Source organism: Nocardia rhizosphaerihabitans (assembly GCF_014646295.1).
In the GTDB taxonomy this organism is placed as follows: Bacteria; Actinomycetota; Actinomycetes; order Mycobacteriales; family Mycobacteriaceae; genus Nocardia; species Nocardia rhizosphaerihabitans.
This window is the reverse complement of sequence record NZ_BMNE01000001.1, coordinates 115,344-230,686: the sequence shown is the minus strand read 5'-3', so window position 1 is coordinate 230,686 and position 115,343 is coordinate 115,344. Positions and strand designations below refer to the sequence as shown.

The following is a 115,343-nucleotide window of genomic DNA, read 5'->3' as shown; positions in this document are numbered from 1 at the left end:
GGGTAGGTCCGGCCACCGTGTTCCGGTGGCCGGACCTACCTGCGCGAAATCGAGACGGCTAGAGACAGTCACCCGCCGTGAGTTCGGCTTCTGCAACCGCGGTGAGTTCGATGGTCTCGCCGAAACCCTCGTGCAATTCCGCGAGTGTTTCCCCACTCGCATCGGCAGCCAGAGCACAGCCGATAAGATCCTCGGTCACTTCGACGGAGGCGGAGGCTGTGGCCGGGGCGGCCGGAGCGGGGGCAGCCGGTGCAGCCGGAGCGGCCGGAGCGGGGGCAGCCGGTGCAGCCGGAGCAGCCGGAGCGGGGGCGGCCGGGGCGGCTTGTGCCATTCCCACGCCGAAAACCGATACAGCGGCAAAAGCAACAGCGAATGCACTGGTCTTGATGAATCGCATTTGTGCTCCTCAAATTTGTAGTCGTGTACTACATCTCGGAGACCTGCGTACTTGCAGCAAGTACTTTAAACACGATGCCGAATGTGGTCAACTCCCCTACATAAATTAATTTCCGGAGGTAGGGCGATATATTCACCAATCCACCGGGATTTCGGCAGGCATGATCGCCATTCGGTGCGGATGCCAGGGCACCTGCGCCATCGGCACCGTCAGCCGAATACGGGGCAGCCGGTCGAGCAGGACCCGGAACGCGGTGTCGGACTGACGGCGGACCACATGCGCACCGGGGCAATGGTGTCGACCGTAGCCGAAGCGCAGATGCGGGTTGGGTGTGCGGGTCGGGTCGAAGATCTCGGGATCGGCGAACGCGGCCGGGTCGACGTTGACCGCGTCCAGCGACAGCAGCACCAGGTCGCCTTCGGCGACAGTCACCGAACCCAGCTCCGCGTCCCTGGTGACGTAGCGGGGGATCGCATTGCCCAGGACGACGCTGCACCGCAGCAACTCCTCCACGCACTGCGGCATCGTCTCCGGCCGGGCACGCACCGCGTCGAACACCTCGGGCCGCTGGAGCAGGTTGAGCGCCGCGACCCCGAGGAAGCTCGCGAAATCCTCGTAGCCGCTGACGAACAGCACCGCGACGATGTTCGCCAACTGCTGGTCGGTCAGCCCGTGCTGCCCGGCGTTGAGATCGGCGAGGCGGTCGGCCAGGCCGCGCGGTTCGCCGGGGCGGCGGGCGGCCATGTGCTCCTGCATATAGGTGCGGATCTCCGCCCAGTTGCGGGCGAGCTCCTCCGGGGAATACGTCACCATCGTCAGGTCGATATCGGCTCGTTCGGCGAGCCACCGGTGGTCCGCGAAGGACAGGCCGAGCAGGCGGCACAGGCACTGTGCGGCGACCCATTCCGCGAAGTGGCGCTGCAGATCGCCCACAGGCCCCTCCCGGACCATGGCGTCGAGGCCCTCCTTGGTGATCGCGGCGACCCAGTCGGCGGGGAGATCGGGCTGGTTGCGGCCGAGGGCTCGGAGCACCTCGTCGCGCAGCCCGGCTTGGTGGAGGTGGTTCATCGCGTCCAGCAGTTCAGGTGCCAGGATCGGGGTGTCCTGCGCCGGACTGTCGGCGTCGGCGAGCACGGAGCGGGCGAACGCGCGGTCCCGCAGCACGTGTTTGGTCAGCTCGTAGCTGGTGACCAGCCACGCCTCCTCCCCGGAGTTGGTGCCGACCCTGGCAACGGGACATCGGCGCTGCAAGTCGGTGAGCTCGGGGGCGAGACGGTCGCCCTTGGTGCTGAACGGATAGCGGTAGTCGACGGTCACGGCGTGCAGACCTCTCTCTCGACGTCGTCGGCGGTTCGTTCGAATCGTTCACCAGCGCACCGGCAGCTGTGCTGGAGCGCGCAGTGGGGTCGACTCGTCCCAGCGAATCGAATCGACCGGCACCGCGAGCTCGATGCCGGGCAGCCGTTCCAGCAGCACCTCGATCGCGGTGGCGAGCTGCAACCGCGTCAGGTGCCCGCCGGTGCACGCGTGCGGGCCGTGCCCGAACGCGACGTGTGCGTTGGGTGATCGGGATAGGTCGAGTCGGTCGGGATCGGCGAACGCCGCGGGGTCGCGGTTGGCCGACGCGGGCACCGGCACGACCGCGTCACCGGCGCGAATGTGCTTGCCGTGCAGCGTGAAGTCCTCCGTTGCGACGAGGATGTTGATCGCGTTCATCAGCGGCACGTACCGCAGCAACTCCTCTACCGCCGTGCCGATCCCGGACGGCTCTGCGCGCAGCCGCCGCAGCGCGCCGGGGTGGGTGAGCAGGGCGAGCAGGGCGTTGCCCGTGTGCTGCATGGTGGTCTTGTAACCGGCCATGAGCATCGTGACGACGAAGCTGACGACGTCGTCGCGGGTCAGATCGCTACCGGGAGAACGGCTCTGGGCGAGCAGTAGCCGGATGTGGTCCTCGCCCCCATCCTCCTGCTCCTTGCGATCGATGAGCGCGGCCGCGTAGTCCTGCAGCGCGTACAGGGCCGCCAGCACCTCTGCCATCGGCACCCCCGACGCGCCGAGGAGGGTGAGGGTGTGCGGAAGATAGATGTCGCGGTCCTCGTGCGGCAATCCGGTGGTCTCGCACAGCACCCGCAGGGGCAGCGGCTCGACGTAGGAGGCGACGAGATCGGCTGTGCCGTCGACGGACTCCGCCACCATCGTGTCGATCAGTTCCTCCGCCATCGCCCGGATCCGCGGCCGCACGGGTTCCAGCCGTCGTCGGCCGAACAGCGGCAGGACCGCGCGCCGCACCCGCTCGTGGTGCGCGCCGGTCATTTCCAGAAACGTCGGCAGGCACGGCGGCGGTGCGGTGTCGCCGTCGCGCGGCGGCCAGGCGGACAGCAGCGGCCGCTCGAGCCGGGGGTCGGCGAACGCGGCACGCACATCGGCGTACCGGCTGAGCAGCCAGGCTGTCTCGCCGTTGGGCAGTTGCGTTCGGATGACGGGGTTTTCGCTGCGCAGCCGGGCGTAGGCGCACGGCGGCCCTGCGGTGCCCGGCTCGACGGCGGGGACTCCGGCGAGGGTGTCGACGCCGCTCATCGGCTCGCCATCGAAGACTCGGCGGCGGGGCGGGCAAGGTAGCCGCAGGTGACCAGGTACTCCAGATAGCGGTCCAGCAGGTCGGAATCGACCGGCGGACACTGTAATCCGCTGCCGGACAGCGCCGTCTCGGTGTTGGCCCGCCCCAGCACCGGGAACGTGTCCGCGAGGTACATCTCCTTGACGGACATGTCGGCGGTGCGGCTGCGGTCGATGCACAGAGACACGAAAGGCGCTGTCGCGCTTGTCGGATGCTCGGCGACATGGCGCACGAGCTCGTCGACCCACCGCGCGTAGGGCAGCGTCCGCAGCACGAAGCCGGCCGCACGCATCCGGGCCAGCACGTCCGACAGCATGGCCCGGCGCGGGTTGGTGAGATGGTGGACCCGGCCCTCGGCAGGCCGGTGGGTGGCGATGTAGACGACGGACTCGGCGAGATAGTCCACCGGCACGAAATCCATGGGCAGCTCGATGTCGGGGGCAAGGCCGGTCTCGGCGATCGTCTTGAACAGCGAGCAGATGGCGGTGTCGGTGTTGCACACACCGTGCGCGCGGTCGCCCATCACCTCGTACGGCCGGTACACCGCCACCGGCAGACCCTGCTGCGCCGCCTGTCGCAGGACGCCCTCGGCGACCCATTTGCTTTCCGCGTAACCCATGGTGAGCCCGTCCGCGTGGGCCGGCGGGAGATCCTCGGCGACTTCGCGGACCCCGGCCGCGCCGAATCCGGCGACGACGGCGACCGTCGAGAGGAAGTGCACCGGCACCCGCCTCGGTGCCGCGATCCGGACTATCTCCCTGGTACCGCCCACGTTCGCCGCGCGCAGATGCTCATACGGATAGAGGAAGTTGACGTGAGCGCCGTTGTGCACCACCAGATCCAGGGCGCCTGCCAGCTCGTCCGCATGCGCCTGCGACAGGCCGAGCCGGGGTTCGGTCAGCTCGCCGGGGAAGCACTCCACCCGGCGCCACGCGGCCTCGTCCGGATGCAGTCCATAGCGGGCGAGCGCCGTGCGCACCCGCTGTTCGGCGCGCGCCCGATCGGCCGCCCGCACCGGACAGTGCACGCGCGCCGCCGTCGAGCGCAGCAGCCGATCGAGCAGGAAGGCGCCGACGAACCCCGAAGCGCCCGTGAGCAATACCTCCCGCGGGGCGTGCGGGCGCGGAGCCGGGCTCTGGGCTGGTGGGAGGTCGAAGCCGAGCTCGGTCTCCTTCTCGAAGTCGACCTGCTCCGTCGCGGCCATGGCGCCCGAGCACGCTGTGTCCACGGCAGCCGCGAATCCTGCCAGGGTGGGTGTGGCCAGCAGCGCCCTGATCAGGCCGGAGCCACAGGCGGCATCGAGGTTCAGGACGGCGAGGGTGCGGGTGACCGTCTCGGAGGCGAGCAGGGAGTCGCCGCCGAGGAGGAAGAAGTCGTCGTGCGGTGCGGGGCGCACACGCAGCACCTGCTGCCATACCTCGGTGAGGACGCCGAGCAGGCCGTCGACCACGGGCTGCTCCGCCGTCCCCGCACCGGCGGCAGCCGGCAGATTCGCCCGATCCACCTTGCCACCGCTGGTCACCGGCAAATGCTCGAGGGGCACCAGCACCGGGACCGCCTGCGGCGGCAGCCACTGCGCGCAGTACGCGCGCAGCTCCGGCAGCGACAGTGGGCGACCCGGCCTTGCGGCGGTGACGTAGGCGGTCAGCGTCCCGTCCGTGGCCTCGACTATGGCCTCGCCGACCGCCGGGTGCGCTCGCAGCCGGGTCTCCACTTCGTCGAGTTCGATGCGCGCGCCGCGCAGTTTCGCCTGGCGATCCAGCCGCCCACGAAACTCCAGGAGGCCGCGGTTCCACACCGCCCGGTCGCCGGTCCGGTACAGCAGTCCGCCCGGTTCCACCGCGGGCAGTCGCACGAACCGCTCGGCGGTCAGGTGCGGGTCGCCGAGGTAGCCAAGGGCCAGCCCGTCCCCACCGACATAGAGCTCGCCCTCTTCGCCGGGATCCGCGACCGAGCCGTCGGCCCGCACGACGTGGCAGGTGGACGCGCCGAAGGGAAGGCCGAGGGGGACGTGCGTTTCCTCCGCAGGCAACGGGCCGAGCACGTGGGCGGTGGAGACCACCGAATTCTCGGTCGGACCATAGAAATTGACCACGGTGGTGCCAGGACAGGCCGCCAGCACGGCATTGGCCAGGAGCGGGTCCATCGCCTCCCCACCGGCCGAGACGAAACGCAGCCCGGCCAGCGTCTCGGGGCTGGTGCGGGCGACGAGATGGAAGACACTCGTCGTCAAGTACGCGATCGTCACGTCCCGCGCGCGGAACAACTCCGCCAGGGCGGTGGGCGAGAGCAGTTCTTCCCGGTCCGCGATGACCAGGCACGCGCCGGTGAGCAGCGCGCCCCAGATCTCGATCGTCGAGGCGTCGGAGGACAGGCCGTAGGCGTGCAGGACCCGGTCGCCCGGTCCTGGCGAGGGCAGCCGGTGATCGGACAGTACGAGCCGGACCACACCCCGGTGGGGGATGGCCACCGGTTTGGGGCGACCTGTCGTGCCGGAGGTGAAGACGACGTAGGCGCAGTCGGTGGCGCAGTCGTGCCGCGGCTGCGGGTCGGGGATCTCCCAGCCCGTCGTGTCGCGGGTGAGTTCGATGCGCACGCGCAGGCCACGCACCTGGCGAGTGCTGCCGGGGAGGATGACGGCGGCCCGCAGCCCGGTGTCCTCGGCCATGGCCCGCCATCGCGCGGGCGGCAGGTCCTCGTCGAGCGGTACGTACGCGCAGCCCGCCTCGAGGATGCCGAGCAGCGCTACCAGCGCGTCCAGCGAGCGGCTCCCGCATACGCCGACCAGCTCGCCCGGTTCGACGCCCCTGGCGCGCAACTGTGCCGCCAGGGCCTTGGCCTGGGCGGCGAGCTGCCCGTAGTTCAGGATGCGTTCGCCGTGCCGGGCCGCGGGCGCGTCCGGCCGGGCGGCGGCCTGCGCCTGGAACAACTCTGGAATGCTCGCGTCGCGCGGGTAGATCGGTGGCGCCGGGGATGCGGTGCGCGGGCGTGCCGAACCGTCGAGGTAGGTCACCAAGTCCTTCTCCGTTCCTACGGCTTCGGTTGCTCGGTGCGATGCTGTTTCAGACGGCGCCGGCGTCGCGATGCGCGCCGACTTCCGCGAATCCGGCCGCGAAGGCGGCGAAGTCGGCCGTGCGCCAGCGCTGGGGGCGCATGCGGAAGGTGATGTCGTGCTCGAGCTGGTCCGCGGTCGCCGCCAGATAGGCGCCCGCCTCGTCGGGGTCCAGATAGCGCACGGCCAGTGTCGCGCGCACCGCGGGATCGATCGGGTCGTCGACGGCGGTGACGGGCCCCTCGACACTGACGTACCGGTACGGCCGCCGCTCGTCCTGCACGCACAGGCTGAATCGACCGGCAGCACGCAGCAACTGGGCCTTGATCGTCTCCCGCCCCGTCTCGACGACGATCTCACCCCCGGGTTCGTAGCCGTACCAGACCGGCACGACCAGCGGGCCGCGGTCGCCATTTCTGGGATCGGTGACACTCAGAATGCCGACGCGGGGGTCGGCGAGGAATTGTTCGCGATCGTCACGGGACATTGCGAGCAGCATTCGGCCACGCTCCTGTGATGAGGTGTTCCGGGGGCAACATCTGCAATTCCGACACCGAAAACGCCGAATTCCTGAACCCGTCAGGATGGTCACATTGGTGAAACTACTGAATTCGCTTCATGTGGCGACGATTACAGTACCAGCGTGGTTGGTCCGCATCCAAGACATTCCGACGAACCGGGCAAGACACAATTCCCGAATCAGGAGATATGGCTCAGGTAGCGGCCGAGGTGCGCGGCCGCGTCGAGCATGGCGAGACCTCGGGTGGTGAGGCGTTCGCGCCAGTCGTCCAGGGCTCGGGTCACCGCATCGGTGCCACCCGCGTCACGGATCTGTTCGACGACGAGGGCGATGCGATGCAGGGGGTAGCCGCCGCGGCGGAGCAGGTGGGCGAGTTCGGCGTCGCGGATGTCGTCGGGGCCGTAGCGGCGGTATCCGGTGGCGGGATCGCGTGGCGGCGTGAGGATTCGAGCGTCCTCCCATTTGCGCAGGGTCGCGGGGGTGACCTCGAGCAGGTGCGCGAGTTCGCCGATGGTTCGGGACTCGGTCGCCCGGGGAGTGGGGGTGGTCAGGTGGGTGATCGCCTTGCGGACCGTGTCGAGGGTGGCGCGGTCGCGGAGTAACTGGTGGTGACCGGCGTCGATGACGGCCAGCGCGTCGTCGAGTTCGCCGTGATGGACGGCCCGCATGATGCGGCCGCTCGCGGCATGGCCGTAGGCGGGGATCAGGGCGAGGTAGGCGCGCAGTGCCGCCGCGTGGGCCTCGGTGTAGATCCGGTAGCCGCTCGGTGTGCGCTCGGCGGCGGGGAGGTACCCCGCCTGCTCGTAGTTGCGGACCGCTTGCGTCGAGAGTCCGTGTTCGCGCGCCAGGTCCGAAGGTCGCATGTCTCCCACGGCTTGGAGACTTTACGCCACTGATTGATTGCTGACCGGGACAAAGCCTCAACCGAATGTTCAACGATACGATTGAGACACATGAGCCAGAACATTCGCGACTTCGTTCCGTCCACGTGTGAGCTCCTCGCGTTCGGTGAGCCGACGCATCAGGAACCCGCCTTCCCCCTTCTCCGCAACGCGCTGTTCGCCCAACTCGTCGAGCTCGGCTTCCGTTCCATCGCCCTCGAGTCCGATCGGGTCGCCGCCCTCACCGTCGACGACTACGTCCGCAACGGCATCGGCAGTCTCGACGAGGTGATGCGCACCGGCTTCTCACACTTCGGAGACCTGGCCGCGAACCGCGAACTGGTCGCCTGGATTCGTGACTACAACGCGAACAGGCCACCGGCCGAGCACGTGGCCTTCTACGGCTTCGACGCGCCGCTCGACAACACCAGCGCCCCCAGTCCCCGCCGCTATCTCGAGTTCGCCCGCGACTATCTGCACCTCGAGACGGAGATCGCCGACCTCGCCGGCGACGACGAACGCTGGCATCGCGACGCAGCGATCCTCGACCCGGCGATGTCGCCCGGCGACACCGAGGAAGCGCGGCGACTGCAGGCGCTCGCCGACGACCTGCTCAACACTCTCTACGCCCGCGCACCCGAGCTGATTCCCGCGACCTCCGAGGCCGAATGGCGCAGGGCGGCAGTCCATCTCACCGCCGCGCGCGGGCTGCTGCGCTACCACCGCCAGTCCGCGCGCCGCGTCGACGAGACCACCCGGATCTCGGGCCTGCTCGCCACCCGCGACGTCCTCATGACCGAGAACATCCGCGATATCCGTGACATCGAAGCCCAGCGCGGCCCCACGCTGCTCTACGGCCACAACGTGCACCTGCAGCGCAATCTCAGCACCATGTCGATGGCAGGCATGACCCTGCGGTGGTACGGCCCCGGCGCCGTCCTCAGCTCGCTGTTCGGTGACCGCTTCACCTTCCTCGCGGGCAGCCTCGGACCCAGCCCGTCCGGTCTTGCCGACAACGAGCCGGCCGAGGCAGGACTCCGCGACCGCTCCGTCCCGTGGGGCCTGTTCCCTGCCGCCGGTCTGACCGCCACGCCTACCGGCCCGACCTCGGACCCCAGCTACTTCCCGCTCGACCAGGAGACCATCGACGGCGCCGACGCGATCCTGCATATCGCGGAGAGTGGTGCGCTGGTCGCCGGAGACGCGTGAGCGCTCGGTTGAACCAGGACCCGGGCGGGCACGTCAGCGGCGTGCCCGCTTTCCTGCGATCGACACCGTCGTCGACGACGACACTCTAGTGGTTTGCCGGGTGGCGGTTCGGGCATTCAGTGGGACCCAGGGAAGTCTCGAGAGTTGTTGACCGACAGCGAGATCGGCGGTCGGTCGACGAGGGACGATCAGGTCGCCTGGCTCACCGAGGACATGTGGAAATCGGGGATGCGCAACGGTGGCATGGCGGTGCGGGTGAACCAGTCCTTCCATTCGCGGGGGAGGGTGATCTCGGTGGCGCCTGCCTCGGCGACGCGGCGCAGGAGGTCGAGGGGGCTTTCGTTGAAGCGGAAGTTGTTGACCGCGGCCGTGACCCGGCCGTCCTCGACCAGGTAGACGCCGTCGCGGGTCAGCCCGGTCAGCAGGAGGGTGGCGGGGTCGACCTCGCGGATGTACCAGAGGCAGGTCAGCAGCAGGCCGCGTTCGGTGCGGGCGATCATGTCGTCCAGCGAGGCGTCGGAGCCGCCGGTCAGGAGCAGGTTCTCGCCGGGAAGGGTGGCGGGAGCGGCGAATTCGGCGGCGGTGGCGCGGGGATAGACCAGCGACTCGATCACGCCGGAACCGATCCAGTCGACGCGTTGCGCGGACAGGCCGTTGTCGAAGACCGACAGCGATTCCGACGACGACGGGGTCGCCACGAAGGGCCGGTATTCCAGGCCGCTCGCGTTCGGGTCGGAGTAGAGAGTCAGCGGAATGTCGCTGAGTCGCTCACCGATCCGGGTGCCGCCCGCGCGGGAGAACGCGGTGTGGCCTTCGTGCGCGCCGCGGCCCTCCATGGTCCAGGCCAGGTAGATCATCAGGTCGGCCACGGCCGACGGCGGCAGCAGCGTCTCGTAGCGGCCCGCGGGCAGGTCGACGCGGGTGGCCGACCAGTCCAGTCGCCGGGAAAGTTCGGCGAGCAGACCGGGGGTGTCGACATCGGTGAAATCGGCGGTGCCGACACCCACCCACGCGCTCGCGAGATCGCTGCCGTCGCCGCGCTTTCCGTTGATCTCCACCGATCCGGTGGGCTGGCTGTACCGGCGGCGGATGCCGGTGGAGGTGCCGAGCCAGGTGGTGTGCAGCTGGTGGTGGGCGAAGCCGTAGAGGCGGTCGGTGCCGTCGAAACCGGTCGACAGGTCACGGGCCAGGCCTGCGAACACGTCGATCTCGGTGGCGCCTGGCGCGTGATCCCAGGTGGCGGTGTCGTCGTGAGTCGGCTCGAGCAGTGGCATGGCGTCGCGGGCCGGGGTCGCCGTGCGGGCGGCCTCCTCGCTCGCGCGCACCACCGCCTCGATGTCGGCGGGGTCGACGCTGGTGGAGCTGATGCTCCCGACGCGCGCGGCGTTCGGACCGTCGCGGAACACCGAGATCACCGCCCAGTCCCGCGACACCGAGGAACCGTTGGTGGTCATCGAGTTGCCGGCCCACCGCAGCGACGCCTCGTGCGCGTCGGTGACGATGACGATCGCCTCGTCGGCCTTCGACGCCGCCAGCGCGCGCTCGACCACCGCGCCCGCGGGGAACACACCCGACTCGCTCACTGCCCGCCCTCCGTCCGGGTATTGAGAATATTGACCCCGCGCACCAGCACCGACGGGCAGCCGTGGCTCACCGCCGCCACCTGACCGGGCTGGGCTTTACCGCAATTGAACGCGCCACCGAGCTGCCAGGTGCTCGGCCCGCCGAGCGCTTCCATCGCACCCCAGAACTCGGTGGTCGTCGCCTGATAGGCGACATCGCGCAGCTGACCGTCCAGCTCCCCGTTGCGGATACGGAAGAACCGCTGACCGGTGAACTGGAAGTTGTAGCGCTGCATATCGATCGACCACGACTTGTCGCCGACGATGTAGATGCCGTTCTCGACCCGCGAGATCAGTTCGGCGGTGGTGGTGTCGCGCTCCGGATCCGGTTGCAGCGACACGTTCGCCATCCGCTGGATCGGCACGTGATGCGGGGAATCGGCGTACGAGCAGCCGTTGGAACGGTCGAGACCGAGCCGTGGGGCGAACACGCGGTCGAGCTGGTAGCCGACAAGGATGCCGTCGCGCACCAGGTCCCACTGCTGGCCCGCCACGCCCTCGTCGTCGTAGCCGACGGTGGCCAGGCCGTTGACCTGGGTGCGGTCACCGGTGACATGCATGATCGGGGTGCCGTAGCGCAGCGTGCCGAGCTTGTCGGGAGTGGCGAACGAGGTACCCGCGTAGGCCGATTCGTAGCCGATCGCCCGGTCGTATTCGGTGGCGTGACCGATGGATTCGTGAATGGTCAGCCACAGGTTGGTCGGGTCGATCACCAGATCGGTCGGACCGGCGACAACGCTGGGCGCCTTCACCTTCTCGGCCAGCCAGCTGGGAATCTGCGCGAGTTCGCCTGCCCAGTCCCAGGTTCCGTCGGCGCCGGTGACGTATTCCCAGCCGCGGCCCGCCGGTGCGGCCAGGGTGCGCATGGTCTCGAACACGCCGGATGCGGAGTCGACGGTGATCGCCTCCAGCTGCGGATGCAACCGCACCCGCTGCTGGGTGATCGACGATCCCGCGGTGTCGGCGTAGAAGACCTGCTCCTTGACCTGCAGGACCGACGCGGTGACATGGTCGACACCGTCGGCCGCCGAGAGCCGTTCCGAATAGTCCTGCAGCAGCGCCACTTTGTCGGTGGTCGGCACCGCGAACGGGTCGAGGTCGTAGGCCGACACCCACGACACGTCCGCGTAGCGCGGCTCGTCGGCGAGCTCCACCCGCTCCCGGTTGAGCGCGCGCAAGGTCGTCGCGACGGTGACCGCGCGCCGCGCCACCTCGGCGGCGATGTCGGGCGTGAGCGCGGCATGGGAGGCGAAACCCCAGGTGCCGTCGACGATCACGCGCACGGCCAGACCCAGCTCGGTCGAATCGGTGACGGCCTCCACGCGCCCGTCGCGCAAGCGGATCGACTGCGTCACCAACCGCTGCACCCGCAGATCGGCGTGCTCGGCGCCCGCCGCACGGGCCGCCGAGAGCGCGGCCTCGGCCAGCGCGCGCAACCCGAGCGTCAGGAACTCCTCGTCCACTTCTCTGGAAGTCGCGGTAGTCACCCCGCCTACGCTAGCCGGTGCCGCCGACACGCGGGACCCCGCCGAGGATTACCCGCGCGAAATCCCGGTTCGGGCAGCGACAACCGTGACGCGCTGATCCCGGTCCTCCCGCGGCGCACCGCCCGGATGCCGTAGGGTGCCCGCCGTGCCGCCATCCGCCCTCCGCGATCGAAAAAGGGAACGAACCCGTCGTGCGATTCTCGTGGCCGCCGTCGAATTGTTCGAGGCCAGAGGCTATGAGGAAACGACAGTGGCCGATATCGCGGCCGAGGCCGAGGTCGGCACCCGGACCTTCTTCAACTACTTCGCCAGCAAGGAAGAACTGCTTTTCCCCGAGCCCGACGAACGGGTCCGCGCGGCCGTCGCCGCCATCGCGACCAGGCGGCCGGGGGAGCGTCCGGTGGAGGTGCTGCTGCGTGCGCTGCGCGCCGCGGGCGACAACCCCGGCGAACATCGGGTGGACGACCTGAACTCCCGCGTCGCCGCGTTGCGCGCGCGGGTCTCGCGGACCGTGCCCGCCGTGAGCGGTCGCGCCGCGCACGCCCAGCTCGTCGCCCAGCGCGAGATCGCCAGGCAACTGCACCTCGCGTTCCCGCACGAACTCGACGAGGTCGGCGCCGCGGCACTGGTCGGCGCGGTCGTCGGCGCGGTGTCGGGAGCGCTGACAGTGCTGTTCCAGCAGCCCCAGCACGGAATCGACGACGGCGAACGCCTGCACCGCAAGATCCACGAGACCACCTCGCGGGTGCTGCAGCCCTGGCTCGCCGCCTCGGCATCGGCCGAACCGGCGCGCTAACCGAACTGCTGCCAGCCCAACCGGATCACCATCACCACCACCACGACGAGCAACACGATCCGCACGAACCCCGCGCCCTTGGCCAGCGCCATCCGCGAGCCGACCAGCGCGCCCGCCACATTCGCCACCGCCATGCCCGCGCCGAGGCCCCACAGGAGGTGGCCGGTCGCGCCGAGGAACAGCAGCGCGCCCACATTCGACCCGCAGTTGATCACCTTCGCCATGGCCGCCGCGCGCACGAACTCCGTGCCGAGCAGCGTCGCGAACGTGATGATCAGGAAGGTGCCGGTGCCGGGCCCGAGCAAGCCGTCGTAGAGGCCGATCAGGCCCGCGGCCAGCGCCACCACCAGGATGACCTTGCGCCGGGTCGGTGGATGGGTCGCCATGGTCATGCCGACCGACGGGCGCACCGTCACGAACACCGCCACCGCGACCAGCACCACCATCACCAGCGGGATGAACAGGTCGCGGTCGATCAGCGACACCGCCGCGGCACCGCACGCCGAGGTGACCGCGGCGATCATCGCGCCCGGGATCAGCACCTTCCACTGCATCGGCACCCGGCGCGCGAAGGTCAGCACCGCGGTCGCCGTGCCCGACAGCGCGGCCAGCTTGTTCGTGCCGAGCGCGGTCTGCGGGGCGATGCCGGGCGCGACCAGGAACAGCGTCGGCAGGATGATCAATCCGCCGCCGCCGACCACCGCGTCGACCCAGCCCGCCGCGGCCGCGGCCACCAGTAGGACCGCCCAGTCTCCTAATTGCACGCGTCCAGGCAATCAAGATCACGCGCGGAAAGCCAACCGGGCCGCGCACGTCCGTGGACGGTTTCATCACCTGCGGCGATTAGGCTGGCCCGGTGCGCCGGTTCAGCTTGTGGCTCCGCGGCCGACCCATCGTCGCCGATTCCCTCCTCGCGGCCTTCCTGATGGTGCTGGACGCGCTCGGCGTGGGCAACGAACACCACAAGGCCTCCTACCTGGTGTTTTCGCTACTGCTGCCGGTGCCGCTGATCCTGCGCCGGATCTATCCGCGAGCGATGGCCGCGGCGATGTTCCTGCTCTCGGTGCTGTGCACGCTGGTGGGGTATCTGGTCGGTGACGACACCTCGGGGCACGTCGCGCTGATCGGGCTCGGGGTGATGCTCTACACCCTGGTCGCCTACGTCGGCAGGCGGGACGGGCTGATCTACCTCGTCTGCCTCGCCGTCGATCTGGGGCTCTCGCTGCTGATCCTGAGTGAACCGGTCGGCGGCGACATCGCGCTCGTCTTCGCGATCTACGCGCTGTGCTGGACGCTGGCCGAGTTCAACGGCGCACGCCACGCCTACGACGCCGAGGTCGCCGCGCGCCTGGCCGTCGCCGACTACGACAAGGAACGCCGCGCCCACGAGGCCGTCGCCGCCGAACGCACCCGTATCGCCCGCGAACTGCACGACGTGGTCGCGCACGCGGTGAGCGTCATCATCGTGCAGGCCGACGGCGCGAAATACGCCCTGCGCCACGACCCGGACACCGCCGAACGCGCGCTGGCGACCATCGCCGGCACCGGCCGCGACGCGCTGCGCGAACTGCGCCGCACCGTCGCGCTGCTGCGCACCGAGCACGCGCCGGAACTGCTCCCGCAGCACGGCAGCGCCGGGATCGCGCGGCTCGCCGAGATGATGCGCGACGCGGGCCTGGCCGTCGAACTCGAACTGACCGGGGAACTCGACGACATCACGCCCGAGGTGAGCCTCGGCGTGCACCGGATCGTGCAGGAATCGCTGACCAACACGTTGCGCCACGCCGGGTCGAGCCCGAAGGCGACGGTGCGGGTGCACCGGCGCGCGGACGACATTCTGATCGAGGTCACCGACAGCGGTGGTGTCCCGGTCGAGGAACCCGACATCCCCGGCACCGGCATGGGCCTGGTCGGCATGCGCGAACGGGTCGCCGTGCTCGGCGGAACACTGTCCGCGGGCCGCACCGGAGACGGTCGCTGGCGGGTCAGTGCCACCCTCCCGCTGCGCGCCGAAACCGATTGATACGCCCGCTAAGGTTGGGAAATGCCGATCAGCGTGCTCGTGGTGGACGATCAGGAACTCATGCGAATGGGCCTGAAGATGGTGCTCGGGGCGCACCCCGACATCGAGGTCGTCGGCGAGGCGGGCAACGGCGACGAAGCGGTGCGGCGCGCGACCGAGCTGCGCCCCGACGTGGTGCTGATGGACGTACGGATGCCGGTCGTCGACGGCGTCACCGCCACCGGCCGGATCGTCGCCGCGGGTGACGGCATCCGCGTGCTCGTGATGACCACCTTCGACCTCGACGAACACGCCCTCGGCGCACTGCGCGCGGGCGCGAGCGGATTCCTGCTCAAGGACACCCCGCCCGAGGACCTCGTCTCCGCCATCCGCAGCGTCGCCGCGGGTGACGCCGTGGTGTCCCCGAAGGTCACCAAGCGCCTGCTCGACCGGCTCGTCGCCGAGGACCCGGCCGGTCTGCGCGACCCCGGCGTGCTCGACGTCCTCACCGCCCGCGAACGCGAGGTCCTCGAGCAGATCGCCGCGGGCCGGTCCAACGCCGAGATCGCCGCGGCCCTGTTCCTGTCCGAGGCGACGGTGAAAACGCATGTCGGCCGGGTGCTCACCAAACTCGGGCTGCGCGACCGGGTGCAGGCGGTGGTGCTGGCCTACGAGACCGGACTGGTTCGCCCGGGGGGCTGAGGCGGTCGGGAGAAAAATCGGGCGCTCGCGCGTTGGACAGGTAGATCGTCCGAAAGGATCGCCCATGACCGCTCTGCTGTTCGTGCTGTACCTCGTCGTCGAGATCGCCGCGTTCGTCGGCCTCGCCCAGTTGATCGGTGCGGGCTGGGCGCTGCTCGCGTTGATCACCGTGTCCGGCGTCGGCTTGCTGCTGCTCGGTGCGCAGGGCAGGCGGGTGTTCGATCGGTTCCGCCGGGCCGCGCGCGGTGAGGTCACCGCCGAGAGCGCGGTCGCGGACGGGCTGCTCGTCGCCACCGGCTCGGTGCTGCTGTTCGTACCGGGGCTGGTCACCGGCGTGATCGGGCTGCTGGCGCTGTTCCCACCGACCAGGGCGCTGCTGCGGCCGGTCCTGGAGAAGCTCGGCACCCGGCGCTTCGGCCCGCTGCCGTCGTTCGCGCCCTCGCCGTATCGCGGGATGGTGGTCGACGCCGACAGCGGTGACGTGGTCGACGGCGTCGTCGTCGGACAGTGGTACGACGACGGACACGCCACCGGCCCGCGCGCTCTCGGGACCGCTCGCGCCGATGACGCCACCCCGTGGCGGTGAACGGTCTACAGTGTGCCGATGGCCACCGAGCAGATCACCGTCACGGTGAGCGCGGAACTGGCCGACGCGGTACGTAGGGCGAGTACCGCTGCCGGACAGTCCATGTCGGATTTCACGGTCGCCGCGTGGCGACTCGAGCTGATCGCCGTCGACACCGGCGGGCATACTCCCGCCGGGCTACGCGACGCCGACGTCCGCGCCGTGCTGTCCCTGCCGACCTGACGATCGGCCGATACGGCAGACTGGGGCACCGTGAGTACCCAGTTGCTGATCGGCGGTCGTTTCTACAGTTCGAGCTCCCCGGACGCGACCGCGATGGCGGTCACCGACGGCACCGTGGTGTGGCTCGGGGCCGAAGCGCCCGGCCGGGCGATGCACCCCGATGCGGAGATCGTCGACCTCGACGGCGCCTTCGTCGCGCCCGCGTTCGTCGACCCGCACGTGCACGTCACCGCGCTCGGCCTGCAACTGACCGGACTCGACGTCAGCGGCACCGCGTCGCTGGCCGACCTGCTCGCCGCGCTGCGTGCGCACGCCACCGCACAGCCCGACGGGGTGATCATCGGCGAGGGCTGGGACGACACGGCGTGGCCCGAACAGCGGCCGCCGAGCGTCGCCGAACTCGACGAGGCGGCCGGCCCGGGCAGGCTCGTCTACCTCGCGCGCGTCGACGCGCACTCGGCCGTCGCCTCCTCGGCGCTGCTCGACGCGGCCGGAGAACTCGGCGACGGCTACCGGCGCGGCGAACCGCTGCGCGCCGACGCCCACCACCGGGTGCGGTCCGTCGCGCTCGCGGAACTCGGTCGCGCAGACCGTGATCGGGCCCGCGCCGCCGCTCTCGACGCGGCCGCCGCGCACGGCGTCGTCGCCGTCCACGAATGCGCGGGCCCCGACATCTCCGGCCGCGACGACGTCCGCGAACTCCTCGCCTTCGAGCACGGCGTCGAGGTGCGCGCCTACTGGGGCGAAGCCGTGCGCACCGCCGGCGAAGCCCGCGCGCTGCTCGACGAACTCGGCGTGGCCGCCCTCGGCGGTGACCTGTTCGTCGACGGCTCGCTCGGCTCACACACCGCACTGCTGCGCGCGGCGTATGCCGACGCGAGCGGCTGCGGCAAGAACTTCCTCGACGCCGAGACCGTCACCGCGCACATCCGCGCCTGCACCGAAGTCGGCGTGCAGGCAGGCTTCCACGCGATCGGGGACGCCGCCATGGACATCGTGGTCGCCGGATTCGCCGCGGTCGCCGCCGAACTCGGCGGACCGGCGATCGCCGCGCGCGGGCACCGGGTCGAACACGCCGAGATGACCGACGCCGCCGCGATCGAGCAGCTCGCCGCCCTCGGCGTGATCCTGTCCGTGCAGCCCGGATTCGACGCCGCCTGGGGCGGACCCGACGGGATGTACGCGACCCGCCTCGGCGCCGAGCGCGCCGCCGGTTTGAATCCGTTCTCGGCCATGGCCGCCGCGGGCATCTCCCTGGCCATCGGCTCGGACGCGCCGGTCACCACGCTGAACCCGTGGGAACAGGTGCGGGCCGCGGTCCACCACCGGACCCCCGGCCACGGCCTGTCGCCGCGCGCCGCCTTCGCGGCGGCCACCCGCGGCGCCTGGCGCGCGGGCGGCGTGCGCGACGGTGTCGCGGGCACGCTGGTGCCGGGCGCGCCCGCCTCGTATGCCGTGTGGGACGCGGGTGACCTCGTCGTCGCGGCTGCCGCCGACACGGTGCAGCGCTGGTCCACCGACCCGCGCTCACGGGTGCCCGGCCTGCCGCGCCTGGATCCCGGCGCCGAGCTGCCGACCTGCCTGCGCACAGTGCGCAACGGCACGACGATCTACACCGCCTGACCACGACGCACCGGCACCGAATCACGGAACAGGACACGATGATCCACCCCGCTACCGAACCAGGGCCCGACGCCGTGACCGCCGATGCGGCGGCCACGCCCGAGACCTCGCCGGGCGGTCGCGGGTACGGCGTGCTGCTGCGGATGCTCGCGGCCACCGCGGGCGGCGTGCTGCTGTTCGGCAGCTTCCCGCCCAGGCCGTGGTGGTTCCTGGCCCCGATCGCCATCGCCTTGCTCACCATCGCCGTGCGCGGACCCGGTTCGCTGCGCGCCGGATTCGGGTACGGCTTCCTCGGCGGCCTTGGGTTCTTCGTGCCGCTGCTGCCGTGGACCGGCATCTACGTCGGACCGCTGCCCTGGCTGGCGCTCTCGACGACCTGCGCGGTGTTCATCGGCCTGTGGGGCGTGCTCGCCCGGTGGCTGAGCGCGCTGCCCGGCTGGCCGTTCTGGCTCGCCATCGCCTGGACGGCGACCGAGTGGGTGCGGTCGAGCTTCCCCTTCGGTGGATTCCCGTGGGGCCGAATCGCTTTCGGTCAGGCCGACGGCTGGTATCTGCCGCTGGCCGCCTATGGCGGCGCCCCGCTGATCGGCTTCGCCGTCGCCCTGACCGGCACCGGCCTGGCCGCGCTCGCCCTGCGTGTTCTCGCGTGGACACGCCGGCCCGCGCCGCGCGTGACGGGCCGGGCCACGCGGATCGGATTTGCCACGGCGGCAGTCACTGTGGCTATCATGCCCCTCACCGGAGTGATCCTCCGGCCGACGCTGCCCGCCCCGGATGAAGGCCACCGGTCGATCACGGTCGCCGCGATCCAGGGCAGCGTGCCGCGGCTCGGCCTCGAGTTCAACGCCCAGCGCCGCGCCGTGCTGGACAACCACGTCCGGCGCACCGAGGAGCTCGCCGCCGCCGTCGACCGCGGGGAGGCGGTCCGGCCCGACGTCGTCATCTGGCCGGAGAACTCCTCCGATATCGACCCACTGCGCAACGCCGACGCCGCCGGCGAGATCACCGAGGCCTCGCAGCGGATCGGCGCGCCGATCCTGGTCGGCGCAGTCCTGGTGAACGGTGACCGCACGACCACGAACTCGGTGATGGTGTGGAACGGCGCGGCGGGACCGCAAGACCGGCACGACAAGAAAATCATCCAGCCTTTCGGTGAATACCTGCCGATGCGCAGTTTCTTCCGCTTGTTCTCGTCCTACGCCGACCAAGCCGGACATTTCGTGCCGGGCAATGGTGACGGTTCGGTCACGGCGGCCGGCGTGCGGATCGGCGTGGCGACCTGTTACGAGGTGGCCTTCGATCGCGCATTCCGGCAATCGATGGCCTCGGGCGCCGAACTGCTGACTGTGCCGACCAACAACGCCACCTTCGGCGAGAGCGAGATGACCTACCAGCAACTCGCCATGTCCAGGGTGCGGGCGGTGGAACATGGCCGGGCGCTGGTGGTGGCGGCAACCACCGGGGTCAGCGCGATCATCACCGCGGACGGTGCGATCGCGCAGCAGAGCGCCCAACTCGCACCCGCCGCGGTCGTCGCCCAGCTACCATTGCGCGACACGACGACGATCGCGACGCGAATCGGCGCGGCGCCAGAACTGGTGTCCGTTATTCTGACCGCAATCGGCGTGGCGCTGATGTTTTTCCGGCGTCGGCGAGCGAATCAGGCGCGGGCTATGCGGAACTCGCAGAATTCTGAATAAGCGGTTTGTTTTAACCCGGGGGAGGCGGCCGAATGTGGTCGCTCAGGGGTCCGATCCGTTCAGCTTGAAAACAAATCAAGATCGGTAGCCATCCGGCCGCCGCAGTACTCCGAATCAATGGGCGTGGATAGCCACGCCCTGGGCCGTCGTGCGCCCGGGCGAATGCTCGGGGAGTTGTGACACAAAGGCAGAACGGAGTGCTTGATGAGTTCATTGGCCACCGACCGCGTCAGCTCAAGCGTCACAGACGACGATCCGGGCCAGCCGTTCGCTCTCTCGCCCGGTCAGACGGCCCTGTGGTATGCGCAACGGATCCGGCCCGATATTCCGCTCACCATCGCCCATTACGTCGAACTGCACGGTGATCTCGACGCGGGCAGGCTACTGCACGCGATCGAGCGCTTCGGCGCGGAATCCCAGGTGGGACACGTGCGCCTACTCGAGATCGACGGGGTGCCGCACCAGCGGGTGGACATGGCGTGGCGGCCGGGCTGGGCCCGGATGGATCTGCGCGGTGAGCCCGACCCGCGGGCGGCCGCGCTGCGCTGGATGAACGAGCACGCCAGCACGCCGATCGACATGGAGCGCGAACCGCTCACCACCAATGTCATATTGCGAATCGGTGACGAGGACTGGTTCTGGTACGAACGCGGACATCACATCGTTATCGACGGTTACGGTGCGATGAACGCGCTCTCGCGCGCGGCCGAGATCTACACCGCCATCGGCGAAGAGCGCGAACCGTCGGTCTCCCGTGCCGCCGCGCTGGTCGACCTCTACGCCGACGAATCCCGCTACCGCGAGTCCAGCCGGTTCCGCGCCGACCGCGAGTACTGGATGGAACAGCTCGCCGGTGTCGGCGAGCCGATGACGCTGTCCTCGGTCACCGCCGCAGGCGACACCCATGACCCGGGCCGGCACCGCGCCGCGGCTGTCCTCGACCACGACGTCGAGGACCTGCTCACCGAGGCGATCGCCGCGCACGGTTCGGCCAACTCCGCGCTCATCGTCGCGGCGCTGGCGGCCTACGTCCGCACGGTCACCGGCCACTCGGATGTCGTGCTGAGCCTGCCTGTTTCGGCCCGCACCACGGTGGCGCTGCGCCGCTCGGCGGGTGTGGTGTCGAACGTGGTGCCGCTGCGCGTGCGGTTCGACGAGCACACCACCGTCGCCGACGTCGTGCGCCAGACCGAACTGCAGATCACCGGCGCGCTACGCCACCAGCGCTACCGCTCCGACGACATCCGGCGCGACTGCGGCTACTCCCGCGACGCCCGCGGCTTCTTCGGACCGATGGTCAACATCATGCTGTTCCACGACGAGCTGAAGTTCGGTGACATCACCGGCCAGTTGAACGTGCTCGCGACGGGCCCCGTCGAGGACCTCTCGATCAACATCTACAACGGTGACGGCGGCCGCACCCATCTCGACTTCGAAGCCAATCCCAAGCTCTACGGCGAAGCCGAAGTCGCCGCGCACCACGGCCGCTACCTCGACTTCCTCGCCCGCTTCCTGGCCGCCGAGCCGGCCACGCCCACCCGCGAACTGACGGCCATCACCGACGCCGAGCAGGACAGGGTGCTGCGGGAATGGAACGCCACCGAGATGCCGGTGCCCACCGGCACGCTGGTGTCGCTGTTCACCGACCAGGTGCGCCGCAGCCCGCACGCCGTCGCACTCGAATTCGGCGACCGCGCCGTCGGATACGCCGAGCTCGACGATCAGGTGAACCGGCTGGCGCGCGAGCTCATCGCCCGCGGTGCCGGTCCGGAGACCACGGTCGGGGTGTGCCTGCACCGCAGCATCGAGATGGTCGTGGGAATGTACGCGGTGCTCGCGACCGGCGCCGCGTACCTGCCGCTCGACCCCGAACACCCGGCCGACCGGATCGAAGCCGTGGTGGCGCAAGCCCGTCCGGTCTGCGTGCTCACCGCCGCGCGTGACAGGGTGCGGCTGCCCGACAGCGTCGAGCGGGTCGATCTGGACACCCTCGATGTCAGCGGGCGCGACAGCGCGCCGATCACCGACGCCGACCGAATCGCGCCGCTGCGGCCCGAGCAGCTCGCCTACGTCATCTTCACCTCCGGCTCGACCGGTAAGCCGAAGGGAGTCGGCGTCACCCACGCCGCGATCGTCAACCGGTTGCGGTGGATGCAGGCCGAATATCCGCTCGACCACACCGACGCGGTCCTGCAGAAGACCCCCGCGACCTTCGATGTGTCGGTGTGGGAATTCTTCTGGCCGCTGCAGGAGGGTGCCCGCCTGGTGATCGCCGCGCCCGACGGACACCGCGATCCGGCGTACCTGGCGCGGATCATCACCGAGAAGTCCATCACCACAGCACATTTCGTGCCGTCGATGCTGTCGCTGTTCGTCACCGATCCGCGCGCCGCCGGTGGTGCCGGGCTGCGGCGCGTGTTCTGCAGCGGTGAGGCGCTGCCCGGCGCCACCGTCGCCGCTTTCCACGCCGCGCTGCACGGACCGTCCGGCGGCCCCGAGCTGCACAACCTCTACGGCCCCACCGAGGCCGCGGTCGACGTCACCTACTGGCCGTGCCCGGCCGACGCCACCACGGTGCCGATCGGCTCCCCGGTGTGGAACACCCAGACCTACGTCCTGGACGCACAGCTGCAGCCGGTCCCGCCCGGGGTCGTCGGTGAGCTGTACCTGGCCGGTGCGCAGCTGGCCCGCGGCTACCTCGGCCGTCCCGACCTGACCGCCGACCGGTTCGTCGCCAATCCGTTCACCCCTGGTGAGCGCATGTACCGCACCGGCGACCTGGCGCGCTGGCAGCTCGACGGCGCCGTCCTGGAATACCTGGGGCGCACCGACTTCCAGGTGAAGGTCCGCGGCCTGCGGATCGAACTCGGCGAGGTCGAGTCCGCGCTGCTGGCCCAGGACAACGTCGCCCGCGCGGTCTGCGTGGCGCGAGCCGCTCGCACCGGGGACGACGAACTCGTCGCGTACGTGGTCGCCGAGCCGGGTAGGTCGCCGCTCGAGCCCGCCGTGCTGCTGTCGGGGCTGCGCCGCGGCCTGCCGTCCTACATGGTGCCCTCGGCACTGGTCGTGCTCGACGAGCTGCCGTTGAGCGCCAACGGCAAGGTCGACCGCAAGGCGCTGCCCGCGCCCACGCTCGGGGTGCGGCTCACCACCGGCGCCGCTGCGCCGCAGACCCAGCTGGAATGCGCGCTCGCCGAGATCTTCACCGAGGTGCTCGCGCTCGACGGCACCGCGATCGGCGTCGAGGACAGCTTCTTCGACCTGGGCGGCAACTCGCTGGTCGCCGCCCGCGCGGTCGCCAGGATCAACACCACCCTGGACGCGAACCTGACCATCCGGGAACTGTTCGAGACCTCGACCATCGCGGCGCTGGCCGGTTACCTCAGCACGCATCGGTCCGAGTCCTCGACGCCGAAGCTGGTTCCGGCGGTGCGGCCCGAACGGGTGCCGCTGTCGCTGGCCCAGCAGCGGCTGTGGATCCTCAACCGGTTCGCCGAGCACGCCGCGGCCTACAACATGCCGATGGCCCTGCGGCTCACCGGACGGCTCGACCTGAACGCGCTGCGCGCTGGCCTGCGCGACGTGCTCGATCGCCACGAGAGCCTGCGCACCAGCTTCCCGGCCGGTCCGGATGGTGCCTACCAGCTGATCCACCCGGCTGCCGCGGTGGAACCGGCACTGGAGCCGGTCGACGTGATCGCCGCCGATCTCGCCGGCCTGGTCGCCGAGGTGACCGGGCGCGGCTTCGACCTGCGCACCGAAACCCCGCTGCGGGTCGCGCTGTACCGGGTCGGCGCCGACGACCACGTGCTGCTGGTGGTGCTGCACCACATCTGTGGTGACGGCTGGTCGGTCGCCCCGCTGGCCAGGGACCTGATGGCGGCGGTCGCCGCGCGCGCCCAGGGCGTCGCACCGCGGTGGAAGCCGCTGCCGGTGCAGTACGCCGATTTCGCGCTGTGGCAGCGGGAACTGCTCGGCGACGAGGACGACCCGGAGTCGCCGCTGGGCAAGCAGCTCCGCCACTGGGGCGACGCGCTGGCCGGCCTGCCCGATCAGCTCGACCTCCCGCTGGACCGGCCGCGGCCACTACAGCGCGGCACCCGCGGCGAGACGGTGGCCTTCACCGTGGACCCCGAGACCCGTCGTGCCGCAGGCGAACTCGCACAGCGTCGCGGGGTCAGCATGTTCATGGTGCTGCACGCCGCGCTCGCGACCCTGCTGGCCCGCCTGTGCGGCAGCGCCGACATCACCATCGGCACGCCCATCGCGGGTCGCTCCGACCCGGGCCTCGACGATCTCGTCGGCATGTTCGTCAACACGCTGGTGTTGCGCACCGAGGTCGACCTCGGTGCCGGTTTCGACCGGATGCTCGACCTGGTCCGCGAGACCGACCTCAACGCCTTCGCCAATCCCGACGTGCCGTTCGAGCGGCTCGTCGAACTGGTGAACCCGGATCGGTCGACCTCGCGGCATCCGCTGTTCCAGGTCATGCTGTCCTACGACCGCACCCCGGAACTGCGCGTCGAATTGCCCGGTGTCGCGGCCGAACTGGTGCCGGTCGAGACCGGTGTCGCCAAGTTCGACCTGCAGCTCGAGGTCCGTGACAATCACGCCGACGGGCCGCTGCACGCCGAATTCGGTTTCGCCACCGATGTTTTCGACCGGGCCACGGTCGAGGCGATCGCCCGCCGGTTCACCACGCTGCTGGCCGCCATGGTGGCCGACCCGGCCAAGCCCACCGGTGACCTCGCGCTGCTCGACCGCCGCGAGACCGCACGGCTGGTCCCCGTCGCGGGCGCACCGGCCGAACCCGCGGGGACGCTGGCCCGCCTGCTCGGGGAGACCGCGCAGCGGCTGCCCGACGCCGTCGCCGTGCGCTACCTCGGCTTCGACACCACCTATCGCGAGCTCGACGAGCGCTCGAACCGGTTGGCGCGCAGCCTGATCGCGCACGGCGCCGGTCCGGAAGCGGTGGTCGCGGTCGCGCTGCCGCGCAGCCTGGAATCGATCATCGCCATCTGGGCGGTGGCCAAGTCCGGCGCGGCCTACGTGCCCGTCGACCCGGCCTACCCGGCGGAGCGCATCGCGCACATGATCGGCGATTCCGGTGCGGTACTCGGGCTCACGCTGCCCGAACATCTCGCCGCGCTGCCCACCACGACCGGCAAGCACCGCAAGGCGCCGGAATGGCTGGTCTTCGGCACCGCCGAGTTCGAGGCCGACTGCGCGAGCCGCTCGGCCACCCCGCTCACCGACACCGACCGCAGGCACCCGATGCGGGCCGGTCAGCCCGCGTACCTGATCTACACCTCCGGGTCCACCGGTACGCCGAAGGCCGTCGTCGTCACCCACGCGGGCATCGCCTCGCTCGCCAGCGAGCAGACACAGCTGTTCAAGGTGACCGATGCCGCCAGAACCATGCACTTCTCGTCACCGAGCTTCGACGCCTCGGTGCTGGAACTGCTGCTCGGTTTCGCCGCGGGCGCGACCATCGTGGTCGCCCCCGCCGACCTGTACGGCGGCACGGAACTCGCCAATTTCCTGCGGTCGGAGCGGATCACCCACGCGTTCATCACGCCTGCCGCGCTGGCCACCGTGCCCGCCGGTACTGCCTTCCCTGATCTGAGCACGGTCATCGTCGGTGGCGAGGCCTGCTCCGACGCGCTCGTCGACACGTGGGCGTCGAAGTACCGGATGCACAACATGTACGGCCCGTCGGAGGCGACCGTCGCCGTCACCGCGAGTGCGGCCATGCTGGTGAAGGAGCCGGTTCCGCTCGGCGCGCCGGTGCGCGGCATGCGGCTGTTCGTGCTCGACCGCCGCCTGCACCCGGTTCCGCCGGGCACACCCGGCGAGCTGTATGTCTCGGGACCCGGTGTGGCCCGCGGCTACCTCGGCAAGCTCGGGCTCACCGCGCAGCGGTTCGTGGCCAACCCGCACGGCCGGGTCGGCGAACGCATGTACCGCACCGGTGATCTCGTCGTCACCGATCCCACCGGCCGGTTGCGGTTCCTCGGCCGCGCCGACGACCAGATCAAGATCCGCGGCTTCCGCATCGAACTGCGCGAGATCGACCACGTCCTGCGCGAGCACCCGGGGGTGCAGTCGGCGCTGACCATCGTGCACGTCGACGAGCAGGGCCAGCAGCGGCTGGCGTCCTACGTGACCACCCACCGTCCGGTCGATCCGGTCGAGGTCCTGGCCACCGCGCGCGGCAGGCTGCCCGGGTACATGGTGCCCGCGGCCGTCACCGTGCTCGAGCAGATGCCGGTGACCCCGGCGGGCAAGCTGGACCGAAAGGCTTTGCCCGCACCGGAATTCGCCGTCACCACGGGCACCCGCGCGCCGCGTACCCATCTGGAGATGCGGGTCGCCGCGGTGTTCCACCAGGTCCTCGGCAACCCGGTGCCCGGTGCGGAGGACAGCTTCTTCGAGATCGGCGGCAACTCGCTGCTGGCCACCCGGCTGGCGGCCGCGCTGCACGCGGACTTCAGTGTCGACCTGCCCGTGCGGCAGATCTTCGAGGCGCCGACCGTGGCCGGCATAGCCCAGCTGATCACGGAAGCGCCCCGGACGCAGCGGGTGGCGCTGGCGGTACACACCCCACGCCCGGGACGCATACCACTGTCGCTGCCGCAGCAGCGGCTGTGGTTCCTCAACAGATTGTCCCCCGAATCGAGCGCCTACAACATCGCATTCGTCTTGCGAATCAGCGGAGATCTGAAAATCGGCGCCCTGCGTGATGCCCTCGCCGACCTCGTGGAGCGGCACGAGGTGCTGCGCACGATCTTCCCCGAGGACCTCTCCGGCGCCCAGCAGGTGGTCCTGCCGATCAGCCAGACGATTCCCGCGATCGAGGTCGTCGACAGCGATCCCGAACAGGCAGAAGCCACGCTGACGGAGCTGGCGCGCAAGGGCTTCGACCTGACCAGGGAGACGCCGCTGCGCGTCCAGCTGCTGCGGGTCGCGCCAGGGGAGTACCGCCTCGGTGTGATCGTGCACCACATCGCCGCCGACGGCTGGTCGCTCGGCCCGCTGACCAGGGACCTGGCGCTGTCGTATGTGGCCAGGTGCGGTGGCGCCGCGCCGGTGCGCGCGCCACTGCCGGTGCAGTACGCCGACTTCAGCCTGTGGCAGCGTGCCGTGCTCGGCGCCGAGGACGATCCGGACAGCATCGCCGCCTCCCAGCTCGCGCACTGGCGCGAAGCCCTGGCGGAACTGCCCGACGAACTGCCGCTGCCGTTCGACCGGCCGCGCCCGCTCGACCCCGTCGGCGTGGCAGGCAGTGTGGGATGCGAGGTTTCGGCTCCGCTGCAGAAGGCCATGCACGAATTGGCGGCGCACACCGGCGTGAGTCTGTTCATGGTGGTGCGCTCGGCGCTGGCGGTGCTGCTGCGCAGCGTCACCGGCGGCCGCGACATCCCCCTCGGTACCCCGGTGGCAGGCCGCACCGACATCCAGCTCGACGACCTGGTCGGCATGTTCGTCAACACCCTCGTCCTGCGCTCGGACGTGGACCCCGGCCGCAGCTTCGTCGACCTGCTGCACGCCGACCGCGACGACGAACTGGCCGCGATCGCCAATGCCGACCTGCCGTTCGAACGGGTCGTCGACGCGCTCGGCCGCGACAGCAGGGCGAGCAACCGGCACCCGCTGTTCCAGGTCGCGCTGAGCATGCAGGACGACCCGGCGCCGGAGCTGGAACTGCCGGGTCTGCGGCTCACCGCCGAGGAACTCGACATCGCCCGCGCGAAGTTCGATCTCGAACTGCGGGTGGCGCCCGCCGACGGCGGCGGTTACCGGTTCGACTTCGTGTACGCCGCCGAGATGTTCGACGCCGCCACGATAGAGACCCTCGCGGAACGCTTCGTGCAGATCCTCACCCAGGCGACCGCCGACCCGCACCAGCTCGTGTGCGAGATCGAGGCGCTCACCATCGCCGAACACCGTGCCCTGGTGCCCGCGCAGGGGCCGGCCCCGGTGACGCCGATGGTGCTGGCCGACATCATCGAACGCGCGGCCACCAAGTTCGCGCACCGGCCAGCCCTGCGCTGGTTCGCCGGCGGCAGCGTCGCCGGTGCGGTGGGGGAGCTCGACTACGACGAGGTCGGCTTCCGGGCACACCGGCTCGGCCGGGCGCTGATCGCGCGTGGCATCGGCACCGGTGACCGGGTTGCCATCGGCCTGACCCGTGGATTGGAGTGCGCCTTGGCCATTTTCGGCGTCGCGGCCAGCGGCGCGGCCTTCGTGCCCGTCGACCCGCGCTACCCCGCCGACCGGGTGCAGCACATGCTCACCGACTCCGGTGCCAGCGCCGTTCTCACCACCTCGGCCGATGTCGAGGCACTGCGCGAGGCGGCCGGTCCGCTGGACACCCAGTGGCTGCTGGTCGACGACCCCGACCTGCACGCCGAACTGGCGGGCTACGACACAGCCCCGATCACCGATGCCGAGCGGGTCCGCCCGGTGCGCCCGGCCGACACGGCCTATCAGATCTACACCTCCGGCTCCACCGGTCTGCCGAAGGGCGTGGCGGTCACCCACAGTGGACTGGTCAGCCTCGCGGTCGACCTGCAGGAGCGGACGGGTCTCGACCGCTTCGCCCGCACGTTCTTCTTCTCGACCCCCAGCTTCGACGTCTCCGTCCTCGACCTGCTGCTGGCGGTCTGGTCGGGCGCCGAGATGGTGATCGGACCGATCGACGTCTACGGCGGCGACGAGCTCGGCGCGCTGCTCGACCAGGAGGACATCACCCACACCTTCCTGACCCCTGCGGTGCTGGCCTCGATCGACGCCACCCGCTGGCCGCTGCCGCATCTGCGCGCGCTCATGGCCGGTGGCGAGGCGGTGCCGCCGGATCTGGTGGCGAGCTGGGCGCCGGGCAGGCGGTTCGTCAACGCCTACGGTCCTACCGAATGCACCGTCATCGCCGCGATGTCGCAGATGCGGGTGGGCGTGCCGGTGGCCATCGGCACACCGGTGCGTGGGGCCAGGGCCCTGGTCCTCGACGAGCGGTTGCGGCCGGTCGTGACCGGGGTGCCGGGCGAGCTCTACCTCGGCGGGCCCGGTGTCGCCCAGGGCTACCACGAGCGCTTCGGCCTCACCGCAGCTCGTTTCGTCGCCGACCCGGCCGGGCCCGCGGGTACCCGGATGTACCGCACCGGTGACGTCGTGCGGTGGACCGCCGACGGCGAACTGGAGTACCTCGGCCGCAGCGACCACCAGGTCAAGGTGCGCGGTTTCCGGATCGAGCTCGGCGAGATCAGCGCGGTGCTCGGCAGCCACCCGGATGTCCGGTTCGCGCACACCGAGGTCCGGCGGATCTCCGGCGACGATCGGATCGTCGCCTGGGTGCAGCTCGCCGACGGGACCGAGCCGACGCACCTGGCGGCCGTCCGCGAGTACGCGGCGGGCCGGCTGGCCGGGCACATGGTGCCCGCGTCGCTGACCCTGCTCGACCGCGTGCCGCTCACACCGGTCGGCAAGCTCGACCGCGGCGCACTGCCGGAACCGCAGTTCACCGTCACCGCGGGCCGGGAGCCGCAGACCTCCTCCGAACGGCTGGTCGCCCAGGTCTTCGCCGACCTGGTCGGCGCCACGAAGATCTCCGCCACCGACAGCTTCTTCGACATCGGCGGCAACTCGCTGCTCGCGACCCAGCTGGTGGCACGTCTGGCCGCGGCCAGCAATGTGCGGCTGGAGGTGCGGACCGTGTTCGCCGCGCCGACCGTCGAGGAACTCGCCGCGCTCATCGAGTCCGGGCCGTCCGGTGACGAGGGCCGCCCCGACCTGGTGAAGCAGCAACGCCCGGAACGGATCCCGCTGTCCGCGGCGCAGCGCAGGCTGTGGTTCCTCAACCGGTTCAACGCGGGCGCGCAGGGCGAGAGCCAGTCGGCGGGCGCCTACAACATCCCGGTGGTGCTGCGCCTGCACGGCCCGATCGACCTGGATGCACTCATTGCCGCTTTGCACACGGTGCAACGACGGCACGAGACGTTGCGCACGGTGTTCCCGGAGAGCTCGGGCGAGCCCGAACAGCTCGTGCTCGACCCGGCGATCGCCGCCGTCACCCTGTTCCACGCGACGGCGCGCCCGGACGAGGTCGAGGGTGCGGTGACCCGGTTCGTCGCCCCCGGGTTCGATCTGTCGGCCTCGGTCCCGATGCGGGCGGCGCTGATCACGGTCGACCACACCGGTCTGCCCGTGCCCGCCCAGGCCAAGCTCGCCGTCGCGGGGTCGAAGGAGCACGTGCTCGTCCTCGTCGTGCACCACATCGCGATGGACGGCTGGTCGCTGGAACCGCTGGCCGGCGAGATCGCCGCCGCCTACCGCAGCATTCGGGCGGGCGAACAGTTCGGCGAACTGATCCCGGAGATCCAGTACACCGACTACACCCTGTGGCAGCAGGAACTGCTCGGCACCGAGGACGACCCGGACTCGCTGATCAGCAAGCAGCTGGCCCACTGGCGCGAGGTGCTCGACGGCCTGCCGGAACTGCTCACCGTCCCGGCCGACCGCCCGCGCCCGCCGGTGCCCTCCTACCGGGGCGGCACCGTCGACTGCCAGGTCGACGCGGCCACCCACCGCGCGCTGCGCAGCATCGCCACCGCCAACAACGTCAGCATGTTCATGGTGCTGCACGCGGCCTTGGCCGTGCTGCTGCACCGCGTCACCGGTGACGACGACATCGCCGTCGGCACCGCCACCGCGGGCCGTGGCCATCCGGCGCTGGATTCGATGATCGGCATGTTCGTCAACACCCTGGTGCTGCGCACCGAGGTCGCCGACGAGCGTGCCTTCGTCGACCTGCTGCGCACCGTCCGCGACCGCGACCTGGACGCGTTCGCCAACGCCGACATGCCCTTCGAACGGCTCGTCGAGGTGCTCAATCCGGCGCGCTCCCAGGCTCATCACCCGCTGTTCCAGGTGATGCTGTCGGTGCGCAACACCCCGGTGCGGATGCTGGAACTGCCCGGTCTGCGGATCGAGGCCGTCGACGCCGACGCGGGCATCGCCAAGTTCGACCTGCAGTTCACCTTCACCGAGACCCAGACCGCCGAGCGTGTCGGCGACGGCATCACCCTGGCGGTGAACTACGCGGCCGATCTGTTCGACGAGGGGACCGCACGCAGGCTGGGTGAACGGCTGGTCCGGCTGCTCACCGCGGTCGCCGCCGACCCGAACACGGCGGTGGGCGATCTGGCCCTGCTCGACGCGGTCGAATGGACCGCGCTCGCGCCGGTGCACGGCACCCGCGCCGATCGGCCGGTCACCTTCCCCGCGGTGTTCGGCGCCGCGGTGGCACGGTCCAGGAACGGGGTGGCGCTGTCCGCGGGCGACACCGTGGTCACCTACGACGCACTCGACCGCTGGACCAACCGGCTCGCCCGGGTCCTCATCGGTCAGGGCATCGGGCCGGAAAGCCTGGTGGCGCTGGGCGTTCCGCGATCGGTCGAATCGGTGGCGACGATGCTCGCCGTCGCCAAGGCCGGTGCGGCGTTCGTCCCGGTCGACCCGAACTACCCGGCCCAGCGGATCAGCCACATGCTCACCGACTCCGGCGCCGCCGTCGGCCTGACCCTGCTGGCGCATCGTGATCGGCTGCCCGGCGACTGCCGCTGGCTGGTCCTCGACGACCCGCAGACCCGCGCCACCGTGCTCGGCACCGACGATTCGCCGGTCACCGACGCCGACCGGATCCGGCCGCTGCGCCTGGCCAACCCGGCGTACGTGGTCTACACCTCCGGTTCCACCGGCACACCGAAGGGCGTGGTGGTCACCCACGGCGGCATCTCGAACTTCGCCGCCGAGACCGCCGACCGCTACGACGTGCGCCCCGGCAGCCGGGTACTGCACTTCGCCACCCCGAGTTTCGACGGCTCCATGCTCGACATCCTGTTCGCGCTCGGCGGTGCGGCGACCCTGGTGATCGCGCCGACGGGAATCGTCGGTGGCGAGGATCTGCGGCAGCTGTTCATCCGCGAGCGGATCACGCACGCCTTCGTCACCACCGCCGCGATCGGCACCGTCGACCCGGCGGGTGTGCACTCGCTCGCGCACGTCCTGGTCGGTGGCGAGGCGCTGCCGCCGGACCTGCTGGCCCGCTGGGCGCCGGGGCGCAATTTCTACAACGTCTACGGCCCCACCGAGACCACGATCGTCACGCTGATGCCGCAGCCGATGAGCCCGCAGGGCCCGATCACCGTCGGCGGCCCGATCCGGGGCGTCAGTGCGACCGTCCTGGATCGGCGGCTGCACCCGACCCCGATCGGCGTCACCGGCGAGTTGCAGCTGGCCGGTTCGGCGCTGGCCCGCGGCTACCACAACCGGCCCGGCCTGACCGCGCAGCGTTTCGTCGCCAATCCCTATGGCGCACCGGGCGAACGGATGTACCGCACGGGCGACCTGGTGCGCTGGCGCAAGGGCGCGCAGTCGGCGCTGGACGTGGAGTACGTCGGCCGTACCGACCACCAGGTGAAGGTGCGCGGTTTCCGCATCGAACTCGGCGAGATCGACGTCGCGTTCGGCAGGCACACCGACGTCGAGTTCGCCCTCACCATCGGGCACACCACCCAGGCGGGTGTCACCGCGTTGGTCTCGTACGTGAAGGCACGCGCAGGCGCCGCGCCGACGGTGCGCGAACTGCTCGACCATGTCGGCGCGCACGTGCCGAACTACATGGTCCCGCAGTCGGTCATGCTGCTCGACGAGGTACCGCTGACTCCTGTCGGCAAGCTCGACCGGGCTCGCCTGCCCGAACCGGTGTTCGTCGCGACCGAGGGTTACCGCGCGCCGGTGACTCCCGCCGAGGCGGCGCTGTGCACGGTGTTCGCCGAGGTGCTCGGCATCGAGCGGGTGGGCGCCGACGACGGGTTCTTCGAACTCGGCGGTAACTCGCTGCTGGCCACCAAAGTCGTTGCCGCACTGCGTGAGCAGGGCTACGACATGCCGGTGCAGATGATGTTCGGCGACGCAACCCCGGCCGGCATCGCCGCCCGGCTCGACGGCGCCGACGCGGGCGCGGCGATGGCAGCGGCGACAGGTCCGGTGCTGGCCATCCGGCCGTCCACGAGCCCGCACGACACCCCGCTGTTCTGCGTGCATCCCGCGATCGGCCTGGCCTGGTGCTACGCGGGTCTGCTCGCGCACCTCGCACCGCAGCGCCCGGTGTACGGCCTGCAGGCGCCGCACGTGTCCGGGGAGGACGGGTTCACCTCGATCCCCGAAGCAGCCGGACACTATGTGGCACATATCAAGTCGATCCAGCCGCACGGTCCGTACCACCTGCTCGGCTGGTCGCTCGGCGGCCTGATCGCGCAGGAGGTGGCGGTCCAGCTGCAGGACGCGGGGGAGGACGTCGCGCTGCTGGCCATGATGGACAGCTACCAGCTCGGCGACCGCTGGCTCGACACCGCGATGCCCAGCGTGGCCGACATCCTCGGCGAGTTCGGCGCCGACCTCGTCGGCGGGGCACCGCTTCCCGCCGACCTCGACCTGCACGAAGCGGCCGATCTGCTGCGGGCACAGCCGGGCCCGTTCGCCGCGCTCTCGGTCGAGAACCTGGAACGGCTCTACACCGGGTACGCCGAGGGCACGGTGATGGCCAACCGGTTCCGGCCGCGCACCTTCGACGGCGACCTGGTGTTCTTCACCGCCGCGGCGGACGAGATCAACGCCGCCGATCCCGGTAGGCGTGCCGAAGCCTGGCAGCCGTTCGTCACCGGCAACATCCACAACCACGACCTGCCCTGCAGGCATGCGGCGATGACAACGCCGGAATCGCTGGCGGTGATCGGCCCCGTGCTGCATCGCCACCTCGACGCGGTCCCGGCGATCACCGTGTGCGGCGGCGGCCAGAAGGAGATGCGTCCGTGAGTTTGGCGGTAGAAGTACGTGGCCTGGCCAAGAGTTATGGCAAGGTGCGCGTGCTGAAGGAGATCGACCTGGAGATCCCGGCGGGCACGGTATTGGGCCTGCTGGGGCCCAACGGCGCGGGCAAGACGACCACCGTGCGGGTCGTCACCACGCTGCTACGGCCCGACGCGGGCTCGATCCGGGTCGCCGGGGTGGATGTGCTGGCCGATCCGGCCACGGCGCGGACCAGGATCGGGTTGTCCGGTCAGTACGCGGCGGTCGACGCGAACCTGACCGGCTACGAGAACCTGCGCATGGTGGCGCGCCTGTACGGCATGTCCCGCAAGCAGGCGGTGTCGCGGGCCGAGCAGTTGCTCAGCGCCCTCGGCCTCGAGCACGCGGCGGGCCGGCGCGCAGGCACCTACTCCGGCGGTATGGCCCGGCGGCTCGACCTGGCGGGCGCGCTGGTCGCGCGGCCGCCGGTGGTGGTGCTCGACGAGCCGACCACCGGCCTGGACCCGCGCGGGCGGCTCGACATGTGGCAGGTGATCGGTGAGCTCGTCGACGACGGGACCACCGTCCTGCTCACCACCCAGTACCTCGAGGAAGCCGACCTGCTCGCCGACCGGATCACGGTCATCGACAAGGGCACCGTGATCGCGCGGGGCTCGGCCGACGAACTCAAGACCTCCATCGGCGGTGACCGGCTCACGGTCACCCTCGCCGCCGGGCAGAGCCCCTGGCCGGCGGTGAAGATCCTGCAGCAGGTCGGCATCGGTGAACCGATCCACGAACCCGGCAGCGCGGAGGTGTCGGTGGTGGTCGGCGACGGATCGCGCACGATGGTCGAAGCGCTGCGCCGCCTCGACGACGCGGGCGTGTGCGTCGTCGACGCCGTCGTCGCCCGGCCCACCCTCGACGACGTGTTCCTTTCCCTCACCGGGGCTCCGGCCGAACCGGCCGTCGAAGAAACCGAAACCGACGATGTGCAAGAGGAGATTCTGTCGTGAGCGAGCCTCGGCGAGCGAACCATCAGCACAGCGTGCGGACGCGCACGACGGAGCCGAGCGTCAGCGAGGTGCAGTCGTGAGTGTCGCACCGGAGGTTTCGGACGAACACGAGACCCGCGAAATGCCGATCCAGACGAATCCGCCGCGCCCCGGCGCTGCGGGCGGGGCGCAGCCGCGGGCCAGGTTCATCCGGGACAGCGCGATCGTGGCCCACCGCAATCTGCTGACGATTCTGCGGGTGCCGACGCTGCTGGTCACGGCCACGATCCAGCCGTTGATGTTCGTGTTCCTGTTCGCCTACATCTTCGGCGCGTCCCTCGGTGGCGACCAGTACCGCGAGTTCCTGCTGGCGGGCATCTTCACCCAGACGGTCGCGTTCAATGCCGCCTTCACCACCGTCGGCCTCGCCGGCGATTTGCAGAAGGGCATCATCGACCGGATGCGGACCCTGCCGATGTCGCGGCTGGCGGTGCTGATGGGCCGCACGCTGTCCGACCTGGTCGTCAACGTGCTGAGCCTGGGTGTGATGGTGATCTGCGGTTACATCGTCGGCTGGCGCATCCACGGCAGCGCCGCCGACGCCGCGCTGGCCTTCGCCATCATCCTGCTGTTCGCGTTCGCGATGTCCTGGGTCGGCGCGCTGACCGGCCTCATCTCACCGACCGTCGAGGTCGCGCAGAGCGCGGGCCTGATCTGGATGTTCCCGCTGTCGTTCATCTCCTCGGCGTTCATCTCCGCCGAGACCCTGCCTGGCCCGCTGCGCACCATCGCCGAATGGAACCCGATCACCGCGGTCTCGGCGGCGGGCCGCAAGCTGTTCGACAACGACGCGCCACCGTCGTTCGCGCCTGCCACCGGCTGGGCAGCCGACAACTGCATCCTCTACGCCATCATCTGCTCGGTGGTCATCCTGGCGATAGCCATGCCTGCCGCGTTGTTGCAGTACCGCAAGGTCGCCAGCCACTGACTGCTTGCGCGACCGACAACGGCGAAGGCCGCCTCCCGATCGGGAGGCGGCCTTCGCCGTTTGTGGCGCTGAGCTCTCAGCCGCGGCGGCGCGTCTTCAGCAGGTCGAGGCGCTCCTTGAGCAGCTCCTCGAGCTCTTCCTTGCTGCGACGCTCCAGCAGCATGTCCCAGTGGGTGCGCGGCGGCTTGACCTTCTTGGTCTCCACCGTGGTGCCCTCCATGAGCTGCCCCTCCTGGCCGTTGCGGCACAGCCAGGTGGGCGGGATCTCCGCGTCGTCGGCGAACGGGACGTCGAATTCCTCACCGTTGTCGGTGCGGTAGCGGGCGATCCGGCGCGGGGCCAGGTCGTGGTCGCGATCGGTCTCGTAGCTCACCGCTCCGAGCCGACTGCCTCGGAGTACGCGATCTGCCATGTGTGCTCCCTGTCTTTGGCGGCTGGCGCCGCGGGTTCGCGGCTTCGGCGGTTCTCGGGCCTGCGAACTGGTCGTGGTCCTACCGTTAACGCGCGGGACGTCTGAACTGTTCCATTGTAGTCGCAATGGTGATCTGACCGAGCGGGCCCTGAGTCGCGGGCCGGGCACGGTGCCCGCTGAGCGAGACCTGAGCCGCTGGATCGGGCCTCGGACCGATAGGGTTTCGCACCATGTCGCGCAGTCGCCTGCTGTCCTGCCTGTGGTGCGGGCGGGAGATCGTGGATTCGGAGTCGGGTCGCCGTCGTCGCTATTGCCGCCAATCGTGTCGTCAACGTGCTTATGAGCACCGCACCAGCCTCAAGGGAACCGGGATTCCGGAGGACGCGGTGGTGCTATCCGCGCAGGAAGCCGCGGATCTGGCCGATCGCTGGTTCGCCGCCAGGTGCGCCGCGGAGGACGTCGCCACGGCGGTGGCCGAAGGCGCCGAGCACGTCGAATTGGCCGAGCTCAGCGCCACGCTGGTGAAATTGGCCAGGGAAGCCGAACGGTTGCGCTGAATTCCCGTGGCGCCCACGGTGAGTGGGCGGCCAGGGGGATCGGCGGTCACGCCTCGGAGCGGCGATCTTCGAACCCTGTCGAGGTTTCGCGGGCCCGCAGGTACACGGCGGTCACACCGCCCGCGACGAGCAGCGCGAGTGCTGTTGCGGCCCCGGCGGTCGCGAGATCGGGGCTGGTGAGCGGCTGCCCGCGCAGCGCCTGCCAGAGCACCAGGGTGAGCAGCCCGAAGTAGCCGAGTACGGCGACGCCGAGCAGGCCGGCACGGACGGTCTCGGTGCGCAGCCAGCGATACCGGGGTGCGAGAGCGACCAGGACGACGGCCAGCAGCAGCAACACCTGGATGCCGTGCAGGCCGACGAAATGCGGGATCCGCAGGTCACCGCCGGTGGTGCTCCACTGGGTGATCGGCATGGCGCCGACGCCGTCGCGCGCCGCGTCACCGTGCGCGCCGCCAGCGCGGACGGTGTGCCCGGCCATCAGGCCGACCACGGTGCCGTCGGACTGGCGGACCAGTTGCGGTCCGGTGTAGCCCATGAGATAGCCCAGCACCATGCCCGCCACCGCGAGCCACAGCCCGGCCTTCAGGGCGATCCTGGTCGGCCGGTCGGCCAGCTTCTGCCACGAGATGACCACCGCCAGCAGGAGAGTGGCGAGGAACAGCCCGGGGACGGTGGAGGTGAACACCTGCTGACCGATCCGGTTGATCGTGTCCTCGGCGGTGTTGAAATGGCTGAAGGTGCCGCGCGCGCCCTGCAGCGCGATGAAGCCGACGTCGGCGACGCCGGTGACGGCGACGACGGTGCCCAGCCACCAGGTGCCCCGCCGCCCGCGATGTGGCAGCCGCAGGATCCACGCCAGCGTCACCCCATACAGGGCGAAGGCGAGCCCGAACTTGGCCGGTTTGAGCCACACCGATTCGCCGAGCAGCAGGCGGTCGTCGACCAGCATGCCGATCACCGACACGATCATGAGCCCGGCCATCAGCGCGGAGTTCACCAGCAGCGGGCCGTGCCAGGGCGCGCGGTCGGCGCCGTCGCGTGCCGGTGCGGCGGGGAACCGGATGCGGGACAGGGTGCGGGAGAGATCGATCGTCGCCATGATTCGACGGTAGAAATCCGGTGTGCTGCAATGCCTCCCGCTGCGGAACGGTTCGGGCCCCGTACCCGGGTAGGGGTCGTGCCCTACCTGGGTGCGGTCACGGCGGGGTCGTCAGATCCCCAGGCGCCAGATGACGGCGTCGACCGCACGAGGCGACACGGTCGCGACGGCCTGCAGGATCCGGGTGTAGCGGGGGTAGAGCTCGATCGGCCTGGTCCGGATCGCGGTGCAGATCCAGTCGGCGGCCTGCTCGGCGGTCAGCGCGGCCGACTCGTCGTAGGCGCCCGTGGGGGCGATCATCTCGGTGCGTACCAGCGGGAACCCGACGGTGGTGACATGCACGCCGCGCGACCGGGTTTCGGCGCCGAGGCTGCGCCCGAACGCGCCGAGCGCGGCTTTGGACGCGTGGTAGGCGGTGAACATCGGCATCGTGCCCGCCGCGACACCCCAGGTGGCGACATTGACGACATGACCGTTGCCCGCCTCGAGCATCGAGGGGAGCAGGCCCATGGTGAGTCGCGCCGCGCCGAAGTAGTTCAGCGCCATGGTCCGTTCGTAGTCGTGGAACCGGTCGGTGGCCTCGGCCGCGCGACGGCGGATCGACCGGCCCGCGTTGTTCACCAGCACGTCGACCGTGCCGTACTGCTCGAGCACGGTCTTGACCAGGTCGTCGACCTCGCCGGGCTCGGACAGATCACAGGTGATGCTCTCGGCGACCCCGCCCGCCGCGCGCACCGCGTCGCGGACCTCGAGCAGCGGCTCGGCGGTCCGGGCGACCAGGATCAGCCGGGCGCCGTGGCGGCCGAGCGCGTACGCGGCGGCGCGGCCGACCCCGGACGACGCGCCCGTCAGCAGGACGGTCTTGCCCGCGATCTCGTGCCGCTCGCCGAGGACGAGGCGCGCCACGGTGCGTGACAACGCGGGCGGATTGAGCAGCAGGGACTGCGCGAGGCGGTCGAGCACGGGGACTCCTGGGCGTCGTGGGGCTACCGATTCAATTTACTATCTAGTAAATTACAAACCAGTCAATTGAGTGTCAACCGGTGCCACCGTGATGGTTGGATGGGTCGGGTGAGCACAGCTGGAACCAAAGGTGTCCCGCGCCCCGAGCGTGAGCAGCAGATCCTCGACGCCGCGGTCGCCGAGATCGGGCGGGTCGGTTACGCGGGCCTGTCGCCCGCCGATGTCGCGCGGCGGGCCGGGGTGTCCAAGCCGCTGGTCTACACCTATTTCCAGTCCAAGGACGGGCTCTACATCGCCTGCGTCGAGCGCGCCGCCACCGTCATCTACGACGCGATCGAAACGGCCATCACCGGGGCGAGCGGGCTGAGCAAGGCCGAACGGACCCTCGACGCGCTCTTCGTCGCCCTCGCCCCGCGACCGCACGACTGGACCGTCGTCTTCGACCGCTCCCATCCCGACGAGGGCGCCGCCGCCGACGCCGTGCGCGCGGCCCGCCGTCGCATCGCCGCCCAGGCGGCCCGTGGCGTCGCCGACGCCCTCAGCACGCTCGCCCTCACCGACCCCGACGACCTGTCCGCCTTCACCGACGTCTGGATGGGGTCGGTGACCTCGCTGGTGCTGTGGTGGCTGCGCCACCCCGAGCAGACGGCGGGCGAGATGAGCGCCCGCAGCCACCGCCTGATCGGGGCCCTCGTCAACGCGCCGCGCTGACCGGCGCTGGCTCCGGCAGCAGTTCCGCCAGCAGCGGCGACCACTCGTAGCGCCGCTCGGGGAAGCAGCGCTCCAGCAGGTCGCGCATGATCGACGGCGCGATCGAGGCGCCCGGCGAGGCGCCGAGCAGCCCGGCGACGGTGCCGTCGGCGCCGGTCACCAGTTCGGTGCCGAATTCGAGCACACCGCCGCGCTTGCGATCGGGTTTGACCAGCTGGGCGCGCTGCCCGGCCTGGATCAGCTCCCAGTCGCCGGGATCCGCGGTGGGATAGAAGCGCTGGAGCTGCGCGAACTTCCGGCGCCGCGACGCCAGCAGTTCGGAGATCAGGAAGCGCACCAGATCGAGATTCTGCAGACCGGCGGCCACCAGCGGCACGATGTTGTGCGGTCGCAGCGTGGTGAACAGGTCGGTCAGCTTGCCGTGGCGCAGCAGCCGCGTGCTGAAGGTGGCGTAGGGACCGAACAGCAACGATGCGCTGCCGTCGACCTCGCGACGGTCCAGGTGCGGCACCGACATCGGCGGAGCGCCGAGTGCGGCCTGGCTGTAGACCTTCGCGTGGTGCTCGGCGACCACGTCGGGATTGTCGGTGCGCAGGAACTGCGCGCCGAGCGGGAACACGCCGTAGCCACGCACCTCCGGCAGCCCGGCCCGCTGCAGCAGCCGCAAGGCGTAGCCGCCCGCTCCGACGAAGACGAACCGCGTGCGCACCCGAAAACGCCTGCCGCTGTCCAGGTCTCGTCCGCGCACCGTCCACAGCCCGTCCTTGCCGCGGGTGAGTCCGGTGATCTCGCGATGCAGCCGGACCGCATTGCCCGCCGCGGACATCGTCGACAGCAGCGACCTGGTCAGCGCACCGAAGTCGACATCGGTGCCCGCGGTGTGCCGGGTGGCCGCCATCGCGTCGCCGTCGGCGCGCCCGCGCACGAGCAGTGGCGCCCACTCGGCGATGACGGCACGATCCTCGGTGTACTCCATGTCCGCGAACGCGGGCTGGTCGCGCAGTGTCGCGTACCGCTGCCGCAGATACGCGATGTCGTCGTCGCCGAACACCACCGTCACGTGCGGGGTCGCCGTGACGAAGGTGGCCGGGTCGAGCTCGTCGCGGCGGGCCAGTGCCGACCAGAACCGCCGTGAGAGCCCGAACTGCTCGGCGATCCCGGCCGCCTTGCTGCCGTCGCGGGGATCGGGCATGTAGTTCAGCTCGCACAGGCCCGAATGCCCGGTGCCCGCGTTGTTCCAGGGATGGCTGCTCTCGGCGGCCGGTTCGCCGAGCCGTTCGAACAGGGCGATCGACCAGTCCGGCGCGAGCGTGCTGAGCAGGGCGCCGAGCGTGGCGGACATGATGCCGCCGCCGATCAGCACGGCGTCGAGAACGTCGTCGCCACCGGCGGACTCGGGGTGGATGGGTGTCGTCTCGGTCATCGTCGAACCTCCCGTGAGCTGTGTACCGCCATCGTCACTCCGGAGTGAGTGATCCGTCCAATACGGAATCGCCGCAGCTATGATCCGAATATGGATGATTCAGGCGACGGGGGTGCGCAAGCGCTGGCACCGCTGCTGGCGGCCTTCGACGCGGCGGCCGACGAAGGGCACTTCACCAGGGCGGCGCAGCGGCTCGGGGTGCCGCAGTCCTCGCTGAGCCGCCGGATCAAGACGATGGAGCAGATGCTGGGCGTGGCGCTGTTCCAGCCGGTCGGGCGCGGCGTGACGCTCACCCCGCAGGGGCGCGAGCTCTACGAACACACCCGTGACCTGGTACGTGCCCTCGACGACGCGGTGCGCCGGGTCCGCGCCGACGCCGATCCCGACAGCGGCCTTGTCCGCTTCGGGTTTCCGCTCACCCTGGGCCCGGTGAGCATTCCGACGCTGCTGGCGCAGTTCCACACCAGGGCGCCCAAGATCCGGCTGCACCTGGTGCAGGCGCACGGCGAGGCATTGGCCGAGCAGGTCCGTGACGGCCGGCTCGATCTGGCGGTGATGATCCCGCCGCCCGCCGATCTGCCGACGGTGCCGCTCGGCAGGCAGCGCATCGACCTGCACGTGGCGCGCACGCACCCGCTGGCCACTCGCGCCCACGTCGACCTCGCCGAGCTGGCCGACGCGGCGTTCATCGCCAACCCGCCCAGCTACCAGCTGCGATCCCTGCTCGACACCTGGTGCGCCGCTGCGGGTTTCACGCCGCGGGTGCTGTTCGAGATCACCGAATTCGAGACCCTGCGCGAACTGGTCGCGCTCGGTCTCGGCGTCGCGCTGCTGCCCGCCGCGGAGATCCCGCATCCCGATCTGGCGGTGGTGCCCATCGATGGCGAACGCGACCGCGAGATCGGCCTGGTCTCGGGAGACCATGGGCCGACGCTCGCGGTCGCGCGGCTTCGGGATTTCCTGATCGCGCACACGGCGCGGATCAGTCTGTGATGCGGATCAGTCCTGGGCGACACCGGCGTCGACGCCGCGGGCGGCGAGCCACGGGTGCGGGTCGATCGGGGCGCCGTAGAGGGAGCCGTCCGGCACGTGCACCTCGTAGTGCAGGTGGGGGCCGGTGGACTGGCCACGGTTGCCGACGGTGGCGATGACGTCACCGGCGTTCACGTGCTGACCCGGCTGCACCAGGATCTCGTTGACGTGGCCGAACACGCCGATGGTGCCGTCGTCCTGCTGGACGCGGACCCACAGGCCGAAGCCGGAGGCCGGACCGGTTTCGATCACGGTACCGTCGGTGACGGCGAAGACCGGCGCGCCGATCGGGTCACCGAAGTCGATGCCGTTGTGCGCCTCGCCCCAGCGGGCGCCGTAGTAGGAGGTCAGCCTGCCGTTGACCGGGCGAACGGTCTGCGGGCGCGGCGGCGGCGGGGGCGGTGCGATGACCGGCAGCGGCGGCAGCTCGGGCAGCGCGAGGGCGACCGCTTCGCGGTGCTCTTCCCACGCGATCGGGGCCGAGGCGGGGGTCTCGCCCTGCGGGCCCTGGGCCTCGGCGGGGGTGTAGGCGACGAAACGGTACGGTGACTGGCCCGCGGCGATGGCCTGGGTGGCGCCCGCGGTGATGCTGGTGTCGGAAGTCGGGGTCTCGGGCTCACCGAAGGTGGCGACGGAGGTTCCCACGAGTGCGGACAAAGCCACCGCACCCGCGACAACGCCTCCCCAACGGCCGGCGAGCGCGTCGGAGACTCGAGCGGATAACGGGTTGGTCACGAACATGTTTCGAACGTAGCGAAACCGTGATGTCGACGGCGAGTGATGTGGCTGCCATCACGACTGGCTATAACCCCAGTTGATCTATAACAGCAGCATAACAAAACCGGAAATTCCGGGGATCGACCGGGAGGAATTCCCAGGTCGCAAGATCATTGCCGAATATCTCCATCCGGAGGACACTGATTCAGTGGACACTAACGGAGTTCGGGCCATTACGGCCCTGTCCGACCCCACCCGGCGCGCGATCTTCGAGTCGTTACCGCAGGGTCCACGCTCGGTCGCCGACCTGGCTGCGGCCACCGGCATCACCAGCTCGGCGGCCTCGCAGCACCTGCGTGTGCTCCGCGAAGCGCACCTGGTCACCATGCGCCGCGCCGGCAACCGTCACCTGTACTCCCTCGACCCCCGCGGCCTCAGCGACGCCCGCGACTATCTCGAGCAGTTCTGGCCCAGCGCGCTGGCCGCCCATGCGGCCGCGCTGCGCGAAGCCACCGCCCCTGCTCAGCCCACCCGGCGATAACGCGAGCGGGTCGAGTCCGCCCAGTCCTGCTTGTCCAGCTGCGCGTCCACCGCGGACACCACCTCGGGCACGCCGATCCGCAGCAGACCCGGGTCCGGCGACCGGCCATCGGGGTCGCCCACCTGCCCGGCCCACAACACCGCATGCCTGCCGAGCAGATGGGCGGGCGGCCCACCCCGGCGCGGCGGTGTCGGTCCGAACAGCAGCACGGTGCGGGTGCCGAAGGCGGTCGCCAGATGCGCGACACCGGTGTCACCGCTGATCACCAGGGAGGCTTCGGCGACCGTGGCGGCCAGATCGGTGAGGTTCTGCCTGCCCGCCAGTACTCGGTCGTCGGGCAGGCCCGCCTGCGCGGCCACCTGCACGGCGATCTCGCGTTCGAACGGATCGCCGGTGAGCACCACGTCCCGGCCGAGCACCAGCAGATGCCGCACGACGGCCGCGAACCGCTCCGGCGGCCACCGCCGGGCGGGGGCGCCCGCGCCGATGTGCACGACGACGCAGTCGCGGCGGCTCAGCGACGCCACCGGCGGCACCAGCCCGAGATTGCGGCGATCGGCCACTATTCCCTCCGACTCCAGCAGCCGGCACCACCGATCCACCACGTGCGCCTCCGGATCCCAGCGGGGACCCGCGAGCTTGGGGAGGGCGGGGGAGCGGTGGCCGATGATCCGGTCGGCGCCGGTATCGGCCAGCGCTCGCGCGCTCGCGCCGTCCGCGCCGTGCAGGTTCACCGCCAACTCGGGCGCAGGCCCGTCCCAGATCAGTGCGGCCGGATCGGCGGTGGGCACCAGTTCATCGACCGAGGAGATCAGATCGACGATCTGCTCCAATCGATGCGGCGCCGCCAGCACGATCTTGCTGCGTGGTTCGGCCCGGCGCAGAGCACGCAGAGCCGGGACCGCGGCGAGGAGATCACCGAGGCCCCGAGCTTGCAGCACGAGTACAACCGACACTTCCATGACCTACCCGGGAGCCGGGGAAGCCAAACGTTCGCGTGGGCAAGGACGTGGCGGCTGTCACGGAACCCCCGCTCAGCGCGATACCGGCGGTCGCGACACGATCACGGCCCCAGCTAATTTCCGGAAAACCGGTGCGGGCGGGCATAGCATCTCGTCATGACGTCAAATACCGTGCTGGAGAGCCCGATGGCGGCTCTTGCCAAGAAAACCTGGCAAACAATTCTGGTCACCGGCCTCCTCGCGGTGGTCCTCGGCATCATCGTGCTCGTGTGGCCCGGTCCGTCGCTGCTCGTGGCGGGCATTCTCTTCGGTATCTACATGGTTGTCAGCGGCATCTTCCAGCTGGTCGCCGCCTTCACCCACCTGCCGAGCACCAGCTTCCGGGTGCTCTCCTTCATCAGTGGCGTGTTGTCGCTGATCATCGGTGTCTTCTGCTTCCGCGACGATCTCACCTCGATCGTGCTGCTCGGCCTGTTCATCGGCATCAGCTGGCTGTTCCGTGGCATCGCGATCCTGTTCGCCGCCGCCTCGGAGAAGGGCGTCCCCGGCCGCGGGTGGCAGATCTTCTACGGCGTCATCAGCGCCATCGCCGGTGTCATCCTGATCGTATGGCCGATCAGCTCGCTCACGACCCTCACCCTGGTGGTCGGCATCTTCCTGATCGTCATCGGCGTGATGGAGATGATCACCGCCTTCGGTGTCCGCAAGGACGCCCACCTGCTGGACGAGCAGGTGGTGGGATAGCCGGCCGGGAAAGTTCGTCGGAGAGCGGCCGGCGCCTTCGGGCGTCGGCCGCTTTCGTGTGAACTACGCTCGGCATTCATGGAATTCGTTTACAACCTGGTGGTTGTCACGCACCTGCTCGGGATGGCCGCCGTCGTCGGTGGCTTCGCCGCCTCGCGTCCTGTCGTGTCGGAGCTGATGGTCTGGGGCGCGCGGGCGCAGCTCGTCACCGGGGTGATCCTGGCCGGGCTGGCCTCGGGTGTCGATTCGCTCGACAAGGACCCGGACACCACCAAGCTGGCGGTGAAGCTGGCGATCTCGGTGATCGTCGTCGCGCTCGCCGAGATGGGCAGGGCCGATGCCAAGCGTGGCAAGCAGATCGACTGGATGACCGACGTCGCGGGCGGACTCGCGATCGTCAACGTGCTCGTCGCCACGCTCTGGACCTGATGCTCCCGGACCGGCGGATCGACCGCGCGGATCAGCCCGCCGCGCGGGCCCGGCGTGTCAGTTCGACCGTCGCCGACCGCAATTCGCCGATCTCCGAGAGCGGTTCGGCGTAGCCGACCCGGGTGCGAGCCACGCCGCGCGGCGTCTCGACCCGGAGTTCCAGCCCGTAGCGGTCGGCGCGCTCGCAGGAGGCGGCGGTCGCGTCGGGGAATCCGCCGAGGTGCTGGGCCATCGCCAGCAGCGCGTCGGCGTGGTCGGCGTTGAGGTGCGCGATGCCCGGCGCGGCGTGCGGCACGATCGGGTCCGGCTGCGCGTTCAGGTACTCCTGCGCCGAGGCCGAATCCATCCGCCCGTATCCGCCGACCCAGCGCACCCGCTGGACCCGCAGGATCCACAGCGTGAAATCGCTGTAGTCGATGTAGTACTTCGCGGCGGGGATCGCGGCCAGGTGCGCGGCGCGCGCGGCCTCGGCCTCGGCGCCCACCGGCTGCTCCACCACGCCCGCCAGGGTGATCCGGGTCCCCGCCAGCGGATCGGCCGGGATGTCCGGCGTCACGATGGCGATGCTGGCGCGCGGATCGGCGGCCAGATTGCGGCCGTGCTCGGCCAGTTGCGAGACGCTCAGCACGGGCGCGCCGTCGAGCAGTCCGTAGGTGATGAACGACGCCCACGGCGCCCCGTCGGCCGTCAGGCTGGCCAGGGTGCCCGTATTCGTCGCCGCCGCAATCGTTCTGGCCTCCTCGGCCGCCGAGGGGCGGGCCTCGTTGGCCAGGGGAGCGGTCGGCAGCGGGATGGAGGGTGCGTCGCCGGGGTCGCCGTGGTCGAGAGTCATGGCCACAGCGTATCCACCCGGACCGGCTTGCGTGGCGTGCTCGACAGCCAGCTGTGCAGTGCCGCGTAGACCGCCTCATGATTGAGCAGGCTGAAATGGTTCGCCTCGGGCACATGCAGGCTGTTGACGCCGTCGAAGCCGATCCGGCGGGCCCGGCCGCGACCCGACCCGCTGCCGGTCAGCACCATGCCGTCACCCACGATCAGGCCGAGGGGATGCTTCGGGCTGCGGGTGAATGTCGCGGTGACGAAGTAGTGCTCGGCGCCGGCGAGCAACGGCACCTCGCGTACCGCTCGCGCGCGCAGGGTGTCGACGTCGAGATCGCGCCAGTCCTCGTCGACCAGGGAACCGTGGCGCAGGTCCCGGATCCCCGCGCTGCGCCTGCGCAGCAGCTTGCCCAGCGGACGGGTCTCGGGCAGCAGGTCGAACGCGGCCGCGGCGTAGTGGGCGAGCTGCTCCAAGGGTGCGCCCAGGTGCGGGGAGCCCAGGCACACCACCTGCCGGACCGCGCGCACCCACGCCTGGCCCGCCTCGTCGGCCTGATGGCACGCACTGCGCGCGACCAGCCCGCCCATCGAGTGGCCGATCAGGCAGATCTCGTGCACCGGCAGCGGCCAGGACGTCACGAGGCGCGTCAGCAGGGTGCTGAGCTGTGCGGCGTTCTCGGAGATGTGCAGGCCCGAGTTGTACCGCACGAAGACCGGCGTGTAGCCGAGCTCGGATTCCAGCCGTTCGCCGTAGGTGGGGCGCCCGCCGAGGCGCCACGCGTGCTCGGTCTCCACGAGCCCGTGCAGGTGCACGACCAGCCGGGTCGTCGGCACGGCGAAATGGGCGGCCAGCAGCTCGGGCGGCACCGGCTCGCCGTCGACGCGAAAGGTCATGGGGGAGGCCAGGATCGGTGCCTCGTCCTCGAGCGCGTCGCCGATCAGCCCCTGCACCGCGGCCAGAATGCCCGCGCCCCACACGGTGCGCGACGGTGCGGTGACACCGGGAACCTGGACCGCGCTCGCGACCTCGCCCACCACGAACCCGGTCCCGCCGACCACCGCGTAGACGCCGTCGGTGATCGCGTCGTGCACGATCTTCACCGGATCGGCGGCCGGGCCGACGCCCACCCGCACGGCCGCGAACACCCGGTCGGAGATGGCGCGGTGGATGGCCGCGATCCCGTCGACGGCGCCGACGAACTCGTCGCCCGCCAGCCGCGTGAGCGCCTGTACTTCGGCCTGGGATTGGGGGAGCTGCTCGGTCACGAGGGTGAGAGTACAACTGTGCACTGAAAGGTGCTGGGGTTGGGGCTGCTTCGGGAAGATGGAGGGAGTCTCCCGCTCGCTTTCGTTACCGATCACAATCAACATGCTGCTACTGCGATATGCGCATCTAAACATGTATTGGGCCGTATCGAACCACAGAAGAAGACAAGGACGGCGGGGAGGGCCCGCCGTCCTCACGAACGATCGCTGATCACGGCCGATGCATGATCGCGTACCAGAGCGCACCCATCGTGCCGAGCACGAAAAGCGGAGAGATGACCCAGGTTTCGACCCGGTTCCCGGTGCGGTCGATCAACGGCACCCTGGTCCGCAGCGGAAACGGCCACAGCAGCCGGCAACCCCGATCGGTGAGGCAGTCGCCCAGCAGGTGCGCCAGGCAGCCCAGCCCGACACAGATCGGCAGCCACGCGGGCCGGTCGACGATCCAGTGGTCGACGGCGAAGGTGCCCGCCGTGGCCAGCACGATGACCGTCCCGTAGGTCCGCACGCTCTTTCCCGGCGGACACAGATGCAGCGACCGCACCGCCAGCGCGAGCAGGAAGAAGACCAGGCTCAGCGTGAACGGCCTGCCGAGGTAGTGCTCCCCGGCCCAGGTGGCGGCGACCGCGGCCACCACGAACAGCAGCGAATGGGTGCCGTGGCGATGCCCGCCCGAGACCCAGGAGATCAACCGGCACAACTGATGTGACACCGGGCCCAGCACGTGCGAGATGGTTCCGCTCGGGTGATCCGCGTCCGGCAACAAGGCGGCACCCGCGGTGAGCAAGGTACCCATGATCAATTCGGCGATCCCGAATCGGGTTGTGTCGCTGTCGAACAGGGGGAACGCGGCGACCGTGAGCGGGAGCGCCGCGGCGGTACCCGCCCAGGCCAGCGCGCCACTGGTCGCATGTGAATGTCCTAGCACCCCGCAACGTTAGAGGAGCTCACTACTTCGGCGCATATGCCGAGGCAGGCCGGTACGCGGGCGGGAATGTACGGCGTGTCCGGGTGGTTGGCGCAGGGGACCGCATCGCGAAAGGACGAGGATGAGTGCATTCAACGACCAGGTGATCGCCGAGTTCCGGGCCAACGGTGGCCGGGTCGGCGGCATGTTCGAGGGCCGCGACAACATGGTGATCATCACCACCACCGGTGCGAAGTCCGGTCGCGCGATCACCAATCCGCTGGTGTTCCTGCCCGACGGCGAGCGCATCGTGCTGATCGCCTCCAACGGCGGCGCCGACAAGCACCCCGCGTGGTACCACAACCTGGTCGCCGACCCCGAGCTGACCGTCGAGCTGCCGACCGAAACCTTCACGGGCAAGGCCGAACTCGTCGCCGATCCGGAGCGCACGGCGCTGTTCGACCGGATGGTCGAGCTGATGCCGGGCTTCGCGGAATACCGGGACAAGACGAGCAGGGAGATCCCCGTTTTCGCGGTGTACCGAGCGGGTTAGTCGCGGGCTCGAGCGCAATGGTTGCCGTGGCGGGTGAGCTGCTGGTTCGATCGCCAGGTGACCGAAACCATCGACGCGCCCCGCATCGTCCACGCCTCCCGCGAGATCGCGGCGAGCGCCGCCGCGATCTTCGAACTGATCGCCGACCCGGCCCAGCAGCCGCGCTGGGACGGCAACGACAATCTCGCGGAAGCGAGTGCGGGCCAACGGGTCCGCGCGACGGGTGACGTCTTCACCACCACCCTCACCAACGGCGCCGATCGCGACAACCACATCGTCGAGTTCGAGGAGGGCCGCCGGATCGCCTGGAACCCGTCCGAGCGGGACAAGACCCCGCCCGGACACCTCTGGCGCTGGGAGCTGGAGCCGATCGACGACACCCACACCCGGGTGACCCACACCTACGACTGGACCGAGCTGCACGACGAACTGCGTCAGGTGCGGGCCAGGGCGACCACCTCGGACAAGCTGCAGGCGTCGGTCGACCGCCTGGCCGAAATCGCCGAAGCCGACGCCACCGCGTGATCGGCCGACAACGAAACACCCCGTGACTCGCACCGAGCCACGGGGTGTTTCGCTTCTGGCGGGTCAGACCAGATCGAACCGATCCAGGTTGCTCACCTTGGTCCACGCGGCGACGAAGTCGTGCACGAACTTCTCCTTCGCGTCGTCGGTCGCGTAGGCCTCGGCCACGGCGCGCAGCTGCGAGTTCGAGCCGAACACCAGGTCGGCGCGGCTACCGGTCCAGGTGGTCGCACCGGTCGCGCGATCCTTGGCCTCGTAGGTGTCGTCGTCGGCGGTCGAGGGCACCCACTCGATGCCCATGTCGAGCAGGTTGACGAAGAAGTCGTTCGTCAACGCGCCCGGCGTGGCGGTGAGCACGCCGAGCGGCGACTGCTGGTAGTTCGCGCCGAGCACGCGCAGACCACCGACCAGGACGGTCATCTCCGGCGCGCTCAGCGTCAGCAGGTTCGCCTTGTCGACGAGCAGGTACTCGGCGGGGACACCGGCATCCTTGGCGAGATAGTTGCGGAACCCGTCGGCCTTCGGCTCGAGCGCCGAGAACGACTCGACGTCGGTCTGCTCCTGGGTGGCGTCGGTGCGGCCCGGCGTGAACGGCACGCTCACGTCGTAACCGGCTGCCCTGGCGGCCTGCTCGACGCCGACCGCGCCACCGAGGACGACCAGATCCGCGAACGACACCTGGGCGCCGCCGTTGGCGTTGAACGTCGACTGGATGCCCTCGAGCGTGCGGACGACCTGCGCGAGCTCGTCGGGCTGGTTGACCTCCCAGCCCGCCTGCGGCTGCAGCCGGATCCGGCCGCCGTTGGCGCCGCCACGCTTGTCGCTGCCACGGAACGACGAGGCCGCCGCCCATGCCGTCGACACCAGCTGCACGACAGTCAGACCCGAGGCCTGGATGTGGCTCTTCAGCGTCGCGATCTCGGTGTCACCGATCAGCGGGCCGGTGTGCGCGGGCACCGGGTCCTGCCACAGCAGTTCCTCGGACGGGACCAGCGGGCCGAGGTAGCGCGTGACCGGACCCATGTCGCGGTGGGTGAGCTTGTACCAGGCGCGCGCGAACGCGTCGGTGAGCTCCTCCGGGTGCTCGAGCCAGCGACGGGTGATCCGCTCGTAGATCGGGTCCATCCGCAGCGACAGGTCGGTGGTCAGCATGACCGGGGTGCGCTTCTTCGCCGGATCGAACGGGTCGGGCACGGTGTCCGCGCCCGCGCCGTCCTTCGGGATGTACTGATGTGCACCCGCCGGGCTGGCGGACAGCTCCCACTCGTAGCCGTACAGCGTTTCCAGGAAGTTGTTGTCCCAGGTGATCGGGGTGCTGTTCCAGATGCCTTCCAGGCCGCTGGTGATCGCGTCGGCGCCGACGCCGGTGCGGAAACCGCTCTTCCAGCCCAGGCCCTGCTGCTCCAGCGGGGCGGCCTCGGGCTCGGGACCGACCAGGTCCGCCGGACCGGCGCCGTGGGTCTTGCCGAAGGTGTGGCCGCCGACGATCAGCGCGGCGGTCTCCTCGTCGTTCATCGCCATCCGGGCGAAGGTCTCGCGGATGTCGATCGCGGCCTCGAGCGGATCCGGATTGCCGTTGGGGCCTTCCGGATTCACGTAGATCAGGCCCATCTGGACCGCGGCGAGCGGACGCTCGAGATTGCGCTCACCGGTGTAGCGCTCGTCGCCGAGCCAGGTGCGCTCCGGGCCCCAGTAGACGTCTTCCTCCGGCTCCCACGCGTCGACACGGCCGCCACCGAAACCGAATGTCGGGAAGCCCATCGACTCGAGCGCGACATTGCCCGCGTACACGATGAGGTCGGCCCAGGACAGCTTCTTGCCGTACTTCTTCTTGACCGGCCACAGCAGGCGGCGGGCCTTGTCCAGGCTGGCGTTGTCGGGCCAGCTGTTCAGCGGCGCGAACCGCTGCATGCCCGAGCCTGCGCCGCCGCGGCCGTCGCCGACGCGGTAGGTGCCCGCCGAGTGCCAGGCCATCCGGATGAACAGCGGTCCGTAGTGGCCGAAATCGGCGGGCCACCAGGGCTGCGAGGTCGTCATGACCTGCACGATGTCCTGCTTGACGGCGGCCAGGTCCAGGGTCGCGAACTCGGCCGCGTAGTCGAAGTCCTCGCCCATCGGGTTCGCCACGGGCGGGTTCTTCTGCAGGATTGTCAGGTTGAGCTGGTGCGGCCACCAGTCCCGGTTGCTGCCACGGGTATCGGCGGACCCGAACGGGCGACGATCCGCGACAGGGCAACCATTGTCACCGGGTTCCGTGTTGGCTTCCGCGATAGGTGGATGTTCCTCGGGCACGGTGATTCCTTTCAGGAGAGTGATGGTGATGTCAGGCAGTCGGGGCAGCGGCCCCAGTAGATGACCTCGGCCTCGTCGACGACGAAACCGGTGTCGTCGAGAGCGGTCAGACAGGGCGCATCGCCGACTGCGCAGTCGACATCGACAATCACGCCACAGGATCGGCACACCAGGTGATGATGGTTGTCCCCGACCCGGGTCTCGTACCGGGCGATCGTGCCCATCGGCTGGATCCGCCGGAGCAGTCCGGCCGTGGTGAGCACACGCAGCACGTCGTAGACCGCTTGATGACTCACCGCGCCGAGGGTGTCCCGCACCCGGCTCAGAATGGTGTCGGTATCAGCATGCGGATGCTGGTGCACGGCGGTCAGCACCGCCAGGCGCGGCGAAGTGACGCGCAGCGAGGCCGCGCGGAGCATCCGCTCGAAGTCCGACGTGGTGGACACAGTCCAAATTATTACTCGTTCCAGATGGCAGCGGAAGCATTTCCGGGCAAGTCGGCCACAGCCGCATAGTGCACATCTGGACGCACAGAAGAATGACCGGGACCGCCCCCCGGTCGACCACCGGCTAGGTGGTCACCGGGGTGCGGGTGGCGCGGGCGATGAGGTACTCGACGAGGTGGGTCAGCACCGCCTTCGCCGAGGGCCGGTCGCGGGCGTCGCACAGCATGACCGGGGTGTTCGGATCGAGGTCGAGCGCGTCGCGGACCTCGTCGATCGTGTAGCGCGGCGCGCCCTCGAAGCAGTTCACCGCGATCAGGAACGGCAGCCCGCGCCGTTCGAAGAAGTCCACGGCCGCAAAGGAATTGCTCAGGCGCCGGGTGTCGGCGAGCACGATCGCGCCCAGCGCGCCGCGGCACAGCTCGTCCCAGAGGAACCAGAACCGGTCCTGGCCGGGGGTACCGAACAGGTACAGCACGAGATCGCGGTCGATGGTGATGCGGCCGAAGTCCAGCGCGACCGTGGTCGTCGACTTCTGCTCCACCCCCGACAGGTCGTCGACGCCGGTGCTGACCTCGGTGATCAGCTCCTCGGTGCGCAGCGGCGCGATCTCGCTGATCGAGGAGACCATGGTGGTCTTGCCGACGCCGAAGCCGCCGGCGATGAGGATCTTCACCGAGGCGGCCAGGTGCTGCCCGCCCGGTGCTGTGGGGTCAAAGTTTTCGGATGCCATCCAGAACCGCTCGCAATATGTTGAGGTCTCCGGTGCCGGCCTCGGCCGCTACCGGAGACCGGAAGATGAGGTGGCCCTCGCCGATGAGATCACCGACGAGGATCTTGGTCACCGCCAGAGGAAGTTTCAGCACGGCCGAGACCTCGGCCACCGACTGCGGACGCTTGCACAACCGTGCGATCGTCGCGTACTCGGGTTCCGGTCGTCGCAAGGTGGGTGCGGGATGTACTGCCACCACCACCGTGAGCATGTCCAGGTCGTGCGCCGCACCCATGGTGCGGCCGCGGGTCACCGCGTACGGCCGGACGAGAGGTCCGGCCGCGTCGTCGAACCACGGATCGCCGAGTCGAGTCATGTGAGGCTTCCTATAGCTCCGCAAGTCCGTGCCGCGGTTCGGTCGACAGATAGCTGCCGACCCGCTGCACGGTGAGATTCATTTCGTAGGCGACCATGCCGAGATTCGCCGACTCGTTCGCTTGCAGGGCCAGGCAGGCGTTGTCGCCCGCCGAGGTGACGAACAGAACGGCGCGATCGAGCTCGATCACCGCTTGCCGCACGCCACCGCCGTCGAAGCGGCTGCCCGCGCTGCGCGCGAGACCGTAGAGGGTCGACGACATGGCGGCGAAGTGCTCGGCGTCCTCACGCTTCATCTGCGAGGACCGTCCGAGCAGCAGCCCGTCGGTGGACAGCACGACCGCGTAGCGGACCCCCGCCAGCCGGTCGACGAGATCGTCGAGCAGCCAGTTGAGATCACCTGGGTGGGGAGAGTTCACCTCAGCCTTCCTGTTCGTCCTGGTTCGATGTGGTCAGGGGCTTGCGCCCCTGCCTGGTGCCGTTCTCGATCGCGGACATGAGATCGCGCGCCTGTTCGGCCGTCCGTGGCCGCTCCGGCGCGCGGCGCGCTTCTTCGGCGGCAGGTTCTTCGGTGAGCTCGGGCGCCAGGTTCGTCTGCCGCTGGCGCCGCGGCAGGGCGGGACGCTCTTCGGAGCCGTTGGTCTGCACGGGGGGCAGTTCCGGTGCGGGCGCCACCGGCCGCGGCGCGGTGGGCGGATCGGCGACGAGCGTGGCCACCGAGGTGGGCGCCGGTGCCGATTCGATCGCGGCGACCGGAGCGGGCTCTGGCGCCGGGGCGGGCAGCCCGCGCCGCAGCGGTCCGGTCGTCACCGGCGGTATCATCGCGGTGTCGGAGTCGCCGGCCAGCAGCGACAACGGGATGAGCACGATGGCGCGAATACCGCCGTAGTCGGATTCGCTGAGCCGCACCGAGACACCGTGCGAGGTCGACAGCCGGGCGACGACGAACAGGCCCAGCCGCGAGTCCGACGACAGCGTGCCGACACCGAAGTCCGGCGGGTCGGCCAGCATGGTGTTGTACTTGGCCAAGTCCTCGGGGCTCATGCCCATGCCCTGGTCGGTGATCTCGACGACCACGCCCTTGCCGACGATGTTGCCGCTGGCCTCCACCCGCGACTGCGGCGGGGAGAACGCGGTGGCGTTGTCGACGAGCTCGGCGAGCAGGTGCACGAGGTCGGCCACGACAGTGCCGACGACCTCCACCTCGGGCAGCTTGGTGACGCGCACCCTGGCGTAGTCGAGCGTCTCGCCGATGGCGCTGCGCACGACGTCCATCACCGGAACCGGCTTGCGCCACTGGCGGCCTGGCCGTCCGCCGCCCAGGATGATCAGGTTCTCGGCATTGCGGCGTTCGCGGGTGGCGAGGTGGTCGAGCCGGAACAGGGTCTCCAGCAGCGCGGGATCCTCCTGGCTGCGCTCGGCCTCGTCGAGAATCTCGAGCTGGCGGTGGACCACGATCTGGCTGCGGTGGGCGATGTTGAGGAACACCGCGCGCACACCCTCCCTGGTGCGGGCCTCGTCGACGGCGGCGCGGATCGCGGCGGAGGCGGCGTGCTCGAAGGCCTGTGCGACCTGACCGATCTCGTCCTTGCCGAAGTCGAGGGTGGGGGAGGTCTGCACGGCGTCGATGTCGCCGCCCTCCCGCAGCTCGCGCATGGTGGCGGGCAGCTGTTCGTCGGCGAGGGCGAGGGTTTCGGTGCGCAGCCTGCGCAGGCGGCGGATGATCCGGTTGGCCAGAATCACCGCGACCAGGAACACGAGCAAGCTGAGCACGACCACCCCGCCGCCGGCCAGGGCGGCGGTGACCTCGGCGCGCTTCGCGGTGTCCTCGGCGAGCTTCTGGACGTGCCGGTTGTGCGCGCCGTACGCATCGAGCAGAGCCCGGTTCACTTCGGCCGCCGCGCTGTGCCATTCGGACATGCTCACCGGCGGCGCCGTGGTGGAACTCGGCTTGGACGAGGAGCCGGTGCTCGGCGTCGCGGGCGTCGTGAAGTGCTGCGTGAGCTCCGTTTCCATCGCGGTGAGCTGCTGCCACTGCGGCGCCGCCATCAGCGCGGTGATCGGGGCGCCGCGGGTGTCGTCGAGTTCGGCGGCGAGATTGGCGACTTCAGCGTGATAGAAGCCGCTGAGGCGGAGGAAGTCGCCGATCGGGATGGTGGTCGGTCCGCCGGCGGTGACGATGTGCATGGCCAGCGCGGTACTGCGGGACATCGCCTCGGCGGCATTGAGCATGCGAAAGCCCTCGGCGACGCCGGAGGCGACGACGGCGTCGGGGGCGGCGCGCTCGGCGACCTTGGTGCCCTCGGTGAACACGTCGAGCAAGCGGTTGTAGAACGTGAACGCGTCGGAGGCGGGCAGCACCCCCGCGTCGGCGCCACCGCGCACACCCGCCAGATGCGTGCCGAGGGTGGCGAATCCGCCCTTGTCGTCACCGATATTGGAATCGTCGACCGCGCGGATGCCCGCGGAAATCTCGATCAGACCGCGGAAGGCGGCGTCGAGCCGGGCCCGAGCCGGTCCGAGAGCGAGCTGGGCGGTCTCGTCGCCGGCCAGGTGCGCCAGGGTGAGCTGGCGTTCGGACTGGACCGCTTCGATCAGCTCGCGGGTGTAGGGAACCGCCGCCTGCATCTCCGAGGCCCAGGTCTTGGCTTTGTTGCTCTCCTCGACCAGGTAGCCCGCCGTACCCACGCCGACCACCACCAGGGTGAGACTGGGAATGAGAGCGATCGCCAGAATCCGGGTACGAACACCGAGTCTCGCTAAGAACATCGCCATAACGTAACGGAATCGTTGCAGTCTTGCCCTGTGGGTCTCGCTGAGCGAGACGCGATTTGGTCTGTGCCCGAACGCATTTGCTATGTGGGGTCCGACACGGAAAACGGCGAGCTCGCCCCGCCGGCTGAGCCGCGATGGCCCAGTCGGCGGGGGCTCGCCGTGGCCTGGCAGTGCCGGGAAGGTCCAGCCAGGTCAGGTCGGTGGCGCCGCTACAGCGTGCGGTCGGCGCCGGTTCGTGGGGGCGGCGCGGCCGCCAGCGCGGCGTTCTCGGCCGCGGTCAACTGCCTGGCCCGCAACACGAATCGCATGCCCTGGCCCGCTTCCAGCGATTCCGCGCTGGCCTGCCCGCGCACCGCGTCGACGGTGAGGTGGGTGCCTTTCCAGCATTCGAACTGCTCGGGGCTGATCCAGAACTCGGTGTGCCAGCTGAGCCTGCCGAGCAGGACGTCGGCCTTCTCGATCGGGAACTGCTTGGCGGACAGGCACACCGGCGCGACATCGGGGTCGCAGCCCTCGCCCGCCTGGCGGAACAGCACCGGGCCGTTGTCCTCGATCAGCCTGCGCAACAGCGTCTGTGCCCGTTCGGTGATCTCCACACGGTGGACCCGGTTCTGCATCAGAACATCCCGAGTTTCGTCGTCGAATAACTGACCAGCACGTTCTTGGTCTGCTGGTAGTGCCCGAGCGTCATGGCGTGGTTCTCCCGGCCGAATCCCGACTTCTTGTAGCCGCCGAACGCGGCGTGCGCGGGATAGGCGTGGTAGCAGTTGGTCCACACCCGGCCGGCCTTGAGGCCGCGGCCGAGTCGATGGGCGGCGTTGATGTCGCGGGTCCACACGCCCGCACCGAGGCCGTAGAGGGTGTCGTTGGCGATGCGGATCGCCTCGTCGGTGGTGTCGAAACGCGTCACCGCGACGACGGGGCCGAAGATCTCCTCCTGGAAGATCCGCATCGTGTTCTCACCCTCGAAGACGGTGGGTTCGATGTAATACCCACCCGGCAGTCCGTCGACCTTGCGTGTTTCCCCTCCAGTGAGCACGCGGGCGCCTTCGGCTCTGCCGATGTCCAGGTAGGACAGGATCTTCTCGTACTGGTCGTTACCGGCCTGCGCGCCGATCATCGTCTCGGTGTCGAGCGGATGACCGGACACGACGGCCTCGGTGCGGGCGATGCAGCGGGCGAGGAACTCGTCGTAGATCGACGAGTGGATCAGCGCCCGCGACGGGCAGGTGCACACCTCTCCCTGGTTCAGGGCGAACATCACGAAACCCTCGATCGCCTTGTCGAGATAGTCGTCGTCGGCGGCCATCACATCGGGCAGGAAGATGTTGGGGCTCTTGCCGCCCAGCTCCAGCGTCACCGGGATGATGTTCTCGCCGGCGTACTGCATGATCAGCCTGCCGGTGGTGGTCTCGCCGGTGAAGGCGATCTTGGCCACCCGCGGACTCTGCGCCAGCGGTTTGCCCGCTTCGACGCCGAAACCGTTGACCACGTTGAGGACTCCGGGCGGCAGCAGATCCGCGATCAGCTCCACCACCAGCAGCAGCGAGGCCGGCGTCTGTTCGGCGGGTTTGATCACCACGCAGTTGCCGGCGGCCAGCGCGGGAGCCAGTTTCCAGGCCGCCATCAGGATGGGGAAGTTCCACGGGATGATCTGGCCGACGACGCCGAGCGGCTCGTGGAAATGGTAGGCGACGGTATCGGGATCGATCTGCGAGATCCCGCCCTCCTGGGCGCGCAGGACACCGGCGAAGTAGCGGAAGTGGTCGACCGCCAGCGGTAGGTCGGCGGCCAGGGTCTCGCGGACCGGCTTGCCGTTGTCCCAGGTCTCGGCGACCGCCAGCGGTTCGATGCTGTTCTCGATCCGGTCGGCGATCTTGTTCAGGATGTCGGCCCGCTCGGCGACCGGGGTCGCGGCCCAGCGGTCGGTGGCCCGGTGCGCGGCCTCGAGCGCCATGTCGATATCGGCGGCGGTGGATCTGGCCACCGCGCAGAAGGTCTCGCCGTCGACGGGGGAGGTGTTGTCGAAGTAGCGGCCTTCGATGGGGGCGGCCCAGTCGCCTCCGATGAAATTGTCGTACCGGGCGGCATAGCTGACTATGCCGGTATCCGATCCGGGTTTGCCGTAGATCATGCGCCTCGCTCCTCGCGACCCGTGCGTGGTGGAACACACTATGGTCGGCGAAGGTTGGTACGAGGTTGGGGAGCGTGTTTGCGCAGGTCAGCCCTGGCGTGCGGTGTAGAGACGGGCGGTGACCACGGCCCGGCGGACGTCGTCGCGTGGCAGCAGGCGCAGGGCGTGCTCGTGCACGGCGGCATCGCCGGGACAGCGCTGGCCGAACGCGACCGCGTGTTCGGCGCGGTCGCTGCCGAGCACCGCGTTGCGGATGCCGACATCGAGGTGCGCCCGCCACTGTTCGACGCCGGGTAGGTCCGAACCGGGTAGCAGCGGACCGCGATACAGCCACAGCGCCGAGGTGAGATCGCCGCCCTCGATGGCGGCGAGCAGGTCCACCGCATCGCAGGACACGGGTCCGGTGAGCATGTAGCGCCGGTTGGCGATCTCGCCGCGGGTGGCCCGGCGCAGATGCGAGACGTCGGCTTTGAGCGTGTTCAGCGACACCGACCGGTCACCGTAGACCGCGGCATGCAGCTGTTCGGGGGTATAGCCCTCGGGTTCCAGCGCCAGCAGGGCCAGGATCTCGAGCTGCCGCGGTGGCAGCGGCACCGGTCGGCCGTCGCGCAACAGCCGTGCGGCGCCGAGGCATTCGAGCCGGACGCCCGGCGCGGGGGTGGGCGCTTCGGCGCGCAACATGGTCTCCACCGCGGTCACCAGCGCGCGCACCGAGGTCATCACCATCGGATGCGACCGTTCCCAGCTCGAGGACAGGTCGAGCACGCCGACCTGCCTGCCGTCGGGGCCGTGGATGGGTGCGGAATAGCAGACCCAGCCGTGCAGGGCGGCGACGAGGTGTTCGGCGGAGAACACGGTGACGGCCTTGTCGTCGTGCAACGCCAGCGACAATCCGTTGGTGCCCATATGGCTTTCGTCCCACACGCCGCCCGGCGCGAAGTTCACCTGCTCACCCTGGCGGCGCAGGGTGCGATCGCCCGCGGTCCACAAGATGGTGCCCGATTCGTCACTGACGACAGCGAGATAGCCGGAGTCCTCGGCGATTCCGCGCAGCTGACCCGCGAGTTCGGTGACCGGCCTGCGCAGCGGCGACTCCGACCAGCGGTCGCTGATGTCGTCGAAACCGGGGGCGACGGTCTGGGCGGGGTCCACCGTGTTCAGCGAGCGCTGCCACGATTTGGCCACCTCCTCGCGCACCGGACCGGTGTCGCGCGGCAACTGCAGGGGACGCGAGGGAGCCGCGAGCCGGTTCCACTGCTGTTCGAGCGCGCCACGATAGTCCGCGAGCCGGTCCGGCCTGGGCGATCCGGCGATCGGGTCGTGTGCGCCCACGTTCACTCCCTGCTCGTCGGTGGCGCCTTCCTGTCTATCAGCTGCGCCACCGGTCTGTGCGCCGATTGCCGGAGGACGACCGGGGCACCGGCGCATGCCCTGTCGTGGCGGCTTGACGCCGCCGTCGGCTACTTGTTCAGGAACAGGCCTGCGATGTCGGCGTTCTTGATCGGGGTGTCGATATTGCGCTGGCCCGCGCACAGCAGGTCGACCTGCACGATCATCGAGTCGACCAGGGTTCCGGCCGGCTCGTTGTCGGTGCCGTTGCGCTCCTTGATCGCCTTGGTGATGGTGATCCGCTTGGTGTCGGCATCCTGGTTGACGTAGTCGCGGCAGGGCGTGTCGCCACCCTGGTTGAGCACCCGCTCGACCTCGGCACAGCCGCTCGCCAGGACCGCCAGGACCGCGACGCCGACCGCGAGCGCGCCGGTTCGGGTGGTGGCGTGCATGATTCCTCCTGGAGTGTTCGCCGAGCGCGGTTGCGCGTCGAGTGGCCTTCAGACTAGGCGGTACGGCTCAGGTGCGGTGGATCCGCAGCGGAACGAGCTGTTCGGCGGCGGTCAGCGAGCCGTGGTGGCCGACCATCATCGACTGCAACGGCTCGGCTCCGGTGCGCACCACGCCACCGTCACCGCGCGCGATGACGACGAGATCGCCGATGCGCGCCGCGGCGTCGGCGGTGACCCGCGGCCCGAACCAGCCTGCCTCGATGGCCTCGGCGCGGGTCCTGACCAGGAAGTCGTGGCCGAGCGACCCGGTCCAGGTGTCGGCGACGGTGGCGGTCGCGCCCTCGACGGTGTAGACGTGGCGGGCGCGCGGTTCGCCGCCGAGCGTGACCACACCCTCGGGCAGGTACGGGTGGGTGTCGAAGTCGATCCGTTCGACGAGCTCGACCATCCCGTGGTCGGCGGTGACGATCAGCGCCGTGCGTTCGGGCAGCCGCGCGGCGAGTTCGGCGGCGATCCGGTCGGCGTTGGCGAGCTCGAACCGCCAGGCCCGCGAGGCCGGGCCGCGGGCGTGGCCGGTGGTGTCCAGATCCGCGTGATAGGTGTAGACCAGGGTTTTCGGCGCCGAGGTGATCGCCTGCAGCACACCGTCGACGAGATCGCCGACCGAGAAGGTCGGCCGGAAACCACCGCCGCGCCAGCCCGCCTTGGTCAGGCCGGAGCCGTCCTGATAGCCGGGCGCGACCTGGATCGTGGCGATCCCGGCCGCGGTGGCGCGCTGGAAGGCGGTGGGCTGCGGCTGGATTCGGTCGGGCGGGAACGCCGTCAGCGCGTCGACCTTCGGGCCGTCGCCGGTGAGGGTCCAGCGCAGCGTGTTGAACAGCCGGTCCTCGTCGGGCAGGCGCAGCAGGTAGCCGACGACGCCGTGCTCGCCCGGCGGCAGCCCGGTGCCCAGGGTGGTGAGGCTGGTGGCGGTGGTGCTCGGGAAGCCCGCGGTCATGGTCGCCGGTGGCAGGCTCGACAGGAACGGCGCGGCATCGGCATGGGCGTCCAGTGCCTGCGCGCCGAGTCCGTCGATCAGCAGCACACACACCCGGTCGACATCGAGACCTAAGCCGAGCCGGTCGGTTTCGCCGTCGACGCCGAGACAGGCGAGTACGGAGGGGAGCAGATCGGCGAGGGAGCCCTCGCCGTACCGCGGGGTCAGCAAGTGATTGTCGTTCACGCCTGTCCGGTTTCGAATCGGCTGATCAGCCCGTCGCGCACGACGAACCGCCAGGTGGTGCGCATCGAGCCCCCACGGCTGTTGGTGTAGTCGGCGGTCAGCTCGAGGCCGTCCGCGTCGACCGACTCGACCACCAGATGCCCGTTGCTGCTGAAGATCTCGGCTTCGGTCCACTGCGCGAGATTGCGTTCGACGCCGTCGTCGGACATGGTCGCGTCCTCGGTCAGGATGCCGTAGAAACGATCGGTGTCCTGGGCGTTGAGCGCGTCGACGAACACTTCGACCACGGGGTCGAGTTTCGTGGTGGCAGACATCCGGTCTCCTGCTCGGGTGGGCACGCAACGAAGGGGCAGTACCACTGTAGGTGAGTGCGCGGGCTCGGCAGGGGGAAAGCGACGGCGCGTCAGGCTCCGGCCCGCGGCGTGACGAGCGTGGTGAACGCCTGCATGATCGCGTCGACGAGTTCCGGTGCCCTGGTACCCATCTGCTCGCTGCGCTTCTCGAGATGCCCGTCCAGCCACAGCGAGGCCAGGCCGTGGCCCAGACCCCACCACGCGACGGCGAGGGTATCGGCGCGGTCCGCGGGCAGCGCACCCGCCGCGACACACTCGGCGACGGTGTCGGCCAGTATCTGGAACGCGGCATCGCCCGCGTCGGCGGCATCAGGGTGCTTCTCCGGCTGGGACAGCTCGGGGCGGAACATGAGCCGGAACTGGGCCGGATGGGTGCGGGAGAACTGCACGTAGGTCCGGGCGAGGTCGGTGAGCGCGCTCAGTGGCGTCGCGGCCGCTGCCCTGGTCGCGGCGAGCTCGGCGGCCAGCTGCTGGAAGCCGTCGATCGACAGCGCCGACAGCAGCGCGGCCCGGTCGGCGAAGTGGTGATACGGCGCGCCGCTGCTGACCCCGGCCTCCCTGGCGACGCGGCGCAGGCTCACGGCCGCCAGGCCCTCGGTCTCGATCAGGCGCAGGCAGGCGTCCATGAGGGTGGCCCGCAGGTCGCCGTGGTGGTAACTGGTGCGCTTCACCCTCCGAGCGTATGCGAGCAGTCCACGCGAATCGGCACTGGACAGGAAATCTATGCAGTGTTTAGATGATTTGAGCACCGCTCAGATGTGCGGCTGCACCGTCGGACGAATGGGTGAACATCATGACCACACGGGTACTGGTCACGGGCGCGACAGGTTTCGTGGCCGGCCACTGCATCGCCGAACTGCTCGCGCACGGCTACGCCGTCCGCGGCACCGTGCGAGACCTCGGCGCGCACGCCAAGCGCGCCCACCTGACCGAGCTCGCCCGCCGCGCCGGCGGTGAGCTCGAGTTCGTCGCCGCCACGCTCGACGACGACACCGGCTGGGTCGAGGCGGTGACGGGTTGCGACGCGGTGCTGCATGTCGCCTCGCCGTTCCCGTCCACGCCGCCCGACGACGAGCAGGCCTTGATCGGGCCTGCGGTCGAGGGCACTCTGCGGGTGCTGCGCGCCGCCGCGGCGGCCGGGGTGCGGCGCGTCGTGCTCACCTCGTCGGTGGCCGCCGTCGCCTACGGCCACGACGTGGACGCGGTGCGCACCGAGGCCGACTGGTCGGTCGTCGACCGTATCCCGGCGTATCAGAAGAGCAAGACCCTCGCCGAGCGCGCCGCCTGGGAGTTCGTCGAATCACTCGGCGGCGACATGGAACTCGTCTCGGTGAATCCGGGAATGGTGCTCGGTCCGTTGCTCGACGCGACGACAAGCACCTCGCACGAACCGGTGCGCCGTCTGCTGAACCGCGACGTGCCCGGTTCGGTGCGCACCGGCTGGACGCCGGTCGACGTCCGCGACCTGGCCGTCGCCCATCGGCTGGCGATGGAAGTGCCTGCGGCGGCGGGCAACCGGTACATCTGCGCGGCCGAACCGCTGTGGATGGGCGAGCTCGCCCGGCTGCTGGCACGTGACTACGACCCGCAGGGCTTCCGGGTGCCGACCCGGGTCCTGCCGAACTGGCTGGTCCGCCTGGTCGCGGTGTTCGACAAGGGCGTCCGGCTGACGGTGCCGGTCCTGGGCCGCACCGAACACGTCAGCGCCGAGAAGGCCCGGCGGGAACTGGGCTGGACGATGCGCCCGATCGAGGACACGATCCGCGACACCGCCGACAGCCTGATCGCCTTCGGCCTCGTCAACGCGCCCGATGGCCGACGGCCCGCCCCCGCTGCCGCCGCGGCCGGAAACCACTGACCGTCATCGCCATTCCTGGCGTTGCAGGTCCTGGATCACCGGGTGCATGAGGGTCGACACCTCGGGATCGACCGCGCGGCGGTCCGGCGGGAACACCGTCGCCGCGGCGAGCGTGCGCTCGTCGAGGGAACGCAGCGGGCCGGGGGAGCGCAGCGCCGGTGCCGGGCTCTGTCCGGTCGCGGCGAGGATGAACCCCCAGTCGCCGAAACTCGGGACGTCCACGTGGTACGGCGTGGTGCGCAGCCCCGCCGACCGCAGGGTGGCGTCGATGGTCCAGAAGGAGCGCGGGGCGAAGAACGGCGACCCGGACTGCACCACCATGCGGGCGCCGGGCGCCAGCACATTCGCCGTCATCGCGTAGAACTCCTGCGAGTACAGCTTGGCGACCGAGGTCTGGTCGGGGTCGGGCAGGTCGACGATCACCGCGTCGAAAAGCCCTGGCGCGCCGCGCAACCAGGAAAACGCGTCGGCGGTGACGACCTGCACGCGCGGGTCGTCGAAGGAGTGCTGGTTGAGCGTGGTCAGGCGTTCGTCGGTGCGGGCGAGCTCGATCATCGCCGGGTCGAGTTCGACCAGCGTCACCTGGCCCACATCGGGGTAGCGCAGGATCTCGCGCAGGGCGAGGCCGTCGCCGCCGCCGAGGACCAGCACCGAGCGACGCGCACCGGCGAGCACCGGATGCACGAGCGCCTCGTGATAGCGATACTCGTCGACCGAGGAGAACTGCAGCCCACCGTTCAGATAGAGCCGGGTATCGGTGGTGGCGAAGGGCGAGAACGATTCGGTGAGCACGATCTGCTGGTACGGCGTGCGCGTCTGCCAGACGATCGGATGGGCGAACAGCGCCTGCTGCGCGGTCGCCTCGAACCGGTCGGCGTAGAGATAGGTCCCGGTGAGCCCGCAGGCCACCACCACGGTGGCGGCGACCAGCACGTGCCGGGCCGCGCGCGTCATCTGGGCGCGAAAGAAGAAGAACGCCAACGCCAGTCCGGCGACGGCATTGACCACGCCGACCACGAGACTGCCGCGGATCTGCCCGAACACCGGCAGCAACAGGAACGGGAACGCCAGCCCGCCCAACAGCGCACCGACGTAGTCGGCGGCGAACAGATCGGCGACCGCGCCACTGGCCTCCTGCTTGCGGACCTGCTGGAGCAACTCCATCAGCAGCGGGATCTCGGCCCCGATCAGCATCCCGATCACGGCCGCGGCCAGCACCAGCATGCCGGTATAGACGTTGAGCCAGGCATAGCTGGCGTAGAGCGCCGCCACCGACAGCCCGCCGATCACGGCCAGCGCCAGCTCGACCGCGACGAACGCGGCGGCCGCGTGGCGGCGCAACGGTTTCGCGGCGAGCGCCCCGACACCCATCGCGCACACCATCACACTCAGCGTGATCGAGGCCTGCGCCGCGGTGTCACCGATCAGGTAGCTGCCGAGGGTGACCAGCGACAGCTCGTACACCAGACCGCAGGCGGCGCAAACGAACACGGTCGCCAGCAGCGCCGCCCTGGCCAGGCGGTGTACGGGCATCAGGTGAGGCCCGCGGCCACCACCAGCGCGACCGCGACGTGCGCCGACGCCGTGACCCACACCGCGGGATGCGGTTCCGGATCGGCGACGACGGCCCGGAAGTCACCGGGGGTGAGCGCGTCGAGCAGCACGAACGCCAGCGCCATCGCGGCCAGGCCGATCACGCCGTAGATCGCGCTGGCCAGCAGCGCCTGCAGGATCTTGCCCTCGGAGGTCCAGATGGCGGTGGCCACGATGATGCCGACGCCGAACAGGTTCGAGGCGAGCAGGATCGCGGCGTTGCGGTTGCGTTCCAGCCAGATCTGGGCGCGCAGATCGCCCGGCGTGAGCAGGTCGACGATGCCGAAACCGACAGCCATCAACACGATTCCCACCGCGGAATAGGCGAGCGCGGCGCCCGCGTCCGCCGCCAGGTCGGCGAGCATGAGGTCCTCCTGTGCTGTGTGAGGCGAGCCGCCTCGATGAACTACTTGCCGCCGTTGTCGCTGCCGCCGCCGCGGAAATCACCCGCCGCGGAGCCGCTGTTCCAGCCGTAGGTGCTGGTGTGCGCGTGGTGGCGGCGGGTGCCGTTGGCGAGACTGTCGACGAGCACGAGCGATCCGCCCGCGTGCGGCGACACCGCGACGAGATCGGAGTCGAAGCGCAGGTAGTGGTTGTCGCCGGTGTTGCGGCGGTCGCGCGGGTCGGTGGCCTTGGCGATGGCGGCGGCGACGGCGGCCGGTGCGGCGGCCGCGGTGAACGCGAGCCCGTCGTTGGCCTGATCGAGCTGGCGGGCGCGCTGGTAGCGCTCGGCCACGAAGTCGCGCGGATCCTTGTCGCGGGTCACCACGACCACCACGATCACGGCGACGATGGCGACGACCACGGCGACGATGCCCGCCACGATCCATCTGGTGCGATTCATCGTCACGACGGCGCCCCGGAACCGGTGCGCCGCACGACTGTCGGCGATGCGCTGATGAGAAACCCTCCCCGTGAAAAACTGGCCGGACTGTATCACCCGTGCGCCCGCGGCGAAAACCGTTCCGCCCCGCGGTGCGGTGGCTACCCCTCGGCGGGCAGCCAGTCGCGGGCCGGATCGTAGTCGAGCCACCGCCGTTCGCCCGCCGCCCGGACCAGGGCGGTGAGCAGCGCGTCGAGCTGCGGCGGTTCGGGTCGGGTGCGCCAGAGCAGCGACCACGCGTAGAGCGGCGTCGGATCGACGAGGGGGATCGCGCGGACCCCGGTGATCTCCGGTGTCGGCACGTCGGCGGGCAGCAGCACGAAGCCGCGCGGGTCGTCCGCCAGCACGGAAAGCATCGGTGCCAGGCCGAGATTCGGGGTGGCGCGATGATCGTCGATGCCGAATCGGTGGGTGAAGCGGGCCAGGAAATCGAGCCGGTCCAGCGCGGCCGGGGTGTGCAGGACGCTGCCGCGCAACTGGTCGGGGCGCAGTTCGGTGGCCGTGGCCAGCGGGTGGTCGGCGCCGACGAGCACGTCGACCGGTTCCAGGCGGATCAGGCGATGGGTGAGGCCCGCGGGCAGGGGCGGGTGGACCCGGCCGAATCCGGCATCGATGTCACCGTGGGTCAGGGCGGCGGCGACGGCGGGCAGGTCGCGCCCGTGGCCGGGTTCCAGTGGCGGCACGCCCGGCGCGGTCGCGATCCCGGCGAGGGTGCGCAGCGGCGCGTAGAGATGTCCCCAGACATCGACGCGTAGGGGACGCTGCTCCGCCCGCAGTGCGGCGACGGCACGGTCGTTCGCGTCGAGAGTCTCCTGTGCGCCCGGCAGGAAGCGGGCACCGTCGTCGGTGAGCCGCACCCCGTGATGGTCGCGGTCCAGGAGCCGGACACCGAGGGTCGATTCCAGCCGCGCCACCCGTTTGGACAGCGCTTGCTGGCTGAGCCCGAGGGCCGCGGCGGCATGGCCGAAATGCCGTTCCTCGGCGACGAAGACGAAGGCGCGCACCGTCGCCAGATCCAGATCCACGGTCGTCGACTGTAGCCGTACCCAGCGGCGACAACCGATCGTTGTCGGGATGACCGTCGGGTTGTTGGCCGATCGGGCCCGCGCGGCGGTTACCTCGGGGCATGCAGCGTTTGATTCCGACCGGCGATCCGGAGCGACCGGTCGCGTTCACCGAGGCGGCCGAACCGGTGCCGCGCTCCGACGAGGCGCTGGTGCGCGTCGAAGCCTTCGCCCCGAACCGCGGCGAGACGTTCCTGCTGGAGAATCCGCGCCCGGATCTGTTGCCGGGCAAGGACGTCGCCGGGCTGGTCGTGCAGGCCGCGGCCGACGGGTCGGGTCCGCGGATAGGGTCCAGGGTGGTCGGTCATCCGCCGCTGGGTGGCTGGGCCGATTACGTCGCGGTGCCGACCGATGCGCTCGCCGTGCTGCCCGATGCGCTCGACGCGGTGACGGCGGCGGCCCTGCCGCTGGCCGGGATCACGGCCGTGCGCCTGCTCCGCGCGGCGGGCGCCGTGCAGGGTAAGCGGATACTGCTGACCGGGGCGTCCGGCGGGGTGGGGCACTACGTCACCGAACTGGCCGCGGGTGCGGGAGCCGAGGTCACCGCGGTGACGGCGACGCCGGAACGCGGCAGCCGGCTGTCGGCACTCGGCGCGACCCACGTGGTGCACGACATCGCGGACGCGGCAGGCCCGTTCGACCTCGTGCTCGAGTCGACCGGTGGTTCCGCGGTGGCCGCGTGCCTGGCCCGGCTCCGGCCCGCCGGCACCCTGATCTGGTTCGGGCAGGCCGGCCGCATCCCGGCGACGCTGAACTTCTTCGACTTCTTCGCCGGTCCCGAGAACGCGACGATCCGCCACTTCCATTACGCGGGTGGACCATACGGCCGCGATCTCGGCACCCTGGTGCGGTTGGTGGCCGAGGGCCGGTTGCATCCGGAGGTCGGGCTGGTCGCCGACTGGTCCGAGACGGCGCGTGTGCTCGTGGACCTGCGGGAACGCCGGGTGCGCGGCAAAGCCGTGCTGACCACGAGCTCCACCCGATGAGCGACGGACTGGTCGAGGCGCTGTTCAGCCGGGCCACCGGTGCCGGTATCGATCCGCACGACTACCGGCGGACCTGCGCCGAGATCGCCACCCCCGCCGACTGGGCGCCGGCGTGCGCGGCGGCCGCGGCCAGGTACCGGACAGCACCGGGTTCGGCGATCACCCGTGGCCACCACCTCCTGATGTCGGCCCGCTGGTCGCACCTGGCGACACTCGTTCCCGACGAGAACCACGTGGCCCATGCCGAAGCGGCGGACTCCGCTGCCGAACACGGCTTTTCCCTGCTGGAACCGACAGCGCGACGGATTACCGGTGCCGATTTCACCGGCATCCTGCGCGGCCCCGCCGACGCGGTGGGCACGGTGATCGTGGTGCCCGGCCTCGACTCGAGCAAGGACGAATTCCACGTCCTCGCCGACGCACTCCTCGCGCGGGGCGTCGCGGTCTTCGCCATGGACGGTCCCGGGCAAGGCGCCCGCATCGGAACATCGACGCTCACCGGTGACTATCCCGCGGTCATCGGCGCGGCGATCGACGCTCTCGGTGTCGCCCGGGTCGGCGTCGTCGGGCTGAGTCTCGGCGGCTACTACGCCGCGGCAGCCGCTGCCCGAGACCCGCGAATCATCGTGGCCGCCACCGTGAGCGGGCCCTACCGCCTGGACTGGTCGACCCTGCCCGACCCGGTGCGCGACCTGATGACCCGTCGCGCCGGATCACCCTCGGCCGCCGCATCATTCGCCGCCACCGTGGACCTCGCCGAGCGCGCACCGACACTGCGCTGTCCGCTCCTGGTCGTCGACGGCGGCGACGACCACATCCCCGGCGTCGCCGACGGCGCGGCACTGGCCAACCAGGCCCCGAACGGGCGCTATCTCCGCGTCCCCGGCGGCGATCACCTCGTCGGCAACAACCAGCAGGCCTGGCTCCCCGCCGTCGCCGACCATCTCACCGAAGGATTTGCATGCACCGCTACACCGACAAGATCGCCCTCGTCACCGGCGGCACCAGCGGCATGGGCCTGGCCACCGCCCGCCGCCTGATCGAAGAAGGCGCCCGGGTCGTCGTCACCGGCCGCACCGAAGACCGGGTGCAGGCCGCCGCGGCCGAATTGGGCCCGCAGGCAACCGGTATCGCCGCCGGCACCGCGGACCTCACCGCCCTGGATGCGCTCACCGAGGCGATCGCCACCCGCTTCGGCCGCCTCGATCTGGTCTTCGCCAATGCGGGCACCGGCACGTTCGCACCGTTTCCCGACATCACCGAGGACGCCTTCGACCACGCCGTCGACGTCAATTTCAAAGGTGTCTTCTACACCGTCCAGAAGACCCTGCCGCTGCTCACGGCGGGCGCGTCCGTCGTCCTCAATGCCTCGTGGACCCTGCACCGCGCCGACCACGCCCTCACCCTCTACGCTGCGACGAAAGCCGCCGTGCACAACCTGGCACGCACCCTGGCCACCGAACTCGCCCCGCGCAGGATCAGGGTGAACTCGATCAGCCCCGGCTACATCGACACCCCCATGTCGGCGGGCGCGATGAGCGAGGACTTCGCGGCGATGGCGGCGGGCCGGGTGCCGGCAGGCCGCTTCGGCAGGGTCGACGAGATAGCCGCCCTTGTCGCCTTCCTCGGATCCGCCGACGCGTCCTATGTGAACGGCCAGGACATCATCGTCGACGGCGGTCTGGTGGCGGCCTATCCGAGCTGACGCGGTCGGCGCCATACGAGGGTGTACCGCCACATGAGGCGGCGGCGGATCTGCGCGCCGGGCAGCAATTCGCCGGCCACCGAACGGATCTCGGACAGCGTTTCCTGCGGATCGCGCACGGCGGCCTGCGGTCCGCCGAGCGACTTGCGCTGCCACCAGTCCAGGCCGCGGATCGCGGGCAGCAACGGCAGGTAGTGGAAGTCGGTGAGGGGGTGCATCTTCCACAGGCCGACCACCGCGAGGGTGCCGCCGGGCGCGACCAGGTGGCGTAGCGCCGCGATGCCGTCGCGGACCGGGACGTGGTGCAGGGTCGCGACCGCGGTGACCATGTCGAAGGTGTCGTCGAGTTCGCGGAAGTCGGCCTGTTCGAGATGGACGTTGGGCGCGGGCGGTGCGGTGGCGATCACCGTGTCGTCGATGTCCACGCCGAGGACGGCGTCGCAGCGGGTGGCGAGCTTGCGGGCGAGCAGGCCGTCGCCGCAACCGATGTCGAGTGCGGTGCGGGCCCCGGCGGGGACCTGCTCGAGGATCCAGGGGTGGTAGTGCGTGTTGTGATTCCAGTAGGGGTCCGTCGACATGCCACGACAACGGGCGGGACCGTGCGGAGGTTCCTGGCCGTACACCCGCCCGCGCACCGGCGGTTCCGGTCCTATCCGCGGGCCGCCGCGTAGCCGGCCAGCCAGTCGGGGAACTGGGTGAGGTCGTCGAGAACGACATCGGCGCCGGCGGCCCGCAATCCGTCGGCATCGTAGGGGCCCGTCGTCACACCCACCGCGAGCACCTCGGCGGCCTTGGCGCCGCGCATGTCCCCGGCGTGATCGCCGACGAAGACGTGCGCGGACTCGGCCCGCAGGACCTCGGCCTTGCCGGTGGACCACAGGTCACCGGCGAGACGGTCGACGGTCCAGCCGAGATGGTCGATGTGCAGTCGCGCGTTCGGCTCGAACTTGCCGGTGACCACCAGCGTGCGTCCGCCACCCGCGCGCACCGTGTCGAGCGCGGCGCTCGCGCCGGGCAGCGCGGGGATGTGCGCGACGACATCGGGATAGAGCGCGCGGAACCGGGTGACCAGGTGGGGGATCAGGTCGTCGGGGGCGCCCGCGTCGGCGAGCAGGGTGGCCAGCGGCGGCCCGAGGTGGTCGGCGAAGTGGCTGCCGACCATCGGCAGATCGAACTCGCGCGCCAGGGTGTCGATCGCCAGGGCGACACCGGGACGCGAGTCGATGAGGGTCATGTCGAGATCGAAGCCGACGATGAGGGTCACGAGACCGAGCGTATCGCCGACGCCCGGAACCCCTGGTTACGGGCTGATTCACGTGGAACGCCGGATGCACTCGATGCCGAAAACGCTTGGGGGAGTTCGGTTGTGTGATGCACAGCGTGCATCACAGCACCGATGGTCGAAAGTATGGCGATTTCGGAGCCGGCGCGGCTATGCCAGGTCACCACCCCGTTCGCGGGTTCGACAGTCAGGAATGCACGGTCACGAGCAGTGACTGCCACTGTGCATCGACTGCCATGTTCAGCTACTGGCCGCCGCGGTGAACGGCGCGACCACCGGCACCGCGGCGGGCCGGGACGGATGCTGCCACACGCCCTTGCGCTCCAGAATCGGCAGCACACCCTCCCCGAACCAGTACGCCTCCTCCAGATGCGGGTACCCGGACAGGATGAAATGGTCGATCCCGAGCGCGGCGTACTCGAGCAGCCGCTCGGCCACCTCCGCGTGCGAGCCGACCAGTGCCGTCCCCGCCCCGCCACGGACCAGACCGACCCCGGCCCACAAGTTGGGGGCGATCTCGAGCCCGTCGGTGCTCCCGTTGTGCAGCTGCGCCATCCGGCGCTGCCCCTCGGACTCGCTGTTGGCGAGGCTGGCCTGCACCCGCGCGATCTCGCCCGGCGCGATGCCGGCCAGCAGCCGGTCGGCCTCCGCCCACGCCTCGGCGGCGGTATCGCGGCTGATGACGTGGATGCGCAGACCGAAGTCGACGGTGCGGCCTTCGATCGCGGCCAGGCCCCGGATCCAGTCGAGCTTCTTCGCCACCGCGTCGAGGGGTTCGCCCCAGGTCAGATAGGTATCGGCGTAGCGGGCGGCCACCGGGCCCGCGGGACCGGAGGAGCCGCCGAAGAAGACCGGCGGAACCGGGTCGGGCCGGGCACTGAGCAGCGCGTCGCGCACCTGCAGATGCTCACCGCTGAAACTGATCGGCTCGGTCGACTCCCACAGCTCGCGCACGATGCGCAGGAACTCCCCGGTGCGGGCGTAGCGCTGCGCCTTGTCCAGGAAGTCGCCGTAGGCGTGCTGCTCGCGCGGCTCACCGCCGGTGACCACATTGAGCAGCAGCCTGCCGCCGGAATGCCGCTGGAACGTCGCCGCCATCTGCGCCGCCAGGGTGGGGCTGACCAGGCCGGGACGCAGCGCCACCAGGAACTTCAGCGTCTCACTGGTCTGTACCAGCATCGCCGTCGTCAGCCAGGCGTCCTCGCACCACGCGCCGGTCGGGGTCAGCACGCCCTCGAAGCCGTTGTCCTCGGCCGCGGCCGTGAGCTGGTTCAGATAGCGCAGCGTGGCCGGGCGATCGCCGGACATGAAGCTGCCGTGTCCGCCGGCGACCAGCCCGCGCGAATCGCCATACGTGGGCAGGAACCAGTGGAACGACAGTCCGCGCTCGGTCATGTCCGCCTTTTCGTCGCAGTGATGGGAGTCGGTTATCGACTCTGACCGGCGAAGGCGGCGACGTCACGGATTCGGATCAGCGTGCGTGCAACCCCCGACACGCCGCGGCGCGACCGAGCCGAACTAGACGTAACTATGCGAAACACGTAATCTTGCCGGAGGCTCGGGCGACGATGCGCGAGCGGCGACGGACCCTACGAAACGAGTTTCCTCAATGACGCGGCATGTCGACGTACTGATCATCGGCGCTGGCCTGTCCGGAATCGGCACGGCTTGTCACCTCACCCGCGAGCAGACCGGACGCAGCTACGCGATCCTGGAGCGCCGCGAGAACATCGGTGGCACCTGGGACCTGTTCAAGTACCCCGGCATCCGCTCCGACTCGGACATGCTCACCTTCGGCTTCGGATTCCGTCCCTGGATCGGCACCAAGGTGCTCGCCGACGGCGCCAGCATCCGCCGGTACGTGGAGGACACCGCCAAGGAATACGGCGTCACCGACCACATCACCTTCGGCCGCAAGGTCGTCACAGCCGCCTTCGACCGCGCCTCGGCCTTGTGGACCGTGACCGCCCTGATCGAGGCGACCGGCGAGACCGAGACCTGGACCGCCAACTTCCTGGTCGGCGCCAGCGGCTACTACAACTACGACGAGGGCTACCAGCCCACCTTCCCCGGTCAGGACGACTTCCAGGGCCGGATCGTGCACCCGCAGCACTGGCCCGAGGACCTGGACTACAAGGGCAAGAAGGTCGTCGTCATCGGCTCCGGCGCCACCGCGATCACACTGATCCCATCGATGGCCGACGACGCCGCGCACGTCACCATGCTGCAGCGTTCGCCCACCTGGATCCAGGCGCTGCCGTCGGAGGACCCGGTCGCGGTCGGCTTCAAGAAGTCGCGCGTGCCCGACCAGATCGCCTACAAGATCGGCCGCGCCCGCAACATCGCCCTGCAGCGCGCCAGCTTCCAGCTCTCGCGCACCAACCCCGAGCTGGCCAAGAAGCTGATGCTGGCCCAGGTGCGGCTGCAAGTCGGCAAGAACGTGGACCTGCGCCACTTCACCCCGAGCTACAACCCGTGGGATCAGCGCCTGTGCGTGGTGCCCAACGGCGACCTGTTCAAGGTGCTCAAGAGCGGCAAGGCCGACATCGTCACCGACCGCATCGCCAAGTTCACCGAGAAGGGCATCCTGACCGAGTCCGGCCAGGAGCTCGAGGCCGACATCATCGTCACCGCCACCGGCCTGAACGTGCAGATGCTCGGCGGGATCACCCTGAGCATCGACGACGAGCCGGTGAAGTTCAACGAGACCGTCGCCTACAAGAGCGTCCTGTACTCCGACATCCCGAACTTCCTGATGATCATCGGCTACACCAACGCGTCCTGGACGCTGAAGGCCGACCTCGCTGCCGCCTACCTGTGCCGCGTCCTCAACATCATGCGCGACCGCGGCTACACCACCTTCGAGGTGCACGCCAACCCCGAGGACATCGCCGACGAGTCGCTGATGGGTGGCGCGCTCACCTCGGGCTACATCCAGCGCGGCAACGACGCGATGCCGCGGCAGGGTGCCCGTGGCGCCTGGAAGCTGGTCAACAACTACTACCGCGACCGCACGCTGATGCACAAGGCGCCGATCGAGGACGGCGTGCTGCGGTTCAGCAAGGTCGGCACCGCCGTCAAGCCGGGCGAGAAGGTCGTCGGCGCCTGACTGGCGCTACGTCGAACCTGACAGGGTCCGTCACACCATCGGTGTGGCGGGCCTTTTCGCATCCAGGGGCCCGATCCGCTTGTGCGGAGCCGATTTCGGTCGCCCGGGCGAATTGTCAGTGCCTCCCGTACTATCGCGATCGAAGACACCGCCCGGGGAGATGAAGGAGGACGGTGTGGGATCTCGCCTACCGGCGACCATCCGTGACGCGGGGATGTGGCTGCGGCGTTTCGCCGCGACGACACCGGGTGTGCTCGGTGTGGTGCTCGTGGTGCTCACGGTGGCCTGCGTGGTCGCCGGATCGACTGCGGGACAACAGCTCGACGCGAAGGTCGGGCGCACCGAACAGGTGCTGGACCGGACCGAACCGCTGGCATTCGCCGCGCAAAGCCTCTACGTCTCGCTGTCGGCGGCCGATGCCGGCGCGGCGACGGCGTTCCTGTCCGGCGGCATCGAATCACCGCAGGTGCGCGACACCTACGAGCAGTCGCTCGCCGAAGCCGCCGCGGCACTGGCGGAAGCGACGGCGGGCGCGACCGACGCGCAGACCAGGGCGATCGTCGCCCGCATCGCCGCCGACCTGCCGACCTACACCGGTCTGGTGGAGACCGCCCGCGCCAACAACCGGCAGGGCTTCCCGGTCGGCTCCGCCTACCTGCGGCAGGCCTCGGACCTGATGCAGACCTCGTTGCTGCCCAACGCCGAACAGCTCAACAAGGCCCGTTTCGCCGCGGTGCGCGAAGACCAGCACCGCATCGGCGCGCTTCCATGGACCACGATCGTGCTCCTGCTGCTGGTCCTGGCCGCCTGCGCCGTCGGTTCGGTGGTGCTGCTGCGCCGCACCAACCGGCTGGTGAATGCCGGTGTCGCCCTGGCCGCGGCCGCCGCGCTGCTGGCCGTGCTGTGGTCGGTGGGCGCCACGCTGACCGCCGCGCACCTGCTCGACACCGGCGACTCGGGAGCCGGCGCGCGCGTGGAGAATCTGGCAGGCGCCCGCATTCTGGCCCAGCAGGCCCGCACCGACGAAACACTGGCCCTGATCACCCGCGGCGACATCACCGCGCCCGAAGCGGCCTTCCAGACCCACACCACCAACCTGGAAGAGCGCCTCACCGCCGCAGGGGCGGCCGACTCCGAAGCCGGTCGCGCACTGACGAATTGGACCGCAGGCCATAACGCCCAGCGCACCGCCTACGAGAAGGCCGACTACACCGGTGCCGTCACCCAGGCGATCGGTACCGGCCCGGACAGCTCGGCCACCAGCTTCGCCCGCCTCGACCACGAACTCCGCGACGCCCTCGCCCAGGCCCGCACCGACCTGCGCGACGGCGTCGACGCCGCCGGAACCACCTTCATCCTCAGCCCCTTCGGCACCCTGATCCTGCTGCTGGCCGCCGCGGGCGCGGTGATCACCGGCCTGTGGCCCCGAATCAAGGAATTCCTATGAGCACGCGGCGTCCCTTGCTGATGGCGGCGCTGGCCGCGGCGGTCGTGTTGGTCGCCGGTTGTGGTGGCGCGCCGGAGCCGTCGACGATTCCGGCGACCGCGGTCGCGCCGCCGCTGCCCGGTGCGGAGGCCATCACCTCGGCGCCTGCCGCGGAAGGCACCGGTGCCTGCGATACCGAGGCGACGTTGGCGCCGACGAGTCAACCGCGGCCCGGCGCGATGCCCGCCGGGTCGTCGATGGCCGTGATCGTCGCGAACGGCAGGCTGCGGGTCGGCGTCGATCAGAACACCTACATGTTCGGGTTCCGCAATCCGTCCACCGGACGGCTGGAAGGCTTCGACATCGACCTGGCGCGGGAGATCGCGCGCGACCTCTTCGGCGATCCCGACAAGATCGAACTGCGCTCCGTCGCCGCCGCCGACCGGATCCCGCTGCTGCAGGAGAAGAAGGTCGACATGATCGTGCGCACCTTCTCGGCAACCTGCGAACGACGACGCGATGTCGACTTCTCCAGCGTCTATTACCGTGCGGCGCAACGCATCGCCGCCCCGAAGGGCGCGGGGATCACCAACGCCGCTGGTCTGGCGGGCAAGCGGGTGTGTGTCACCAAGGGCACCACGGCCGCCGCGCCGCTGTTCTCGCTGCCGACGCCGCCCAGTGTGCTCGGCGTGACCAACTGGACCGACTGCCTGGTGGCCCTGCAGCAGGGCACGGTCGACGCGATCAGCGGCGACGAGCCGATCCTCGCCGGATTGGTTGCCCAGGACCGCAACCTGGAGCTGGTCGGCGACCCGATCGGCGCCGGCGCCTACGCGGTCGGCGTCCCGAAGGGCACCGACGACCTGGTCCGGTTCGTCAACGGCGTGCTCGACCGCGCCCGCGCCGACGGCACCTGGCAGCGGATCTACCAGCAGCACCTGGCGGTACTCGGCCCGTCGCAGGGCCCGCCGGTGCCCCGGTACGCGGGATGACCTGGCCGATGCTCGGCATCGTCGAGATCGATCGTGAACTGGCGGCGCGCACAGCGGAATTGGCGACTGTGACGACCACGCTGCTGGAGCTGGACCGCCACCCCGGCCTGGCCCTGGTCCGCCGGTATCCGCCGACGGGGGAGACCGCGCGGCGCTGGGCGCCGGTCGAGAAGGCGCTCGGCGAACTCTGGGAGGACCTGGGCCGGGTGCGCGCCATCGTGGCCGAGGCCGAGCAAGTCCGCGGCGGTCGTGGCCGGGTCGACGATCGCGCCCGCGCCCGCCTCACCGAACTGCTGCGCGGCCGCCCGCATGAGATCGCCCGCATCCCGATTCCGTTGGCGCAGCGTGGACTCACCGGAGCCGCCGAAACGATCGTGACCGTCGGCATCGCGGATTCGCTGGACCGCATGCGCGCCGCGTTCGCCTTCGTCGCGCCGTTCGCCGAACAGGTCGAGGCGGTGGACCGGCAGGTCATCGGCGCGCTCGCCCCGCTGCAGCAGCGCGTCGAGCGGGCGCACGGCGCGCTGGACGCGGCCGCCGAGCCGCTGACGGCGCTGTTGAGCCGGGCGGGAACGGACCCGCTCGGTTTCGCGCCGGGTGAGGTCGCCGCCGCACTCGCCGCGCTCACCGCACTGGTCGAGACCGAATCGGCCCGCCATGCCGAACATCTCGCCGTCGCGGCCGATCTGCCCGGCGCGGTCGAGACCCTGCGCAGGCAACTGACCGGACTCGACGAGCTGCAGCGCCGCGCCGACGACACCGTCGCGCAGGCCGAACACAAAGTCACCACGGGCGAACTACCCGGTGGCGGCGAACCGGCTGCGCGGCTGCGCGGCGAGCTCGACACGCTCGGCCCGCACCCCACCCGCCCGACGGTGGAATACCTCCTGGCCTTGCGCGCACGCGCCACCCAGGCAGGCGAAACCGCAATGCGGAGAGAAGAATTGGCGCGCGGACTGCTGGACCGGCGGGCCGAGCTCCGCGGCAGGCTGACCGCCTACCGCGCCAAGGCGGCACGTCTTGGCCTCAGCGAGAACCGCGACGTGCTCGCCGCCGACCGCATCGCCGCGGGACTGCTCAGCCGGACACCATGCGATCTGGCCGCTGTCACCCGGGCGGTCGCGGACTATCGTTCGATCATCGGGGAGAAAGCGGGGCGGACAGCATGACATGTAGTGAACCGGGGTGCGGCGGCGCCGTCGAAGACGGCTACTGCGCCGTCTGCGGCACCGCCCCCGTGGCGAGCGCGCCACCGCCGACCCCGGCGCCCGCGGCCAACGGCGGCCGGTCCTCGCGCACCACCGCACAGCCACGCAACGGCACCCCGCCACCAGCGCCCGGCGTGTGCGCCGAACCCGGTTGCGGCGGAACGATCGCCGACGGCTACTGCGAAACCTGCGGCACCGCCCCGACCGCGACCGCCGTGTACAGCCCGTCCGCGCCGACCGTCAGCGCCAGCGGCCGCACGTCGAGCCGCTCGGTGCGCACCCACCGCTCCGGTTCGGCCCGCTCTGCCGCGCGCGGCAGGCTCGGCGCGGGCCTGGTCGAGGTGCCGCCGGTGCCGCGCGTCGACCCGGCCACGGCGGTGCTCACCGACCCGCAGGTCCCCGAATCCGATCGCTTCTGCGGCAAGTGCGACAAGCCGGTCGGCCGCAGCCACGACGGCGTGCCCGGTCGCACCTCCGGGTTCTGCCCGCACTGCGGCACCCGCTATTCGTTCGTGCCCCGGTTGCGCGCAGGCGATCTGGTGGGCGGGCAATACGAGGTGGCGGGTGCGCTCGCACACGGCGGTCTCGGCTGGATCTACCTTGCCGTCGACCACCGGGTCAACAAGCGCTGGGTGGTCCTCAAGGGCCTCATCGACACCGGCGACAGCGACGCGCTGGCGGCGGCACTGGCCGAGCGGCGGTTCCTGGCCGAGGTCGACCACCCCAACATCGTCAAGATCCACAACTTCACCGAACACGCCGACGCCGACGGCGAGCCGGTCGGCTACATCGTCATGGCCTACGTCGGCGGCACCTCGCTCAAGCAGATCCTGCGCAAACACCGCGCCGAGCACGACAGCTACCTGCCGCCCGCCCAGGCCATCGCCTACGTGCTGGAAATGCTGCCCGCGCTGGGCTATCTGCACGCCCGCGGCTGGGCGTACTGCGATTTCAAGCCCGACAACGTGATGCAGACCGAGGAGCGGCTCGAGCTGATCGACCTCGGCGCCGTCATCTCGATGGACGACCGCACCAGCCCGATCTACGGCACCCTGGGCTATCAGGCGCCCGAGATCGCCGAGACCGGCCCCACCGTGGCTACCGAGGTCTACACCGCGGGCCGCACCCTGGCCGTGCTGATGATGCGGGTGGCTTCGGCCGGCGGCAAGCTCGGCCCACTGCCGACGCCCGACACCGAACCCATTCTCGCCCAGCATGATTCGCTGCATCGGTTCCTGCTGCGGGCCACCGACGACGAGCCGCTGGCCCGCTTCGGCTCGATGTCGGAGATGGCCGACCAGCTCACCGGCGTGCTGCGGGAGGTGCTGGCCACCGGCGACGGCATCCCGCGCCCCGGCATGTCGAGCTCGTTCGGCCCGGCCCGCGCGGTCTTCGGTATCGACAGCACCACACCGGAACCCGCCGCGCTCATCACCGGCCTGCCCGCCCCGCTGGTCGATCCGGGCGACAGCGGCGCCGCACTGCTGGCCACCACCGACGCGGCGACCCCCGCGGAACTGGAAGCGGCGCTGACCGCCGGTCTGCGCGCGGTGGTCACCGGATCCGGTGAGTCGGTGGAGATTCCGCTGCGCCTCGTGCGCGCCGAACTGGAAGCAGGCGAACCGGAGGCCGCCCTGTCCCGCCTCGACGCACTGGCCGAGGAGCTGGAGTACGACTGGCGCCGGGTCTGGTACCGCGCCCAGGCCGCCTTGCTGACCGGCGACCACGCCTCCGCCGCAGCCGATTTCGAGGCCGTGTACGCCGCACTGCCCGGCGAGCCCGCCCCCAAACTCGCGTTGGCGGCCGCGCTGGAACTCGGCGCCGAGGGCGACGAGGCCGATCTGCGCCGCGCGCTCGCCCTCTACGAGCTGGTGTGGCGCACCGACCACACCTACCTCTCCGCTGCCTTCGGCGCCGCCCGCCTGCGCCGCGCGGCAGGCGACCGGACCGGCGCGGTGACAGTCCTCGACCAGGTGGACCGCACCTCGTCGATGTTCACCGAGGCCAGAGTCTCCGCCGTCGAAACCCTGCTGGCGCGCCGAGACCCGGCCGACCTGGACGAGACACTGCTGCGCGAGGCGGGTGAGCGCGTCGAACGGCTGAGCCTGGACTCGCGCGCCCGCACCGCCCAGGTACGCATGCATGTGCTGGAGGCGGCACTGAACTGGATCCGGTCGGGACAGCGACCGAGCGCGGCAGGCAAGCTGTTGGACGTGGAATTCACCGAGCAGGGAGTGCGGACGGGGTTGGAACGATGCTTGCGGACATTGGCGCGGGAAGCCGACGACATGTGGACCCGGTTCGTGCTGGTGGATCAGGCGAACGCGGTGCGGCCGAGGACCACGCTGTGAGCGCGCCCGGTTGTCCGGACTGCGCGGGATCGGCCAGGGCGGGGCACCGCTTCTGCGAGGGGTGCGGGCGCGAACTCGGCGTGCGCAAAGCCGCGCTGCCGATCCACGATCCGGCCACGGTGCCGCAGTGCTCGACCTGTGGGGAACGACGCTACGAGGGCGGCCGCTGCGTACAGTGCGGCAGCCCGAAACCGGTTCCCGACCGATTCGAGGACGATCTCGGCGCGGTGTACATCCTCACCGACCGCGGAATCAGTCACTCCCGCAACGAGGACGCCGTCGCCGCGGCCGTCCGTGACGGCGACGGCACGCGCGTCATCGTGGTCAGCGACGGCGTGTCCACCTCCCAGGACCCGCAGGCCGCCTCCGGCACCGCGGCCAGGGCCGGTGTCGACGCGGCACTGGCCGCACTCGCCGACGGCCGCTCCGCGCAGGACAGCGCGATGGCGGGCCTGGCGACCGCGACCGCGGCCGTGCGCGGAATGTCGCGCTCGAGCGAATACGCGCCCTCGTGCACGTATGTGTCGGCGATCGTGCGCGAGACCCCCGAGGGCACCGAGATCACCGTCGCCAATGTCGGTGACAGCCGCGCCTTCTGGCTCGCCGCGGGCGATCCCACCGCCTCGCGCAGGCTCAGCGTCGACGACTCCTGGGCCCAGGCCCTCGTCGACGCGGGCGCCCTCGACGAGGAAGCCGCCATGCACGACCCCCGCGCGCACACCCTGCTGCGCTGGCTCGGCGCCGACGGCGGGGAAGCGCCGTGGTCGGCGCACTGCCTGCAGCGCATGGTCGCCACCGAACCGGGCACCCTGCTGCTGTGCAGCGACGGCCTGTGGAACTACCTGCCCGACGCCGTCGCCCTCGCCGGCTTCACCGTCGAGACCTCACCGCAGGCCGCTGCCCGCGCGCTCGCCGACTTCGCCTTGAACAGCGGCGGCAGCGACAACATCACGGTCGCGCTGGCCCCGGTGCCCGCGCCCGGCGCCGTATCGCCCGATCCAGGAGTGTCATGAGTTCTACAGGGACCGAAGGTATTTCGATCGCCGTCGACCAGAACGAGTTCCTCGCCGAAGGGGCGAGTGTGGTGGACGCGGTACTCACGGTGACCACCGGCCCCGAGCTCGCCGTCGCCGCGACTCCGCCACCGCGGCTGGAGATCCTGATCATCGACTGCTCCGGCTCGATGGGCAACAAGCGCAAGTTCGAGAACGCGCGCAACGCCACCCGCACCGCTCTCGACGAGATCCCCGACGGCACCGCGTTCGCGATCATCGAGGGCACCGAGCAGGCCAGGATGATCTACCCCACCAAGGGCATGTCGGCTCCCGCCGACCGCGGCAACCGCAGCGCCGCGCGCCGGGCACTGGACCGGCTGCGGCCCGACGGCGGCACCGCGATGGGTTCCTGGCTGGCACTGGCCCGCCAGGTCGCCGCCGCGCACCCCGGCGCGCAGGCGCATGCCATCCTGCTCACCGACGGCAAGAACGAACACGAGTCACCGGAGCAGCTGACCACCGAACTCGACCGCGCCGAAGGCCTTTTCGTCTGCGACTGCCGCGGTGTCGGCGACGACTGGATGGCCGCCGACCTGCACAAGATCTCCTCGAAGCTGTCCGGCGACGCCGACATGGTGGCCGACCCCAAGGACCTGGCCGCCGACTTCGCGAAGATGATGCGCTCCTCGGTGGCCCGCGTGATCCCCGAACTGACCTTGAAGGTATGGACCCCGGCGGGCGCGCGGGTCCGGATGGTCAAGCAGGTCTCGCCGGTCCTGGAAGACCTGACCGCGCGCCGCGTCGACACCGGCCCGCAGGTGGGGGAGTACCCGCTGTCGTCCTGGGCGGCCGAGGAACGCGAATACCACGTGCAGATCGAACTGGAACCGGCCGCGCCCGGCCGCGAGAAGCTGGCCGCGAGACTCAGCGTGCTGGCAGGCGACGACGTCCTCGGACAGGGCCTTGTGCGGGCGGTGTGGACCACCGACACCACGCTGTCCACCCGGATCAGCACCCGCGTCGCCCACTACACCGGTCAGGTCGAACTGGCCCAGGCCGTGCAGGAGGGTCTGGCGGCGCGCCGCAGCGGCGACCTGACCACCGCCACCGCCAAGCTGCGCCGCGCGGTGGAACTGGCGGCCGCGTCCGGCCACGAATCCACCGCCAAGCTGCTGCGCGGCGTGGTGGAGGTCGACGACCGCGACGGCACGGTCAAGCTGCGCGGCGAGGTCGCCGCCGCCGACGAACTCGCACTCGACATCCGCTCGACCAAGACGGCGCGGGTCCGGCCGGAGGGTTCCTGACATGCCGGTCTGCGCGGACGGACATCTGTCGCAGTCGATCGACTACTGCGATGTGTGCGGGTCGGCCCTGGACGGCGCCCCCGCGCCGGATCAGGCCGGTCTGCGGCTGTGCCCGTCCTGCGCCACACCGACCAGCGGCAGATTCTGCGAGGTCTGCGGACACGATTCGGCCCTGCCCGCACCCCCGCAGGCAGCGCCCGTCGAGCACCGCGGTGCGGACCCGACCGTGCTCCGAACCCCCGGCCCGGACGAGGTCCACGCGACGGACAGCGCGGCGCCGGTCTGGGTCGCGCGCGTCTTCGCCGACCGCGATTTCTACGTCCGGGTCCGTGCGCGCAAGGGTCCCGACGCCGAGCGGGTCGACTTCCCCGACTTCTATCCCGAACGCCGGATCGTGTTGCGCGGCAACCAGTTCCTGATCGGGAAGCGGTCGGCATCGCAGGGCATCGTGCCCGAGATCGACCTCGGGATCGCGCCGGTCGACATCGGGGTCTCGCGCGCGCATGCGATGATCCAGGTGGATCCGGGCGGCGGACTCACCATCACCGACCTCGGCTCCACCAACGGGACCAGCCTGGACGGCGCCGACGCGCCGATCGCACCCCAGGTCGCGGTCGCGCTGCGCGACGGCAGCCGGATCCATGTCGGCGGCTGGACCACCATCGCGATCGGCACCGGGCCATAGACGTATCTGTTCACCAAACCGTAGGGTCGGGGCCATGACGAAGTTCGACGGGAAGACCTGCCTGATCACGGGCGCCGCCAGCGGCCTCGGCCGCGCCACCGCGTTCGCGGCCGCCGCCAAGGGCGCTGCCCTCGTGCTCACCGACATCACCGCGGCCGCGCTCGACGAGACGGCCGCCGAACTGCGCGCCGCGGGTGCGACGGTGCATCTGGCCCACGCCGCCGACGTCAGCGACCATTCCGCTGTCGTCGGCCTGGCCGCGCACACCTTCGAAGCGGTGCGCCACGTCGACATCGTCATGAACGTCGCGGGCATCGCCACCTGGGGCACCGTCGACAAGCTCACCCACCAGCAGTGGCGCCGCACCGTCGACATCAACCTGATGGGCCCGATCCACGTCATCGAGGAGTTCGTCCCGCCGATGATCGCGGCCAAGCGCGGCGGCCATCTGGTGAACGTCTCCTCCGCGGCGGGCCTGTTCGGACTGCCCTGGCACGCGCCCTACAGCGCCACCAAGTTCGGCCTGCGTGGCGTCTCGGAGGTCCTGCGATTCGATCTGCGCCGCCACAAGATCGGCGTCAGCCTGGTCTGTCCCGGTGCGATGGCGACCCCGATGGTCGACAGCCTCGACATCGCCGGCGTCGACCGCGACAGCGCCGCCCTGCAGAAGGCGATGAGCCTGTTCCTGCGCCACGCCGTCACCCCCGAGCAGGCCGCCGCCGCCGTCGTCAAGGGCGTCGAGCGCAACCGGTACTGGGTCTACACCTCCCGCGACATCCACCTCGCCCACTGGGGCCAGCGCTACTTCCCCTTCGGCTACACCCTCGCCATGCGCGGCCTCAACTCGGCGATGACCAACTACGCCACCAAGAACGAACTGGTCCGCTGACAGGCCGAGACCGCGCTGAACCGCCTAGCGGACCAGGTCGGAGGGGTCGGTATTGGCTCCGCACAGGATGACGCACACCCGCTCGCCCGGCTCGGGTCGATAGGCCGCCCCCGACCCGGTGTCGAGCAGGGCCGCCAGCGCGGTGGCCGCACCGTATTCGACCGCGATCCGATGCTCGTCCCAGAGCTGCCTGCGGGCAGCGCGGATCAGGTCGTCACCGACGAGCACCGAGCGCACACTCTCGTGCTGTGCGGCGGCCAGCGCCATCGCCGAGACATGCGGCGCGCCGAGGGAATCGGCCGCGATCGAGTCGACCGTGACGTCCACGGGCCTGCCCGCCTCGAGCGCCGCGTTCAGCGACCGGCAGTTCGCGGGCTCGACCGCCACCGTGCGAATTCCCGCGTGCTGCGCCGCGATCGCCGTTCCGGTGAACAGGCCGCCACCGCCGACCGCGACCAGCACGGTGTCGAGATCGGGCACCCGCGCGTGGATCTCGCGCATCAGCGTGCCGGCGCCCGCGGCGATCAGCGGATGGTCGAAGGCGTGCGAGGAGAGCGCGCCGCTGGTGGCGGCGAACTCCTGGCATGCCGCCAGCGCCTGCTTGTACTCCGGACCGATCAGTCGCACCTCGGCGCCGTAGTCACGCAATCGACGGATCTTCACCGGGGGCGCGGTGTCGGGCAGGAATACCGTCGCGGGCACCCCGGCCTCGCGCGCGGCCCACGCGCACGCCAGCCCCGCATTGCCGCCTGAGGCGATCGTCACACCGGCCTCGGGCAGCGTCCCCGCCGCGGCGTGCGCACGCACGAAATTCTGCGCGCCGCGCGCCTTGAACGAGCCCGTGAACTGCAGGAACTCCAGCGCGAACCACAGCGGATCGGTGCCGGGAGCGGCCGGTGCGACGCTGACCGGGCGGACCAGTCCGTCGATCCGCGCGGCGGCCGCTTCGATGTCGTCATAGGTCGGTGTCACCACTCGACTATGCCACCGCGATGGGCCCGCGGACCGCCCTTCGGATCGGCCGCTGACCGGGCGAATTGTTACGGCGGGTTTACGCTGCCCCGAGCCTGGGTACATAACGGATCGGTAACGAGCTCGAAGACGGGATGTCGTGTCGGTCTGGGGACGCGAACTCCCCAGGTGATCCGGCGCACGTCCCGGCGTGTCAGCAAAGGATGTGCACATGAGCGAGCGCAACGAGCGGCGAAACAACACAGCCGCCTCGGCGGTCATGCCTGAAGCCGGCCACAGCGAGGTGCGGGCATGAGCGCGAACTTGATGATCGTGGACGACGACGTCCAGATGCGCGGTGATCTACGCCGTGCGATGGAAGACGAAGGCTATGCCGTCGCCGAGGCGGGCGTCCCCGAGGACGCCCTGGATCGGCTGCGGATCGACGGCCCGCCCGATCTGATGATCGTGGACCTGATGCGAGGCGAGACCGACGGCTTCGACTGCATCAGGGAGATCCGCCGCGATCACGACGTGCCGATCATCGTGATCAGCACCAGGTACGACACCCACGATGTCGTCGCGGCCCTGGAAGCGGGCGCCGACGACTTCGTCAGCAAGCCGTTCGAGATCAAGGAGATCACCGCACGGATGCGCGCGTTGCGCCGTCGTGCCCGGATCACCGCCGATCGCGACACCACTCCGGAAGCGGTGCTCGACGCGCATCCGGACGCGCCACTGATCTTGGCCGCCGACGCGGGCGCTGTGCGCCGCGGCGCCGAGGAGATCCACCTCACAGTCACCGAATTCCGGTTGCTGTGCGAACTCGCCGAAACCCCCGGCCGCGTGCTCAGTCGCGCCGTGCTGCTCGAAAGGGTATGGGACCAGGGCTTTTTCGGTGACGAGCGGATCGTCGACGTCCACGTGCGCAGGCTGCGCACCAAGATCGAACGCGACCCGTCCGACCCGCGCATCGTCGTCACCGTGCGTGGACTCGGTTATCGGCTCGATCTGCAATCGCAGTAAAAGACTCGTCATACAACTGCAAAGAGCTCGACACAAAGACCGCAAAGTCTGTTCGACACTGTGGATGTATGCCTTCGTCCACCATGTCCAGCGAATCCGCTACCGCCCCTGCGGTTCTCGGTGCGGAACCGACACTGCGACCCCCACGACTGGGTGATGGAGCCCAGCTGTGGCGGATCGCCCGCGACTCGCAGGTGCTCGACGTCAACTCCAGTTACGCCTACCTCCTGTGGTGTCGCGATTTCGCCGCGACGTCGATCGTCGCCGAATGCGACGGTCGCGCCGTGGGATTCGTCATCGGCTACGTTCGCCCGGAAGCGCCGGACACCGTGTTCGTCTGGCAGATCGCCGTCGACGCCGAGTTCCGCGGCCGTGGCCTGGCCGCCACGATCCTGCACGCGCTGCTGGATTCCGTGGCACCCGCGGGTATCACCACGCTGGAAACCACGATCTCACCCGGCAACACCGCCTCCCAGGCGCTGTTCGCCGCGGTGGCCCGAGAGCGCGGTGCGGGTTTGCGCACCGTCTCTTTGTTCGAAACGCACGATTTCCCCGATTCACACGAGGCCGAGCAGCTGTATGTCATCGCACCCGCTCAGCGCCAGGAGGAACGACGATGATCACGACCACCGACACCAGCATTTTCGAGGCGATGGAATCGAATGTGCGGGGATACTGCCGTGACTGGCCCGCCGTCTTCGCCACCGCCGAGGGCGCTTGGCTGCGCGACGAGGAGGGTCGCGAATACCTCGACTTCTTCGCCGGCGCGGGCGCGCTGAACTACGGCCACAACAACCCGGTGCTCAAGCGGGCGCTGCTGGACTATGTGGCGAGCAACGGCATCACCCACGGCCTCGACATGTCGACCGTCGCCAAACGTGAACTGCTGGAGACCATTCGCGACACGCTGCTGTCGCCGCGTGGCCTCGACTACAAGGTGCAGTTCCCCGGCCCCACCGGCGCCAACGCCGTCGAGGCCGCGCTCAAGCTGGCCCGCAAGGTCACCGGCCGCAAGACGGTGCTCAGCTTCACCAACGCCTTCCACGGCATGACCCTGGGCGCGCTGTCGGTCACCGGCAACGCCGCCAAGCGGGCGGGTGCGGGTGTGCCGCTCGAGCACGCCACCCCGATGCCCTACGACGGCTACTTCGACAACACCATCGAGGACTTCGGCTGGATGCAGCGCGTCCTCGACGACAGCTCCTCCGGCTTCGACCGGCCCGCCGCGGTGATCGTGGAAACCGTGCAGGGTGAGGGCGGCGTCAACCTGGCCCGTGCGGAATGGCTGCGTCACCTGGCCGGACTGTGCGCCTCGCGCGACATCCTGCTCATCGTCGACGACGTGCAGATGGGCTGCGGCCGCACCGGCCCGTTCTTCTCCTTCGAGATCGCCGGCATCACCCCGGACATCGTCACCCTGTCCAAGTCGATCGGCGGCTACGGCCTGCCGATGGCGCTGGTGCTGCTCAAGCCCGAGCACGACCAGTGGGCGCCGGGTGAGCACAACGGCACCTTCCGCGGCAACAACCCCGCCTTCGTGACCGCGACGGCCGCCCTGCGCGAGTACTGGTCCGACGACCGCCTCGCCCAGCACACCGCCGCCAACGGCGAATACATCGGCAGGAAGCTGTCCGCGGTCGCCGACCGCTACGAGGGCGTGAGCACCCGCGGCCGCGGCATGGTGCACGGCATCGTCTTCGACGACCCGTCGCAGGCGGGCAAGGTGTGCCGCACCGCGTTCGAGCAGGGCCTGCTGGTGGAGACCTCGGGCTCGATGGACGAGGTGGTGAAGCTGTTGCCGCCGTTGACACTCGGCAGCGACGAGCTCGACCGCGGCCTGTCCGTGCTGTCGGCCTCGATCGACGCCGTCTGTGGAGGTGCCGCATGATCGTGCGCACCACCGCCGAGATCACCGGCACCGACCGTGACGTGGCGGGCCCCGGCTGGCGCAGCAAGCGCATCGTCCTCGCGGGCGACCGGGTCGGGTTCTCCTTCCACGAGACCACGATCGAGGCCGGGACCGTCCACGAGTTCCACTACCAGAACCATGTCGAAGCGGTCTGGCTGATCGAGGGCGAGGGCAGTCTGCTCGATCTCGACAACCAGACCGTCCACCAGCTCGGCCCCGGCTCGATGTACCTGCTCGACGGCCACGAACGTCATCAGGTGAACGCGCGCACCCGGTTGCGGATGCTGTGTGTGTTCAATCCGCCGGTCACCGGCCGCGAAATACACGATGAGAACGGGGTGTATCCGCTCGTCGTCGAGGAGGAGGCAGCAAGTGTCTGATCGGTCCGACCGCTACCCGACCCGGCTGACCGAGCCCGCACCGCATCTCGAGCGCACCGACCCCACCGTGTGGGGCCGGATCACCTCGCCCGAGCTGACCGGGTTCGACGCCAACGGCTACGCGATGATCCCCGACCTGCTCAGCCCCGAAGAGGTGGCGGCGTTCGGTGCGGAGATCGGTCATCTCGCCGCCGATCCCGTGCTCTACGGCGACGAGCGGGTCGTGGTGGAACCGGTTGCCGGGCAGGTGCGTTCGGTGTTCCAGGTGCACAAGCTCAGCAAGCCGATCGCGGAGCTGCTGACCGAATCGCGGATCGTCGGCCTCGCCGAGCAGATCCTCGGTTCGGCGGTGTACCTGCACCAGAGCCGGGTGAACTACATGCCCGGCTTCGGCGGGAGCGGATTCGCCTGGCACTCGGATTTCGAGACCTGGCACGCCGAGGACGGGATGCCCGCGCCGCGGGCGGTGAGTCTGTCGATCGCGCTGACCGACAACTTCCCGTTCAACGGCAGTCTCATGCTGATGCCCGGCTCGCACCGTACCTTCGTGCCGTGCCTGGGTGAGACCCCCGATGGTCACTATCGGGAGTCGTTGCGGGAGCAGCGGTTCGGGGTGCCGACGAACGACGACATCACCTTCCTCGCCGCCCGCTTCGGCATCACCCAGTTCACCGGGCGAGCCGGTTCGGCGCTGCTGTTCGATTCGAATCTGATGCACGGTTCGTCGAACAACATCACGCCGTTCCCGCGGTCGAACATCTTCCTGGTGTTCAACAGCGTCGAGAACGCGCTGGACGAGCCGTACGCGGCGCCCCGGCGCAGGCCGGCGCACATCGCGGCCCGCGAGGTCACCCCGGTGCGTAGGGTACCGGAAGCGGTCGCGGCGCTGGCCGATCAGGCGCGCTAGCGCAGCTGAGGCAGTTCGGTCAGGGAGGCCGCGGCCCGCGGATCATCGTGGGCCGCGGCCTTCCACCAGCGTTCTGCCCCTTCGCGGTCGCCCGCACGCAACAACAACACACCCAGCTCATAGGCGGCGGCACTGTGCCCCGCCTCGGCGGCCTGCGTCAACAGCGCACGCGCCGAATCATGCTCGCCACGTTCGTTCATAGCCGTCCCGAGGTCATAGAGCGCCCGCCCGATACCCTGCCCGGTGCTCGCGGCTTGCGGTGCGCGCTGGGCCGGGGGAGCTGTGATCGGAGACGATTCCGGTTCGGCCGGGGCAATGACAGGGGCCGGGGGGCCGAATGACGCCACGGCCTGCACCGGCGAAGCAGAGGTCACCGCGTCTGCCGCGGGAGGATCCGTCGGCGTAGCGATCGGGTCCGGGGGAGCGAGCCGTTGGCCGGTCGGAGTCGGGGAGCTCGGTTGCGTCGCGGACGGCGCGCCGGGAAACGACGGCATGCCCGTCGACGCTGGGGGATTCGATGAGGTCGCGACTGAAGTCGGTGGATTCGGTGGCGGCTCTGCCGACGCACGGCTTTCGAGCGGGGCTGCGCTCGGCGCCCGGGGTGGCATGACAGCGGGTGGCCGGATACTGAGCGGCATCGTCTCCAGCGCCGACGGCATCGAATCCGCTGCGTTCCCGGAATCCACTCCGGGAACAGTGCTCAGTTCGACGACGAGCTCGTTGAAATCCGGCGTCCCTGGCCCGGTGCTGCACCACAGTGTCGACGCACCTTCGGGCAGCAGATCCACCACGATCCCGTAATTGCCGGTCCAGGACTGCTGCGTCCCCGATCCGGCCACCCAGACCGGCGTGAGCGTGAACAGCGCGTCGGGCGCGTCCGCGGTCACCGAGATGTCGACGCCTTCGGCGAGCGCGTCGGACCAGATGTCGACGCCTGCCAGTGATTTCCCGTTCAGGGTCACATGCCCGTCCTGCACGGTGAGCCCGAGCCCGAGACCGGACACATCGGCGGGCGGCATCACCGACACCGCGCGCAGCCGCACCGCGGTGGTGCCCGCGGGCAGCGCCTCTGTATACATCGGATAGACCGCGGCGCCACACCATTCGATCGGATCCGCGCCGGTATAGCGCTGATCGAGCGGGATATGGTCGCCAGGATGTCGCGCGCCGGGATCATTCATCGGTGCAGCCCACCCTTTCCGCGATTCGACCCCCATGCGGCGTCTGGCGCTGGCCGCGGTTGCGCGCTACACCGTACTCGCGTCTACGCGATACCGCGACTGTTTCGACGCAACGCCCCGGCGAACCCGGCGACCAGGTCCCGAACAATGGATCCGGGTGGTCGGCAAGAGGATTCGCCGGGGCGCCGGCTCAGACGGCGACCGATTCCCCGATCTCCTCCTCGACCGCGGCCGGCGCGACCGGCGTCGGCGCATAGCGGGCCTCGTACCGCCCCGCGACCCCGACCAGCACCACACCGACGGCCAGCCAGGCAAACAGACCGAGCAGTCGCATCCCGAAACCGGCAGCGGAGTCGAAGTACAGCAGGCTGCGCAGTCCCTCGACGAAGTCGGCGCCGTTCCAGAACGAGTGCAGCGCGCCGAAGAACCCGTTCTGCAACTGCGGCCCGTAGACACCGCCCGAGGTGGTGAAGTTCAGCATCACGAACAGCGTGATGAGCGCGAGCGTGGTCCAGCGCTTCAGGAAGGTGTGCAACCCGATGCCGATCAGGATGATGCCCGCGCTGTAGAGCCAGGCGATACCGAACCCGGCGGCGTAGCCGTGGTCGATCACGCCGAACACCGGTCCGGCGACGAGGATGCCGATGAGGCTCACCACCAGCGCGGTGACCACCCCGACCGCCGCGCGCACCCGCATCCGCAAGGTCGCGCCCGCGGCGCCGATCACCGCGACACTGCCGTAGGCGCCGACACTCAACGCGACCAACAGGAAGAACAGCCCCTGCCCGGTCGGATCGCCACCCGCCTTCGTGGTCACATCGGTGACGACCAGCGGCACGCCCTGATGATCGGACACCTGCCGGAAGACCACCTCGGCCGCCATCGCGCTGGTATCGGACCCCGCCGTGGCGACCAGCAGCTCGGGCCGCTGCGCGTCGGGCACGAATGCGGCGACCAGATCGCGGTTGTCCAGCGCGTCCATCGCCGCCTCGCGGGTGGGCACCGTGATGATGTCGACGCCGTCACCGGCCTTGTCCTTCATCGTCTGCGCCAGCACCATCGCCTCCGGGGAGTCACCGACGACGGCCAGCTCGAGATGGTTCGGCGTCGGCTGGTGGAACGCGCCGAGATACGCGAAGGCCATCCCGAGGCACATCAGCAACGGAGTCAGCAGATGCCCGGCGACGTGCCGGAGCTGGAGGCGAGTCATCGAGGAGAATCTCCAAACAGTTGGTAAATGCAACTATAATTGTTGTAGCATACAACTATGAATGCGCGACACACAAGAGCCGCCGCCGTCGACGCCATCCAGCGGGAGCTCACCGCCTTCGCCCGGCGCGCCCGCGGCCGCGCCGCCGAACTGCACCCCGAGCTGAGCCTGGTCGCCTACAGCATCCTCGACCTGGTCCTCGAGCGAGGCGGATGCCAGGCCACCGACCTGGCCGAACAGTTCCTGCTCGACAAATCGACGGTCAGCAGGCAGGTCGGCGCCCTGGAGAAGCTCGGCTACCTCGAACGCGAGGTCGATCCCGGCAACCGGCGCAACCACATCCTGCACGCCACCGCGGCGGGCCGAGTGGTCGCCAAGGAGGCCGAGCGCCGCCGCCGGGAGGCCTTCACCGCCCGATTCGCCGACTGGACCGACGCCGATGTCGAGGCGATGGCGTCCTATCTCATTCGCTACAACCGCGGCGACTGACCGGCATCCCGCAGACCCCACGGTCGGCCCCGGCAACCCCGCGACCACGCACGATCGGGCATCCGGCTGGCTATTGCGCACGTCACCGCCGCGATCGGGCGATGACGCGGTATAGCACGTGAGTCGGTATAGTCGCCGCGGATGAGTAGTGACGCCACCCACCCTGTGCAGCAGCATTCCCCACGCCCGATCAATCGAGCATGGTGGCTGGTGCCGGTGTTGCTCACCGTTGTATCGATCGCGTGCGTACGCATCCCGCTCTGGCCGTTCGAGCAGTATTCCGATGGTTTCATCGACCTGCAGGTGTATCGCCTCGGCATCGAGGCCATGCGCGACGGCGCAGACATGTACGGCCAGCTGCCCAAGACCTCCGTCGGGATCGGCCTGCCCTTCATCTATCCGCCGTTCGCCGCGATCGCGCTCGCGCCGTTCGCGCTGCTGTCCTGGGGTGCGGCCAAGATCCTCTATGTCGCGGCGTCGATCGCCGCGCTCGGCTGGACGCTGTTCCTCGTCGCCCGGCGCTACCACCGCGACAACCGTCAGGCCGCGCTGCTGGTGACCGCGTGCGCGCTGCCCGCGGCGTTGCTGCTGGAACCGGTGCGATCGACCATCGACTTCGGCCAGGTCAACCTGCTGCTGATGGTGCTCGTCGCCACCGACTGCCTGCTCCTCAAGACCCGCTACCCGCGCGGCATGCTCATCGGCCTCGCTGCCGCGATCAAGCTGACCCCCGCCGCGTTCGTCCTGTTCTTCCTGGTCCGCAAGGACTACAAGGCCGCCGCCACCGCCGCCGCCACCGGCGCGATCGCCACGATCGCCTCGTTCGCGCTGCTCCCCGGCGAGTCCACCCGCTACTGGTTCGGCGGCCTCGGCAACGTCTCCGGCCTGAGCGGCTCGGCCTTCCATACCAACCAGTCCATCCAGGCCGTCCTGGCCCGCCTGCACATCACCGGACTCCCGTTCGACGCCCTCTGGCTCGTCTTCGGCGCCCTCCTGCTGGCCCTCGTCGTCGCCGCCATGCGCAAGGCCGCCGACGCCCCCGCGATCGCCCTGGCCCTCAACGCGGTCTTCACCCTCCTGCTCTCGCCCATCTCGTGGTCCCACCACTGGGTCTGGATCGCCCCCGCCCTCCTGGCCATCGTCTGCCACGCCCGCACCCTCCCCGCGAGCAGCGCCCGCGGCTGGTACGCCACGGCAGTCGCCGTCGCCGCCGTCTTCGTCATGGCCCCCCACAGCTTCCTCCCCGACGGCGAACACCGAGAGACCTCCTGGGCCTGGTGGCAACACCTCGTCGGTGACACCTACGTCTGGCTCGCCGTAGTCTTGGTCGCCCTCTTCCTACTCACCGGCCGTCGGCCTGCGCCGAGCACGGCGGCGGAGCCCGCCAAGGTCGAGGAGCCCGCCCGCGCTGCGTAGCGGGGGAGGGCCGTATATCGCGGTGTAGGCAGGGGCGGCACGTCCGCCTCGGGCGCAACCGAGCAGCTCCGCCCCCCGTGCAGCTCTGTGCGCGGTACCGCCGCAACTCACTGCTGTCCGCAGCGCGGCGCGAACACCATGGCACCGGCAAACTGCCGCGCTGCAGGAGCAGCCTTGTGGGACAACCGAGTCCGCCGACCCGGCATGCGCGACCAAGATCACATTCAGCATCACCCGCTCTCACAACCCCTCGCCAGGCTCCTCGGGTCGGAGATGACCCACCGAACAGTCCGAGAGAGACCCTCCGTGGGACATGCCCACCGCATCGAACCATCACGATGTCCACAACAAAACAGCAGGTCACCTAGGCGATTTGGTTTCCGTCACCGCGTCGGATAATCTTTTGGCACACCAGCAAGTCCGGGTGGCGGAATGGCAGACGCGCTAGCTTGAGGTGCTAGTGCCCGTATTAGGGCGTGGGGGTTCAAGTCCCCCTCCGGACACCAGCGCTATCCCCAACAGGGGATGTCGTAATGATCATTCGATGCTCCAAGTGCGCGTAACGCACTTGGAGCTCGATTGCGTTGTAGAGCTCCTTCTTGTTCTCAGGAGCGCCCCCAGCCAGGATCAAGCGGATATCGCCGTGCGATTCGATGAGCTTGCGGAGCTCGGTCTCGCTGAACAGCTCCTGCGTGGGCAGGTTGTTCAGTTCGACCTGCGCGGAGGCCTTGTCGGCTTGGGCGGCGTTCATCGCATCGACAATCATCTGCGCGTCGACGCCCGCCTCGATCGCGGCGAGGTGGCGTTCGATCCGCGTCGATGCGAGCTCGATACGACGGCGAAGCGAAGCCCGGCGTGTATCACTGTCGATGTCGTCTTGTTCCGCGAGGAGTACAGCGATCGTGCGGTCGAGGTGCTCGGGGTGAAACAGCGTGGACAGCCACTCGTCGACAGGTTCGATGATGTCGGCTTCGCGCAGGTTCACCGTCGGAGGGTGGATTTCCCGGACGGAACTACCGGGCGGGAGGGTGCGTGCCCGGCACCGGTAGTAGACCGCTTTCCGCAGCATCTCGCCCTGCATCTTGCGATTGCAGATCTCGCAGTAGACCCGACCTCGGAACAAGTAGGTGTTGCCGGAGTTGATAGGTCTGGTGCGTTCGAGGCGGCTGCGGGCACGGTTACCGGCCCCCGCGCGCTTCTTGCGTTCGAGAGTGGCCTGGGTGAAGGTTTCGACGGAGACGATCGCTGCGTGCGCGGGCCTGCGGGAGCGGACGATGCGTTGCGCGGGTGAGCGTTTGAACTTGACGATGTTGCCGGCGGCGACATCGTCAGGGTCGAGCAGCAATTCGGTCTTGGTCCAGCGTCCGAAGACGGCGTAACCGGTGTAGCGGGGATTCTGCAGAATCGCCCCCACTGTCGTGGCCTGCCAGCCGTCACCGGAACGATGCCGGTTCTGCTCGGGACGGTGTGCGGATGGGCACGGGATGTTCTCGCGGTTGAGTTCGGTCGCGATGGCTCTGTCGCTTCGGCCCTCGAGGTAGAGGCGGAAGATCCGTTGCACGACAGGCGCCGTAGCGGCATCGAGGGACAGGATGCGGAGTTTGAGGTTGTCGGCGGCCCTGTTCGGGTTGGGGTGTGGCGGTCCGTCGACGACGAGGTAGCCGTAGGGTGCTCGCCCGCCCTGGTGGCGTCCCTCGTTGAGGACCTGGGCGTTCATACTCGCCCGGGTGCGCTGCTGAACATGCTGGCGTTCGGACTCACTGAGCCCGCCGAGCATGTTCATCATCATCGTGTGGGTGACATTGTCGGGGTCGTAACGGCCGCCGAGTTCGGGCACCCAGATCGACACCCCGTAGGCGTGGATGCGGGGTGCGACGAGGCTGAACTGGTTACCGAACCAGCAGCGAGTACCTTCACCGACCACGATGCCGGCCCAGCCGCGTCCAGGGTCACGAAGATCGTCGAGGAGTTTAGCGGCTTCGGTGCGCCGATGCCATGGCACCGAGCGTGATTGTCCGATGTCGAAGTAGCTCTTCACGATTCGTCCGCTGACGAACTTCTCGGCGTTGCCGAGCTGCCACTGGCAGGAGGTTTCGGGGTCCTGGTTGTCCTCGGTGCTGCAGCGCCCGTAGAAGGCCAGTTCTTGTTCGCCGACGGGGTCGAGGTCGGTGGTTTCCAGGCCGTACAGGTCGTCTAGGACGGCCCATTCGTTGACCTGCTCGGTCATCAGAGCTCCTTGTCGTGAGGGTCTTTCGATATGGGACCGCGTCTGGCTTGGCGCAGCAGGCGCACAAGGGCACGGACCGCTGGCCGGGTGAGTGGGGGCGGTTCGCTGGGGCACGCCGTCTCGACCTGGCGCCGGTCATGCTCCGCCGGCACTCCCGCGTCGCGCTCACGCGACATCACGCCATGCCGTGGTCGCGGCAGTCTTCATGTCTTGTTTGCGGCTGCTGGCTCTGGTCGGGGTGTTCGGCGCCGGTGCAGGTGTAGGCGCTGCTACACGACCGAATCCTGCCGTGGGGGTCTGGGACCGGCGAAAAAGCCGCAGGGAGTTCGAGCCGGGGGAGGCAGAGAATCGGGAAGAGTCCATGGGGTACCTCTGTGATGGGTCCCGATCAATGGCTCTTCCGCTACCGAGTATAGGCGTGCATGATCTTCTGGCTGGTCACGAAGTGATGTCAGGCTCGGTCTGAGCGGCAAGAATCCTATTGCCGCGCAGGCGAACATACACAACCGGCCTAGGATCTCGGTCCGCAATAGTCACACCGTCAGACTCGTGCGGGGTTCCGGCAATCATGGCGCCCCCCGCTCACGACGACGCCTGAACTGGACAACGACGATCTAGACAAGTCTCGGAACAGCTATGTTGGGCCGACGGGTTAGAACCTGCAACCACCTGGCGCCGGTTCCAGTTCCTCGGAAGCTACTTAGCCGTTCCCAATAATGCTGGTAGTCAACATATTTCATGTATGCATCGCGCTGGCCTGTTCTCATTCCCGTCGATTCCGGTCAAAAGTGTGTGTTTGTTGTGTGTCGGTTTCAGGTGCGTATCCGGTGGCGGTGTGGGCTGGTCTCGTTCGGAGCGGAGCAGGAAGGAACAGAGATAGCCTGAAGGCACAGTGATCGAAGGGCCTGGGGGAGAGGGCACCCCGGCCGTCGTCGACTCGCTCTGCAGGACAACGATGAAGGAGACACCGCCCTGTGCGAACAACTCAAATCGTCGTGTTCGCCGTCGCCGCGGCTGTCCTGGCCGTGGTTGGTGCGCAGGTGGGCTACTGGGTCATCTGGGCCGCGATCGTCGTACTCGCGACTGTCTTGTGGATCGTGAGGCGCTGATGGCAGCGGTCTACCTGAGCCGCACCCAGGTCGCCGAGCGGATCGCCTTCGCTTCAAGGACTCTCAGCCTCTGCGCGGCCGACTACCCGATGACGAAAGCCCGAACTCGTTGTGAGCAAAGGATATTCGGCGCTCTGGCTGTCGGGCGAGGCGGGTCAGGGTGGTGGATCGGCAGACTGAACGCACCCGACGGGGGCGTCGGCCGGTGGCCTGACCAGCGATCAGTATTCCGTACCGGTCGCCAGGGCTGGAGTTCATTTGGCCAGCCGTCGGCTAGCGAGCGGAGCGGATCCTTTGCGGGCAGGTCGTTGTGGCCGCCGTACTCGCGACACCTTCGTCGCTCAACAAGACCTGCGGGCCGCTTCGGATTCGCGCCGATGAGGATGATCGGGCGATCGATATCCGGGTCCTGCGGCAGGTTTACAACGCTGCCTTCGTGACCGGGTCAGGTGATGGTTCGCGTTCACCGTCCTGGTCCCAGTCGCGGCAGTACGGGCACCACGGACGCAGCTTGTGATGTAACCAGACTGAGTACATAAAGGTCGCCCAGAGTGCGTCGACCGGCAGCGACACCACTCGCGGCAGACCGACGACGTGGACGAGGTACACCGGCACGCTGAGTATCAGCAATGCCACCACCATACGAGGGGTGGTGGTCACGGCATGTCGCATCCACAGCAGCCACTGTCGTCGATCGGCGCGTTGACCGGCGTCGGCGGGTACCTCGCGCATGCACTGCACGCACAGGCGCCGGAAGTCGTTGTGCATCAGCCCGATGAACAGCACGAGGTTGCCGAGCAGGATTGTGAGCTCGATGAGGGTGCCTGTGTAGCCGAAGTAGGTGGCTATGCGTGCCGCCGCGATTGCTGCGAGTCCGTACAGAATCAGGTGGGCGATGGTGTTGAGGAGGCGGCTGAATCGGGACTCGTCGTTGTTGAAGGCGTTGTTGATGATCGCCACGTCAGCTGCGTCCTTCGTGTGTGTGGCCGGTGGTGGCGCTGTCAGACTGGGCCGGAGTACCGGCTGGGTGTGGGTGATCGTAGAACGACGTACCGACGCATTTCTGTCGTCTCTGACCACGCTGATCGAAGGGGTGCCGTGCGGCCAGCGACGCGGCATTCGGGCTTCGGTCGCTTAGTCCCTTTCGATCGGTGTTGTCGGAGCGGGGGAACCGTCGATACCAGGGCGACCGTGGCGAGGCGATCCTCGCTGAGCCTGCATCCGGTTCCGGTGTTGGTGCGGACTCCCGATGCGAGCGGCATCGCAGACAACCGGGTCTCGGCGATGATCCCGTGGCGCCGAACGCGACACCATCACCGACTCATCCAAGCCGGCCCAGCGCAGGCTCACCCGCCGCGAGGCCGATGTCGACGAACTGCTGTCAGCTGGCCTGCCACAGGGCGCGTCAGCTGGCCTGCCACACGGCGCGGTTTGGGCTACCAGGGATCCCTGCCGGTGGGCTTATGACCAGTCAATAGGAAAGCGAGAGTAAGGAATTCACCTGCAGAAGCCGGCAACGACATCTACATCGGCCGCTACTCAAGGTCGGTCCACGACCAGGCCTCTGCAGGAGTGAGGTCGTCATCCGGTTCACGACCGAACATGAATCGCTTGTCCAAATAAGGTGCATATTCTATGAACAACGAATACATCCCCACCGCTGGTAGGCGTCCGGCCAGCGCCTTTGCCTGAACATGGGCTCCGTACGCATGCAGCTTATCCAGCAGGAAGGCTAGCCCGGCCGGATTGTCGAGGGCGATGTGCACAGCGGCGCGGTCGGTCAGCGCCAGCGCTTGGGCGTTGGCCCCTGACTGCAGCAGTTGTCTCAGCAGCAAGGCCACTTCGCTCGGGTGGTCAAGGGCGACGTGCGCAGCGGCGCGGTCAGCCAGCGTCAGTGCCTGGACGTCGGCCCCCATCTGCCGCAATTGTTCCAGCAGCGAGGCCACCTCGCGAGCGCTGTCGAGGGCGACGTGCGCAGCGGCGCGGCCGGCCAGCGTCAGCGCCTGGGAGTGGGCTTCCGATCGCCGCATCTGCTCCAACAGGTCGGACAGCCCACGGGGATGGTCGAGGGCGATGTGCACGGCGCGGTTGGCCAGGGTCAGTGCCTGGACGTCGGCCCCCGAATCCAGCAGTTGTCTCAGCAGCAAGGCCACTTCGCTCGGGCGGTCAAGGGCGACGTGCGCAGCGGCGCGGTCAGCCAGCGTCAGTGCCTGGACATCGGCCCCTGACAGCCGCATGAATTCGAGCAGATAAGCAACCTCGCCCGGCTTGTCGAGGGCGACGTGCGCAGCGGCGCGGTCAGCCAGCGCTAGTGCCTGACCGTGGGCCTTGGATACATGTAACTGTCCCAGCAGAAAGGCCACTCCCCGCGGGTTGTCGAGGACGACGTGCGTAGCGGCGTGGTCGGCCAGTGCCGGGATGTCGGCCCCCGAATGCTGCAACTGCTCCAGCAAGTCAGCCATCGCACGCAGGTTGTCCTGCCGCAACTGTTCCGGCAGCAAGGCCGCCTCGTGCGGATGGTCGAGGGCGGTGTGCGCGGCGGCGCGGTCTGCTAGCGTCAGTGCCTGGACGTCGGCCCCCACCACCTTCATCCATGCCAGCAGCGACGCCACCGCGGATGGGTTGTCGAGGGCGATGTGCGCAGCGGCACGGTCAGCCAGCACTAGTACCTGCGCGTCGAGCCCCAACCGTTGCAATCGTTCCAGCAGCAATCCCAGCTCGTCCGGTTCGTCGAGGGCGATATGCGCGGCGGCGCGGTCAGCCAGTGCGAGTGCCTGGATGTCGGCCCCCGACTGCTGCAACTTTTCCAGCAGGTCGGCCACCCCGTGCGGGTCGTCGAGAGTGATGTGGGTTATGGCCCAGTTGAGCGGGTGGTGTTCAGCAGGAAACAGGGGAAACAACTCTGTGACGAGGCTGCTTGCTGCGGCGCTATGACCGCGGCTGGTGGCGTTTTTCCACAGTTGAGCGGCTTCGCGGTAGAGCCCTCGATCCCAGCCGGAGCGAGCGAGGATGTGCTGATGGTCAGGGTCAGCATGCACGGCGGCAGCGTCCCAGAACATCCACGGCGGAGTTTTCTGCGAGCGGGTACGTCGGCCGTGCTGGTCGAGGAAGTCGGCCAGCTGATACGTCGGCTGTCCAGGACCGGCGGTGAATCTGCGGCCATGTCCCCGACTGCCGCGTGCTTGAGAGGCGCGTGAGTCCAGCGGGCGGGCCCCGATGGGGGTGACAGCCCCGCGCGCGCCTCTGCGTTTGCGGCCGGTCTCGGTCAGGGCAGCTTCGAACCAGTTGTCGTCGAGGGTGTCCCAGGTGATGTCGTCGATATAGCCGGCGGCGATGTCGTGCAGCAGAGCGAACGGTAGAGCGTTTGGGTGGCCCATACGCACCAGGTCTATCGCGGCCTCGATCACCGCCCGCTCCGGCGCGCTCGCCTGCTTGTCGTAGTAGTGGACCAATTCCGGGCCCCCGGCCAGGTATTGGGCGATCGTGCCGTTCTCTGCCCTATCGACTGCCATCTTCAGGCGCGGGTCCTGCCCAGCAGCGGCCCGCATAGCGTCCATATCGGCGCCGGCGAAGTTCTCGGGCAGGGTGACCGTGGCCGGTTCGAGCAGTGCGCGGGTCGCCGAGCTGGTGCCGTCGGAACACAACGTGCGGTAGTGCTCGCGCCACAGGGATCCCAGGACGAGGATCGGTGCCCGGCGTGTGTTGGTTAGTACGGTCTGCAGATGCTCGGCGAGTCGGCCGCGGGCCTGCTCGTCCAAGGGCGAAAAGTAGCGTTGAGTCTCGTTGAGCCACACCACCGTCCGCGGTCCTACCCGGTCCAGCTGCTCGCGAAGTTCTTCTGGACGATGCGGCGAGGGATGCCACAGCCACCAGCCGCCCCGAGCTCGTAGCGGCTCCAGCGCTTCCCACAGTGCGCGGGTCTTCCCGGTCGACGAATCCGCGAGCAGCACAGCGGTCCCGCTGCTGCCCGCCAACGCCCGTTCCACCACCTCGGCGAGCCGATTGTCGTGGGCGCGACGCACATACGGCGGCAACGCCATCGCAGCATCATCGGCGGCGGTGACGGTGATCGGCACGTGCACCTCCAGCGCGTACGCATCGCGCACGTCCTCCAGTGGCAGCCCTGGCCGGAGACGGGCATCCTTGTCGGCGCGTTTGTGCGCGTCCTTCCATGCAGTCAGGTCGTCGTCGGTGATACCCCAGGCCCGCAGGACCGGGGACAGGTTCCCCCACTGAGGGAAGGACTTGCCGTGGATCCAGTCGTTGATCGTGTTGGAAGAGGCGGTGACTCCCGGACGCCCGCTCAGCTTCATGTAGCTGAGCCCTGCGGTGGTGTAGAGCTCGACCATCGCGTGCTGCAGATCCTCGCGACTGTGGATATCGTGCGGGTCGGCTACCAATGTTCCCCTCGATCTACCCGGTCGGCGTTCGGTGACGTTCGGCAGACCAGGCCTGCCCATAGCCTCCATCCTGGGGTCGAGCGGGGACTTGGCCGCACCGGATGCACCGAATTCCCCTCCGGAACAACGCTTACCAGCATGAACGCCGTCGAAATCATCGCACTCCTCGCCGTCATCGTGCTCATCCTGCAGAACGCCGCCCAGATCCCCGCCGCCGTGGCCGACCTGCTGCGCGCCTGCCTTCCGGTCGTACACGCAGCCCGCGACCTGATCGCAGCGATCAAAAACCCTTCCGAGTTCCCGGCTGACACCGCCAGAGAAGAGAAGCTCGACCCGTCGTAGGCTCTCGCTCGCCATTGTCATTTGAACAAGATCGTTGCCCATCTTGCGACGTCGTGCCCGACAGGGCTTCGGGAGCTTGCCGCTGCGGATAGGACTTGGCAGCAGGATTTGTCAGCGCGGCGCATGGTGGGGTGGACGCCGAACCAGCTGCTGTAGTGCTGCAACGCAGCCGTCTTCGGTGACCGGCAGGCGTTGGAATCTGACTGGGTGGCCGATGGTGGTGGTCCATGGGCCGAGTCTTTCTGCTCGCGAGGTAGTGGCTGTCCGGGGAATTCGACGTAGGCCAGCATGCCCAGCGGGAGGGGTGCGCTGGTGTGGGTGCCCAGGTGGGCGTTGATCTGGTAGAGGTCTTCACGAACGACACCGACAGGGTCGATCAGGCGCTTGTACTTGGCGTCGACGATTGCCCACGGGTGGTGCAGTGGGCCGATGACGAGGTCGGGGTAGAGCCGTCCTAGTGTGCGGGCGGGGTTGTCGATGGCGCGCAGGAGTGCGCCCGAGTTAGTGAGCCGGGTGCCGTGAGTAACGTGTGCTGAGCCGAAAACGCGGCGGGCGCAGTGCAGGACGAATAGTTCCCATAGTTCGGCGACGTCGATAAGGAGCCCGCTGTCGGTGTGGTCGGCGGCGTTTGCGAGCAGACCGCGATGGCGTGCGATGCGCCATGACAGTTCGGCGGCGCCGCGAAGGGCAGCGTTGTCGGGGTGTATCGGACGCGGGCGAGACTGCGTTGAGTGGGGAGGGCGGGCCGGCTGCCGATGGCGGCTTTGAGTTGCGGCAGCAGTTCGTCGATGCGTTGCCCACGCCATCCTGTGCGGCGCAGCGCGCGATCGAGCACACGGTCGGCGAGCACGATCGTCGAAGCGACTAGGTTGTCGAGTTGTTTGGGCCGGCTCGTCGAGACCACATTGGGGCTGCGCGTCGACCTCAACGCCAGTGTCGCCGGTATGTCCAAACGGCCACGTACGTGGGGTGATACGTGACGCACTGGTGCACGGAGTGCTGGTGGCCCGTGGAGTGCGGCGCTGGTGACGGTGGCACGCCAGGCGGCGGCGAGGAGTTCAGCGACGAAACCGGGGGAGGGGCCGTGTTCGGCCGAATCGGGGACGATGCGCACGTTCAACGCCGCACCTGCCCATGCTGCGATCGTCTCGATGCCCAGCCGGGGTCGGATCTCGAGGATGCGGCCGTCGCGGTAGATCGAGCCGATCCTGCACCGCCGCCGTCGCGAGTTCAAGGCCGCGCAGAAGTAGTGGTGTCGAGTGCTTGAAAAGTAGCTCGTAGCAGCTCTTTTCGCTTGCGGCCCCGCGTCGGAGACATCCGAGGCGGGGCCGCTGCCGTCACTGGAGATCATCGTGGATACCGGGTCGTCAGCCTCAAAACGGTCACATAAACGGTCACAAACGGAACGCGCTCGACATCGTCCGCAGAAGTGGTCTACCAGCGGATTCGCGTCTCTCCCTCCGGGCTGACCTTGCGGCGATGCGGCGTGGTCTTGTGGCCACCCGGTGTTCTCTACAAGACCGCTTCACGGACTGCCCGATACTCGGGTGAGTGCATGTAGACGCTCGCCTTGAAGTCGCCCGGCCGTCGGCGTGTCGGAGTACGACACGCGGGGGAAATTCAGTGCACAGCAATCAGGCAGCTAACTTTTTTGCGGTTGCCGCGCCCGCGTCCTCGCTCACTTGTGAACCTGTGCGGCGTTGCTTACCAACCAGATAGGGTATCCTCGGCCGTTCGCCAATCTGGTCCGCGCGGGGCAGCGAGTCGACGAGTGCGACCGACGTGCCGACGCCAATCGGGATAGGAAATGTGGTGCGCGATGCCTATGGTGCGCACGGGTCAGGCGCTCGTCTTCCTCGCTGGCTGATCGCTCTGACAATCACTCACGGTGGTGACGGCGACCGCCTGTCTGCGTCGGCAACGATAGCTGCGTAGTGGTACCGCCGGGCCAGCGTGCGGTGTGGCGCTGATGGCCGGGGCAAGGTGGGAGCTGGCTGTTCGGGTCGCTAGCCCCCGGGATGCGTTGGTGTCAAACCTGGAGGAATGCGGTGATGCCGGGCAGGTTCGTATTTCAGCGAAGCCTGCGTCCGGCACAGGCTCAGCTGGAAACGGTCGGGGTACCGAGCGCGCAAATGGTAGTAAGGGGTATAGATATGTGCATCTAATCATGATTCGACTATCGGCTGGTGTCGAACAATCCGACAGTCACTGACTCAGTCAGCTGAGGAGGCCGACCATTGGCCTCCGTGGGCCGGTCGCGGTGGTGCTGCATCTCGGTCCGGCGCAACGGTCCCGCATCGTCGATCATCCCGGGCCCGCCCTCATCGAACGATTTGGGCGCGGCACGGCCGATTGAGTGGGTAGGGGCGCCAGCCATAGCCGGGTCAGCCACTCGCCTTCGGGAATCTGCCGCCCATGACTGGTCGGCCTGTTCCAATTTCGCCAACTGAACCCTGCGCGGGCTCGATGAGCTCCAACACGCTTGCTAATCGGTGGCCGCAGGCGTGCTCTGAACCGCCTGTGCTGCAGTGACTTTGCATGTTGAGCTCGGTTTGGGGCTGAAACTGCCGCGTTCGCCGATGACGACGGCGTCGAACCCGCGGTCGGGGTCGCGTAGTAGTTGGAGCAGTTTGTTGGCTTCGGGGCGTCGTTTCCAGGGGATGGATCGTGATTGGCATGTACCGAGGTCTCGTGAAAGTGATGGTCCTGCGTTCGTATTCGATGCACGGGGCGCGGGCTCAAAGCGAGCCGTGGCTCGACGAACATCAGTGGATCGAAGCTTGGAGTCGAGCAGAGTTCAACCGGGTACAGCCGAGCCGTGACCCTGCGAGCTCATCCGATGGCGGCGTCGGCCGAGTCCCTGCTGTGGGGCGACACTCAACGGCCGCCACCGCCGCGCTGGCTGCACAGCGGCCAGCAATTGCTGCGGAATTGGTCGCTGACATGGAACCTGGGGCTGCCAGTAAGGTGATAGCTGGACTTCCTCCTGGAGCCGCCGAAGAGATGCTGACCGCGGTGCTGGCTGCCCAGCGCCGCGAAATAAAACGATTGGCGACAAAATTGAGGCGGTAGTCAGCACACGGTAAGGGGCTGATGAGCGGACTCGTGCGCACCTTCACATCACCGTGTCTGCTTGAACTCGGCCCACACATTAAGTGGGGGTGTGTTTTGCGGTGATCGGCGCCGGTTCAGCGGGTCCAGGCAGTACCGTGCGTCCTGTCCGCTGGGGTCTGGCTCCAGGTCGTTACCAGCTCAGCGGCTTCTGCGGTAGCTCCCACACTTCACCCGATCAGGTCAAGGGTTCCGACTACACCGTGGAAATGCCGACGGCGAAGCCTTCGACTGGGTCCTTCGGTGCCTGACGTTCGGCCGTCCTGATCGTGCGCTCGAACATAACGGTTGGGATGACGGAGTCGCTATAAGTCCTTGATCACCCGCGAGTCGGTGATATCTACCGCGCGCAACGCGCGAGCTCCTTCCTTCCTCATGGAAGTCAGGGTTGAGTGTTTCGGCGCGACGAAGCCGATGTTCTGTCGATCGGTGACAGGGTGTCGGGTCTCGTTCGAGTAGCTGTCGTCGAGGACTTGGCACACCGACGGGTGCCACCACCGCTGGATCCGTGCCCTGCTGCTCGTGCCCGGATTGTCCGGGCACGAGCAGGTCGGTCAGGCGACCGCCTCGTTGTAGGCGTCGACGATCTCGGCGGCGATGCGGCCGCGCGCGGAAACTTTGTGGCCGTTTTCTGCGGCCCAGGTGCGGATCGCGGTGAGATCGTTGCGGTTTCGCGCAGGCTTGGCCGGGGATGGAATGGTTCGGCTGGTGGATTTGGCCGTGCGGCCGGTTTTGCGGGCGTGTGGGACCCACTGCTCCATGGTGTCACGCAGCTTGGCTGCGTTGTTGTCGGAGAGGTCGATTTCGTAGAGGGCGCCATCGACGCCGAAGGTGACCGTTTCGGTAGCGGGTGTGGTGCCGTCGATGTCGTCGACGATGTTGACTACCACTTTGCGTGCCATGCGGCTTGTCCTGTCTGCTCGATGAATTGGCCAACGCTGCCGCCCGGTTTCTGGGAAGCCTGCGCTTGTTTGACTATGCCATGACCAAATTTCGTGCGTAAAGCTCGCTTTCGGTGATCTTTGCACCATAGGGGAGCCGGTCGCCCATCAAGGTAGGCGATAGCGCACCGCATTCTGGACCGATCACGTGTACCTGTCTCGGGTGGCCTTGCCGCCAGTGCCCGAGTCGGACGTTCGTAACGCACAATGGCCCATTCCTCGCCGCTGGCAACGCATCTATCAGGTGCCCGGTCGCCCGCGAGTGCGAGTGGATCGTGTACTTTCTCGATTCCTCAAGTCCCGCTGCGGCAGTGGGCCGGACTCGACAGGTGGGCAACGCTGGCGGCCGCTACCCGCTCCGATATCGGTACCCATGCGCTGGCCAGCCTCGATACCGGGCTGGCCGACTTCGCCGCGGTGCGCATGCGGCTGGCCGCCGCGGTCGAGTCGGCGCCGGACCACCTTGGTCCGGGCTCGCTCGTCCCGTGGTCCGAAGCCAGTACAGGTCGGCTAGGCAACTTTGCCGCTCGATGTCCGCGAGGAGGATCATGCAAGCTTCACTCGCGTGCAATTCCAAAGCGCCCTCACACCAGGATCCGCTGGGCCCTGGCCCAATGGCTTGGCCGTTGTCTGCGGGCGATGGACAGTCTGAGTCCTCGCAGCATCCGACAGACCAGCGAACCTGACGAGATGCAGGTGGTTGGCAGCTGCGGGATCTGCAGTGAGGTGGCGGAAGGGCTGAACTATGTTGGAGGCTGATGGTGGTCGGTGGAAAGTGAATGTAAATCGGGTGTTTGGCGTGCAAACCCGCAGGTGAGTTAGTGTGCTCCCCGCGCGAGCGGGGATGAGCCCATGGATTACGTGGCGCAGCGCCTCGCTGAGATGTGCTCCCCGCGCAAGCGGGGATGAGCCCGCGATCGTAGCCAGAACTATGGCGGGCGGTCTGTGCTCCCCGCGCGAGCGGGGATGAGCCCCGGGTGGTCTGTAGTAACCCATGTGGCGAAATGTGCTCCCCGCGCGAGCGGGGATGAGCCCTGCCATGGTCGAACCCTTCCTCCGATCCCAGCGTGCTCCCCGCGAGCGGGCATGAGCCTATGGTGGCTGTTCGAGTGGAGGCCGAGTTCGCGTGCGAAGTGTCTTCGAGAACGCACATCTGTCCTCAGGCTATGGTTTCGGTGATGCTCTCGTCGTCTTGCTGGCGACTCGAGGGGCCGCAGTGGTCTACCCCGCCTCACCGTCGGGCTCCTGTGGGTGGTGGCTCGAACTGCGGGGCTGACCATCCTGGCAGAACTCGACGTCGATCCAGAGGCCTTCTACGACCTGGCCGGCGCCTACAGTCTCGCCAGCCGGATCGCGACGACCGCATTAACCAACACGTACAAGGCGATTCACGACGCGACCTTGATGAGCGGAAACGACAACAGCGGCACACTGTGGGCCAGGGCTACTGGGCCTCGGGTATCGAAGCTCTTGTCACGTCCGGCAAAGCGACCGATGTCCTGGCCAAAGATGGCCGCACTGACCCGCCAGAGCGGTGCCAATCACGACCGGTCCGAGAACGCCGAGGACTACAACATCGGCAAACAGCTGCCGGGATCCGATCCGGGAGCGGAATCCTACCGTCGGCCGTTGTCGGAAGCTGCTGACGCGCTTGCCGACCTGGCTACGGGCGTCTCATGTCGCATCGGTCGGTTCGATCGATTGATATCCCGAGGTTAGCCAGTTGGTGGACGCGGGCCGATCTTGCCTTCAAGGATCTCGTATTCGCCGGGGTAGAGCCCGCGGCCGCGCGGCCTGTCCTCAGGTATTTCGACTTGGAAGTGGCTGGCACGGACCGCCTTCCGGCGATACCTTCCAACAAAGAAGATCATCACAGAGCCGCCGCGACCGGACTTGCCGCCCGCAAGGCTTTCACGGCCGGCGTTGAAGGTCTCCTCAATATCGCGGCCGTCGTTCCCGACAGTGATCGAGCCATCGTGATGCAGGATCACGAACGTTCCGTTGTCTGCAGCGATCGTGGCCGCCTCGGCGCTACCGAGGGATGGGTCCGTCGTAGCGACAAAGTGCGGTTGTTGGCGAGCGCCTGTAGGTGCCGCCACCTGAAGCTCACGTCCGACTCCGATCCGTACGAACTCGCCCAACGCATTGTGCCGACCCGATTCGAGGATCTCCCACAGATGGAAGCGAGACCAGACCTTCACCCGTCCGTCATAGAAGAGGGAGACGCGATCGGCTGTCCCGTTGCTAACCAAGTACCTATCAGGATTCGGCGCCATACCCACAGCCTGCCAGCATCACCACGGAACTGAAGCTCTTACTGCGGCTTTCGACGTATCTCTTCAACTTGCAGTTGCTGCTGTCGAACCGCGCGACAACGTCGATGGCCTGGACTTCCTGCTGTCGATCGCAGGCGGTTGACGGTACGACGATCTACTGGTGGTCATCTCCAAGCGTCGGCTGTTTTCGTCCGACCAGCGGAACGTCTCGTCGATCTCCTTGGTGGAGCACAAGATCGAGCTGTAGCTCTTGGCGTGCACCGACTCCACGAACGCGATGTTGAGCACCGCCTCCTCTGTGTGGTTACCGCGTCGGGGAACAGCGCGACCGCGCCGACGGTGCCTTGGATGGGTGGCGGGCAGGGTCAAGCCAGTGAAGACCCGCATGGTGAGCTGCTTTTCGTCGGCGGTGAACGACTCCCAGGACGGGATGTCGTTGGACACCGGCACCTTCTCAGGCAGCCAGAAGTTGCCGGTCAGGCGGTCCCATACCTCGGCGTCTTTCGGGTCCGTGCCATCCTAGCTTGCCTTTGGGTCCGAACGATGCCTGGCAGTGCTTACGTCAGCTAGCCACGGGCTCCCTGCTGCTACTAGGACTGGTTGCGGGCAGCAGACCATTGCGTTTCGAACTCGCGCTTGGAGATTTCTTCCGCGTCGAACTCTGGTTGCGATGCTATTTCCTGGATCGGTGCTATTTCTATTTCGGCCAGTCCGACGGTGGGGGTGTCTCGGCTTTCGTCTGCCCACTCCGCGCGGCCGTCGCGATACAGCTGAACACGCCGAGTTTCCCAGTTGTCTTCACCGACTTCATGGAAGAACACTGTCGGTTCGTCGGTGAAATCGTGGTGCCAGGTGACCTTCACATACCTCATGTCCTAGTTCCTTCCTGATCGGATGATTCGCCCGGCGAGATCGAGTGGGCCGCTGTTGGGGACAACGAAGACCCCGGGTCTTCCTTGCACGACTTCGAGTCCGGTGACGTCGATTTCCAAGAAGTGTGTGAATTTCTGTCCAGCCCAGGGTACTCGGAGGAAGTCATAGGAAAGCTGGCCGAGTGTGCGCGTGCCTGGTTGGACGTCGGTCAAGTATTGGCCGTCGCCGTAGCGGGCGTCTTTGGGGTTCTGTTCGCGCAGAGACGGCCGCAGTTCTTGACTGTCAAGGATCCCGTCGTGACCTTCCTGGTTGGTGTAGTGATACAAAGTCCGGGGCGGTTCATCCGGGGGTTGGGTCGACGGGGCGTTTTGGTTTCCGCCTGTGCATTCGTCGGGTGCCAGTCCGAGTGGGTCGCACCAGCGGATCGGGTTGTGCGGGTATCCGTATTGATTCGGTGCTGGCGACAGACCCAGTGGGTCTGGTGTGAGGTACCGGCCCTGGTTCGGGTCGAAGTATCGGTGGATGTTGTAGTGCAGCGAGGTCTCGGGGTCGTGGTACTGGCCGGGGAACCGGATCGGCGTCGAGCAGTCGCCCTTCCAGGAGGTGTTGCCCCACAGATCGACCGAACCCGTGGCGAGACTTCGGCCGGTACTGGGATCGACGAGGTGGTGGGGAATCCCGGATATGTCGGTCAGGACCGCGCAGGGGTTCGAGACGGTCGAGCCAGGCGATCCTTCGATCTGCAGGATCGGGATGTGTGTGGCGGGCAGGTACTGCCAACTGATTGTGCGGTCACCGCTGGATTCTTCGATGAGGTGAGAACCGTCGTACTCGAAGGTGGTGTGGGTGAGGCGTTCGCCTCGACTGTTCAGTCGATACTTGGCTGTGCGCCGGTTGGCAGCGTCGTATGTGTACTGCCACCACTGGCCATCGGGGGTGTAGACGTCGGTGAGTTGGTCGAAGGCGTTGTATCGGTAGTGCCATACCGCCGGTTTGCGGGAAAGTCGGGTGGTGACTTTGCGGATGAGGCGCCCGGACGCGTCGTAGTAGTAGTGATTGCGTCCGTCGCGGACGAGGAGGTTGTTGTGGTATTCGCGGCTCTCGGTCCCGGTGTGCTGCTCGTCGTCGACGGCTGAACCGGGTGTCCGGCGGGCGGTGATGTTGCTGAGTGCGTCGTATTCGTAGGCGTCGGCGACGAGGCGGTCGCGGGTGATGGTGGTGACTTGGCCGATTCGGTCCAGCCCGAAGCTGTCGTGAACCGGGGTGGTGTCGGGACGCTGGATGGTGTGGTCGGTGAGGTAGCCGTCGGCACGGTAGGTGTAGTCGTCGTGGCGGATCGTGAACGGGGCGGGGCGGATGTCGGGGTTCTCGCCGAAGTCCAGGGAGAACTGTGCGGCGGGGAATCCGGTGGCGTGTTGGGCGGCAATGTTGCCGTTTCTGGTGAAGGTACGTTCGATCTGGACTTCGCCGATACGCCATTGCGTCAGGCGGCCCGCACGGTCGTGCGTGAAGGAAATCGCGTGGCCGTCGGCGTCGAGTGCGGTGGTCTGGCCGAGGGTGTTGTGGTGCCAGGTCGTGACATTGCCGGCGGGGGTGGTGCGTCGGATCCGGCGGCCGCGGCGGTCGTAGTCGTTGCGCAGGGCCGGCCCGTGGTCGCGTGTTTGGGTGGCGACGAGGCCGGTGGGTGTGTAGGTGTATTCGAGTGTGTGGATCCGGGATTCGGAGTTTCCGTTGCTGGCGGTGAGGACACGGCCCGCCCCGTCGCGGGTGTAGTGGATGTATTCGCCGGTGTCGGCTGTGACAGTGGTGAGATGACCGAGGGTGTCATAGCTGTGGCGGCGGGTGATTCCGGTGGCGGGTGTGACGGTGGCGACCCGGCCGGTGATGGTGTGGGTGTAGGTGGTGGTCGCGCCGGTGTAGTCGGTCTCGGCGATCAGGCGCCCGAAGGTGTCGTATTCGTAGGACCATCGCTGGCCCAGGGGATTGATGACGGCGACCAGCTGACGTTCGGTGTTGTGCAGGTAATGGGTGGTTGCCCCGTCGGGGCCGGTACGGGAGGCCACATTGTCGAAGCCGCTGTAGGTGTAGCGGGTGATGCCACCGTTGCGGTCGGTGTGGGTGAGGAGGTTGTTCTCACCGTCGTAGGTCCAGGTTTCGGCGAATCCGTCCGGATCGACGCGCCGGGAAAGTCGACCCTCCGGAGTCCACTCGTAGACAGTGGTGTGACCTAGCGCGTCGGTGACCTTGGCGGGCCGACCGAACGGATCGCGGCAGATCTTGGTGGTTGTACCGTGAGGGTCGGTCACCGCGGCGGGTAGCCCGGTGGGGTCGACTTGGATGCGAGTTACCGCGCCGTCTGGATCGCGGATTTCGGTTGTCGCACCACATGCGCTGTAGGTGTACTGGGTGCGGGCTCCGGCAGCGTCGGTGAGCGCGCGGAGGTTGCCGTCTTTGTCCCACTCGCGGTGGATGCTCGTGCCGTCGGGGTTGGTGATGATGGCGGGGCGGTTGGTGTAGGCGTAGTCGACGCTGATGTTGGTGCCGTCAGGGCGGGTGATCTTGGCGATCTCGCCCTCGGGCGTGTATTGGTAGGTGGTGACAGCACCGTCGGGTTCGGTGACGTTGAGGGGCTTTCTGGCGGCGTTGTAATCGATGTGGCGATGTCCGCCGTCCGGGGCGCGGACATCGCGAAGGCGTAGGTCGTTGTCGAATCCGTAGCCGGTGACGCCACCGCGGGAGTTGGTGTGGCGGGTGAGACGGCCTGTGCCGTTGCCGAGTTCGAGGTACTCGAAGTCGGCATCCATGATTCCGTCGGTGCCGCGCTGCGCGACAACACGACCAGATTGGTCGTAGGTGTTGGCAACCCAAATACCGTTGGAATCGGTCCACGACAGCATCCGATGGTGGTCGTCGTAGACGAAACGGGTGATGCCGCCGACACCGTTGGTGACCGTTGTCAACTCGCCGCGTTCGTAGCCGAATTCGCGTACACGGGTGATGGATTCGATCCCGTCCACCTCGCCAGCCACCGAGATTGCAGTGACTCGGCCGTCGGCTGAATCCAGAACTACGCGGTAGCCACCGGAGTGGGTGACGGTAGTGGGATCGCCGTTGCTGTTGTAGTGGAATCTGATCCGGTTGTTGTGCCTGTCGGTGATCGCCGAGATCGCATAGTTTCCGAGGAGGTTATCCAGCCCTTTGAGAACGGGCTCGGGTGCGAAGTGCCACACCAGTTCTCGATCCGGATCCCACAACCGGTAGCCGCCCAGGTCGGTACGGGTCAGTTTCCAGCGCTGACCACCGGTGATCGGCTCGACACCGACACCTACCTCGGCGTGTGGGTAGGCCAAGAGCATGCCGTCTTCGAAGACGACGGTTACACAGTCGGATTCGACGACAACACGCATGTCGAGGGTGGCCGACCATGAGGGGCCGAACCATCGACCGAACCGATAGTTGGAATGGTGGGCACGCTTGAGAGCCAGCCGGAGGATGCCAGGCAGGTCGAGGTCTGTGACCGGGAGCAGGAATTCGCCGGTCGCGATATTTACCGGATCGCCGCCTTCGCATGTCTGGTCGCGGGTCGAGTCGGTCTCAGGCGGGTTCTTCTGGGCTGCCTCGCTCGCGCTGGGCTCACCGTTCCCGCCGTTGTCGTGGTCGGATCGTAGCTCGGGCCTACTGTTGTTGTCGGGTTGGCCAGCTGAGTTGCCCTCGTCGTCGTTTCGACTACCTGGCTGGGTCCGGTCGGCGTTGTCGTCGGCGCCGTCATGGTGCGGACCCGGCTTGCCGGAGTCTCCGTTCCCCGGGCTGTTATCGCCGTCGTGGTTGTCCGGTGTGTTGTCGTGGGTGTCGGAGGAATGGACGTCAGGTGATGTCGCTGCCGGGTTCGGGTTCGCTCCATCGCTTTCGGGGCTCGGGCGACCAGAGGGAGCGTCATCTGCGCCGTCCGGTTTCGTGGCAGGCGCGGTGTCGGGTGAATTATCTTGCGGCGTGGGTGAATCCGGGTCTAGAGCTTGGGGTGAATCCGGCGAGCCCGCGTCGGGATTCGGCCCTGCCTCGCCGTTGTGGAGGCCATTGGTTGCCGGGGCCGAATCTCCGTCCAGCAGGTCCGAGCGTGGGGAGTCCGGTGTGGCGCCTGCTGGGTTGGTGGCGGGTGAATCACCGTTGTGCGCTGCGGGATTCGTCGTTGGCGCGGCCGGGTTGTCCGGAGTTTGGTGTGAGGCCGGGGTGCCGGGTGTGTCGGGGACGTTTCTCCCGGCAGCCCCGGCCGCGTCGTCGACGACGTTGCGGCCCGCATTGCCGAGGCGGGCGGCGTCGGATGCCTTGTCGACGACAGTCGCACCCGCCTTGGCCGCACCACCCGCACCACCGGTCGCCACGGTCAACAACGCGTCGCCGGTAAGCGCGCCTAATGCTTCGGACGGGTTCGTTTTGAACCCCGCCAGCATCGCCGCCCCGGTCGCTTTCGGGTCGGCCGCGGCCAGCACCATGCCGGTGCCCAGGTCCGACATGCTCGACATGTACTCGGCAGGGTGGGTGATGTTGTAGGCGTCGATCGGAGAGATCGAGCGGACGAACTGGACCATCCCGGTCAGCGAGGTCAACAACCCGGTACTGAAGTTCAGCCGCGCCTGGTCTATCGCCGCGTTCAGGTCTTCGAAATTCGAGCCCCAGCGGGAGAGGAACGGTGGTTCGGTCGGGGCGGTCGCGGTCGCGGCGCTGATCGCGGCCACCGCCGTATCGGCGGCGTTGTCGCGTTGGGTGCGGGCGCCGGTCAGGATCGCTTTCGCGGCGTTGCGGATGTCGGTCCAGGTGTCGGTGAGGTTCTTGCCCTTGCGGTCGTCGTCGGACAGTGCGTTCCACGCGTTCTTGCGGTCGCGTTCCTCCCGGTCGGCTTGCTCCCACTTCGCGATCGCGTCGGCGGCCTTGGCTTGGGCGGCGCTGACCTCGTGGGCCCACGCGTCCAGCGCGGTCTTGGCCTTGCCCATCGCGTCGGCGCCGTCCCACCACAGTTTCGGCTGCTTGGCGAACTCCTCGTCGAACGCTGTCGCGGCTTCACCGGTCCAGTCGGCGGTGTCGATCTTGCGCAGCGCGTCACCGGTTTGTTCGATCGCGGTGCCGATCTTGCCCAGATGTCCGGTGACCTCGTTGATCTTGCCGACATCGCCGCGGATCAGTTCTTTGGGATCGGTGGTCTGGCCGAGTTCTTTCTCCGGCACCGCGCCGCCGGTGGCGTCGACGACCTTGTCGCCCAGATCGTCGAGCCATTCCGACAAGCCGTCGGCGCCAACAGCTTTCGCGACTTTCGACTCCGCGTCCAGGACGGTGTTGTAGGCCTGCCCGACCTTCTCGGTCGCCGACTCGACACCGTCTTCGATCGCGTCACCGACACTGTTGAGGAAGTCCCCGATGCCCATCTACTGCGTTCCCCCGCCAGGTTGCTGTGATTGCTTGATCTCGGCGACATGGGCGGCCACGCCGGTGTCGAGGCTGTAGGCCTTGTCCGGATTCTCGAGTAGGTACTGACCTGCCGATCCCAACGTCGACACGTTGTCACCGATATGGGAGAACGCGTCGCCGAACGAGGACGCGCTGTAGTTGGGCTGCGCGGCGAGGTTCCAGGTGTTGTTGGACAGCACCTGGCCCCAGTCCATCTTCTCGATGTCTTCTTTGCTCGCGTGCGGGTTCCCGGCGAGGTGGGTGAAGGCCTGCTTGAGCGCGTTGGAGGCCTGCTGATCGATCAGGTAGTAGCGGCCTGCCGACAGATCCAGGATCTTGGCGATCTCGTTGCCGGACTGCACCAGCGCTCTGATACCCCAGGACCAGCGTTCGGTGAAAGTCTCGAAGGTGGTCTGCACGTTGGCTTTTCCGGCTTCCATCGCCGACATCGCCAACTGGGAGAAGCCACGCCCGACGGCGCCGGTTTCGCCGACGCCGAGGTCGGAGAGTTCGTCGATGATGCCGGTGATCCCGTTCGCGGCCTGGGTCAGCAGGGCGGGATCGACATTCAGATCAGACATCGGCCGGGTCTTCGGACACGTCCGGCGGGAAGGTCATCGGGTGGGCGCCGAGCATGTCCACCGCGACACCGGTCGGCTCCGGTTGGGCGGCCGCGAACTCTCGCAGGCGGCGGCCGAGGAAGGTGTGGAACCGGTACTCCTGGTCGGCGACCACTCCCCGCGCGGTCATGAACCGCGCGTATTCGGGAATTCCGGTGAACGCGCACAACCAGGCGATGCCACCGGATTCCAGGGTGAATACCCGGTCTTCCGGGCCGGTCAGCGGCACCAGCAGCGCCGAGGACTCGAACGCCGCCGTCAGCTCGCTCGGCGCTCCAAACCCGGCGTAGAACGCGGCGATCTCCGACCGCAACCGTGCAGAGTCAACCTCGACCTCGGGCATGCCTGTTCCCCCTCCCCTCGGACACCCTTCAGCGATACAAGCTATCGAACCCGGGGCTCTGGTTCCACTGGGGGCAAAAGACGGGCCATTGGCAGATTCACCGCAGTCGATCTCGGAGTCGGGAAACCTTCTCGGATGGCCGCTGCAGCACGTCGGCATCACCGTCGGGGGTTCGTGTCTCCGAGCTGCTGGCCGATCTGTCCGCTGACGTGCTGTCGGGTATAGCAGCCGACTTCTCTTCGAACAGGCTTAACGCGACAACAGTCGGGCAAGGAGGGCACGGGCTGAATCGGCCACGTTGTTCTCCTCTGCCCGGTGACCATCGACGGCTTCACCATGGACGAGGTACCGACATGGCCGCAGCCCCGGTGCCGGTCCGCTCACCACCACGGTGAGAGGGCCTCGGGTTGCCCGTAGTTCCATCCGAAGGCTGCAGCGGGCGGGTTCGCGCGGTAGGCATCGAGCAGGAGTTCCAGCTCGGGTGTCCAGTTGATCAGCGAACCGCCTTCGGCATTGTTGCAACTGACGCAGAGCGCACCGCGGACGAGGTCGGTGTCGTGGTCGTGATCGAGAACCGCCTGGCGGAAACGGCGAGAAGGCGAGATCTTGCCGTACAGGCGCCGGCCACAAACCGCGCAGCAGCCGCACTGGTGGTGGAGTAACAGCTCCACCATGACCCGCCGAAGCTTGACCTGGGACAACCCCGGAGGAAGGTAGTCGGACAGTCGTGCCCACTCGCTACGGTCGAGCTGTGTCAGCCGCTCGACCAGAGCCCTGAGCATGAGGTCGTTGTCGAGTTGCTTGAGTGCCTTGGCCGCTCGCCTGCGAGCGCCTTCTTCGGCGGCGGCGATCGAGTGTTGGACTCGGGA

General features: G+C 69.0%; 95 protein-coding genes and 1 tRNA gene (1 of these 96 only partly in view). 43 read left to right on the top strand and 53 right to left on the bottom strand.

The window, feature by feature from the left end; translation table 11 throughout:
* Window positions 1-58: 58 nt before the first annotated feature.
* The 6 genes from IEY60_RS01005 to IEY60_RS00980 all read right to left on the bottom strand — a co-directional run bounded on the left by IEY60_RS01005 (window position 59) and on the right by IEY60_RS00980 (window position 7,449).
* Complete coding sequence (locus tag IEY60_RS01005; RefSeq protein WP_189022783.1) at window positions 59-397, bottom strand: hypothetical protein; 339 nt, start codon at window positions 395-397, stop codon at window positions 59-61.
* Window positions 398-529: 132 nt separating this feature from the next.
* Entirely contained in the window at window positions 530-1,714 is a 1,185-nt protein-coding gene (locus IEY60_RS01000) for a cytochrome P450 (RefSeq protein WP_229739468.1), read from the bottom strand.
* A gap of 48 nt (window positions 1,715-1,762) precedes the next feature.
* Window positions 1,763-2,974: a cytochrome P450 family protein gene (locus IEY60_RS00995; RefSeq protein ID WP_189022781.1), complete on the bottom strand. Its 1,212-nt coding sequence runs from the start codon at window positions 2,972-2,974 to the stop codon at window positions 1,763-1,765.
* Entirely contained in the window at window positions 2,971-6,027 is a 3,057-nt protein-coding gene (locus tag IEY60_RS00990) for an amino acid adenylation domain-containing protein (RefSeq protein ID WP_229739467.1), read from the bottom strand. The genes IEY60_RS00995 and IEY60_RS00990 overlap by 4 nt, the downstream gene beginning before the upstream one ends.
* A 49-nt stretch (window positions 6,028-6,076) precedes the next feature.
* A complete protein-coding gene (locus IEY60_RS00985) occupies window positions 6,077-6,553 on the bottom strand; it encodes a pyridoxamine 5'-phosphate oxidase family protein (RefSeq protein WP_229739466.1) in 477 nt (158 codons plus the stop codon).
* 212 nt (window positions 6,554-6,765) lie between these two features.
* Complete coding sequence (locus tag IEY60_RS00980) at window positions 6,766-7,449, bottom strand: TioE family transcriptional regulator (protein ID WP_308426062.1); 684 nt, start codon at window positions 7,447-7,449, stop codon at window positions 6,766-6,768.
* Window positions 7,450-7,539: 90 nt separating this feature from the next.
* Here IEY60_RS00980 and IEY60_RS00975 point away from each other — a divergent pair, with 90 nt between their 5' ends.
* Window positions 7,540-8,676 carry an erythromycin esterase family protein gene (locus tag IEY60_RS00975; protein ID WP_189022773.1) on the top strand — a complete coding sequence of 379 codons (1,137 nt, stop codon included), beginning with the start codon at window positions 7,540-7,542 and terminating at the stop codon, window positions 8,674-8,676.
* 188 nt (window positions 8,677-8,864) lie between these two features.
* On the opposite strand, the gene IEY60_RS00970 is transcribed toward IEY60_RS00975, so the two are convergent.
* Together IEY60_RS00970 and IEY60_RS00965 are read right to left on the bottom strand one after the other, a co-directional pair.
* Window positions 8,865-10,244 (bottom strand): metallopeptidase TldD-related protein, encoded by a 1,380-nt coding sequence (locus tag IEY60_RS00970; RefSeq protein ID WP_189024744.1) that lies wholly within the window; start codon window positions 10,242-10,244, stop codon window positions 8,865-8,867.
* Between the two features lie 11 nt (window positions 10,245-10,255).
* Window positions 10,256-11,785, bottom strand: a complete 1,530-nt coding sequence (locus IEY60_RS00965) for a TldD/PmbA family protein (RefSeq protein WP_189022771.1) — start codon at window positions 11,783-11,785, stop codon at window positions 10,256-10,258.
* Between the two features lie 145 nt (window positions 11,786-11,930).
* On the opposite strand from IEY60_RS00965, the gene IEY60_RS00960 reads away from it, so the two are divergent.
* Complete coding sequence (locus tag IEY60_RS00960; protein WP_373291657.1) at window positions 11,931-12,581, top strand: TetR/AcrR family transcriptional regulator; 651 nt, start codon at window positions 11,931-11,933, stop codon at window positions 12,579-12,581.
* Here IEY60_RS00960 and IEY60_RS00955 read toward each other — a convergent pair.
* A complete protein-coding gene (locus tag IEY60_RS00955) occupies window positions 12,578-13,345 on the bottom strand; it encodes a TSUP family transporter (protein WP_189022767.1) in 768 nt (255 codons plus the stop codon). The genes IEY60_RS00960 and IEY60_RS00955 overlap by 4 nt on opposite strands.
* A 92-nt stretch (window positions 13,346-13,437) precedes the next feature.
* Between IEY60_RS00955 and IEY60_RS00950 the strand changes: the two genes are divergently transcribed.
* The 9 genes from IEY60_RS00950 to IEY60_RS00910 all read left to right on the top strand — a co-directional run bounded on the left by IEY60_RS00950 (window position 13,438) and on the right by IEY60_RS00910 (window position 35,247).
* Complete coding sequence (locus tag IEY60_RS00950) at window positions 13,438-14,604, top strand: sensor histidine kinase (protein ID WP_189022765.1); 1,167 nt, start codon at window positions 13,438-13,440, stop codon at window positions 14,602-14,604.
* 21 nt (window positions 14,605-14,625) lie between these two features.
* Window positions 14,626-15,285, top strand: coding sequence for a response regulator (locus IEY60_RS00945; protein WP_189022763.1), 660 nt, complete (start codon window positions 14,626-14,628; stop codon window positions 15,283-15,285).
* A 64-nt stretch (window positions 15,286-15,349) separates the two neighbouring features.
* Window positions 15,350-15,871, top strand: coding sequence for an FxsA family protein (locus IEY60_RS00940; protein WP_189022762.1), 522 nt, complete (start codon window positions 15,350-15,352; stop codon window positions 15,869-15,871).
* Between the two features lie 18 nt (window positions 15,872-15,889).
* Window positions 15,890-16,093 (top strand): hypothetical protein, encoded by a 204-nt coding sequence (locus IEY60_RS00935; protein ID WP_229739464.1) that lies wholly within the window; start codon window positions 15,890-15,892, stop codon window positions 16,091-16,093.
* A gap of 30 nt (window positions 16,094-16,123) precedes the next feature.
* Entirely contained in the window at window positions 16,124-17,716 is a 1,593-nt protein-coding gene (locus tag IEY60_RS00930) for an amidohydrolase (protein WP_189022758.1), read from the top strand.
* A 143-nt stretch (window positions 17,717-17,859) separates the two neighbouring features.
* Window positions 17,860-19,416 (top strand): apolipoprotein N-acyltransferase, encoded by a 1,557-nt coding sequence (gene lnt / locus IEY60_RS00925; protein WP_189024742.1) that lies wholly within the window; start codon window positions 17,860-17,862, stop codon window positions 19,414-19,416.
* Between the two features lie 204 nt (window positions 19,417-19,620).
* The gene (locus IEY60_RS00920; RefSeq protein WP_229739463.1) at window positions 19,621-33,291 is read left to right on the top strand and encodes a non-ribosomal peptide synthetase; all 13,671 of its coding nucleotides are present in this window, start codon (window positions 19,621-19,623) and stop codon (window positions 33,289-33,291) included.
* Window positions 33,288-34,280, top strand: coding sequence for an ATP-binding cassette domain-containing protein (locus IEY60_RS00915; RefSeq protein ID WP_189022756.1), 993 nt, complete (start codon window positions 33,288-33,290; stop codon window positions 34,278-34,280). Before IEY60_RS00920 ends, IEY60_RS00915 begins: the two co-directional genes overlap by 4 nt.
* Window positions 34,281-34,401: 121 nt before the next feature.
* Window positions 34,402-35,247: an ABC transporter permease gene (locus IEY60_RS00910; RefSeq protein WP_373291672.1), complete on the top strand. Its 846-nt coding sequence runs from the start codon at window positions 34,402-34,404 to the stop codon at window positions 35,245-35,247.
* Window positions 35,248-35,323: 76 nt separating this feature from the next.
* Here IEY60_RS00910 and IEY60_RS00905 read toward each other — a convergent pair whose 3' ends face one another.
* On the bottom strand, window positions 35,324-35,659 hold the full coding sequence (locus IEY60_RS00905) for an RNA polymerase-binding protein RbpA (protein ID WP_188827104.1): 336 nt from the start codon (window positions 35,657-35,659) through the stop codon (window positions 35,324-35,326).
* A gap of 230 nt (window positions 35,660-35,889) precedes the next feature.
* Here IEY60_RS00905 and IEY60_RS00900 point away from each other — a divergent pair, with 230 nt between their 5' ends.
* Window positions 35,890-36,216: a hypothetical protein gene (locus IEY60_RS00900; protein WP_189022754.1), complete on the top strand. Its 327-nt coding sequence runs from the start codon at window positions 35,890-35,892 to the stop codon at window positions 36,214-36,216.
* Window positions 36,217-36,262: 46 nt separating this feature from the next.
* On the opposite strand, the gene IEY60_RS00895 is transcribed toward IEY60_RS00900, so the two are convergent.
* Both IEY60_RS00895 and IEY60_RS00890 read right to left on the bottom strand, forming a co-directional pair.
* Window positions 36,263-37,315, bottom strand: coding sequence for a hypothetical protein (locus IEY60_RS00895; protein WP_189022752.1), 1,053 nt, complete (start codon window positions 37,313-37,315; stop codon window positions 36,263-36,265).
* Between the two features lie 111 nt (window positions 37,316-37,426).
* Entirely contained in the window at window positions 37,427-38,278 is an 852-nt protein-coding gene (locus IEY60_RS00890; RefSeq protein WP_189022750.1) for an SDR family oxidoreductase, read from the bottom strand.
* A 108-nt stretch (window positions 38,279-38,386) separates the two neighbouring features.
* Between IEY60_RS00890 and IEY60_RS00885 the strand changes: the two genes are divergently transcribed.
* A complete protein-coding gene (locus tag IEY60_RS00885) occupies window positions 38,387-38,989 on the top strand; it encodes a TetR/AcrR family transcriptional regulator (protein WP_189022748.1) in 603 nt (200 codons plus the stop codon).
* On the opposite strand, the gene mqo is transcribed toward IEY60_RS00885, so the two are convergent.
* The gene (mqo, locus tag IEY60_RS00880) at window positions 38,973-40,412 is read right to left on the bottom strand and encodes a malate dehydrogenase (quinone) (protein WP_189022746.1); all 1,440 of its coding nucleotides are present in this window, start codon (window positions 40,410-40,412) and stop codon (window positions 38,973-38,975) included. The genes IEY60_RS00885 and mqo overlap by 17 nt on opposite strands.
* A gap of 90 nt (window positions 40,413-40,502) precedes the next feature.
* Here mqo and IEY60_RS00875 point away from each other — a divergent pair, with 90 nt between their 5' ends.
* The gene (locus tag IEY60_RS00875; protein ID WP_189022744.1) at window positions 40,503-41,405 is read left to right on the top strand and encodes a LysR family transcriptional regulator; all 903 of its coding nucleotides are present in this window, start codon (window positions 40,503-40,505) and stop codon (window positions 41,403-41,405) included.
* Between the two features lie 6 nt (window positions 41,406-41,411).
* Here IEY60_RS00875 and IEY60_RS00870 read toward each other — a convergent pair whose 3' ends face one another.
* Entirely contained in the window at window positions 41,412-42,185 is a 774-nt protein-coding gene (locus IEY60_RS00870; protein ID WP_189022742.1) for a M23 family metallopeptidase, read from the bottom strand.
* 184 nt (window positions 42,186-42,369) lie between these two features.
* Between IEY60_RS00870 and IEY60_RS00865 the strand changes: the two genes are divergently transcribed.
* Window positions 42,370-42,702 (top strand): ArsR/SmtB family transcription factor, encoded by a 333-nt coding sequence (locus IEY60_RS00865; RefSeq protein ID WP_189022740.1) that lies wholly within the window; start codon window positions 42,370-42,372, stop codon window positions 42,700-42,702.
* Here the strand turns inward: IEY60_RS00865 and IEY60_RS00860 are convergent.
* Window positions 42,684-43,664: a glycosyltransferase family 9 protein gene (locus IEY60_RS00860; protein ID WP_189022738.1), complete on the bottom strand. Its 981-nt coding sequence runs from the start codon at window positions 43,662-43,664 to the stop codon at window positions 42,684-42,686. The genes IEY60_RS00865 and IEY60_RS00860 overlap by 19 nt on opposite strands.
* A gap of 156 nt (window positions 43,665-43,820) precedes the next feature.
* Here IEY60_RS00860 and IEY60_RS00855 point away from each other — a divergent pair, with 156 nt between their 5' ends.
* The gene (locus IEY60_RS00855; RefSeq protein WP_189022736.1) at window positions 43,821-44,408 is read left to right on the top strand and encodes an HdeD family acid-resistance protein; all 588 of its coding nucleotides are present in this window, start codon (window positions 43,821-43,823) and stop codon (window positions 44,406-44,408) included.
* A 78-nt stretch (window positions 44,409-44,486) separates the two neighbouring features.
* Window positions 44,487-44,837, top strand: coding sequence for a hypothetical protein (locus IEY60_RS00850; RefSeq protein WP_189022734.1), 351 nt, complete (start codon window positions 44,487-44,489; stop codon window positions 44,835-44,837).
* A gap of 31 nt (window positions 44,838-44,868) precedes the next feature.
* On the opposite strand, the gene IEY60_RS00845 is transcribed toward IEY60_RS00850, so the two are convergent.
* The 3 genes from IEY60_RS00845 to IEY60_RS00835 all read right to left on the bottom strand — a co-directional run bounded on the left by IEY60_RS00845 (window position 44,869) and on the right by IEY60_RS00835 (window position 47,850).
* Window positions 44,869-45,669, bottom strand: a complete 801-nt coding sequence (locus IEY60_RS00845; protein WP_189022732.1) for a HugZ family pyridoxamine 5'-phosphate oxidase — start codon at window positions 45,667-45,669, stop codon at window positions 44,869-44,871.
* Window positions 45,666-46,922, bottom strand: coding sequence for a lipase family alpha/beta hydrolase (locus IEY60_RS00840; protein WP_189022730.1), 1,257 nt, complete (start codon window positions 46,920-46,922; stop codon window positions 45,666-45,668). Before IEY60_RS00840 ends, IEY60_RS00845 begins: the two co-directional genes overlap by 4 nt.
* 211 nt (window positions 46,923-47,133) lie before the next feature.
* Window positions 47,134-47,850 (bottom strand): metal-dependent hydrolase, encoded by a 717-nt coding sequence (locus IEY60_RS00835; protein ID WP_189022728.1) that lies wholly within the window; start codon window positions 47,848-47,850, stop codon window positions 47,134-47,136.
* A gap of 121 nt (window positions 47,851-47,971) precedes the next feature.
* Between IEY60_RS00835 and IEY60_RS00830 the strand changes: the two genes are divergently transcribed.
* Together IEY60_RS00830 and IEY60_RS00825 are read left to right on the top strand one after the other, a co-directional pair.
* Window positions 47,972-48,382 (top strand): nitroreductase family deazaflavin-dependent oxidoreductase, encoded by a 411-nt coding sequence (locus tag IEY60_RS00830; protein WP_189022726.1) that lies wholly within the window; start codon window positions 47,972-47,974, stop codon window positions 48,380-48,382.
* 57 nt (window positions 48,383-48,439) lie between these two features.
* The gene (locus IEY60_RS00825) at window positions 48,440-48,907 is read left to right on the top strand and encodes an SRPBCC family protein (protein WP_229739460.1); all 468 of its coding nucleotides are present in this window, start codon (window positions 48,440-48,442) and stop codon (window positions 48,905-48,907) included.
* Between the two features lie 63 nt (window positions 48,908-48,970).
* On the opposite strand, the gene katG is transcribed toward IEY60_RS00825, so the two are convergent.
* From katG to IEY60_RS00760, 13 genes are all read right to left on the bottom strand, one after another.
* A complete protein-coding gene (katG, locus tag IEY60_RS00820) occupies window positions 48,971-51,199 on the bottom strand; it encodes a catalase/peroxidase HPI (RefSeq protein ID WP_189022724.1) in 2,229 nt (742 codons plus the stop codon).
* An 11-nt stretch (window positions 51,200-51,210) separates the two neighbouring features.
* Window positions 51,211-51,645 carry a Fur family transcriptional regulator gene (locus IEY60_RS00815; RefSeq protein WP_189022722.1) on the bottom strand — a complete coding sequence of 145 codons (435 nt, stop codon included), beginning with the start codon at window positions 51,643-51,645 and terminating at the stop codon, window positions 51,211-51,213.
* A gap of 124 nt (window positions 51,646-51,769) precedes the next feature.
* Complete coding sequence (locus tag IEY60_RS00810; protein ID WP_189022720.1) at window positions 51,770-52,375, bottom strand: GTP-binding protein; 606 nt, start codon at window positions 52,373-52,375, stop codon at window positions 51,770-51,772.
* Complete coding sequence (locus IEY60_RS00805; protein WP_189022718.1) at window positions 52,356-52,730, bottom strand: DUF742 domain-containing protein; 375 nt, start codon at window positions 52,728-52,730, stop codon at window positions 52,356-52,358. The genes IEY60_RS00810 and IEY60_RS00805 overlap by 20 nt, the downstream gene beginning before the upstream one ends.
* 10 nt (window positions 52,731-52,740) lie before the next feature.
* A complete protein-coding gene (locus IEY60_RS00800; RefSeq protein ID WP_189022716.1) occupies window positions 52,741-53,148 on the bottom strand; it encodes a roadblock/LC7 domain-containing protein in 408 nt (135 codons plus the stop codon).
* A gap of 1 nt (window position 53,149) precedes the next feature.
* Window positions 53,150-55,498, bottom strand: a complete 2,349-nt coding sequence (locus IEY60_RS00795; protein ID WP_308426060.1) for a sensor histidine kinase — start codon at window positions 55,496-55,498, stop codon at window positions 53,150-53,152.
* Between the two features lie 215 nt (window positions 55,499-55,713).
* Window positions 55,714-56,121, bottom strand: a complete 408-nt coding sequence (locus IEY60_RS00790; RefSeq protein ID WP_189022712.1) for a DUF779 domain-containing protein — start codon at window positions 56,119-56,121, stop codon at window positions 55,714-55,716.
* Window positions 56,121-57,638, bottom strand: a complete 1,518-nt coding sequence (gene exaC, locus IEY60_RS00785) for an acetaldehyde dehydrogenase ExaC (RefSeq protein WP_189022710.1) — start codon at window positions 57,636-57,638, stop codon at window positions 56,121-56,123. Before exaC ends, IEY60_RS00790 begins: the two co-directional genes overlap by 1 nt.
* A gap of 87 nt (window positions 57,639-57,725) precedes the next feature.
* Window positions 57,726-58,970 carry a transcriptional regulator gene (locus IEY60_RS00780; protein WP_308426059.1) on the bottom strand — a complete coding sequence of 415 codons (1,245 nt, stop codon included), beginning with the start codon at window positions 58,968-58,970 and terminating at the stop codon, window positions 57,726-57,728.
* Window positions 58,971-59,098: 128 nt separating this feature from the next.
* Window positions 59,099-59,419: a hypothetical protein gene (locus IEY60_RS00775; protein WP_189022706.1), complete on the bottom strand. Its 321-nt coding sequence runs from the start codon at window positions 59,417-59,419 to the stop codon at window positions 59,099-59,101.
* Window positions 59,420-59,486: 67 nt separating this feature from the next.
* Window positions 59,487-60,641: an alkaline phosphatase family protein gene (locus IEY60_RS00770; RefSeq protein ID WP_189022704.1), complete on the bottom strand. Its 1,155-nt coding sequence runs from the start codon at window positions 60,639-60,641 to the stop codon at window positions 59,487-59,489.
* A complete protein-coding gene (locus IEY60_RS00765) occupies window positions 60,638-60,955 on the bottom strand; it encodes a nuclear transport factor 2 family protein (RefSeq protein ID WP_189022696.1) in 318 nt (105 codons plus the stop codon). Before IEY60_RS00765 ends, IEY60_RS00770 begins: the two co-directional genes overlap by 4 nt.
* A gap of 89 nt (window positions 60,956-61,044) precedes the next feature.
* Window positions 61,045-61,665, bottom strand: coding sequence for a TetR/AcrR family transcriptional regulator (locus IEY60_RS00760; protein ID WP_189022695.1), 621 nt, complete (start codon window positions 61,663-61,665; stop codon window positions 61,045-61,047).
* 122 nt (window positions 61,666-61,787) lie between these two features.
* Between IEY60_RS00760 and IEY60_RS00755 the strand changes: the two genes are divergently transcribed.
* On the top strand, window positions 61,788-62,852 hold the full coding sequence (locus tag IEY60_RS00755) for an NAD-dependent epimerase/dehydratase family protein (RefSeq protein WP_189022692.1): 1,065 nt from the start codon (window positions 61,788-61,790) through the stop codon (window positions 62,850-62,852).
* Between the two features lie 3 nt (window positions 62,853-62,855).
* Here IEY60_RS00755 and IEY60_RS00750 read toward each other — a convergent pair whose 3' ends face one another.
* From IEY60_RS00750 to IEY60_RS00735, 4 genes are all read right to left on the bottom strand, one after another.
* On the bottom strand, window positions 62,856-64,385 hold the full coding sequence (locus IEY60_RS00750) for a polyamine aminopropyltransferase (protein ID WP_189022690.1): 1,530 nt from the start codon (window positions 64,383-64,385) through the stop codon (window positions 62,856-62,858).
* Window positions 64,385-64,810, bottom strand: coding sequence for a DUF350 domain-containing protein (locus tag IEY60_RS00745; RefSeq protein WP_189022688.1), 426 nt, complete (start codon window positions 64,808-64,810; stop codon window positions 64,385-64,387). The genes IEY60_RS00750 and IEY60_RS00745 overlap by 1 nt, the downstream gene beginning before the upstream one ends.
* Window positions 64,811-64,851: 41 nt before the next feature.
* The gene (locus tag IEY60_RS00740) at window positions 64,852-65,289 is read right to left on the bottom strand and encodes a DUF4247 domain-containing protein (RefSeq protein ID WP_189022686.1); all 438 of its coding nucleotides are present in this window, start codon (window positions 65,287-65,289) and stop codon (window positions 64,852-64,854) included.
* Between the two features lie 140 nt (window positions 65,290-65,429).
* Window positions 65,430-66,353, bottom strand: coding sequence for a LysR family transcriptional regulator (locus IEY60_RS00735; protein ID WP_189022684.1), 924 nt, complete (start codon window positions 66,351-66,353; stop codon window positions 65,430-65,432).
* Between the two features lie 101 nt (window positions 66,354-66,454).
* Between IEY60_RS00735 and IEY60_RS00730 the strand changes: the two genes are divergently transcribed.
* The 3 genes from IEY60_RS00730 to IEY60_RS00720 are packed head-to-tail and all read left to right on the top strand — an operon-like array spanning window position 66,455 to window position 69,083.
* On the top strand, window positions 66,455-67,378 hold the full coding sequence (locus IEY60_RS00730) for a zinc-binding dehydrogenase (protein ID WP_189022682.1): 924 nt from the start codon (window positions 66,455-66,457) through the stop codon (window positions 67,376-67,378).
* Window positions 67,375-68,418: an alpha/beta hydrolase family protein gene (locus tag IEY60_RS00725; protein ID WP_189022680.1), complete on the top strand. Its 1,044-nt coding sequence runs from the start codon at window positions 67,375-67,377 to the stop codon at window positions 68,416-68,418. Before IEY60_RS00730 ends, IEY60_RS00725 begins: the two co-directional genes overlap by 4 nt.
* Window positions 68,340-69,083 carry an SDR family oxidoreductase gene (locus tag IEY60_RS00720; RefSeq protein WP_189022677.1) on the top strand — a complete coding sequence of 248 codons (744 nt, stop codon included), beginning with the start codon at window positions 68,340-68,342 and terminating at the stop codon, window positions 69,081-69,083. The genes IEY60_RS00725 and IEY60_RS00720 overlap by 79 nt, the downstream gene beginning before the upstream one ends.
* Here IEY60_RS00720 and IEY60_RS00715 read toward each other — a convergent pair.
* The 3 genes from IEY60_RS00715 to IEY60_RS00705 form a co-directional block, all read right to left on the bottom strand.
* Window positions 69,071-69,661: a class I SAM-dependent methyltransferase gene (locus IEY60_RS00715; protein WP_189022675.1), complete on the bottom strand. Its 591-nt coding sequence runs from the start codon at window positions 69,659-69,661 to the stop codon at window positions 69,071-69,073. The two genes, IEY60_RS00720 and IEY60_RS00715, sit on opposite strands and share 13 nt — an antisense overlap.
* Before the next feature lie 71 nt (window positions 69,662-69,732).
* Window positions 69,733-70,347 carry an HAD family hydrolase gene (locus tag IEY60_RS00710; protein WP_189022673.1) on the bottom strand — a complete coding sequence of 205 codons (615 nt, stop codon included), beginning with the start codon at window positions 70,345-70,347 and terminating at the stop codon, window positions 69,733-69,735.
* Window positions 70,348-70,605: 258 nt separating this feature from the next.
* Window positions 70,606-71,760, bottom strand: a complete 1,155-nt coding sequence (locus tag IEY60_RS00705) for an LLM class flavin-dependent oxidoreductase (RefSeq protein ID WP_189022671.1) — start codon at window positions 71,758-71,760, stop codon at window positions 70,606-70,608.
* Window positions 71,761-71,974: 214 nt separating this feature from the next.
* On the opposite strand from IEY60_RS00705, the gene IEY60_RS00700 reads away from it, so the two are divergent.
* From IEY60_RS00700 to IEY60_RS00660, 9 genes are all read left to right on the top strand, one after another.
* Window positions 71,975-73,474 carry a flavin-containing monooxygenase gene (locus tag IEY60_RS00700; protein ID WP_189022669.1) on the top strand — a complete coding sequence of 500 codons (1,500 nt, stop codon included), beginning with the start codon at window positions 71,975-71,977 and terminating at the stop codon, window positions 73,472-73,474.
* A gap of 175 nt (window positions 73,475-73,649) precedes the next feature.
* The gene (locus IEY60_RS00695) at window positions 73,650-74,921 is read left to right on the top strand and encodes a GlnX family signal transduction membrane protein (RefSeq protein ID WP_229739459.1); all 1,272 of its coding nucleotides are present in this window, start codon (window positions 73,650-73,652) and stop codon (window positions 74,919-74,921) included.
* Window positions 74,918-75,892, top strand: a complete 975-nt coding sequence (locus IEY60_RS00690) for a glutamate ABC transporter substrate-binding protein (RefSeq protein ID WP_189022667.1) — start codon at window positions 74,918-74,920, stop codon at window positions 75,890-75,892. Before IEY60_RS00695 ends, IEY60_RS00690 begins: the two co-directional genes overlap by 4 nt.
* Window positions 75,889-77,061, top strand: coding sequence for a hypothetical protein (locus IEY60_RS00685; RefSeq protein WP_189022665.1), 1,173 nt, complete (start codon window positions 75,889-75,891; stop codon window positions 77,059-77,061). The genes IEY60_RS00690 and IEY60_RS00685 overlap by 4 nt, the downstream gene beginning before the upstream one ends.
* The gene (locus tag IEY60_RS00680) at window positions 77,058-79,451 is read left to right on the top strand and encodes a serine/threonine-protein kinase (RefSeq protein WP_229739458.1); all 2,394 of its coding nucleotides are present in this window, start codon (window positions 77,058-77,060) and stop codon (window positions 79,449-79,451) included. The genes IEY60_RS00685 and IEY60_RS00680 overlap by 4 nt, the downstream gene beginning before the upstream one ends.
* A complete protein-coding gene (locus IEY60_RS00675; protein WP_229739457.1) occupies window positions 79,448-80,464 on the top strand; it encodes a PP2C family protein-serine/threonine phosphatase in 1,017 nt (338 codons plus the stop codon). The genes IEY60_RS00680 and IEY60_RS00675 overlap by 4 nt, the downstream gene beginning before the upstream one ends.
* Window positions 80,461-81,750 (top strand): vWA domain-containing protein, encoded by a 1,290-nt coding sequence (locus IEY60_RS00670; protein ID WP_189022663.1) that lies wholly within the window; start codon window positions 80,461-80,463, stop codon window positions 81,748-81,750. Before IEY60_RS00675 ends, IEY60_RS00670 begins: the two co-directional genes overlap by 4 nt.
* A 1-nt stretch (window position 81,751) precedes the next feature.
* A complete protein-coding gene (locus IEY60_RS00665; RefSeq protein ID WP_189022661.1) occupies window positions 81,752-82,435 on the top strand; it encodes an FHA domain-containing protein in 684 nt (227 codons plus the stop codon).
* Between the two features lie 34 nt (window positions 82,436-82,469).
* Window positions 82,470-83,324 (top strand): SDR family oxidoreductase, encoded by an 855-nt coding sequence (locus IEY60_RS00660; protein ID WP_189022659.1) that lies wholly within the window; start codon window positions 82,470-82,472, stop codon window positions 83,322-83,324.
* Window positions 83,325-83,348: 24 nt separating this feature from the next.
* On the opposite strand, the gene IEY60_RS00655 is transcribed toward IEY60_RS00660, so the two are convergent.
* Complete coding sequence (locus tag IEY60_RS00655; RefSeq protein WP_229739456.1) at window positions 83,349-84,296, bottom strand: threonine/serine dehydratase; 948 nt, start codon at window positions 84,294-84,296, stop codon at window positions 83,349-83,351.
* Window positions 84,297-84,587: 291 nt separating this feature from the next.
* On the opposite strand from IEY60_RS00655, the gene IEY60_RS00650 reads away from it, so the two are divergent.
* The 5 genes from IEY60_RS00650 (at window position 84,588) to thpD (ending at window position 88,497) form a co-directional block, all read left to right on the top strand.
* The gene (locus IEY60_RS00650) at window positions 84,588-85,301 is read left to right on the top strand and encodes a response regulator transcription factor (protein ID WP_189022655.1); all 714 of its coding nucleotides are present in this window, start codon (window positions 84,588-84,590) and stop codon (window positions 85,299-85,301) included.
* 68 nt (window positions 85,302-85,369) lie between these two features.
* Window positions 85,370-85,921, top strand: a complete 552-nt coding sequence (gene ectA, locus IEY60_RS00645; RefSeq protein WP_373291655.1) for a diaminobutyrate acetyltransferase — start codon at window positions 85,370-85,372, stop codon at window positions 85,919-85,921.
* On the top strand, window positions 85,921-87,189 hold the full coding sequence (gene ectB, locus IEY60_RS00640; RefSeq protein ID WP_189024726.1) for a diaminobutyrate--2-oxoglutarate transaminase: 1,269 nt from the start codon (window positions 85,921-85,923) through the stop codon (window positions 87,187-87,189). The genes ectA and ectB overlap by 1 nt, the downstream gene beginning before the upstream one ends.
* Entirely contained in the window at window positions 87,186-87,590 is a 405-nt protein-coding gene (locus IEY60_RS00635; RefSeq protein WP_189022653.1) for an ectoine synthase, read from the top strand. The genes ectB and IEY60_RS00635 overlap by 4 nt, the downstream gene beginning before the upstream one ends.
* Window positions 87,583-88,497, top strand: coding sequence for an ectoine hydroxylase (gene thpD / locus IEY60_RS00630; protein ID WP_229739455.1), 915 nt, complete (start codon window positions 87,583-87,585; stop codon window positions 88,495-88,497). Before IEY60_RS00635 ends, thpD begins: the two co-directional genes overlap by 8 nt.
* On the opposite strand, the gene IEY60_RS00625 is transcribed toward thpD, so the two are convergent.
* On the bottom strand, window positions 88,494-89,678 hold the full coding sequence (locus IEY60_RS00625) for a tetratricopeptide repeat protein (RefSeq protein ID WP_189022648.1): 1,185 nt from the start codon (window positions 89,676-89,678) through the stop codon (window positions 88,494-88,496). The genes thpD and IEY60_RS00625 overlap by 4 nt on opposite strands.
* 190 nt (window positions 89,679-89,868) lie before the next feature.
* Entirely contained in the window at window positions 89,869-90,888 is a 1,020-nt protein-coding gene (locus tag IEY60_RS00620; RefSeq protein WP_189022646.1) for a hypothetical protein, read from the bottom strand.
* Window positions 90,889-90,945: 57 nt separating this feature from the next.
* Here IEY60_RS00620 and IEY60_RS00615 point away from each other — a divergent pair, with 57 nt between their 5' ends.
* The 3 genes from IEY60_RS00615 to IEY60_RS00605 all read left to right on the top strand — a co-directional run bounded on the left by IEY60_RS00615 (window position 90,946) and on the right by IEY60_RS00605 (window position 93,299).
* Complete coding sequence (locus tag IEY60_RS00615) at window positions 90,946-91,377, top strand: MarR family winged helix-turn-helix transcriptional regulator (RefSeq protein ID WP_189022644.1); 432 nt, start codon at window positions 90,946-90,948, stop codon at window positions 91,375-91,377.
* 141 nt (window positions 91,378-91,518) lie between these two features.
* Window positions 91,519-92,793 carry a glycosyltransferase 87 family protein gene (locus tag IEY60_RS00610; protein ID WP_229739454.1) on the top strand — a complete coding sequence of 425 codons (1,275 nt, stop codon included), beginning with the start codon at window positions 91,519-91,521 and terminating at the stop codon, window positions 92,791-92,793.
* Window positions 92,794-93,211: 418 nt separating this feature from the next.
* Window positions 93,212-93,299: transfer RNA gene (locus IEY60_RS00605), tRNA-Leu, on the top strand.
* Here IEY60_RS00605 and IEY60_RS00600 read toward each other — a convergent pair.
* Window positions 93,278-95,020, bottom strand: coding sequence for a recombinase family protein (locus tag IEY60_RS00600; RefSeq protein WP_189022642.1), 1,743 nt, complete (start codon window positions 95,018-95,020; stop codon window positions 93,278-93,280). The genes IEY60_RS00605 and IEY60_RS00600 overlap by 22 nt on opposite strands.
* A gap of 974 nt (window positions 95,021-95,994) precedes the next feature.
* Here IEY60_RS00600 and IEY60_RS36160 point away from each other — a divergent pair.
* Entirely contained in the window at window positions 95,995-96,129 is a 135-nt protein-coding gene (locus tag IEY60_RS36160; RefSeq protein ID WP_268241447.1) for a hypothetical protein, read from the top strand.
* Window positions 96,130-96,549: 420 nt separating this feature from the next.
* On the opposite strand, the gene IEY60_RS00595 is transcribed toward IEY60_RS36160, so the two are convergent.
* Window positions 96,550-97,089: a hypothetical protein gene (locus IEY60_RS00595; RefSeq protein ID WP_189022640.1), complete on the bottom strand. Its 540-nt coding sequence runs from the start codon at window positions 97,087-97,089 to the stop codon at window positions 96,550-96,552.
* 575 nt (window positions 97,090-97,664) lie between these two features.
* The gene (locus IEY60_RS00590; RefSeq protein ID WP_189022639.1) at window positions 97,665-100,478 is read right to left on the bottom strand and encodes an ankyrin repeat domain-containing protein; all 2,814 of its coding nucleotides are present in this window, start codon (window positions 100,476-100,478) and stop codon (window positions 97,665-97,667) included.
* A 189-nt stretch (window positions 100,479-100,667) separates the two neighbouring features.
* Here IEY60_RS00590 and IEY60_RS00585 point away from each other — a divergent pair, with 189 nt between their 5' ends.
* Window positions 100,668-100,871: a hypothetical protein gene (locus tag IEY60_RS00585; protein WP_189022637.1), complete on the top strand. Its 204-nt coding sequence runs from the start codon at window positions 100,668-100,670 to the stop codon at window positions 100,869-100,871.
* Window positions 100,872-100,888: 17 nt separating this feature from the next.
* On the opposite strand, the gene IEY60_RS36440 is transcribed toward IEY60_RS00585, so the two are convergent.
* Together IEY60_RS36440 and IEY60_RS00575 are read right to left on the bottom strand one after the other, a co-directional pair.
* On the bottom strand, window positions 100,889-101,677 hold the full coding sequence (locus IEY60_RS36440) for a 5-methylcytosine restriction system specificity protein McrC (protein WP_189022635.1): 789 nt from the start codon (window positions 101,675-101,677) through the stop codon (window positions 100,889-100,891).
* A 2,859-nt stretch (window positions 101,678-104,536) separates the two neighbouring features.
* Entirely contained in the window at window positions 104,537-104,884 is a 348-nt protein-coding gene (locus tag IEY60_RS00575) for a histone-like nucleoid-structuring protein Lsr2 (protein ID WP_189022633.1), read from the bottom strand.
* 1,290 nt (window positions 104,885-106,174) lie between these two features.
* On the opposite strand from IEY60_RS00575, the gene IEY60_RS00570 reads away from it, so the two are divergent.
* Window positions 106,175-106,642 carry a hypothetical protein gene (locus tag IEY60_RS00570; protein WP_189022631.1) on the top strand — a complete coding sequence of 156 codons (468 nt, stop codon included), beginning with the start codon at window positions 106,175-106,177 and terminating at the stop codon, window positions 106,640-106,642.
* Here the strand turns inward: IEY60_RS00570 and IEY60_RS00565 are convergent.
* The 7 genes from IEY60_RS00565 to IEY60_RS35460 form a co-directional block, all read right to left on the bottom strand.
* On the bottom strand, window positions 106,639-107,199 hold the full coding sequence (locus IEY60_RS00565; protein ID WP_189022630.1) for a hypothetical protein: 561 nt from the start codon (window positions 107,197-107,199) through the stop codon (window positions 106,639-106,641). The two genes, IEY60_RS00570 and IEY60_RS00565, sit on opposite strands and share 4 nt — an antisense overlap.
* Before the next feature lie 63 nt (window positions 107,200-107,262).
* Window positions 107,263-107,649 (bottom strand): ribonucleotide-diphosphate reductase subunit beta, encoded by a 387-nt coding sequence (locus IEY60_RS00560; RefSeq protein ID WP_229739452.1) that lies wholly within the window; start codon window positions 107,647-107,649, stop codon window positions 107,263-107,265.
* Window positions 107,650-107,789: 140 nt separating this feature from the next.
* The gene (locus tag IEY60_RS00555; protein WP_189022629.1) at window positions 107,790-108,071 is read right to left on the bottom strand and encodes a DUF6881 domain-containing protein; all 282 of its coding nucleotides are present in this window, start codon (window positions 108,069-108,071) and stop codon (window positions 107,790-107,792) included.
* A 3-nt stretch (window positions 108,072-108,074) separates the two neighbouring features.
* A complete protein-coding gene (locus IEY60_RS00550) occupies window positions 108,075-113,489 on the bottom strand; it encodes a putative T7SS-secreted protein (RefSeq protein ID WP_189022628.1) in 5,415 nt (1,804 codons plus the stop codon).
* Window positions 113,490-114,092, bottom strand: coding sequence for a hypothetical protein (locus IEY60_RS00545; protein ID WP_189022627.1), 603 nt, complete (start codon window positions 114,090-114,092; stop codon window positions 113,490-113,492).
* Entirely contained in the window at window positions 114,085-114,474 is a 390-nt protein-coding gene (locus IEY60_RS00540) for a hypothetical protein (RefSeq protein WP_189022626.1), read from the bottom strand. The genes IEY60_RS00545 and IEY60_RS00540 overlap by 8 nt, the downstream gene beginning before the upstream one ends.
* A 380-nt stretch (window positions 114,475-114,854) precedes the next feature.
* A protein-coding gene (locus IEY60_RS35460) for an endonuclease domain-containing protein (RefSeq protein ID WP_229739451.1) crosses the window boundary here: on the bottom strand, window positions 114,855-115,343 show its 3' portion. Its footprint extends 513 nt past the window's final position; 489 of the gene's 1,002 nt are visible here — the last part of the coding sequence; the start codon falls outside the window, past its right edge; its stop codon occupies window positions 114,855-114,857.

Bases quoted from the DNA above. Each gene is read 5' to 3' on its own strand.
- IEY60_RS01005 (WP_189022783.1), bottom strand. From the start codon at position 397: ATGCGATTCATCAAGACCAGTGCATTCGCTGTTGCTTTTGCCGCTGTA.
- IEY60_RS00995 (WP_189022781.1), bottom strand. From the start codon at position 2,974: ATGAGCGGCGTCGACACCCTCGCCGGAGTCCCCGCCGTCGAGCCGGGC.
- IEY60_RS00985 (WP_229739466.1), bottom strand. From the start codon at position 6,553: ATGTCCCGTGACGATCGCGAACAATTCCTCGCCGACCCCCGCGTCGGC.
- IEY60_RS00980 (WP_308426062.1), bottom strand. From the start codon at position 7,449: ATGCGACCTTCGGACCTGGCGCGCGAACACGGACTCTCGACGCAAGCG.
- IEY60_RS00975 (WP_189022773.1), top strand. From the start codon at position 7,540: ATGAGCCAGAACATTCGCGACTTCGTTCCGTCCACGTGTGAGCTCCTC.
- IEY60_RS00945 (WP_189022763.1), top strand. From the start codon at position 14,626: ATGCCGATCAGCGTGCTCGTGGTGGACGATCAGGAACTCATGCGAATG.
- IEY60_RS00940 (WP_189022762.1), top strand. From the start codon at position 15,350: ATGACCGCTCTGCTGTTCGTGCTGTACCTCGTCGTCGAGATCGCCGCG.
- IEY60_RS00935 (WP_229739464.1), top strand. From the start codon at position 15,890: ATGGCCACCGAGCAGATCACCGTCACGGTGAGCGCGGAACTGGCCGAC.
- lnt (WP_189024742.1), top strand. From the start codon at position 17,860: ATGCTCGCGGCCACCGCGGGCGGCGTGCTGCTGTTCGGCAGCTTCCCG.
- IEY60_RS00920 (WP_229739463.1), top strand. From the start codon at position 19,621: ATGAGTTCATTGGCCACCGACCGCGTCAGCTCAAGCGTCACAGACGAC.
- IEY60_RS00910 (WP_373291672.1), top strand. From the start codon at position 34,402: ATGCCGATCCAGACGAATCCGCCGCGCCCCGGCGCTGCGGGCGGGGCG.
- IEY60_RS00905 (WP_188827104.1), bottom strand. From the start codon at position 35,659: ATGGCAGATCGCGTACTCCGAGGCAGTCGGCTCGGAGCGGTGAGCTAC.
- IEY60_RS00900 (WP_189022754.1), top strand. From the start codon at position 35,890: ATGTCGCGCAGTCGCCTGCTGTCCTGCCTGTGGTGCGGGCGGGAGATC.
- IEY60_RS00895 (WP_189022752.1), bottom strand. From the start codon at position 37,315: ATGGCGACGATCGATCTCTCCCGCACCCTGTCCCGCATCCGGTTCCCC.
- mqo (WP_189022746.1), bottom strand. From the start codon at position 40,412: ATGACCGAGACGACACCCATCCACCCCGAGTCCGCCGGTGGCGACGAC.
- IEY60_RS00875 (WP_189022744.1), top strand. From the start codon at position 40,503: ATGGATGATTCAGGCGACGGGGGTGCGCAAGCGCTGGCACCGCTGCTG.
- IEY60_RS00870 (WP_189022742.1), bottom strand. From the start codon at position 42,185: ATGTTCGTGACCAACCCGTTATCCGCTCGAGTCTCCGACGCGCTCGCC.
- IEY60_RS00860 (WP_189022738.1), bottom strand. From the start codon at position 43,664: ATGGAAGTGTCGGTTGTACTCGTGCTGCAAGCTCGGGGCCTCGGTGAT.
- IEY60_RS00855 (WP_189022736.1), top strand. From the start codon at position 43,821: ATGACGTCAAATACCGTGCTGGAGAGCCCGATGGCGGCTCTTGCCAAG.
- IEY60_RS00850 (WP_189022734.1), top strand. From the start codon at position 44,487: ATGGAATTCGTTTACAACCTGGTGGTTGTCACGCACCTGCTCGGGATG.
- IEY60_RS00845 (WP_189022732.1), bottom strand. From the start codon at position 45,669: ATGACTCTCGACCACGGCGACCCCGGCGACGCACCCTCCATCCCGCTG.
- IEY60_RS00830 (WP_189022726.1), top strand. From the start codon at position 47,972: ATGAGTGCATTCAACGACCAGGTGATCGCCGAGTTCCGGGCCAACGGT.
- IEY60_RS00810 (WP_189022720.1), bottom strand. From the start codon at position 52,375: ATGGCATCCGAAAACTTTGACCCCACAGCACCGGGCGGGCAGCACCTG.
- IEY60_RS00805 (WP_189022718.1), bottom strand. From the start codon at position 52,730: ATGACTCGACTCGGCGATCCGTGGTTCGACGACGCGGCCGGACCTCTC.
- IEY60_RS00795 (WP_308426060.1), bottom strand. From the start codon at position 55,498: ATGTTCTTAGCGAGACTCGGTGTTCGTACCCGGATTCTGGCGATCGCT.
- IEY60_RS00790 (WP_189022712.1), bottom strand. From the start codon at position 56,121: ATGCAGAACCGGGTCCACCGTGTGGAGATCACCGAACGGGCACAGACG.
- exaC (WP_189022710.1), bottom strand. From the start codon at position 57,638: ATGATCTACGGCAAACCCGGATCGGATACCGGCATAGTCAGCTATGCC.
- IEY60_RS00775 (WP_189022706.1), bottom strand. From the start codon at position 59,419: ATGCACGCCACCACCCGAACCGGCGCGCTCGCGGTCGGCGTCGCGGTC.
- IEY60_RS00765 (WP_189022696.1), bottom strand. From the start codon at position 60,955: ATGTCTGCCACCACGAAACTCGACCCCGTGGTCGAAGTGTTCGTCGAC.
- IEY60_RS00755 (WP_189022692.1), top strand. From the start codon at position 61,788: ATGACCACACGGGTACTGGTCACGGGCGCGACAGGTTTCGTGGCCGGC.
- IEY60_RS00750 (WP_189022690.1), bottom strand. From the start codon at position 64,385: ATGCCCGTACACCGCCTGGCCAGGGCGGCGCTGCTGGCGACCGTGTTC.
- IEY60_RS00745 (WP_189022688.1), bottom strand. From the start codon at position 64,810: ATGCTCGCCGACCTGGCGGCGGACGCGGGCGCCGCGCTCGCCTATTCC.
- IEY60_RS00740 (WP_189022686.1), bottom strand. From the start codon at position 65,289: ATGAATCGCACCAGATGGATCGTGGCGGGCATCGTCGCCGTGGTCGTC.
- IEY60_RS00730 (WP_189022682.1), top strand. From the start codon at position 66,455: ATGCAGCGTTTGATTCCGACCGGCGATCCGGAGCGACCGGTCGCGTTC.
- IEY60_RS00725 (WP_189022680.1), top strand. From the start codon at position 67,375: ATGAGCGACGGACTGGTCGAGGCGCTGTTCAGCCGGGCCACCGGTGCC.
- IEY60_RS00720 (WP_189022677.1), top strand. From the start codon at position 68,340: ATGCACCGCTACACCGACAAGATCGCCCTCGTCACCGGCGGCACCAGC.
- IEY60_RS00715 (WP_189022675.1), bottom strand. From the start codon at position 69,661: ATGTCGACGGACCCCTACTGGAATCACAACACGCACTACCACCCCTGG.
- IEY60_RS00705 (WP_189022671.1), bottom strand. From the start codon at position 71,760: ATGACCGAGCGCGGACTGTCGTTCCACTGGTTCCTGCCCACGTATGGC.
- IEY60_RS00700 (WP_189022669.1), top strand. From the start codon at position 71,975: ATGACGCGGCATGTCGACGTACTGATCATCGGCGCTGGCCTGTCCGGA.
- IEY60_RS00690 (WP_189022667.1), top strand. From the start codon at position 74,918: ATGAGCACGCGGCGTCCCTTGCTGATGGCGGCGCTGGCCGCGGCGGTC.
- IEY60_RS00685 (WP_189022665.1), top strand. From the start codon at position 75,889: ATGACCTGGCCGATGCTCGGCATCGTCGAGATCGATCGTGAACTGGCG.
- IEY60_RS00680 (WP_229739458.1), top strand. From the start codon at position 77,058: ATGACATGTAGTGAACCGGGGTGCGGCGGCGCCGTCGAAGACGGCTAC.
- IEY60_RS00670 (WP_189022663.1), top strand. From the start codon at position 80,461: ATGAGTTCTACAGGGACCGAAGGTATTTCGATCGCCGTCGACCAGAAC.
- IEY60_RS00665 (WP_189022661.1), top strand. From the start codon at position 81,752: ATGCCGGTCTGCGCGGACGGACATCTGTCGCAGTCGATCGACTACTGC.
- IEY60_RS00660 (WP_189022659.1), top strand. From the start codon at position 82,470: ATGACGAAGTTCGACGGGAAGACCTGCCTGATCACGGGCGCCGCCAGC.
- IEY60_RS00650 (WP_189022655.1), top strand. From the start codon at position 84,588: ATGAGCGCGAACTTGATGATCGTGGACGACGACGTCCAGATGCGCGGT.
- ectA (WP_373291655.1), top strand. From the start codon at position 85,370: ATGCCTTCGTCCACCATGTCCAGCGAATCCGCTACCGCCCCTGCGGTT.
- IEY60_RS00635 (WP_189022653.1), top strand. From the start codon at position 87,186: ATGATCGTGCGCACCACCGCCGAGATCACCGGCACCGACCGTGACGTG.
- IEY60_RS00625 (WP_189022648.1), bottom strand. From the start codon at position 89,678: ATGAATGATCCCGGCGCGCGACATCCTGGCGACCATATCCCGCTCGAT.
- IEY60_RS00620 (WP_189022646.1), bottom strand. From the start codon at position 90,888: ATGACTCGCCTCCAGCTCCGGCACGTCGCCGGGCATCTGCTGACTCCG.
- IEY60_RS00615 (WP_189022644.1), top strand. From the start codon at position 90,946: ATGAATGCGCGACACACAAGAGCCGCCGCCGTCGACGCCATCCAGCGG.
- IEY60_RS00610 (WP_229739454.1), top strand. From the start codon at position 91,519: ATGAGTAGTGACGCCACCCACCCTGTGCAGCAGCATTCCCCACGCCCG.
- IEY60_RS00600 (WP_189022642.1), bottom strand. From the start codon at position 95,020: ATGACCGAGCAGGTCAACGAATGGGCCGTCCTAGACGACCTGTACGGC.
- IEY60_RS00590 (WP_189022639.1), bottom strand. From the start codon at position 100,478: ATGGTCGAGCTCTACACCACCGCAGGGCTCAGCTACATGAAGCTGAGC.
- IEY60_RS00585 (WP_189022637.1), top strand. From the start codon at position 100,668: ATGAACGCCGTCGAAATCATCGCACTCCTCGCCGTCATCGTGCTCATC.
- IEY60_RS36440 (WP_189022635.1), bottom strand. From the start codon at position 101,677: ATGGCGTGGGCAACGCATCGACGAACTGCTGCCGCAACTCAAAGCCGC.
- IEY60_RS00575 (WP_189022633.1), bottom strand. From the start codon at position 104,884: ATGGCACGCAAAGTGGTAGTCAACATCGTCGACGACATCGACGGCACC.
- IEY60_RS00565 (WP_189022630.1), bottom strand. From the start codon at position 107,199: ATGGCGCCGAATCCTGATAGGTACTTGGTTAGCAACGGGACAGCCGAT.
- IEY60_RS00555 (WP_189022629.1), bottom strand. From the start codon at position 108,071: ATGAGGTATGTGAAGGTCACCTGGCACCACGATTTCACCGACGAACCG.
- IEY60_RS00550 (WP_189022628.1), bottom strand. From the start codon at position 113,489: ATGGGCATCGGGGACTTCCTCAACAGTGTCGGTGACGCGATCGAAGAC.
- IEY60_RS00545 (WP_189022627.1), bottom strand. From the start codon at position 114,092: ATGTCTGATCTGAATGTCGATCCCGCCCTGCTGACCCAGGCCGCGAAC.
- IEY60_RS00540 (WP_189022626.1), bottom strand. From the start codon at position 114,474: ATGCCCGAGGTCGAGGTTGACTCTGCACGGTTGCGGTCGGAGATCGCC.